Annotated in this window: 104 protein-coding genes and 1 tRNA gene; 60 read left to right on the forward strand and 45 right to left on the reverse strand. The window is 64.7% G+C overall.

Annotated elements, in window-relative coordinates:
- From rpmG to LAN61_11540, 11 genes are all read left to right on the forward strand, one after another.
- Positions 1-81, forward strand: an 81-nt coding sequence (gene rpmG, locus LAN61_11490) for a 50S ribosomal protein L33 (protein ID MBZ5541128.1), incomplete at its 5' end; no start/stop codon positions are given.
- Positions 82-115: 34 nt separating this feature from the next.
- Positions 116-190 (forward strand) — tRNA-Trp (locus LAN61_11495).
- A 66-nt stretch (positions 191-256) separates the two neighbouring features.
- Positions 257-535, forward strand: coding sequence for a preprotein translocase subunit SecE (gene secE, locus LAN61_11500; protein MBZ5541129.1), 279 nt, complete (start codon positions 257-259; stop codon positions 533-535).
- A 16-nt stretch (positions 536-551) separates the two neighbouring features.
- Complete coding sequence (nusG, locus tag LAN61_11505; GenBank protein ID MBZ5541130.1) at positions 552-1,085, forward strand: transcription termination/antitermination protein NusG; 534 nt, start codon at positions 552-554, stop codon at positions 1,083-1,085.
- A 33-nt stretch (positions 1,086-1,118) separates the two neighbouring features.
- A complete protein-coding gene (rplK, locus tag LAN61_11510) occupies positions 1,119-1,547 on the forward strand; it encodes a 50S ribosomal protein L11 (GenBank protein ID MBZ5541131.1) in 429 nt (142 codons plus the stop codon).
- A gap of 28 nt (positions 1,548-1,575) precedes the next feature.
- Positions 1,576-2,289, forward strand: a complete 714-nt coding sequence (gene rplA, locus LAN61_11515) for a 50S ribosomal protein L1 (protein ID MBZ5541132.1) — start codon at positions 1,576-1,578, stop codon at positions 2,287-2,289.
- Between the two features lie 14 nt (positions 2,290-2,303).
- Positions 2,304-2,831 carry a 50S ribosomal protein L10 gene (gene rplJ, locus LAN61_11520; GenBank protein MBZ5541133.1) on the forward strand — a complete coding sequence of 176 codons (528 nt, stop codon included), beginning with the start codon at positions 2,304-2,306 and terminating at the stop codon, positions 2,829-2,831.
- Between the two features lie 81 nt (positions 2,832-2,912).
- Positions 2,913-3,290 (forward strand): 50S ribosomal protein L7/L12, encoded by a 378-nt coding sequence (gene rplL / locus LAN61_11525; protein ID MBZ5541134.1) that lies wholly within the window; start codon positions 2,913-2,915, stop codon positions 3,288-3,290.
- A gap of 257 nt (positions 3,291-3,547) precedes the next feature.
- Positions 3,548-7,981 (forward strand): DNA-directed RNA polymerase subunit beta, encoded by a 4,434-nt coding sequence (gene rpoB, locus LAN61_11530; protein MBZ5541135.1) that lies wholly within the window; start codon positions 3,548-3,550, stop codon positions 7,979-7,981.
- A gap of 141 nt (positions 7,982-8,122) precedes the next feature.
- Positions 8,123-12,322 carry a DNA-directed RNA polymerase subunit beta' gene (rpoC, locus tag LAN61_11535; protein ID MBZ5541136.1) on the forward strand — a complete coding sequence of 1,400 codons (4,200 nt, stop codon included), beginning with the start codon at positions 8,123-8,125 and terminating at the stop codon, positions 12,320-12,322.
- Positions 12,323-12,580: 258 nt separating this feature from the next.
- Positions 12,581-15,217, forward strand: coding sequence for a PAS domain S-box protein (locus LAN61_11540; GenBank protein ID MBZ5541137.1), 2,637 nt, complete (start codon positions 12,581-12,583; stop codon positions 15,215-15,217).
- 35 nt (positions 15,218-15,252) lie between these two features.
- Here the strand turns inward: LAN61_11540 and LAN61_11545 are convergent, their stop codons facing one another.
- The 8 genes from LAN61_11545 to LAN61_11580 all read right to left on the reverse strand — a co-directional run bounded on the left by LAN61_11545 (position 15,253) and on the right by LAN61_11580 (position 23,202).
- Complete coding sequence (locus tag LAN61_11545; protein ID MBZ5541138.1) at positions 15,253-16,302, reverse strand: hypothetical protein; 1,050 nt, start codon at positions 16,300-16,302, stop codon at positions 15,253-15,255.
- A gap of 191 nt (positions 16,303-16,493) precedes the next feature.
- Positions 16,494-16,667 carry a hypothetical protein gene (locus LAN61_11550; GenBank protein MBZ5541139.1) on the reverse strand — a complete coding sequence of 58 codons (174 nt, stop codon included), beginning with the start codon at positions 16,665-16,667 and terminating at the stop codon, positions 16,494-16,496.
- 280 nt (positions 16,668-16,947) lie between these two features.
- Positions 16,948-17,466, reverse strand: coding sequence for a DinB family protein (locus LAN61_11555; GenBank protein MBZ5541140.1), 519 nt, complete (start codon positions 17,464-17,466; stop codon positions 16,948-16,950).
- A gap of 23 nt (positions 17,467-17,489) precedes the next feature.
- The gene (gene gatA, locus LAN61_11560; protein ID MBZ5541141.1) at positions 17,490-18,929 is read right to left on the reverse strand and encodes an Asp-tRNA(Asn)/Glu-tRNA(Gln) amidotransferase subunit GatA; all 1,440 of its coding nucleotides are present in this window, start codon (positions 18,927-18,929) and stop codon (positions 17,490-17,492) included.
- A 16-nt stretch (positions 18,930-18,945) separates the two neighbouring features.
- Positions 18,946-19,248, reverse strand: coding sequence for an Asp-tRNA(Asn)/Glu-tRNA(Gln) amidotransferase subunit GatC (gatC, locus tag LAN61_11565; protein MBZ5541142.1), 303 nt, complete (start codon positions 19,246-19,248; stop codon positions 18,946-18,948).
- A 73-nt stretch (positions 19,249-19,321) separates the two neighbouring features.
- Positions 19,322-20,602, reverse strand: a complete 1,281-nt coding sequence (ispG, locus tag LAN61_11570) for a flavodoxin-dependent (E)-4-hydroxy-3-methylbut-2-enyl-diphosphate synthase (protein MBZ5541143.1) — start codon at positions 20,600-20,602, stop codon at positions 19,322-19,324.
- Between the two features lie 69 nt (positions 20,603-20,671).
- Entirely contained in the window at positions 20,672-22,474 is a 1,803-nt protein-coding gene (locus LAN61_11575; protein ID MBZ5541144.1) for a tetratricopeptide repeat protein, read from the reverse strand.
- Between the two features lie 143 nt (positions 22,475-22,617).
- Positions 22,618-23,202 carry an HDIG domain-containing protein gene (locus tag LAN61_11580; protein MBZ5541145.1) on the reverse strand — a complete coding sequence of 195 codons (585 nt, stop codon included), beginning with the start codon at positions 23,200-23,202 and terminating at the stop codon, positions 22,618-22,620.
- 398 nt (positions 23,203-23,600) lie between these two features.
- Here LAN61_11580 and LAN61_11585 point away from each other — a divergent pair, with 398 nt between their 5' ends.
- Positions 23,601-24,353, forward strand: coding sequence for a helix-turn-helix domain-containing protein (locus tag LAN61_11585; GenBank protein ID MBZ5541146.1), 753 nt, complete (start codon positions 23,601-23,603; stop codon positions 24,351-24,353).
- Between the two features lie 123 nt (positions 24,354-24,476).
- Here LAN61_11585 and LAN61_11590 read toward each other — a convergent pair whose 3' ends face one another.
- From LAN61_11590 to LAN61_11615, 6 genes are all read right to left on the reverse strand, one after another.
- Positions 24,477-25,217, reverse strand: coding sequence for a hypothetical protein (locus LAN61_11590; GenBank protein ID MBZ5541147.1), 741 nt, complete (start codon positions 25,215-25,217; stop codon positions 24,477-24,479).
- Between the two features lie 56 nt (positions 25,218-25,273).
- Positions 25,274-25,870 (reverse strand): shikimate kinase, encoded by a 597-nt coding sequence (locus LAN61_11595; GenBank protein MBZ5541148.1) that lies wholly within the window; start codon positions 25,868-25,870, stop codon positions 25,274-25,276.
- Positions 25,871-25,888: 18 nt separating this feature from the next.
- Positions 25,889-26,824, reverse strand: coding sequence for a DUF4097 domain-containing protein (locus LAN61_11600; protein MBZ5541149.1), 936 nt, complete (start codon positions 26,822-26,824; stop codon positions 25,889-25,891).
- A gap of 1 nt (position 26,825) precedes the next feature.
- The gene (locus tag LAN61_11605) at positions 26,826-27,497 is read right to left on the reverse strand and encodes a hypothetical protein (GenBank protein ID MBZ5541150.1); all 672 of its coding nucleotides are present in this window, start codon (positions 27,495-27,497) and stop codon (positions 26,826-26,828) included.
- Between the two features lie 88 nt (positions 27,498-27,585).
- Complete coding sequence (locus LAN61_11610; GenBank protein MBZ5541151.1) at positions 27,586-28,272, reverse strand: sigma-70 family RNA polymerase sigma factor; 687 nt, start codon at positions 28,270-28,272, stop codon at positions 27,586-27,588.
- Between the two features lie 116 nt (positions 28,273-28,388).
- Positions 28,389-28,886, reverse strand: a complete 498-nt coding sequence (locus tag LAN61_11615; protein ID MBZ5541152.1) for a hypothetical protein — start codon at positions 28,884-28,886, stop codon at positions 28,389-28,391.
- On the opposite strand from LAN61_11615, the gene lysS reads away from it, so the two are divergent.
- From lysS to truB, 13 genes are all read left to right on the forward strand, one after another.
- Complete coding sequence (lysS, locus tag LAN61_11620; protein ID MBZ5541153.1) at positions 28,830-30,809, forward strand: lysine--tRNA ligase; 1,980 nt, start codon at positions 28,830-28,832, stop codon at positions 30,807-30,809. The two genes, LAN61_11615 and lysS, sit on opposite strands and share 57 nt — an antisense overlap.
- Before the next feature lie 13 nt (positions 30,810-30,822).
- On the forward strand, positions 30,823-32,049 hold the full coding sequence (locus LAN61_11625) for an ABC transporter permease (GenBank protein MBZ5541154.1): 1,227 nt from the start codon (positions 30,823-30,825) through the stop codon (positions 32,047-32,049).
- Positions 32,050-32,397: 348 nt separating this feature from the next.
- On the forward strand, positions 32,398-33,186 hold the full coding sequence (locus tag LAN61_11630) for an ABC transporter ATP-binding protein (protein MBZ5541155.1): 789 nt from the start codon (positions 32,398-32,400) through the stop codon (positions 33,184-33,186).
- A gap of 2 nt (positions 33,187-33,188) precedes the next feature.
- The gene (locus tag LAN61_11635; GenBank protein ID MBZ5541156.1) at positions 33,189-35,615 is read left to right on the forward strand and encodes an ATP-dependent Clp protease ATP-binding subunit; all 2,427 of its coding nucleotides are present in this window, start codon (positions 33,189-33,191) and stop codon (positions 35,613-35,615) included.
- A 110-nt stretch (positions 35,616-35,725) separates the two neighbouring features.
- A complete protein-coding gene (gene bamA / locus LAN61_11640) occupies positions 35,726-38,695 on the forward strand; it encodes an outer membrane protein assembly factor BamA (GenBank protein ID MBZ5541157.1) in 2,970 nt (989 codons plus the stop codon).
- 109 nt (positions 38,696-38,804) lie between these two features.
- On the forward strand, positions 38,805-42,680 hold the full coding sequence (locus tag LAN61_11645) for a hypothetical protein (protein MBZ5541158.1): 3,876 nt from the start codon (positions 38,805-38,807) through the stop codon (positions 42,678-42,680).
- Positions 42,681-42,896: 216 nt separating this feature from the next.
- Complete coding sequence (locus LAN61_11650) at positions 42,897-43,514, forward strand: OmpH family outer membrane protein (protein MBZ5541159.1); 618 nt, start codon at positions 42,897-42,899, stop codon at positions 43,512-43,514.
- Positions 43,515-43,758: 244 nt separating this feature from the next.
- Positions 43,759-44,301: a ribosome maturation factor RimP gene (locus LAN61_11655; GenBank protein ID MBZ5541160.1), complete on the forward strand. Its 543-nt coding sequence runs from the start codon at positions 43,759-43,761 to the stop codon at positions 44,299-44,301.
- A gap of 9 nt (positions 44,302-44,310) precedes the next feature.
- On the forward strand, positions 44,311-45,765 hold the full coding sequence (nusA, locus tag LAN61_11660; GenBank protein ID MBZ5541161.1) for a transcription termination factor NusA: 1,455 nt from the start codon (positions 44,311-44,313) through the stop codon (positions 45,763-45,765).
- A 6-nt stretch (positions 45,766-45,771) separates the two neighbouring features.
- Positions 45,772-48,633 (forward strand): translation initiation factor IF-2, encoded by a 2,862-nt coding sequence (gene infB, locus LAN61_11665; protein MBZ5541162.1) that lies wholly within the window; start codon positions 45,772-45,774, stop codon positions 48,631-48,633.
- A 26-nt stretch (positions 48,634-48,659) separates the two neighbouring features.
- A complete protein-coding gene (locus tag LAN61_11670) occupies positions 48,660-48,941 on the forward strand; it encodes a DUF503 domain-containing protein (protein ID MBZ5541163.1) in 282 nt (93 codons plus the stop codon).
- 7 nt (positions 48,942-48,948) lie between these two features.
- Positions 48,949-49,320 carry a 30S ribosome-binding factor RbfA gene (gene rbfA, locus LAN61_11675; GenBank protein MBZ5541164.1) on the forward strand — a complete coding sequence of 124 codons (372 nt, stop codon included), beginning with the start codon at positions 48,949-48,951 and terminating at the stop codon, positions 49,318-49,320.
- Positions 49,321-49,395: 75 nt separating this feature from the next.
- Positions 49,396-50,370, forward strand: coding sequence for a tRNA pseudouridine(55) synthase TruB (truB, locus tag LAN61_11680; protein MBZ5541165.1), 975 nt, complete (start codon positions 49,396-49,398; stop codon positions 50,368-50,370).
- A 101-nt stretch (positions 50,371-50,471) separates the two neighbouring features.
- Here the strand turns inward: truB and LAN61_11685 are convergent, their stop codons facing one another.
- Positions 50,472-53,438 carry an FG-GAP-like repeat-containing protein gene (locus LAN61_11685; protein ID MBZ5541166.1) on the reverse strand — a complete coding sequence of 989 codons (2,967 nt, stop codon included), beginning with the start codon at positions 53,436-53,438 and terminating at the stop codon, positions 50,472-50,474.
- A gap of 111 nt (positions 53,439-53,549) precedes the next feature.
- Here LAN61_11685 and LAN61_11690 point away from each other — a divergent pair, with 111 nt between their 5' ends.
- The 6 genes from LAN61_11690 to LAN61_11715 all read left to right on the forward strand — a co-directional run bounded on the left by LAN61_11690 (position 53,550) and on the right by LAN61_11715 (position 61,149).
- Positions 53,550-54,821, forward strand: coding sequence for a Fe-S-containing protein (locus LAN61_11690; GenBank protein MBZ5541167.1), 1,272 nt, complete (start codon positions 53,550-53,552; stop codon positions 54,819-54,821).
- A 28-nt stretch (positions 54,822-54,849) separates the two neighbouring features.
- The gene (locus LAN61_11695) at positions 54,850-56,151 is read left to right on the forward strand and encodes an ABC transporter permease (protein ID MBZ5541168.1); all 1,302 of its coding nucleotides are present in this window, start codon (positions 54,850-54,852) and stop codon (positions 56,149-56,151) included.
- A complete protein-coding gene (locus LAN61_11700; GenBank protein ID MBZ5541169.1) occupies positions 56,148-57,296 on the forward strand; it encodes an ABC transporter permease in 1,149 nt (382 codons plus the stop codon). The genes LAN61_11695 and LAN61_11700 overlap by 4 nt, the downstream gene beginning before the upstream one ends.
- Positions 57,293-58,375: an ATP-binding cassette domain-containing protein gene (locus tag LAN61_11705; protein MBZ5541170.1), complete on the forward strand. Its 1,083-nt coding sequence runs from the start codon at positions 57,293-57,295 to the stop codon at positions 58,373-58,375. Before LAN61_11700 ends, LAN61_11705 begins: the two co-directional genes overlap by 4 nt.
- 15 nt (positions 58,376-58,390) lie before the next feature.
- The gene (locus LAN61_11710) at positions 58,391-58,774 is read left to right on the forward strand and encodes a DUF971 domain-containing protein (protein MBZ5541171.1); all 384 of its coding nucleotides are present in this window, start codon (positions 58,391-58,393) and stop codon (positions 58,772-58,774) included.
- Between the two features lie 98 nt (positions 58,775-58,872).
- On the forward strand, positions 58,873-61,149 hold the full coding sequence (locus LAN61_11715) for an APC family permease (GenBank protein MBZ5541172.1): 2,277 nt from the start codon (positions 58,873-58,875) through the stop codon (positions 61,147-61,149).
- Between the two features lie 390 nt (positions 61,150-61,539).
- On the opposite strand, the gene mscL is transcribed toward LAN61_11715, so the two are convergent.
- The 5 genes from mscL to LAN61_11740 all read right to left on the reverse strand — a co-directional run bounded on the left by mscL (position 61,540) and on the right by LAN61_11740 (position 64,866).
- The gene (gene mscL / locus LAN61_11720; protein ID MBZ5541173.1) at positions 61,540-61,977 is read right to left on the reverse strand and encodes a large-conductance mechanosensitive channel protein MscL; all 438 of its coding nucleotides are present in this window, start codon (positions 61,975-61,977) and stop codon (positions 61,540-61,542) included.
- Between the two features lie 164 nt (positions 61,978-62,141).
- Positions 62,142-62,501 (reverse strand): hypothetical protein, encoded by a 360-nt coding sequence (locus LAN61_11725; protein ID MBZ5541174.1) that lies wholly within the window; start codon positions 62,499-62,501, stop codon positions 62,142-62,144.
- 27 nt (positions 62,502-62,528) lie between these two features.
- Positions 62,529-63,056 (reverse strand): peptidylprolyl isomerase, encoded by a 528-nt coding sequence (locus LAN61_11730; protein MBZ5541175.1) that lies wholly within the window; start codon positions 63,054-63,056, stop codon positions 62,529-62,531.
- Between the two features lie 152 nt (positions 63,057-63,208).
- Positions 63,209-64,030, reverse strand: coding sequence for a phage Gp37/Gp68 family protein (locus LAN61_11735; GenBank protein ID MBZ5541176.1), 822 nt, complete (start codon positions 64,028-64,030; stop codon positions 63,209-63,211).
- Positions 64,030-64,866 carry a three-Cys-motif partner protein TcmP gene (locus LAN61_11740; protein MBZ5541177.1) on the reverse strand — a complete coding sequence of 279 codons (837 nt, stop codon included), beginning with the start codon at positions 64,864-64,866 and terminating at the stop codon, positions 64,030-64,032. Before LAN61_11740 ends, LAN61_11735 begins: the two co-directional genes overlap by 1 nt.
- Positions 64,867-65,340: 474 nt before the next feature.
- Here LAN61_11740 and LAN61_11745 point away from each other — a divergent pair, with 474 nt between their 5' ends.
- The gene (locus tag LAN61_11745; GenBank protein ID MBZ5541178.1) at positions 65,341-65,796 is read left to right on the forward strand and encodes a hypothetical protein; all 456 of its coding nucleotides are present in this window, start codon (positions 65,341-65,343) and stop codon (positions 65,794-65,796) included.
- A 28-nt stretch (positions 65,797-65,824) separates the two neighbouring features.
- Here LAN61_11745 and bstA read toward each other — a convergent pair whose 3' ends face one another.
- Positions 65,825-66,346: a bacillithiol transferase BstA gene (gene bstA, locus LAN61_11750; protein MBZ5541179.1), complete on the reverse strand. Its 522-nt coding sequence runs from the start codon at positions 66,344-66,346 to the stop codon at positions 65,825-65,827.
- Positions 66,347-66,564: 218 nt separating this feature from the next.
- Between bstA and trxB the strand changes: the two genes are divergently transcribed.
- Together trxB and LAN61_11760 are read left to right on the forward strand one after the other, a co-directional pair.
- The gene (gene trxB / locus LAN61_11755) at positions 66,565-67,488 is read left to right on the forward strand and encodes a thioredoxin-disulfide reductase (GenBank protein MBZ5541180.1); all 924 of its coding nucleotides are present in this window, start codon (positions 66,565-66,567) and stop codon (positions 67,486-67,488) included.
- Positions 67,489-67,524: 36 nt separating this feature from the next.
- On the forward strand, positions 67,525-68,436 hold the full coding sequence (locus LAN61_11760) for a proline dehydrogenase family protein (protein MBZ5541181.1): 912 nt from the start codon (positions 67,525-67,527) through the stop codon (positions 68,434-68,436).
- Here the strand turns inward: LAN61_11760 and LAN61_11765 are convergent.
- The 3 genes from LAN61_11765 to LAN61_11775 are packed head-to-tail and all read right to left on the reverse strand — an operon-like array spanning position 68,433 to position 70,382.
- The gene (locus tag LAN61_11765) at positions 68,433-69,098 is read right to left on the reverse strand and encodes an O-methyltransferase (GenBank protein ID MBZ5541182.1); all 666 of its coding nucleotides are present in this window, start codon (positions 69,096-69,098) and stop codon (positions 68,433-68,435) included. The genes LAN61_11760 and LAN61_11765 overlap by 4 nt on opposite strands.
- A complete protein-coding gene (locus LAN61_11770; GenBank protein ID MBZ5541183.1) occupies positions 69,091-69,807 on the reverse strand; it encodes a metal-dependent hydrolase in 717 nt (238 codons plus the stop codon). Before LAN61_11770 ends, LAN61_11765 begins: the two co-directional genes overlap by 8 nt.
- Positions 69,808-69,824: 17 nt before the next feature.
- Positions 69,825-70,382, reverse strand: coding sequence for a TlpA family protein disulfide reductase (locus LAN61_11775; protein MBZ5541184.1), 558 nt, complete (start codon positions 70,380-70,382; stop codon positions 69,825-69,827).
- 175 nt (positions 70,383-70,557) lie between these two features.
- Between LAN61_11775 and LAN61_11780 the strand changes: the two genes are divergently transcribed.
- Both LAN61_11780 and LAN61_11785 read left to right on the forward strand, forming a co-directional pair.
- Positions 70,558-70,824 carry a ferredoxin family protein gene (locus tag LAN61_11780; GenBank protein ID MBZ5541185.1) on the forward strand — a complete coding sequence of 89 codons (267 nt, stop codon included), beginning with the start codon at positions 70,558-70,560 and terminating at the stop codon, positions 70,822-70,824.
- A 168-nt stretch (positions 70,825-70,992) separates the two neighbouring features.
- Positions 70,993-73,155 (forward strand): DUF1926 domain-containing protein, encoded by a 2,163-nt coding sequence (locus tag LAN61_11785; protein ID MBZ5541186.1) that lies wholly within the window; start codon positions 70,993-70,995, stop codon positions 73,153-73,155.
- A 12-nt stretch (positions 73,156-73,167) separates the two neighbouring features.
- On the opposite strand, the gene LAN61_11790 is transcribed toward LAN61_11785, so the two are convergent.
- Positions 73,168-74,493 carry an SUMF1/EgtB/PvdO family nonheme iron enzyme gene (locus LAN61_11790; protein ID MBZ5541187.1) on the reverse strand — a complete coding sequence of 442 codons (1,326 nt, stop codon included), beginning with the start codon at positions 74,491-74,493 and terminating at the stop codon, positions 73,168-73,170.
- A 423-nt stretch (positions 74,494-74,916) separates the two neighbouring features.
- On the opposite strand from LAN61_11790, the gene LAN61_11795 reads away from it, so the two are divergent.
- Both LAN61_11795 and LAN61_11800 read left to right on the forward strand, forming a co-directional pair.
- Positions 74,917-75,090, forward strand: a complete 174-nt coding sequence (locus LAN61_11795) for a Trm112 family protein (GenBank protein ID MBZ5541188.1) — start codon at positions 74,917-74,919, stop codon at positions 75,088-75,090.
- Positions 75,091-75,094: 4 nt separating this feature from the next.
- Complete coding sequence (locus LAN61_11800; protein MBZ5541189.1) at positions 75,095-76,156, forward strand: D-glycero-beta-D-manno-heptose-7-phosphate kinase; 1,062 nt, start codon at positions 75,095-75,097, stop codon at positions 76,154-76,156.
- 79 nt (positions 76,157-76,235) lie between these two features.
- On the opposite strand, the gene LAN61_11805 is transcribed toward LAN61_11800, so the two are convergent.
- From LAN61_11805 to LAN61_11875, 15 genes are all read right to left on the reverse strand, one after another.
- Positions 76,236-76,706: a hypothetical protein gene (locus LAN61_11805; protein MBZ5541190.1), complete on the reverse strand. Its 471-nt coding sequence runs from the start codon at positions 76,704-76,706 to the stop codon at positions 76,236-76,238.
- Positions 76,707-76,730: 24 nt separating this feature from the next.
- Entirely contained in the window at positions 76,731-77,861 is a 1,131-nt protein-coding gene (locus LAN61_11810; protein ID MBZ5541191.1) for an ABC transporter permease, read from the reverse strand.
- Between the two features lie 6 nt (positions 77,862-77,867).
- Positions 77,868-78,869: an ATP-binding cassette domain-containing protein gene (locus LAN61_11815; GenBank protein ID MBZ5541192.1), complete on the reverse strand. Its 1,002-nt coding sequence runs from the start codon at positions 78,867-78,869 to the stop codon at positions 77,868-77,870.
- Positions 78,870-79,072: 203 nt separating this feature from the next.
- On the reverse strand, positions 79,073-80,149 hold the full coding sequence (locus LAN61_11820; protein ID MBZ5541193.1) for an efflux RND transporter periplasmic adaptor subunit: 1,077 nt from the start codon (positions 80,147-80,149) through the stop codon (positions 79,073-79,075).
- Between the two features lie 295 nt (positions 80,150-80,444).
- Complete coding sequence (locus tag LAN61_11825) at positions 80,445-81,554, reverse strand: D-alanine--D-alanine ligase (protein ID MBZ5541194.1); 1,110 nt, start codon at positions 81,552-81,554, stop codon at positions 80,445-80,447.
- A gap of 85 nt (positions 81,555-81,639) precedes the next feature.
- The gene (gene rocF, locus LAN61_11830) at positions 81,640-82,551 is read right to left on the reverse strand and encodes an arginase (protein MBZ5541195.1); all 912 of its coding nucleotides are present in this window, start codon (positions 82,549-82,551) and stop codon (positions 81,640-81,642) included.
- Between the two features lie 165 nt (positions 82,552-82,716).
- Positions 82,717-84,018 (reverse strand): asparagine--tRNA ligase, encoded by a 1,302-nt coding sequence (asnS, locus tag LAN61_11835; protein ID MBZ5541196.1) that lies wholly within the window; start codon positions 84,016-84,018, stop codon positions 82,717-82,719.
- Between the two features lie 56 nt (positions 84,019-84,074).
- Complete coding sequence (locus tag LAN61_11840; GenBank protein MBZ5541197.1) at positions 84,075-84,944, reverse strand: sugar phosphate isomerase/epimerase; 870 nt, start codon at positions 84,942-84,944, stop codon at positions 84,075-84,077.
- A gap of 5 nt (positions 84,945-84,949) precedes the next feature.
- Complete coding sequence (ggt, locus tag LAN61_11845) at positions 84,950-86,764, reverse strand: gamma-glutamyltransferase (protein MBZ5541198.1); 1,815 nt, start codon at positions 86,762-86,764, stop codon at positions 84,950-84,952.
- A gap of 162 nt (positions 86,765-86,926) precedes the next feature.
- On the reverse strand, positions 86,927-87,808 hold the full coding sequence (locus LAN61_11850; GenBank protein MBZ5541199.1) for an ABC transporter substrate-binding protein: 882 nt from the start codon (positions 87,806-87,808) through the stop codon (positions 86,927-86,929).
- A gap of 218 nt (positions 87,809-88,026) precedes the next feature.
- Positions 88,027-89,124: a hypothetical protein gene (locus LAN61_11855; protein ID MBZ5541200.1), complete on the reverse strand. Its 1,098-nt coding sequence runs from the start codon at positions 89,122-89,124 to the stop codon at positions 88,027-88,029.
- Between the two features lie 93 nt (positions 89,125-89,217).
- Complete coding sequence (locus tag LAN61_11860) at positions 89,218-89,535, reverse strand: PilZ domain-containing protein (protein ID MBZ5541201.1); 318 nt, start codon at positions 89,533-89,535, stop codon at positions 89,218-89,220.
- Between the two features lie 282 nt (positions 89,536-89,817).
- Complete coding sequence (locus tag LAN61_11865) at positions 89,818-90,153, reverse strand: PilZ domain-containing protein (protein MBZ5541202.1); 336 nt, start codon at positions 90,151-90,153, stop codon at positions 89,818-89,820.
- Positions 90,154-90,361: 208 nt separating this feature from the next.
- Positions 90,362-91,345, reverse strand: coding sequence for a hypothetical protein (locus tag LAN61_11870; protein ID MBZ5541203.1), 984 nt, complete (start codon positions 91,343-91,345; stop codon positions 90,362-90,364).
- Position 91,346: 1 nt separating this feature from the next.
- Positions 91,347-91,697 carry a hypothetical protein gene (locus tag LAN61_11875; protein MBZ5541204.1) on the reverse strand — a complete coding sequence of 117 codons (351 nt, stop codon included), beginning with the start codon at positions 91,695-91,697 and terminating at the stop codon, positions 91,347-91,349.
- Positions 91,698-91,872: 175 nt separating this feature from the next.
- Between LAN61_11875 and LAN61_11880 the strand changes: the two genes are divergently transcribed.
- Positions 91,873-92,403 carry a DinB family protein gene (locus tag LAN61_11880; protein MBZ5541205.1) on the forward strand — a complete coding sequence of 177 codons (531 nt, stop codon included), beginning with the start codon at positions 91,873-91,875 and terminating at the stop codon, positions 92,401-92,403.
- Complete coding sequence (locus LAN61_11885; GenBank protein MBZ5541206.1) at positions 92,400-92,696, forward strand: glutaredoxin family protein; 297 nt, start codon at positions 92,400-92,402, stop codon at positions 92,694-92,696. Before LAN61_11880 ends, LAN61_11885 begins: the two co-directional genes overlap by 4 nt.
- A gap of 44 nt (positions 92,697-92,740) precedes the next feature.
- Here the strand turns inward: LAN61_11885 and LAN61_11890 are convergent, their stop codons facing one another.
- Positions 92,741-93,184, reverse strand: a complete 444-nt coding sequence (locus tag LAN61_11890) for a hypothetical protein (protein ID MBZ5541207.1) — start codon at positions 93,182-93,184, stop codon at positions 92,741-92,743.
- Between the two features lie 248 nt (positions 93,185-93,432).
- Between LAN61_11890 and LAN61_11895 the strand changes: the two genes are divergently transcribed.
- From LAN61_11895 to LAN61_11930, 8 genes are all read left to right on the forward strand, one after another.
- Positions 93,433-94,404: a cysteine synthase family protein gene (locus tag LAN61_11895; GenBank protein ID MBZ5541208.1), complete on the forward strand. Its 972-nt coding sequence runs from the start codon at positions 93,433-93,435 to the stop codon at positions 94,402-94,404.
- 7 nt (positions 94,405-94,411) lie between these two features.
- Positions 94,412-94,876: a M67 family metallopeptidase gene (locus LAN61_11900; protein ID MBZ5541209.1), complete on the forward strand. Its 465-nt coding sequence runs from the start codon at positions 94,412-94,414 to the stop codon at positions 94,874-94,876.
- 32 nt (positions 94,877-94,908) lie between these two features.
- Positions 94,909-95,190, forward strand: coding sequence for a MoaD/ThiS family protein (locus tag LAN61_11905; protein ID MBZ5541210.1), 282 nt, complete (start codon positions 94,909-94,911; stop codon positions 95,188-95,190).
- Between the two features lie 114 nt (positions 95,191-95,304).
- A complete protein-coding gene (moeB, locus tag LAN61_11910; GenBank protein ID MBZ5541211.1) occupies positions 95,305-96,489 on the forward strand; it encodes a molybdopterin-synthase adenylyltransferase MoeB in 1,185 nt (394 codons plus the stop codon).
- Positions 96,490-96,720: 231 nt separating this feature from the next.
- On the forward strand, positions 96,721-97,245 hold the full coding sequence (locus tag LAN61_11915) for a carbonic anhydrase (protein MBZ5541212.1): 525 nt from the start codon (positions 96,721-96,723) through the stop codon (positions 97,243-97,245).
- A 78-nt stretch (positions 97,246-97,323) separates the two neighbouring features.
- On the forward strand, positions 97,324-97,557 hold the full coding sequence (locus tag LAN61_11920) for a CDGSH iron-sulfur domain-containing protein (protein ID MBZ5541213.1): 234 nt from the start codon (positions 97,324-97,326) through the stop codon (positions 97,555-97,557).
- Between the two features lie 303 nt (positions 97,558-97,860).
- The gene (locus LAN61_11925) at positions 97,861-99,171 is read left to right on the forward strand and encodes a GGDEF domain-containing protein (protein ID MBZ5541214.1); all 1,311 of its coding nucleotides are present in this window, start codon (positions 97,861-97,863) and stop codon (positions 99,169-99,171) included.
- A gap of 8 nt (positions 99,172-99,179) precedes the next feature.
- Positions 99,180-99,485 (forward strand): hypothetical protein, encoded by a 306-nt coding sequence (locus LAN61_11930; GenBank protein ID MBZ5541215.1) that lies wholly within the window; start codon positions 99,180-99,182, stop codon positions 99,483-99,485.
- Positions 99,486-99,634: 149 nt separating this feature from the next.
- On the opposite strand, the gene LAN61_11935 is transcribed toward LAN61_11930, so the two are convergent.
- The 3 genes from LAN61_11935 to LAN61_11945 all read right to left on the reverse strand — a co-directional run bounded on the left by LAN61_11935 (position 99,635) and on the right by LAN61_11945 (position 102,076).
- Positions 99,635-100,738: a glycosyltransferase family 4 protein gene (locus LAN61_11935; GenBank protein ID MBZ5541216.1), complete on the reverse strand. Its 1,104-nt coding sequence runs from the start codon at positions 100,736-100,738 to the stop codon at positions 99,635-99,637.
- Positions 100,735-101,502 carry a glycosyltransferase family 2 protein gene (locus tag LAN61_11940; protein ID MBZ5541217.1) on the reverse strand — a complete coding sequence of 256 codons (768 nt, stop codon included), beginning with the start codon at positions 101,500-101,502 and terminating at the stop codon, positions 100,735-100,737. The genes LAN61_11935 and LAN61_11940 overlap by 4 nt, the downstream gene beginning before the upstream one ends.
- A 67-nt stretch (positions 101,503-101,569) precedes the next feature.
- On the reverse strand, positions 101,570-102,076 hold the full coding sequence (locus LAN61_11945) for an FHA domain-containing protein (protein MBZ5541218.1): 507 nt from the start codon (positions 102,074-102,076) through the stop codon (positions 101,570-101,572).
- 191 nt (positions 102,077-102,267) lie between these two features.
- On the opposite strand from LAN61_11945, the gene LAN61_11950 reads away from it, so the two are divergent.
- The 5 genes from LAN61_11950 to LAN61_11970 all read left to right on the forward strand — a co-directional run bounded on the left by LAN61_11950 (position 102,268) and on the right by LAN61_11970 (position 105,810).
- Positions 102,268-102,987 carry a tetratricopeptide repeat protein gene (locus LAN61_11950; GenBank protein MBZ5541219.1) on the forward strand — a complete coding sequence of 240 codons (720 nt, stop codon included), beginning with the start codon at positions 102,268-102,270 and terminating at the stop codon, positions 102,985-102,987.
- Between the two features lie 66 nt (positions 102,988-103,053).
- Positions 103,054-104,190, forward strand: a complete 1,137-nt coding sequence (locus LAN61_11955; protein MBZ5541220.1) for a deoxyguanosinetriphosphate triphosphohydrolase — start codon at positions 103,054-103,056, stop codon at positions 104,188-104,190.
- Positions 104,191-104,349: 159 nt separating this feature from the next.
- Entirely contained in the window at positions 104,350-104,853 is a 504-nt protein-coding gene (locus LAN61_11960; protein ID MBZ5541221.1) for a DUF4440 domain-containing protein, read from the forward strand.
- A gap of 41 nt (positions 104,854-104,894) precedes the next feature.
- Complete coding sequence (locus LAN61_11965; GenBank protein ID MBZ5541222.1) at positions 104,895-105,296, forward strand: PaaI family thioesterase; 402 nt, start codon at positions 104,895-104,897, stop codon at positions 105,294-105,296.
- Positions 105,297-105,411: 115 nt separating this feature from the next.
- Positions 105,412-105,810 carry a nuclear transport factor 2 family protein gene (locus LAN61_11970; GenBank protein MBZ5541223.1) on the forward strand — a complete coding sequence of 133 codons (399 nt, stop codon included), beginning with the start codon at positions 105,412-105,414 and terminating at the stop codon, positions 105,808-105,810.
- 20 nt (positions 105,811-105,830) lie between these two features.
- Here the strand turns inward: LAN61_11970 and LAN61_11975 are convergent, their stop codons facing one another.
- Positions 105,831-106,157, reverse strand: a complete 327-nt coding sequence (locus LAN61_11975) for a PilZ domain-containing protein (GenBank protein ID MBZ5541224.1) — start codon at positions 106,155-106,157, stop codon at positions 105,831-105,833.
- Between the two features lie 1,736 nt (positions 106,158-107,893).
- On the opposite strand from LAN61_11975, the gene LAN61_11980 reads away from it, so the two are divergent.
- From LAN61_11980 to fabF, 7 genes are all read left to right on the forward strand, one after another.
- A complete protein-coding gene (locus tag LAN61_11980; protein ID MBZ5541225.1) occupies positions 107,894-108,427 on the forward strand; it encodes a DUF177 domain-containing protein in 534 nt (177 codons plus the stop codon).
- A 60-nt stretch (positions 108,428-108,487) separates the two neighbouring features.
- Entirely contained in the window at positions 108,488-108,670 is a 183-nt protein-coding gene (rpmF, locus tag LAN61_11985) for a 50S ribosomal protein L32 (GenBank protein MBZ5541226.1), read from the forward strand.
- A 33-nt stretch (positions 108,671-108,703) separates the two neighbouring features.
- Complete coding sequence (gene plsX, locus LAN61_11990) at positions 108,704-109,708, forward strand: phosphate acyltransferase PlsX (protein MBZ5541227.1); 1,005 nt, start codon at positions 108,704-108,706, stop codon at positions 109,706-109,708.
- A gap of 28 nt (positions 109,709-109,736) precedes the next feature.
- Positions 109,737-110,675, forward strand: a complete 939-nt coding sequence (gene fabD / locus LAN61_11995; protein ID MBZ5541228.1) for an ACP S-malonyltransferase — start codon at positions 109,737-109,739, stop codon at positions 110,673-110,675.
- Positions 110,676-110,746: 71 nt separating this feature from the next.
- Complete coding sequence (gene fabG, locus LAN61_12000; GenBank protein MBZ5541229.1) at positions 110,747-111,493, forward strand: 3-oxoacyl-[acyl-carrier-protein] reductase; 747 nt, start codon at positions 110,747-110,749, stop codon at positions 111,491-111,493.
- A gap of 202 nt (positions 111,494-111,695) precedes the next feature.
- Positions 111,696-111,938 carry an acyl carrier protein gene (gene acpP, locus LAN61_12005; protein ID MBZ5541230.1) on the forward strand — a complete coding sequence of 81 codons (243 nt, stop codon included), beginning with the start codon at positions 111,696-111,698 and terminating at the stop codon, positions 111,936-111,938.
- Between the two features lie 39 nt (positions 111,939-111,977).
- Complete coding sequence (gene fabF, locus LAN61_12010; protein MBZ5541231.1) at positions 111,978-113,222, forward strand: beta-ketoacyl-ACP synthase II; 1,245 nt, start codon at positions 111,978-111,980, stop codon at positions 113,220-113,222.
- Positions 113,223-113,301: the final 79 nt, after the last annotated feature.

Below are 113,301 nucleotides of genomic sequence, written 5' to 3' on the forward strand. Positions count from 1 at the left end.
AAGAAGCACTCCGAGCGGCTGGAGACCAAGAAGTTTTGCAATACGTGCCGCAAGCAGACCGCGCACAAAGAAGTGAAGTAAGGCTGGCGCAGGGGTTTGGGACAGTCCCGAGTTTAGGGGAGTAGGTTTAACGGTAGACCATCGGTCTCCAAAACCGAGAGTGGGGGTTCGAATCCCTCCTCCCCTGCCAGATGGAAGAGCGCCTGCCGGACCGGGTGACGGCGGCGCCGGGCAAGGAAACGAAGAGGCAGGCAGAATGGCCACGCAGGCGGTCAAAGTGAAGAATGAAGAAGCGCAGGGCGGAATCGGCGGCGAGCTCGGGCAGAAGGTGACGGGCACGGTGCAGAACACGCGGGAATTTCTGCACGAAGTGCGCGTGGAGATGAAGCAGGTGACCTGGCCGACGCGCGAGGACGTGGTTTCGACGACGGGTGTGGTGATCGTGACGGTGTTCTTCTTCGGCGTATTCCTGTGGCTCGTGGATATGGGCGTGCAGAGCGTGGTGCAGTACGTATTCAAACTGTTTGGAGTGTAGAGGGGAACGCACGTTCATGGCGATGCAGTGGTACATCATTCACACCTATTCTGGGTTTGAGAAGAAGGTGAAGGAAAGTCTGGAAGGGCGGGTGGCGGCGTTCGGGCTGCAGGACAAGATCGGGCGCGTGCTGATCCCGATGGAAGACGTCGTGGAAGTGCGCGGCGGGAAGAAAGTGGTTTCGGAGCGGATGTCCTATCCGGGCTACGTGCTGGTGGAGATGGACCTGGACGAGAACACCTGGCACGTGGTGCGGTCGACGCCGCGGGTGACGGGGTTTGTGGGATCGGCGACGAATCCCTCGCCGCTGAGCCACGAGGAAGTGGATGCGATCATCAATCGCGTGCACGTTCCGGCGGACCGCCCCAAGCCCAAGGTGATTTTCGAGCGCAACGAGCAAGTGCGCATCGTGGACGGCCCGTTCGCGAATTTCAACGGTACGGTGGAGGAAGTGGATTCCGACCACAGCCGGCTCAAGGTTTCGGTGACGATTTTCGGGCGTTCGACGCCGGTGGAACTGGATTTCGCGAGCGTGGAAAAGCTGGCGTAGCCGGCGCGGTCCAGAGGGAGATCGAGGCAGGACATGGCGAAGAAAGTACAGACAACGGTGAAGCTGCAGCTGGCGGCCGCGAAGGCCACGCCGGCGCCGCCGGTGGGCACGGCACTCGGCCCGCACGGCGTGAACATCATGGATTTCTGCAAGCAGTTTAATGCCAAGACGGCGAAAGAGCCGGAAGGCATGATCATCCCGGTGCTGGTGACGATCTACACCGACCGGACATTTTCGTTCATCACCAAGACACCGCCGGCCAGCGAACTGCTGAAGCGCGCGGCGGGGGTGGTGAAGGGCTCGGCGGAGCCCAACCGCAACAAGGTCGGCAAAGTCACCAAGAAGCAGGTGGAAGAGATCGCCAAGACCAAGCTCGTGGACCTGAACACCACGAACCTGGAATCGGCTGTCCGCACGGTGATGGGCACGGCGCGGAACATGGGACTGGAAGTCACGGAATAACGAAGTCGCGATCAGGGAGTTGCACGCCATGCGGAAGAAAGCCGGAAAGAAAATGGAAGGCGCGCGCAAGCAGGTGGAAGCGCGGCCGTACAAGCTCGCCGAAGCGGCGGAGCTGCTGAAGAAGACGCATCACACCAAGTTCAACGAAACGGTGGAGCTGGCCGTGAACCTGGGCGTGGACCCCAAGCATTCCGACCAGGTGGTGCGCGGGACGGTGGGGCTGCCGCACGGACTGGGCAAGTCGGTGCGCGTGCTGGTCATCGCCGGCGGCGACAAGGTGCGCGAGGCGCGGGAAGCGGGCGCAGATTTCGTGGGCGGCGATGACATGGTGCAGAAGATCGTGGAAGGGTGGACGGATTACGAAGCGGTGATCGCCACGCCGGACATGATGAAGTCCGCGGGCAAGCTGGGCAAGGTGCTGGGGCCGCGCGGGCTGATGCCCAACCCCAAGACCGGCACGGTCACCTTCGAAGTGGGCAAGGCGATCAAGGAGATCAAGGCCGGCAAGGTGGAGTTCCGGGTGGACAAGGCCGGGATCGTGCACTGCGCGATCGGCAAGATCCAGTTCGACGCCGCGAAGCTGGCGGAAAACGCGCACGCGGTGCTGGCGGCCATCACCAAGGCCAAGCCTGCGGCGGCCAAAGGCAAGTACATCCAGAAAATCACGCTGACCTCCACGATGGGGCCGGGGATCCTGATTGACCTGGTCGACGCGGAAACAGCGATCGCCGCAGCGGCATAGCGGAGCGGGAAACCATGAAAAAGCGCAGCGAAAAGCAACAGGACCTGGACAAGCTGAAGACCGAGCTGGCCAAGGTGTCGACGGTGATCCTGACGACGTTTCAGGGCATCACGGTGGAAGACGACACGCGGCTGCGCCGCGCGGTGCAGGCGGCGGGCGGGCGCTACAAGGTGGTGAAGAATACGCTGGCGGAGCGCGCCGGGGTGGGCACTTCCGCGGAGCCGCTGCTCAAGGACCTCAAGGGCACGCATTCCATCGCCTACACGGATACGGATCCGGTGGCGCTGGCGAAGGCGCTGACCAAGGTGGCCAAGGATGTGCCGGCGTTCAAGTTCAAGGCCGGAGTGGTGGAAGGGCGCGTGTTGTCGATCGCGGAGATTCAGCAACTGGCGAGCCTGCCGTCGAAGGAGGAACTGATCAGTAAGATCATGTTCCTGCTGAACGCGCCGGCGCAGCGCATCGCCGCGGCGCTCAACGCTCTGCCGCGCAACCTGGCGGTAACGGTGAGCGAGGCCGTGAAGGCCAACAAGTTTGGGTCCTAACCCGCAAGGGCCGGGTGGCGCGAGCCTCCCGGGAAGGTCCAATAACAATTCATTTTGTTCTTGAGAGGAGAAGAAACAGTCATGGCGAAAGTGGAGACGATACTGGACGAGATCAAGGGGCTGACGCTTCTGGAAGCCTCGGATCTCGTAAAGAAAATGGAAGAAGCCTTCGGGGTTTCCGCGGCAGCGGCGACGTCGGTGGTAGTGGCGGGCGGCGGGGCAGCGGGAGCGGCACCGGCGGAAGAGAAAACGGAGTTCGCCGTGGTGCTGACCGACGTGGGCGCGAACAAGATCAACGTCATCAAGGCGGTGCGCGAAGTGACGAGCCTGGGGCTGAAGGAAGCCAAGGACCTCGTGGATGGCGCGCCGAAGACCGTCAAAGAGGGCGTGAACAAGGACGAGGCGGCCACAATCAAGAAGAAGTTCGAAGACGCCGGCGCCAAAGTCGAAATCAAGTAAGGGTGGCGGCGGCTTGGGCCGCTGCCAGGCGGGTTTCATAGCGAGGCGCGGCGCCCGGGCGGCAGGGCCGCGCCAGAGGAATCGTCGTACGCAATTCGAGACTGAGTGTTACTTCAACTTCATACGTCCTGCCGGGACCACCGGCGGCCGTGTGCGCGCTGACTTCGGACGGGAGGCGCCGCACCACGGCCGGGTGTCTTCAGTGTCCGCACGCTGCTCGAAAGGGTTGAGTCCGAAAGGGACGAGGTAGATCACGCATGGCGAACAGAAATCAACATGTCCGGGAACGGCAGCGGCTGGATTTCGCGAAAATCCAGAGCTCGATTCAGATTCCCAACCTGATTGAAGTCCAGATGAAGTCGTATCAGCGCTTCCTGCAGATGGATTTGCTGCCGAGCGAGCGCGAAGACGGCGGGCTGCAGTCGGTGTTCACGTCGGTGTTTCCGATCCGGGATTTCCGCGAGATGTCGCAGCTGGACTTCGTGGACTATTCCATCGGCAACTGGGAGTGCAAGTGCAGCAACCTGAAGGGGCTGCACCACCTGCGGGCCACCTGCCGCAGCTGCGGGGCCTCGGTGGTAACCAATCCCTACCAGACCGGGGACGTGATCTGCGCAAAGTGCGGCACGTTCAACAAGAACACGCCGACGTTCTGCAACAAGTGCGGCGACCCCGTAGCCATGCAACTGAAGTACGACGTGACCGAGTGCGAGGAGCGCGGGATGACCTACTCCGCGCCGCTGAAGGTCACCATCCGGCTGACCATTTACGACAAGGACCCGGATACCGGGGCCAAGACCATCCGGGACATCAAGGAACAGGAAGTATTCTACGGCGACATTCCGCTGATGACGGAGAACGGGACGTTCGTCATCAACGGCACGGAGCGGGTCATCGTCAGCCAGCTGCACCGCTCGCCGGGCGTCTTTTATGAAAGCTCGAACAACCGCACCTACTTCCTGGGGAAGATCATTCCCTACCGCGGGTCGTGGGTGGAATTCGAATACGACACCAAGAACATCCTGTACGTGCGCATCGACCGCAAGCGCAAGTTCCTGGGGTCGATCTTCCTGCGCGCGCTGGGGTTGAAGAGCAACGAAGAGATCCTGCGGACGTTTTACCAGGTGGAGCGCATCTCGCTGCGCGACAAGGAGCTGTTCTGGAACGTGTCGCAGGGCCTGGTGGACCGCAAGCTGGCGCATGAAATCAAGCATCCGAAGAGCGAGGAAGTGCTGGTGGGGGCGCACAAGCGCATCAGCGAGGCGCTGTTCAAGGAGCTGGTGAAGGCCAAGGTCAGCCAGGTGCGGGTCACGCTGGGAGACCTGGAGGGCGCCTACAGCGTCGCCGACGTGGTCAACCGGCAGACCGGCGAAGTGCTGCTGGAAGCCAACAAGCCGCTGACCGGGGATCTGTACCAGGCGTTTGCCGAAGCGGGCATCGCCGAAGTGGACGTGTTCTTCCCGGAGCGTGACGAGATCGGGATCGTCCTTTCGCGCACGCTGGACAAGGACTCCATCCGTTCGCCCAAGGAAGCGCTGATCGAAATCTACCGCAAGCTGCGTCCAGGCGATCCGCCGACGCTGGAGACGGCCACGAATCTGTTCCGCGGGATGTTCTTCGACCCGCGCAAGTACGATTTCAGCCGCGTGGGGCGGCTGAAGTTCAACATCAAGCTGGGGATGGACACGCCGCTGGACAACCGCACGCTGGACACGGTGGATTTCGTGGCGGCCATCAAGTATCTGTTCAAGCTGCGCAAGAGCATCGGGGTGGTGGACGACATCGACCATCTGGGTAACCGCCGCGTGCGCGCGGTGGGCGAACTGCTGGAAAACCAGTTCCGCATCGGACTGGTGCGCATGGAACGCGCCATCAAGGAAAAGATGAGCGTGTACCAGGAGATGTCCACGGCCATGCCGCACGACCTGGTGAACGCCAAGCCGGTGATGGCGGCGATCCGGGAATTCTTCGGCAGCTCGCAGCTCAGCCAGTTCATGGACCAGACCAACCCCCTCAGCGAGATCACGCACAAGCGGCGTCTTTCGGCCCTGGGTCCGGGCGGATTGTCCCGCGAGCGCGCGGGGTTCGAAGTGCGCGACGTGCACCCGACGCACTACGGGCGCATCTGCCCGATTGAGACGCCGGAAGGCCCGAACATCGGACTGATCAGCTCGCTTTCCTGCTTTGCGCGGATCAACGATTACGGCTTCATCGAGTCGCCGTACCGCAAGGTGAAGAGCGGGCGGGTGATCGACTACGTGCAAATCGTGAACGCCGGCGACAGCGAGTACAAGGTCGGCGAGACGGTGGAGAAGGACCGCGTCGAAGAGCTCAACGAAGAGCTGAAGCGGCGCAAGGTGACGCACGAACCGTACTGCTTCTACCTGTCGGCGTGGGAAGAGGACAAGTACGTAGTGGCGCAGGCCAACGTGGCGCTGGACGAGCGCGGCAAGATCACCACGGAACTGGTGAACTGCCGGCAGGCGGGCAACTTCGTGCTGAAGAGCCGCGAAGAAGTGGACTATGTGGACGTGTCGCCGAAGCAGCTGGTTTCGGTGGCCGCGAGCCTGATCCCGTTCCTGGAGAACGACGACGCCAACCGCGCGCTGATGGGTTCGAACATGCAGCGCCAAGCCGTACCGCTGATCCGCGGGGAAGCGCCGCTGGTGGGCACGGGCATGGAAAGGGTCACGGCGCGGGACTCGGGCGCAGTGGTGCTGTGCCGCCGCGAAGGCATCGTGGACCAAGTGGACAGCGAGCGCATCATCGTGCGCGTGGAATCCGACCACTCCGGGGTGCTGAGCCGCGAAGTGGGAGCGGACATCTACACGCTGACGAAGTTCAAGCGCTCCAACCAGAACACCTGCATCAACCAGAAGCCGCTGGTGCGCGTGGGCGACCGCGTGAAGAAGGGGCAGGTGCTGGCCGACGGGCCGTGTACGGATCGCGGCGAGCTGGCGCTGGGACGCAACGTCCTGGTGGCCTTCCTGCCGTGGCGCGGATACAACTTCGAAGACGCCATCCTGGTCAGCGAAAAGCTGGTCAAGGACGATTACTACACCTCGATCCACATCGAAGAGTACGAAATCGAGGCGCGGGACACCAAGCTGGGGCCCGAGGAAGTCACGCGGGACATCCCCAACATCAGCGAGACGTTCCTGCGCAACCTGGACGAGAGCGGCGTGATCCGCATCGGCGCGGTGATCAAGCCAGGCGACATCCTGGTAGGCAAGGTGACGCCCAAGGGCGAAACCACGCTGACGCCGGAAGAGAAGCTGCTGCGGGCGATCTTCGGCGAAAAAGCCGGGGACGTGCGCGACGCCTCGCTGTATACCCCGCCGGGCATCGAGGGCACGATCGTGGACGTAAAGGTCTTCTGCCGCAAGGGCGCGGAGAAGGACGAACGCCACAAGGCCATCGAAGCGGCGCAGGTCTTCAAGCTGGAGAAGAACCTGGCCGATGAAATCCGCATCCTGACCGACGAGCGCTTGAAGCGGCTTTCGGACCTGCTGGCCGGCAAGACGCTGGTCGCCGACCTGCACGACGAGAAGACCAACAAGCGCCTGCTCACCAAGGGCACGGATCTGACGCGCGAGATCATCGAAAAGATTTCGACGCGCAATCTGAAGCGCCTGAAGCTGAACGAGCGCGACCCGCTCCTGATCGAAAAGATCGAGGAGATCGAGGAGATGACGTCGCGGCAGATCGACGTGCTGCGCAAGATCACCGAGGAGCGCAAGGAAAAGCTGAAGAAGGGCGACGAACTGCCGCCGGGCGTGATCAAGATGGTGAAGGTCTATATCGCGATGAAGCGCAAGCTCTCCATCGGCGACAAAATGGCCGGGCGCCACGGCAATAAGGGCGTCATCGCGCGCATCGTGCCGGAAGAAGACATGCCGTGCCTGCCGGACGGCACGCCGGTGGAGATCGTGCTGAACCCGCTGGGCGTGCCTTCGCGCATGAACGTCGGGCAGATTCTGGAGACGCACCTGGGCTGGGCGGGCAAGGAGCTGGGCCACAGCCTGGCGCGCCTGCTGAGCAAGGAAGTGCGTGCCGAGGCGCTGCGGCGGTGGTTCCGCGAAGTGTTCTCGGAAACGGCCATCTGGAAATCGCTCTCCAAGCTGGACGACGAGGAGCTGCTGGAAATGGCCGAAGGCTTCCGGGAGGGCATTCCGTTCGCCACGCCGGTGTTCGACGGCGCGCGCGAAATGGAGATCCGCCACCTGCTGGAAGTGGCGGGCCTGCCGCATGCCGGCAAGCTCAACCTTTTCGACGGCATGACCGGAGAACAGTTCGACCAGCCGATTACCGTGGGCTACATCTACATGCTCAAGCTGTCGCATCTGGTGGACGACAAGATCCACGCGCGTTCCATCGGGCCGTATTCGCTGATCACCCAGCAGCCGCTGGGCGGCAAGGCGCAGTTCGGCGGGCAGCGTTTCGGAGAAATGGAAGTGTGGGCGCTGGAAGCTTACGGAGCGGCGCACATTCTGCAGGAGCTGCTCACGGCGAAGTCCGACGACGTCTATGGCCGCGCGAAGATCTACGAGGCCATCGTCAAGGGCGAGCCGGGCATCGAGCCGGGCGTGCCGGAGTCGTTCAACGTGCTGGTGCGCGAACTGCAGTCGCTGTGCCTGGACGTGGAGTTGATGAAGCGGCAGAAGCCTGCGGTGGAGAAGGCGGCCGACTAAGATCGCCGGGGGACGTTCCGGTTTCGGCCAGAACGTCCTCCCGGCAAGAGTTTTGTAATCGGGTTCTCAGCCGGTCGCGTTTCGCAAGAGAGCGACCGCAACCCGGGCCGACGAGGTCGGACCGGGAGGGAGGAAACAACCTTGTATCGCAGCAGCCCATATGATCGCGCCAGCTTGATCGCGGATTTCGATTCGATCCGCATCAGTTTGGCGAGTCCGGAAAAGATCCGTTCCTGGTCGCACGGCGAAGTCACCAAGCCGGAGACGATCAACTACCGCACGTTCAAGCCGGAGCGTGACGGATTGTTCTGCGCCAAGATTTTCGGCCCGGTCACCGACTGGGAGTGCCTGTGCGGCAAGTACAAGCGCATGAAGCACCGCGGAGTAATCTGCGACAAGTGCGGCGTGGAAGTGACGCTGAGCAAGGTGCGCCGCGAACGGCTGGGGCACATCGAGCTGGCGTCGCCGTGCTCGCACGTGTGGTTCTTCAAGGGCCTGCCGAGCCGCATCGGCTACCTGCTGGACATTTCCATGCGCGATCTGGAGCGCATCCTGTACTTCGAAGCCTTCGTGGTGGTGGACGCCGGCGACGTGGCCGTGCTGCGCGAGCGGGAAGTGCTGCTGGAGGACAAGTACCGCGAGCTGCAGAAGGAATTTCCGGGGCAGTTCCGCGCGATCATGGGCGCGGAGGCCATCAAGGAGCTGCTGCGGCGCGTGGAAGTGGACAAGCTGGCGGATGAGCTGCGCGAGAAGATGAAGGCGGATCCGTCGCTGCAGAAGCGGATCAAGTTCGCCAAGCGCCTGAAGGTCCTGGAAGCGTTCCGCAAGAGCGGCAACAAACCGGAGTGGATGATTCTGGACGTGATCCCGGTGCTTCCGCCGGAGCTGCGCCCGCTGGTGCCTCTGGACGGCGGGCGTTTCGCAACCTCCGACCTGAACGATCTGTACCGCCGGGTGATCAACCGCAACAACCGGCTGAAGAAGCTGATGGAGCTGCGCGCGCCGGACGTGATCGTGCGCAACGAAAAGCGCATGCTGCAGGAAGCGGTGGACGCGCTGTTCGACAACGGCCGCCGCGGCCGCGTGCTGCGCGGCACTAACAACCGCCCGCTGAAGTCGCTTTCCGACACGCTGAAGGGCAAGCAGGGGCGCTTCCGGCAGAACCTGCTGGGCAAGCGCGTGGACTATTCCGGCCGCTCGGTGATTGTGGTGGGCCCGGAGCTGAAGCTCAACCAGTGCGGACTGCCGAAGACGATGGCGCTGGAGCTGTTCAAGCCGTTCATCTATCACAAGCTGGAAGCCGGAGGCCACTGCACGACCATCAAGCAGGCCAAGGAGATGGTCGAACAGAAGGAACCCGTGGTGTGGGACATTCTCGAGGACGTCATCCACGAGCATCCGGTGCTGCTGAACCGCGCACCGACGCTGCACCGCCTGGGCATTCAGGCGTTCGAGCCGGTGCTGGTGGAAGGCAAGGCCATCCGCATTCACCCGCTGGTGTGCACGGCGTTCAACGCCGACTTCGACGGCGACCAGATGGCGGTGCACATTCCGCTGTCGCCGGAATCGCAGGTGGAAGCGTCGGTGCTGATGCTGAGCTCGCGCAATATCCTGTCGCCGGCGCACGGACTGCCGCTGGCCGTGCCCTCGCAGGACATGGTGCTGGGCCTCTACTATCTGACCAAGGCCAAGCCCGGAGCCAAGGGCGAAGGGCGGGTGTTCGGCTCGCCCGAAGAAGTGATCCTGGCGCTGGAAGCGGGCGAAGTCGAGCTGCTGAGCTCGATCCGGCTGCGCTACACCGGCGAAGCCATGGATCTGACCACGGCGTACGACAATCAGGACGTGACGCATACCGAGCCGGTGAAGCTGCAGCGGCAGTTCATTCAGACGACGGTCGGGCGGGTGATCTTCAATTCCAGTCTGCCGCCCAACATGCCGTTCATCAACGGGCTGCTGAAGAAAAAGGGCGTGCAGCAACTGGTCTATTACGCCTACCTGCGCTTCGGCCTGGAGAGCACGGTACTGCTGCTGGACCGGCTGAAGGAGCTGGGCTTCTACTACGCCACGCGTTCCGGCATGTCCATCGGGATCGACGACATGGTCATCCCGAGCGTAAAGCCCAAGCTGGTGGAGGCTGCGGAAAAGGAAGTCGTCAAGGTGCAGCAGCAGTACCTGGACGGCGCGATTACCAACGGCGAGCGCTACAACAAGGTCATCGCCATCTGGGGCGACGTTACCGAAAAAGTCGCGGACGAGATGTTCAAGGCGCTCGAAGCGCAGGACAAGGAAGGCGCCATCAACCCCGTCTACGTCATGGCGGACTCCGGGGCGCGCGGATCGAAACAGCAGATTCGCCAGCTTTCCGGCATGCGCGGACTAATGGCCAAACCCTCGGGCGAAGTCATCGAGACGCCGATCACCTCGAACTTCCGCGAAGGGCTGACCGTGCTGCAGTACTTCATCTCCACGCACGGCGCGCGCAAGGGTCTGGCGGATACGGCGCTGAAGACGGCCGATTCCGGCTACCTGACGCGGCGCCTGGTGGACGTGGCCCAGGACGTGATCATCAACGAGCTGGACTGCGGCACCGGGGAAGGCATCTACGTCGAGCCGATCATCGAAGCCGGGGTGGAAGTGGAGCCGCTGCGCGACCGCATCGTGGGCCGCGTGTCGCTGGAGAAGATCCGCGACTTCGAAGGCAACGTGATTGTCGATGTCAACCAGGAGATCAACGAGGAACTGGCGAGCTCCGTGCAGGCGGCGGGGATCGAGCGGGTGCGCATCCGCTCGGTGCTGACGTGCGAATCGCGGCGCGGCGTTTGCGCGCTGTGCTACGGACGCAATCTGGCCAGCGGGCGCATGGTGGAGCTGGGCGAGGCCGTGGGCGTGATCGCCGCGCAGTCCATCGGAGAACCGGGAACGCAGCTGACGATGCGGACGTTCCACATCGGCGGAACGGCGACGCGCGTGAGCGAGCGCTCGACGCTGGAAGCGCGCAACAACGGCGTGGTCAAGTTCATAGACCTGAAGCACGTGGTGGGGCGTGGCGGAGGATTGATCGCCATGAACCGCTCGGGCCTGATCGCCATCCTGGACGAAAAGGGGCGCGAAAAGGAACGCTATCACGTGGTGTACGGCGCGCGGCTGCGGGTGGCCGACGGCGAACACGTCACGCACGGGCAGATCCTGGCCGAATGGGATCCGTTCACCTTCTCGATCCTTACGGAAACGGCGGGCAGCGTGAAGTTCGACGACCTGCGTCCGGGTCTGACGATCGAAGAGCAGGTGGACGAAGTCACCGGGCTGTCGCAGCTGGTGGTCACTCTGCCGCCGGGCGATGAAAAGCATCAGCCGGCCATTCTGATCCGCGATTCCGCGGGCAAGACCCGCAAGAAGTACCTCATGCCGTCGCGCGCGCACTTGATGGTGCAGGACGGGGACGAGGTGCAGGCCGGCGACGTGCTCGCGAAGATCCCGCGCGAGACCACCAAGACCAAGGACATCACGGGCGGTCTGCCGCGCGTCGTGGAACTGTTCGAGACGCGCAAGCCCAAGGATCCCGCGGTCATCAGCGAAGTGGACGGCGTGGTGCGCTACGGGGAGATCAGCAAGGGCATGCGCAAGGTCCACGTGGAGAGCGAGGACGGGAAGACGACCAAGGAATACCCAATCCCGCGCGGCGTGCACATCAACGTGCAGGAAGGCGAGCACGTGAAAGCCGGCGAGGCGTTGATCGACGGCCCGCTCAACCTGCATGACCTGCTGGCGGTGCTGGGCGAGAAGTTCACCCAGGCCTACCTGGTGAACGCGATTCAGGAAGTTTACCGGCTGCAGGGCGTGAACATCAACGACAAGCACATCGAGACGATCGCCCGGCAGATGATGCGCTGGGTGAAGGTCGAAGACGTGGGCGACACGACGTTCCTCCTCGAGGAGCAGGTGGACAAGTTCCGCTTCCGCGAAGAGAACGACCGGGTGATCGCCGACGGCGGGCGCCCGGCAACCGGCCGTCCGCTGCTCCTGGGCATCACCAAGGCGTCGCTGTCCACGGACTCGTTCATCTCCGCGGCCAGCTTCCAGGAGACCACCCGCGTGCTCACGGAAGCGGCGGTCGCGGGAAAGGTGGACTATCTGCGCGGCCTGAAGGAAAACGTCATCATGGGCCGCCTGATCCCGGCCGGGACGGGTTTGGAGCACTACCGCAGCGCTCGCCTGCTGACGGAAATTCCGGCACCGGCGCCTTCGGAAGAGATTCCGGAAGCCGCCGAGCTGACGGCCGAAGAGGCTGCGGCGCTGGACTTCCTGCGCAAAGACGACGCCGAAGCCACGGCAGAAGGTTAAACCGGGGAACCAGCGGGGCTCCGCGAGCCCGCCAGGAGAGGTTCTCGAAGGCGTCCGGGTCCCGGGGTTCAGGGCCCGGGCGCCTTTTTCTTTTTGGGGCTGTCTTGTGGCGCCCGGGGAAGCGCCAGCGGGGCGGGAAGGGTATCATTCAGGAACGTTCCTTCGCCGGAGGGATTGCCGCGGGCGGGGATCGTTTCTACACTGAGCCATCGGCCCGCATGTATCTCTTGGCCCGGGGGACAGTCTTTTTCCGACGTCATGCCCGATACTGACCAGCGCGCCTCCGCTTTTCTTCCGGAAGCCCACGGCCCGGGCAGCACCCCTGCAAGCGATTCCGCTCGGCTGGAGCAGTTCGAGCGGCGGCAGAACGAACTGTGGCAGCAGGCCTTTCTCCTGCTTTTCATCCTGACGATTTTCTTCGCATGGATTTCCTGGGATTCGACGCGCATCCTGGCAAACCAATACAAAGTGCTGCCCATCGGTCTGGTGGTGCTGGTAGCCCTGTTCGGCTTGCATACGTGGAGGAAGTCGCGGGAGATCCACCGATTGCGCGAGCTGTTGCGCGGACTGCAGCGGGACGCCGCGCCGCCCAGCGAGAAGCAGCTCGACCACCTGTACGGACTGATTACCCGCTCGCAGCAGGGATACCGCGAACTCATTGATTCGTTCGGCGAAATACTCCTGGCGCTCACGCCGAAGGGAAACGTGCGCGCGGCCAACCGGAGTTTCGCGGAACTGGTGGGAGCGCCCTTTCCCCAGATCATTGGCCGTCCGATCCTGGATTTTCTGGAGGCAGCGGAGGCTGGCGGACAGAAGGCGGACGAGCACTCTCTGCAGCACTTCCTGGAGCAGCGCCACTGGGCGGGTGTGGTGAAGACGCAGGTGCGGGGCAGCAATACGCCGCGCTATTTCGATTGCGTGGCGCACGCCATGGTCCGCGGCGACAAGGTGCACGGGATCACGCTGCTGGCGCGGGACATCACCGTGCTGCGCGAGAGCGAGGCGCGCTTTACGGAGCTGTTCGAAACCCTGCAGGAAGGCATCTACATCGTCACCCCGGACGAGCGCATCGTGGACGTCAATCCGGCCCTGGTGCGCATGCTGGGCTACGACTCCAAAGAAGAGTTGCTGGGCCGGCGGGTTTCCGAGTTCTTCGAGGATTCGCAGGACGTAACACGTTTTTTGCGGGAGGCAGAAGGCAGGGCGGGGATGCAGGTGCGGGAGGTCCGGCTGCGGCGGAAGGAAGGCGTGCCGGTGGTCTGCCTGAATACGGCCACGACGGTGCGCGATGCCTCCGGAGCGGTGCTGCGCTATCAGGGCGCGCTGATGGACATGACCGAGCAGCGGAAGATGGAGCGGCGGCTGTACAAGGAGCAAGAGTTCGCGCGCCAGCTCGTGGAGAGCTTTCCGGACCTGATCCTGGTGCTGGATACGGCCGGGCACTACACGTTTGTCAGCGGGCAGGTGAAGGAAATTCTGGGCTACGACCTGGACGAAACCGAGAATATGACCTTCGGGGACCGCACCCACCCGGAAGATCGCACCGCGCTGCACACGCTGTTCGACGAGGTGGTGGCGGGGAAAAAGACGTTCGCGTCGCTGGAGACTCGCATTCAGCACAGGCAGGGCGACTGGCGGCGGATGCGGCTGCATTTCAGCCCGCTGACCAGCGAGTCCGGAAAAATCGAGGGAGTGGTGATTTCGGCGCGGGACGTCACGCAGCTCAAGCGCCTGGAAGAGCAGCTCATCCAGTCGGAAAAGCTGGCGGCCATGGGGCAGATGCTTGCCGGCGTGGCGCACGAACTCAATAATCCGCTCACCGCCGTTCTGGGGATCACCGAGCTGCTCCGGGAGCGCGCCGACCTGGACGCCGCGGCTCAGAGGCAGCTGGAGTTGACGCACCGCCAGGCGCGGCGTGCGGCGCGAATCGTGCAGAACCTGCTGGATTTTTCGCGGCCGGCCGCGCCGCAGAAAAAGCTACTGAGCGTCAGCCCGCTCGTCGAGCGCACCCTGCAGCTCCACGAGCACTCCCTGCGGCAGAGCAAGATCGCCGTGGAATTCCACCCCGACCCGGCGCTGCCCTCGGTGATGGGAGACGCCAACCAGCTTGTCCAGGTATTTCTCAACCTGATCACCAACGCGGAACACGCGATTCGCGAAGTGCGCGATTCCGGGAAGATTTTGGTGCGCTTGCATCGTGCGGGAGACCGCGTCGCGGTGACCATCCAGGACGATGGTGTGGGGATCCATCAGGAAGCGCTGCCGAAGCTCTTTGACCCGTTCTACACGACGAAGCGGCCGGGAGGCGGCACGGGGCTGGGATTGAGCATCTGCATGGCGATTGTGCGCGAGCATCACGGGAGCATCGAAGCCGAAACGCTGCCGGGAGGCGGGTCGGCGTTCACCGTGTGGCTGCCCGCGGCAGGGCAGCCGCAGGCGGCTTCCACGGTGATGGACACGGCGGCGCACACTGTCGGCGAGCTGCGGCAGATGGCCGACGTCCTCAAGGGCCGCTCGGTCCTTGTGGTGGATGACGAGGAAAGCATCCGCCAACTGCTCGAAGAAGGGCTGACGGCGCAGGGACTGCATGTGGATTCCGCGGCGGATTGCGCGGGGGCGCTGGCGTGCGTGCAGCGCATCGAATATGACGCGATTCTGTGCGATCTCAATCTGACGGTGGGCGGGGTGAGCGGCAAGGAGACGGCCGAGCGCATTCTGAGCGCGCAAGCGCGCAAACCCGCGATCATCTTCATGACCGGGGACCTGATGACCGCTGCCGGCGCCGATGCCGAGGGCGGGCCGCGCTGGAGGCTGCAGAAACCCTTCCGCGTTTCGGAGGCGCTGGCGATACTTGTCGAGGTCTTCTCCGCCAGTAATGAGTCTCTCGCGAAATAGCCCCACCGCCGGGCTGCTGCCACGGGGTGGAAAGATCAATCCCGCGGATTCCGGGGCGTTGCGGATTTCCCGGAGTCGGGCGGCTGGCCGGGCGCGGCGTCCACCCCAAAATCCCAGACGTATAAATTCATTCCCTCGGGAAGGAACTCCGCGAGGACGTATTCGCCCGGGGGCAGGGGCTGGCTCAGCGTGAAACGGAAGACCGTCGAGGCGACGTCCCAGCGCTGGAGGGAAATGGTGTCGCGGCTGGTACCCACCTCATGGCCAAAAAAGCTGCGGATGGATTCCACCTGGCGCTTGCTGCCTTTGACCGTGGCGCGGATGAGCTCCACTTCGGGCCCGGACTCGCCCGGGCGGCTGCTCTTGCGCACCGGGGAGGCGCGTTCCGGGTCGGGTGGCGCTTCCCGGAGATAGAACTCGAGGGTGGCCGAAGTGAAGCGCAAACGGGCCTTGCTCCCCGGAATTTCCAGATTGCGCTTGTCGGGAACGATGGGGATGGGCACGAGTACCTGCTTCAGGAACTGTTTCTTGTCCCGGTGCAACTCCGTGCCGACCTGTTCGAGCGGGGTTACCACGCGGCCTTCCACGGCGAACATTCCTTCGCCCGAGGGGAGGAAGAGGCCCGGGGCGACCTGCAGGCTGGCGTCCACGTCCAGGGCCAGTTCTGTCTTGCTGGCCTCTTCTTCCGTGTGAACCTTTTTGGCCAGGGCGTCGGCCGCGCGGGTTTGCTCCGTTTCGGCCTTCGCCGTGGCCTCCCAGTCCACGAGCGCGGCGGGCAGTTCCTCCCAGGCAGAGCGCTCGATGCTGTAGTAACGGACGCGGTCGCCGTTGCGCTGGTAGGAGCGGACGATGTGGAAGTTGCCGTCCTTGAGAATGAGTCGTTTGCCGCGGGGGAGCGAAGCGGGCAGGCTGCGGGCCTCGGACTGCGTTGGCGAGGGGGACTCCTGGGCCGCAGGAGATTGCTGGGCGGCGTGCCCGGCAGCGCCGGCCGGTGCTGCCGGGCAGAGCAGCAGGCCGCAGAAGGCGAACCCGGCTTGGGCGCGGAAGGGAAACCAGCTCGCGATGGGAAAATGCCTCCTGCTCATCAGATGCCTCTGGCCAGAGCGGGTTTGCCTCTTCCGGGTTGACCGCTTCGCGGTCACACCTATCGAGGATAGCGCCGGAGGGGGGCGGGGGCAACCGGGGGTTGTTCAGCGGGCGCTGGGGCGGATGCAAAAGGCGACGGGCTCCGGCGGAGAAGCCGGAGCCCGTTCAGAATCGATCGGAACGCCGAAAACTAATGGGTGCACTTGGGAAAAAGGGTGACCAGGACCATCAGGTCGCTGAGAGTGAACAGCCACTGGTCGGCCTGCTTACCGGCAGCTTCGGCGGCCCGGGCAATGAAACCCAGGTGACGGCTGCGCGCGAAATTGTGGAGGTGGTCCATGCAGATGCCCGTAAGACTTGCCACTTCCGTATCCGTGAAGATTTTTTGACTCGACTTGATAGTGACCACGGCCGACCTCTCTGTCTCCCCCGTCACATCGCGCTTGCCGAACCTCTTTCAGGCTTCTAGCAAGATAGGCGATCACCAGTTGTTAGAGCAATAGTAGTTCCGTTCTTATGACCAAAAACCAACTATCTAGTACTTTTGCTCCAACTCTCACGCCATGAATAGGTTATCGGAAAAAAATAAAAACGCTTCGACCCGGAGGAGAACCCGGCGGGCAATTCCAGCCGGGAAAAATTTCCTATTTCCGTAAGGTGTCTACGATTTCCAGGATTTGTTTGGTGTGGCGCACTTCGTGATTGGCCAGAAGGCGAAACCAATCGTAGAAATTCAGATTGCCGAGAAACGGGTGCGGCCAGCTGTACGCACGGAGATCCCGGTCGCGTGTTCCCGTAAGAAACGCGAGTGTGCGCACGCGGGCCGCGCGCAATTCCGCCAGCATATTTTCTTTTGCACCCAGAAGCGCCGGATCCAGGGGAATCGGTGATTTGCGGCGCAAGATACGCCGGGCGACGATCCACAGCGGCCAGTGCAGGCGCCGGAAGAAAGGGAGCGGCTTTGGCGGGTGCAGGAGGACACGGCCCGCGGCGTCCGTCACTGTTCGTTCCACCATGGTCAGATGCGCGATCACTTCGGCGGTTGACCACGCCTTCGCCGCGGGCCTGGCCAGCCACTGTCCCGGAGCCACGGAGTCTGCGGTATGCAGGAGTTCAGTCCGCGAAACGTTGAGAGTTTCCAGGAGAGGATCGAGAGAAGGCATAGCGGATGGCTCCGAAACGGCGGTCAAAGGTTTGCGCCGCCCGCCAGTTCGAAAGCCTGGGCCAACTGCAGGGCGCGTGTTTCGGCGAAGGCCGGGGCGAAGATCTGCAGGCCGACGGGCAGGCCGCCGGGAAGTTTGCCGCAGGGCACGGAGATGCCTGGGAGGCCCGCGAGCGATCCAGTAACCGTATATATATCAGCAAGATACATTTGCAGGGGATCGGCCGTGCGCTCCCCCAGCTTAAAGGGCGGCACCGGCGACGTGGGGGTGAGGATGGCGTCCACCTTGGTGAAGGCGTTCTGGAAATCCTGGGCGATCAGGGTGCGCACCTTCTGGCCCTTGAGATAGTAGGCGTCGTAGTAGCCGGCGGAGAGAACATAGGTACCGAGGACGATGCGGCGCTTGACCTCCGCGCCGAAGCCCGTGCCGCGTGTCTTGCGGTACATGCCGACGAGAGAATCGCCGTTAACGCGCAGGCCAAAGCGCACGCCGTCGTAGCGCGCCAGGTTGGAACTGGCTTCGGCGGTGGCGATGATGTAGTAGGTGGCGATGGCGTAGTCGGTGTGTGGCATGGTTACTTCGACGAGTTCGCAGCCCAGCGATTTGAAAAGGGCGATGCCCGCCTCGATCTTCCGGCGGACGCCGGGGTCCATGCCCGCGCCGAAATATTCTTTGGGAATGCCCAGGCGCAGGCCTTTGACAGGCTTGGCGGCTTCGGTGATGTAGTCGGGAACCGGGTCGGTGGTGGAGGTGGCGTCGCGGGGATCGCGCCCGGCGATGACGCCCAGGATCGCGGCGATGTCGCGCACCGAGGTAGCGAGAGGGCCGATGCGGTCCAGCGAGGAGGCGAAGGCGATCAGGCCGTAGCGCGAGACGCGGCCGTAGCTGCCCATCATGGCTGGAATGCCGCAGAAGGAGCCGGGTTGGCGGATGGAGCCGCCGGTGTCCGTGCCCAGAGCGGCGACGGCCAGGCCCGCCGCCACGGCGGCCGCGGAGCCGCCGCTGGAACCGCCGGGGACGCAGCCGGGGGCCGCGGGATTGCCTACCGGGCCGTAGGCGGAGTTTTCATTGGAGCTGCCCATGGCGAATTCGTCGCAATTGGTCTTGCCGAGGAGAACGGCGCCGGCGGCTTCGAGCCTTTCGACGGCGGTGGCGTCATAGGGCGGGAAATAGTTTTTCAGCATCTTCGAGCCACAGGTGGTGGCCACGCCGCGGGTGCTGATGGTGTCCTTGATGGCGATGGGGACGCCGGCCAGCGGGGGCAAGGGCTTGCCGGCGGCGATGAGGGTGTCCACGCGATCGGCCTGGTCGTAGGCGCGTTCCGGGGAAAGCGCCAGGAAGGCGTTGAGCTCCCAGTTGCGCGCTTCGATGCGCTTGTAGAATTCGGCGGTCAGCTCGCGGGCGGAGATATTCTTCGCCGCGAGGGCCTCTCGTACGCCGTCGATTGTCCAGTTCGTCGCCATCGTGTCTTTCGAACTCCTATCTCTCGATGACCTTGGGGACGCGGAAATAGGGCGGCTCGGGGTCCGGGGCATGCTGGAGGACGTCCCCGGCCACGTCGCAGGGCAGGACGGTGTCCTCGCGCAGGGTGGCGTCGGCGGCCTGGTCGCTGGAGAGCACCTGGGCCATAGGCGCGACGCCGGTGGTGTCCAGCTCGTTGAGCTTGCCGATGTATTCGAGAATGGAATCGAGCTGCGAGCGGTAAGTTTCGATCTCCGCTTCGCGCAACTCCAGGTAGGCCAGGTCGGCCACCCGCAGCACATCTTCCCGGCTGATCTTCATGCAAGGCTCCGGCGCGAACCGCGCGAGAAAGCGAGAGGGAATTCTAGCACAGGGGCGGGGCGGGGCCGCGCGGCTACTTCGCGGGAATGGCGGCGGATTTGCGGGGGTACTTGGCGGCGACGTACTTGTCGACGAGGGCTTGGAAGGCGGCGGCCAGCTCGTCGTAGGTGCCTTCGAGGGTGACGTTCTTCTCGCCGTCGATGTACACGGGGCATCGCGGGGCCTCGCCGGTGCCCGGGAGGCTGATGCCGATGTTGGCGGCCTTGGATTCGCCGGGGCCGTTGACGATGCAGCCCATGACGGCCAAAGTCATGGTTTCGACGCCGTCGTACTGCGCCTTCCAGGTGGGCATCATGTCGCGGATGTAGTCCTGGATACGCTCGGCCAGCTCCTGAAAGGTGCTGCTGGTGGTGCGGCCGCAGCCGGGGCAGGCGGTGACGCTGGGCGCGAAAGAGCGCAGGCCAAGCGCCTGCAGCAGTTCGCACGCGGCATAAACCTCTTCGCGGCGGTCGCCGCCGGGGCGCGGGGTGAGCGAGATGCGGATGGTATCGCCGATGCCTTCGTGGAGCAGCACGCCGAGCGAGGCGGCGGACCAGACCAGGCCCTTGGTGCCCATGCCGGCTTCGGTGAGGCCGAGGTGCAGTGGCTGCTCGGTCTTTGCGGAGAGATCGCGATAGACGGTGATGAGGTCGCGGGGGCGCGAGGTCTTGCAGGAGATGATGATCTGGTCGTGGCGCAGGCCGGATTCCAGAGCCAGCTCGGTGGATTCCAGAGCGGAGAGGACCATGCAATCGTTGATGATCTCCTCGGATTCCTTGCCGAGGTTCTTGTCGGTGTTCTCCTGCATCTTGCGCATGACCAGCTCCTGGTTGAGGGAGCCGCCGTTGACGCCGATACGCACGGGCTTGTTGTTGTCGCGGGCGATCTTGCAGATGGTGGAGAACTGTTCGTCGCGGCGCTGTCCGGCGCCGACGTTGCCGGGATTGATGCGGTACTTGTCGAGAGACTTGGCGCAGTCCGGATATTTGGCGAGCAGGACATGGCCGTTGTAGTGGAAGTCGCCGATGATGGGCGCGATGCAGCCGGCGTCGAGGAGACGCTTCTTCAGCAGCGGAACCGCGGCGGCGGCTTCCGGGACGTTGACGGTCCAGCGCACGATCTCGGAGCCGGCTTCAGCGAGCTCGACGGTCTGCTGGAAGGTGGCTGCGACGTTGACGGTGTCCGTGTTGGTCATGGACTGCACGACGATGGGCGCGCCGCCGCCCACCTGGACGTGGCCGACTTTCACGCCGTAGGTCTTGCGGCGGGGGTGGCGCGCACCGGTGGTGTCAAAGCCTTTGATCTGGTCGAGCATCACTTTTCAATTCTAGCGTGAATTGGGCGCAGGATGAAATCGCGACCGGTGACTGTTTCAAGGCAGACCTTAGCGAGGAGGGCTGGATGGGGCGGAGGCGAGGGCCTGTTCAACGAGGGCGAGTTGCTGGCTGGCGGGCTGGCTGTCGGGGTGGTAGCGCAGTTCTTCGAGGAACGCGGCTTTGGCGGCGTTGCGGTCGCCCAGCTGCAACAGGACCAGGCCGAGGGCCATGTGGTAGCCGGCGCCGGCGGGTTTGCGGGCGATGGCCAGGCGCAACTGCGCGGCGGCTTCCGGGAAGCGCCCTTCGCGGTAATAGGTCATGCCTAGATAGGAATATTGATCGGCATCCGAGGGATTGATGGCGATGGCGCGGCGCAGGAAGGTTTCGGCGGCGTCCAGGCGCTTCAGCCGGTAGTTCACGTAGCCGAAGTTGTAGTTGGCCAGCCAGAAGTCCGGCCGGTCGAGGACGATCCCTCCGAAGATGGCGGCAGCCTCATCCAGGCGGCCGCGCTCTGCGAACTGGGAGGCGAGATTGTTGCGGGCCATGGTGTTGCGGGGAGCGCGGGCGACGGCGTGAGAGTAGAGCGCAAGATTGTCGCGCCAGGGCGAGGCCTGTGCCGCCGTAGCGAAGCTCAGCGCGACGATCAGCAGAGCGGCGATGCCCAGGCTGGGAGAAAACGAGCGCGGCGCAGAATCGGCAGCCGCGAAGCGCTGGAAGCTCTTCAGCAGCGAGCAGCAGACCAGGGCCAGGGCGATGCTGGGGAGATAAAGATAGCGGTCGTGGACGAAATCGTCCTGCTGAAAGAAGGCGATGTTCAGGACGGGGAGAAGGGGCAGGGCGAACCACGCGGCGGCCGCCGGGATGGCGGCATCCCGGGAGCGGCGCCACCAGAGCCAGGCGCAGGCGGCGACGAGGCCGAGGACGATCAACGGAAGCCAGAAGGCGGAACTCCCCGGGCTCCCGACCAGAGGGAAATCATAGAAGAGGCTGAGTCCCGCGGGCCAGACGAGCTGGCGGAGATAGAACAAAACAAGCGCAGGTGCGGAGAAAAAGACGGTGCGGGCGGAAAGCCAGTGTGATTCCTCCCGGAAACCGTGGAGCACGGCGAAGCGCGCCGCCAGGTAAAGAGCCGTGACGCCGAGCAAGGGCAGTATTTCGCGTATGGCCCTCCGGAAGCGGTTGGCGAAGCCGTGAAGGGCTTCGGTGGCGGGGGCGACCCCGGCCAGTACATAGAGGAAAACGATCGCCGGGAGCACGATCGAGGTCTCCTTGCACAAGAGGGCTGCGGCATAACAGGCGAGTGCGGCGAGGCGCAGAGCAGGGCGCGGCGCCTCCGTGTGACGCAGCCAGAGAAGGAGGCTTCCCAGGACTCCGAGAGCGGCCAGCGCATCAGTCGCTCCGGAAACCCAGACCACGGATTCGAGATGCACGGGGTGCACGCCGAAGAGCAGGGCGCCGGCGGCGGCGATCCAGGGATCGCGGAAGTGGCGCTGGAACAGAGAAAAAACCAACAGGGTCGCCGCCAGGTGCAGGGCGAGACTCGCGAGGTGCCAGCCCGGGGCGTGCTGGCCGAACAGGGCATCGTTGAGCCGCAGCCAGAGGAAGAACAACGGGCGATAGTAGTTTTTCGCCGCCGCGGGATCATGGAAGCCCCAGACCGAGGAAACAAAGTAGGCGGGCACGGAACTCCAGTTACGGATCGCGGGGTTGTTCACCACCTGCACATCGTCGTCGTAGACGAAGCCGTAGCGCAGGGCCGGCAGGTAGGGAAGCGCGGTGACGACCGCAAGAAAGACCAGAAAAGCCACGCGAGACGGGTGCACGGCGGAAGGTGCGCCGGGTGTGCCGGAAGCGGTGCGATCCGCGCTCATGGCACGACTATAGCATCGGGAGATTGCGCCGCACGGGGCGTCGTGCGGCAAGGATTGCGGGTCCGCAAACAGGCGCTGTTTGCGGTACGGCTCCGGCGCGTTTCTGCAGAAGGAGTTTCGTTGGGCCCTCGCGGAACCATGGACTAGGCGATGGTTCCGCGGAGTCCCAGGGCGTCGGCGTGTTCGCGCAGGGCGGCGATGCAGAAGGCGATGTGTTCTTCGAGGGGGAGGCCCAGCTCTTCGGCGCCCTTGAGGACATCCTCGCGGCTGACGCCGCGGGCGAAGGCTTTGTCCTTGAGGCGTTTCTTCACGGAGCTGATTTCGAGATCGAGGATGCTCTTGGAGGGACGGATGTAGGCGCAGGCGGTGAGGAAGCCGGCGAGCTCGTCGCAGGCGAAGAGGGTGTGTTCGAGGGGGGATTTGCGGAGGACGCCGGTGTAATCGGCGTGGGAGAGGATGGCGCGGGTGATCTCTTCGGAGTAGCCGAGCTCGCGCAGGATCTTGACGCCTTCGGCGGGATGCTCCTGGTCGGCGGCATGGGTGGCGTTGGGCCAGCGTTCGTAGTCGAAATCGTGGAGCAGGGCGGTGAGGCCCCAGAGTTCCTCGTCAGCGCCGTTCTTGCGGGCGTAGGCGCGGACGCAGGCTTCGACGGCCAGAGCGTGTTTGCGCAGGCTTTCCGAGGCCGTGTATTCGCAGAGCAGCTTCCAGGCATCGTCGCGGGTGGGCATTCGCTGATTCTCCTCCGTTGAAAAAAGATAGCTTACCGTAGGAGCGGGCACAGTCCAAACGGCGGAAGAAGGAAAAAGATTAGACACAGAGAGCACCCCGACTGAGTCGGGGGAGACGCCGGGCACGGGGTTGGGAGAGGAGAAGAGAAAAATGAAAATGGCGCGGAAAGAGCGGAAAAGAGAGAGGAAATGGACGAGCCTGTCCGCGCGGACAGGCGAAGATTTGGCGTAAAAGCGGGAAAAGAATTTACGGCACGGAAAAAATAATTGCAGAATCCTCTTGACAGAAAACGGCCATTCGCGGGATAGTGCCGCTGCGCCAGTTTCTGCCTTCCCCAGAGCACGTTCCTGCGTTTCTTCCTATCCGCACGCCGGACAAAAGTCAGCGAGGAGCACCGGTGTCGGCACAAAACGAAGCGATGAGCACGTTCGAAATGGATCGGGAAGTCATACGCTGCAAAACCTGCGGTCTCGTGCAGTACCGCACGCGCACCGGCAATTGCCGGAGGTGCGTGCGGGCGCTCCCTCAGCGCCTGGAGTTCCTGATACCTCCGCCAGCTCCGCTGGAAGAGGCAGGTGCCGAGCCCGCACAGGAGAAGTTGGTCAACCAGGAGACGGTCGAGAACATTGGCCAGCGCATCCGGCAGTTGCGCGAGTCGCGCGGGATGACGCAAAGCCAGTTGCAGTCACGCTCGAAAGTTTCCCGGTCGTACCTCTCGCGCATCGAGAGCGGGCAGATGACGCCGAGTCTCGGGACGCTGGAGAAAATCTCCGAAGCGCTAGGCGTGGGCCTCAACCGCTTCTTCATCCCGGAATCGGATGGAGAGGCGCTGCTGGAAGATCCCTTCATCCAGGGGTTGCGGCCGTTTCTGCGGCAGCTGGATTGGGAGCAGTGGCAATCGATCCTGAAGCGCCTGCAAGCGATCAGCGACCATGTTTCCGGAGGGCCGATCACACTCCGCCCTATCGGTAACCCGGCGCGGCTGACGCCGGCGGTGCCGGGCCATGGCCAGTTCGGCCACGCAAACAACGGGAACGGCCATATGAGTGGCCACCTGAACGATCAGACGGCGCACCTGCAGAATTCGGCGCAGGGTGGTTATCTGCGCCGGCCGGGCGCTCCGGTTTATCAGCGGCCGCTCGCGCGGTAGCTGCGTTCGCGCAGGAAAGTATTTTGCGGTGCGCGTGCCCCGATGGGGCACGCGCACCGCTTTTTTTATTGGCAGCGCCGGCGCCGCGGGCGGGCGAGCGACAGGCAGGGTGCCGGAGAGCGGCTATTCGCGGACGACCGTGACGTTGGCGGCGGGGACTTCCAGGCGCAGGAGGCGGTGCTGCGAATCGAGGTACAGGAGCACCTCGAGATCGGCGGTGGAGACGCGCAGGCCCTCGTAGGATTTTCCGGCGGAGGTCTGCGTGCCGGTGGCTTCGACGGTGACGGAGCCGGGAGTGAGGTCCTGGGGGATGAGCACGGGAAAGACCTGCGGGCCGCGCTTGGACCAGTCGTAGAGGCGGGCGAGGATGGCGTAGTGGTGGTAGAGGTTGTTGTCGAGGATGGCGATCCTGGGAGAAGCGAAAGTCAGCTCCTGCTGGAAGGGCTTGGCGCCTTCCACCTCCAGGTCGATTTTGGCGACGCCGTTTTCGAAGAGGATGTGCGCGCCGTTTTTCTTGTCGCTCTGCGAGGACCATTCGTAGCTGAGGGGCGCGCCGTCGGGCTGCAGCTGTAGGACGGAGGTAACGCGCGTGGCGTGGCCGTCCGCGGGCGTGAGCTGCACCGAGCCGCGCGCCATCCAGCTGGCGCCGTCGGCGGCAACTTCAAACTCCTCGGTGCCCACCTGCTGCCCGTCAAGCAGGATACGCAGCTTGCCTTTGTCCGGGGCGAGGAGGCCCGCTGCGGCGGCCGCGGGAGCGGCTTTCTTGTGCTTCTGCGCGGCGTGCAGCAGCGCGGGGCGCGGGGCGAGCCCGGCGGCGAGAGACAGGATCGTGGCAGCCAAGAGCCAAGTGCGGCGGTGCTTCATTGTTTCAGCCTCCCTGGTGCGTTCGAAAAATCCACCAAAGCCGTTGCCAGCGGCGGCTACGACGGGCGTTTCTCGCCGAGCAGATGCGCCGTGTCGCCCGGGGTGACGATACCCAGCTGCAGAATGCGGGCGACGACGGCCGCCGGACTCCCGGAGCTGTCCACGCGATAGTCGGCCTGCTGATAGGAGGGCAGGCGTTGCGCGTAGAGAGCGCGGAAACTGGCTTCGTCGCGGAACAACGGGCGGCCGGTCATGGTCATGCAGCGGGCCAGGAGAATTTCGACGGGACATTCGAGCCAGATGACGGGGACGCCGGCGTTACGCAGCAATTCGAAATTGGCGGAATGGGCGTAGGTGCCGCCACCCAGGGCCAGGACGGTGGGTTCGGCGCGCTCGATGGCGCGGCCCAGGACGGCCTGCAGCTGTTCGTGCTCGAGCTGGCGGAAGGCCGGCTCGCCGTGGCGTTCGAAAAATTCGGGGATGCACAGGCCGGCGGCCTGCTCGATGCGTTCATCGAGGTCGGCAAAGCGCCAGGCCAGCTGGCGGGCGAGGAGCGCGCCGACGGTGGATTTGCCGCAGCCCATAAAGCCGGCCAGGCAAAGCACGGAGGGGCGTGCGGCGGGGCCGCGCGGGGGCGAAGGTTGCATGGGCATGCGAGGGCGCGAAAGCGATCAATCGCGCTTTCGGATGCGGATTGTACCACTGAACGAGGAGAGGTTGACCTGGGCGAGGCCGGCGTTGACGCTGCCAGCGAGGCTCTTGGCAAACTTCGAGGAAAGGTGCTTCAGGCCGTGGGAATCGGGCTTGAGGAAGTCTTGGGCCTGATTGTCCACGGTGCCGCTGGTAGTCTGGGCCTTGAGGTCGAAAGAATCGCTGCCGGAGAAGCGCACCTCGACCAGGCCCATGCCGCTCTTCATGGTGTAGATGCCGTCGCGCAGAAAATCGCCGTCGTAGAGAATGTTGCCGGAGGTCGTGGAGACGTTGAGATTGTTGAGCTGCGGCTGCAGGAACTGCGCGCTGCCGCTGATCGAGGCGAAGTTGAGCTTGCCGGCGCATTGCATGCACTGCAGCGATCCGCTGACGGTCTTTACGATGATGTAGCCGGAGACTTCCTTGAGGTGCACATCGCCGGCGACGGATTCCAGGGTCATGTCGCCATAGACCTGCTCGACGTAGATAGTGCCCATGCTGGTGGTGTGAATCTGCAGCTCGCTCTCTTCGGGAACGGTGATGTCGAAGGTGGTTTCGACCTCGGCGGGCTTGGCGCTCTTGTCGAGAATGGTGGTGGAGAGGCCGATGCGGTTAGCCGCCTGCTCCATCTCCACGGCGACTTTGGCGGAAGCCCGGTTGCCGGCGATGACCACTTCGGGATTCTTCCAGGACTTTACTTCGATGCGGCCGTTAGTGGCGTTCTGGATGGTGAGGACGGGGTGGGTGCTCACCGTGAAATGCTTTTCGATGTGCTGGCCGGCGGCCTGCGCGGAGGAGAGGGGCAAAAGAACAGCCGCAGCTCCCAGAAAAAGAGTTGACCGCTTCGCGGTCGCCCAGAAAGCTGACCGCTTCGCGGTCACCCAGAAGATCGCCCAGCAGGTCGCAGGTGTCGGCATGTCAGTAGTCTCCACTCCCGCTGCGATCCATCATCGCAGAGAGCAAATCGGCTTTTTTCTGGTAAGCGCCGGAAAGATATTCGCGGGCCACCTCGTCCGCCGGCTCCTGGCGGACGCGCTGCTCGCAATGGGCGATGAACTCATCCAGGATCTTGAGATTATCGCGCAGGGAAGCGTCCACGGGAGAAGCTGTGGCGCCGGCCAGTACCATGCCGGCGACCCCGCGTTCCTGCTGCTGGAGCATGGCCGCGGTATCCGCGTAGGGCAGAGGCTCGGCGGGGGGCGGCGGAGGCGTGCGGTGCAACTGCACGGCGGCAGCGGCGACGAGCACGAGGCCGACGGCGGCAGTGGCCAGGGCGTGGCTGTGGAAAAGGGCGGCCAGCGAATGCCGCCAGGAAGATTCCCGCGGCAGGGCCGGTTCCTGGAGGATTCCTTCCGCGGCGAGTTGCGCGCGCAGAGAGGCCCACAGACGCTGCGGGGGCTCGGCTTCGGCCGGGAGCGCGCGCGCGGCGGCGGCAATGGCAGTGAAATCGGCGAGCAGGCTCTGGCAGGCGTCGCAGCCTGCCAGATGCGTTTGTGCAGCATCGTTTGCAGGCGTGACCGCAAAGCGGTCACCGTGCAGCGCGAGACCCTCCTGCTCAAGGACCCGTTCGAATTCTGTGCACTTCATCATACCTTGCTCCGCGGGCGGGACGCTGGGTGGCCCTCCCGCACCTGTTTCCGGCGTGACCGCGAAGCGGTCAACGCTGCGTATCCCAAACTCAGACGTCCCGTCCGGTGGGGGACTTGGCCGCCTGTTCTTCCTGGCGGACCTGGCGCGCCTGATCCCGCAGCTCCTCCTGCAGGAGTTCGCGCATGCGCGTCCGCGCCTTGTGCAGCTGTGACTTCGAATTGCCTACCGAACAGCCCATGATGTCCGCGATCTCGTTGTGCTCGTAACCCTGGATATCGTGGAGCACGAACACTGTGCGGTACCCCGGGGGCAGCTTTTCGATGGAGCGCTCGAGATTGACGCGGTCGACCGCCCCGTTCAGTTTTAAGTCCGGCGCGCCGAAGTCTTTGCGCGGCCCGCCGCTCTCTTCATCCGGCTCCGTGGCTTCTTCCAGGGAAGTCGAAGGAAGAGCTTTCTTGCGCAGCCGCATGAGGACGACATTGACGGTCATGCGGTGCAGCCACGTGGAAAACGCCGACTCGCCTCGGAACGTGGCGATCTTGCGAAACAGCTGCAAGAAGGCCTCCTGGGCCAGGTCTTCCGCGTCGGACGGATTGTTGACCATGCGCAGACACAAAGCGTAGACACGGCGAGTGTGCAGCCGGTAGAGAAACTCAAAGGCCGCTGCATCGCCGCGCTGCGCCAGGCGAATGGCTTCCGCCTCGGTAAGCGTGCTGGGCTCAGTTGGTCTAGGTCGGGCCAACGGTCCAATCGCGGCGCATCCAGTCCATGCGATGCACCGTGTACCCTCCGGAGTTGTCCCGCGTGTGCGGAACACTTTCTCAAATAGACACTTTGTATGCGCGGCCAGCAACGGGCGCCGGTCCGCAGCGCCGCCAGGGGGCTGCGGCGTTATTTTCCCGCGATTCGCGCCGGACGTCTATGGCGGATGTTGCGCCAGCGGGCCTTGCGTGGAGAGTGCGGGCTGGCCTTGCCGTAGGCCGCGGACTCGAAGTCCGCCAGCGCCTCCGCGGGCAGGACGTGGAGAAAGGACTTGCACAGGACGATGGTCTCGCGCAGGCAGCTATTGAGGTCGTAGTGAAAGAAATCCAGCGCCAGCCAGGTCCTGTCGCGCTCCCCGGAAAACTCTTCGACCAACTCCTGAACCGTGGCGGGGAATTCCCGGTCCAGGTCCGCGACCATCTCCTGCAGGCAGTGCAGCTTGTGCAGGAACTGCGAGCGCTGGGAAAGAAGGACCATGGAGAACAGGGCATTCATGCGGGCGGCGCGCAGGCAGCGAAGGCTCCGGAAATTGGCGGGATCGAGCGGCGCCACGTTGGGCACCGTGCCGTGATGGCGGCCTTGCGCTTCGATGGCGCGCAGCAGGGCTTCCAGCGGCTGGGTCAGCAAGCGGCTCAGTTCCCCGCTCACGGCCACAGTCTGCAGCGACTTGGCGATTTGACCTTGCAGGCGCAGGGCCATCGCTTCGTTCAGCGACACGCTGAGCATGGTGTAGGAGGTTTCCAACTGCTGGCTGAGAGTTTCGAAGGTGCTGGCTTTGGGCTGCGGCAGCCAGGCACACCAATCCTCCTGTACCGAAGTCAGCCGACCGGGAAGGGATGGGGTCCGCTCTTGCACAACCTTTGCCAGTTAGACGCGCCGAGTATAGCAAAGTACTCTCGCCGGTGCGCAACCCCTTTCTTGAAGGTGCGGGCTAGCCCCGCTATACTGCGCACGACCCATGAGAAAGGAAGTTTACCCTTGCAATTCGAGCCACTTGACCAGTTCCAGCAACGCCAGAAGAAACTCGAAGAGATGCGGGCGCTGGGTTATGCCGCGTACCCGCACGAGTTCCGCTGGACGGAGACGCCGGCGGCGCTGGTGGAGGCCTTTGCGGAGACTCCGGCGGCCGAGTTGGAAGCGCACCGGCGCGAGGTCCGCGTGGCCGGGCGCATCGTCTCCTACCGGCTGATGGGCAAGGCGGGGTTCGCGCACATTCAGGGAGCGGGAAAGCGCATCCAGGTCTACGTGAAGCGGGACGTGCTGGGGGAGCGCGCCTTCAAGCTTTTCCAGTTGCTGGATCTCGGCGACAACATCGGCGTGGCCGGGCATCTCTTCCGGACGAAGACCAACGAACTGTCCATCTGGGTGGAGGAGCTGACGTTTCTGAGCAAGGCCCTGCTGCCGCTGCCGGAAAAATGGCACGGGCTTACGGACATTGAGATCCGCTACCGGCAGCGCTACCTGGACCTCATAGCCAACGAGAAATCACGGCAGGTGTTTCTGACGCGGGCGCGCATCGTGCAGGAGATGCGGAGGTTTTTCGACGGGCGGGGCTACGTCGAGGTGGAAACGCCGATGATGCACCCCATCGCGGGGGGCGCGGCGGCGCGGCCGTTCATCACCCACCACAACACGATGGATATCGACTTGTACCTGCGGATTGCGCCGGAGCTGTTTCTGAAGCGCCTGGTGGTGGGCGGGATTGACCGGGTGTATGAGATCAACCGCAACTTCCGGAACGAGGGCATTTCCACGCAGCACAATCCGGAATTCACCATGCTGGAGTTCTACGAGGCCTACAGCAACTATCAGGACCTCATGGAGCTGAACGAGCAGCTCTTCGCGCTGCTGGCGGAGAAGGTGACCGGCTCGACGACGGTGCGTTACGGCGAGCACCAGCTGGACTTTGCGAAGTTTCAGAAGCTGACGATGCGCGAGGCCGTCGAAAAATACTGGCCCGCGGAGGCCGGAGCCGCGCCCACGCCGGCGGAACTGGCGGCGCCGGGCGGGCCGCGCGCGGCGGTGGCGCGCTACAACCAGTGGGCCGGGCGCACGGGCGGCGCGCGCATCACGGCCAAGGGCCAGCCCAGCGACGGCGAGTGGACGGGAATGCTTTTCGAAGAGATTGCCGAGAAGCATCTGATTCAGCCGGTGTTCATCTACGATTTCCCCACGGAGATCTCGCCGCTGTCCAAGCAGAAACCGGAAGATGCCGCGCTGACCGAGCGCTTTGAAATCTTCGCCGGGGGCATGGAGATTGCCAACGGCTTCTCCGAACTGAACGATCCCGTCGAGCAGGAGCGCCGCTTCCTGGAGCAGATCGCGCAAGGCGGCGAGGAAGCGCCGAAACAGCTGGACGTGGACTATGTGCGCGCGCTGTGCCACGGCTTGCCGCCTACAGCCGGCGAGGGCATCGGCATGGACCGGGTGACCATGCTGCTCACCGATTCGCACTCCATCCGCGACGTCATCCTCTTTCCGCTGCTTCGCCCGGAGACCCCGGAAGCGAAGACGGAAGCGCCCGGCGCTTTCGCCGGCGAGAAAGACTAGCGGCCACCCGCACATGCGATTCGAATGGTTCGTGGCCCGGCGGTACCTCCGGTCGCCCTACCGGCCGGCGGTGCTGCGCCTGGTGACGGGCTTTTCCGTGCTGGGCGTGGCCGCGGGCGTGGCCACGCTGGTGGTGGCGCTGGCCATGGACACGGGCTTCCGGGAGACGCTGCAGGAGCGGCTGCTGGGGGTGACTGCGCACGTGTCGCTGACGCGGCCGGGCACCGGGGGGATTCGCGATTATGAGGCGCTGGCGGCGCGGCTGGGAACGATGCCGGGCGTGCGTTCGATCACGCCCGCGGTGTACCAGACGGTGTTGATGTCGTTTGGGGGGCAGGCGCGCGGGGTGGTGGCCAAGGGCGTGGATCCAGCGCGGGAGCGGCGCTTTGACGAAGCGCTGCAGCGGGTGGTGGCCGGGCATGCGGATTTTACGGCGGACGCCGACGGTGTGGACGCGCTGCTCGTCGGCAAACAGCTCGCCGACGAATGGAAGGTGTCGCCCGGGGACTACGTTACGCTGACCAGCCCGCAAGGACGGCTGACGCCGTTCGGCCTGCTGCCGCGCACCCGGCGCTTCCGCATCACCGGCGTCTTCGAATCGGGCTTCTACGATTACGACGAAAACTGGTGCTTCATGACGCTCTCCGCGGCGCAGAATCTTTCCGGCGCGGGCGACCTGGTGAACGTGCTGGAACTGCGGCTGACGCAACCCGATCGGGCCGGGGAGGTCGCGCGGGAGATGGAGCGCGCGGCCGGAGCGGGGTACGCGGCCACGACGTGGATGGAAGAAAACAAGGCGCTGTTCCGGGCTTTACGGCTGGAAAAGCTAGTCACGGCGATCTTCATCGGGCTGATCACGTTTGTGGCCGGGCTGAACATCCTGGTGGTGCTGACGATGACCGTCACAGACAAGGCCCGGGACATCGCGGTATTGATGGCCATGGGCACGCGCCGCGCGCAGGTGCGGCAGATTTTTCTCTTGCAGGGGCTGGCTATCGGCTCGACAGGAACGCTGCTGGGACTGGTGGCGGGTTATGTGATCGCCTTCACCGCGGGTACCTACCATCTGATACCGCTCGATCCGCAGGTCTATTCCGTGGCCTACGTGCCGTTTCATCCGAGCGTCTGGGACGGAGTGGGAATCGCGCTGGTGGCGATGGGAATTTCCGTAGCCGCAACACTGGTGCCGGCGCGGGCGGCGGCGCGCTTGCTGCCCGTGGAAATCTTGCGTTATGAGTGAAATAGCAGCATGGAGGAGAAGGGCAAAAGGGGAAGATTTGGCGGTTCGGTTGCTCTATATTGAGAGATGCAATCGGACCGGGGTCGTCCTTCTGCAACATGGTTGCACAGAGCTTCCCCTGTGCTTCCGAATGCGCTGAAATCGCATGAGTTAGACTGGTCCGCAAGGAGCGAAAGCCGGGCGTCCGGTGGACGCGGATTGTCACCGGCGAAAAAGGGAAAGAGTTGGGCATTGAGCGGCAGGGCCGGACAGTAAGGATTAGCCACTGCGCTGGGTGCTGCAGCATCTAAATAAAATAGAGATGCAGCGCGGGGTGGCAGAAGCAGGGGCGCAGCGCGGAAGAAAATTATGGACGCAGGGCAGACTAACCCGGAGCGCAAGGCGCGCGAAGCTGGCGGCGCGGCGGGGGAGTGCGGACGAGTGGTGCTGGAGGCGCGCAGCCTGCGGAAAAGTTACGGCTCGGGCGCGGCGGAATTGCAGATTCTGGCGGACGTGAACCTGTCTTTGCGCGAAGGGGAGATGGCCGCGATCGTGGCGCCGTCGGGAGCGGGGAAAAGCACGTTGCTGCACCTGCTGGCCGCGCTAGACACGCCAACAAGCGGTACAGTATACTTCGACGCGAAAGCCATCGAAACAAAAGATGACGCGGCGCTGGCCGCGTTTCGCAATCGCGCCATCGGGTTTGTCTGGCAGCGGCATCAGCTGCTGGCGGATTTTACGGCCGCGGAAAATGTGGCCATGCCGCTGCTGGTGCGCGGCGAAAAATTTGCTCCGGCGCTCGAACGGGCGCGGGAGCTGCTCGCGGAAGTAGGACTCGCGGAGCGCGCGAGCCACCGGGCAGGAGACCTTTCCGGCGGGGAACAGCAGCGCGTGGCGATAGCCCGGGCGCTTGTCACCGGGCCATCGGTGCTGCTGGCAGATGAACCGACCGGAGATCTGGACGAGCGGAATGCTTGGGCCGTGTTCGAACTGCTGGAACGGCTGCACCGGACGCACCGCCTGACGTCGCTGCTGGCGACGCACAATGCGGCGATAGCGGCACGGTGCGGGCGGATCCTGGGGCTGGAACATGGCGTTCTGCAATCTCGCGCGGCTGCGGCCGGGGCGAGTGGGACCCGTGGGGGAGAAGCGAGCTAATCGTGTTCGAACGATACACCGAGAAAGCGCGACGCGTAATTTTCTTTGCCCGCTATGAAGCGAGCCAGTACGGCAGCCCGTACATCGAGACCGAGCACCTGCTGCTCGGGCTGATGCGCGAGGACAAGGCCCTGGCCAACCGCTTCCTGCGCCAGCAGGGCTCGATCGAGTCCATCCGCAAAGAGATCGAAGCGCGCATCACCATCCGCGAGCGGATTTCCACGTCCGTGGAAGTGCCGTTGAGCGCGGAATGCAAGCGCATCCTGAACATGGCGGCGGAAGAGGCCGAGCGCCTGGGGCACAAGCACGTGGGCACGGAGCATCTGCTGCTGGGCATCCTGCGCGAAGAGAAGTGTTTCGGCGCGGAGATTCTGATGGAGCGCGGCCTGCGCCTGTCCGCTTTGCGGGAAGAGCTGGCGCGCACTTCGGGGGAGAAACCACCGGCGGCGCGCCCCAAGGAGACTTCGCTGCTGGCGGAGTTCAGCCGCGACCTGACGCAGGCGGCGGTGGATGGGGCGCTGGATCCCCTGGTGGGCCGCGACAAGGAAGTCGAACGAGTGATCCAGATCCTGTGCCGGCGCACGAAGAACAACCCGGTGCTGATCGGCGAACCGGGGGTCGGCAAGACGGCCATCGTGGAGGGCCTGGCGCAGCGCATTGCGGACGGGGATGTGCCGCCGTTCCTGGCGGAAAAGAAGGTCCTGTCGCTGGACCTGTCGCTGATCGTTGCGGGGACGAAATACCGCGGGCAGTTCGAAGAGCGGCTGAAGACCATCATGAAGGAGCTGATGGAGAACCAGAACTCCATCATCTTCATCGACGAGCTGCACACGCTGGTGGGCGCGGGTTCGGCGGAAGGCTCGCTGGACGCAGCGAACATCCTGAAGCCGGCGCTGTCGCGCGGGGAGATCCAGTGCATCGGGGCGACCACCCCGGGCGAATACCGCAAGTCGGTGGAGAAGGATCGTTCGCTGGAGCGGCGCTTCCAGGCCGTGAAGGTGCCGGCGCCGAACGAGGACGAAGCGATCCAGGTGCTCAGCGGGGTGCGCGAGCGCTATGAGAAATTCCACGCGGTAACCTACACGGATGAGGCCCTGCGCTATGCCGTGTATCTCTCGAACCGCTACATTCCCGATCGCTTCCTGCCGGACAAGGCCATCGACCTGATCGACGAGGCGGGAGCGCGCGTGAAGCTGCGCCAGGCCACGGTCCCTGAAGAGGTGGCCGAGGTGCAGAAGCGCGTGAAGTTCATCACCCACCGGATGGAAACGGCCATTGCCAACCACGAATTCGAAAAGGCGCGTTTCTATTCGGAAGAAGAGCGCAAGGAAAAGGAAAACCTGCGTGTGCTGCGGGAGCGCTTCAAGCTGGACGACGCTTCGACGGGCATCGTGACGCGGGAAGACATCGAGGAAGTGGTGTCGCGCTGGACGGGCATCGCGGTAACCTCCATCAAGGAAGACGAACAGCAGAAACTGCTGCGCATCGAGCCGGAGCTGCACAAGCGGGTGATCAGCCAGGACAAGGCCATCACGGCGCTGGCGCGGGCCATCCGCCGCAGCCGCGCGGGGCTGAAATCGCCGCTGCGCCCGGTGGGCTGCTTCCTCTTCCTGGGGCCGACGGGCGTGGGCAAGACGGAAGTGGCGCGGCGCCTGGCGGAGTTCCTGTTCGGTTCGGAGAAGTCGCTGGTGCGCTTCGACATGTCGGAGTTCATGGAGAAGCACTCGGTGTCCAAGCTGATCGGGGCGCCTCCGGGCTATGTGGGTTACGAAGAGGGCGGGCAATTGACGGAGCGGGTGCGGCGCACGCCGTATTCGGTGATCCTGCTCGATGAAATCGAGAAGGCCCACCCCGACGTTTTCAACATCCTGCTGCAGGTGTTCGAGGACGGCCAGTTGACCGACGGCCTGGGAAATACCGTGGACTTCCGGAATTCCATCATTATCATGACTTCCAACCTCGGCGCGCGGCATTTGCAGAAGCGCACGTCGATCGGATTCGGGGCCGGCGTGGACGAAGCCGGGCAGAAGAGCCTCGAAGAGATGGTGATGGGGGAAGTGAAGCGGGTGTTCAACCCGGAGTTTCTGAACCGGCTGGACGAAGTGATCATCTTCAACCCGCTCGGCGATGAAGATCTGCTGCGGATCATTGACCTGCTGGTCGGGCAGATGAATGATACGCTCATCCACCGGCAGGTCCAGGTGGTGCTGTCGCCGGAAGCGCGGCAGTGGATTCTGGAGAAGACTTGCGCGGACCGCAGTTACGGAGCGCGGCCGTTGCGGAGAGCTCTGCAGAAATATGTAGAGGATCCGCTCTCGGAAGCGCTGATTCAGGGAGGAATTCAGCGGCCCGCAACCCTGCAAATGTACGTCGCGGGAGAAGGCCTGGCTTTCCGGCCGCTGGTCGAGGCAACCCCGGTCATCCACTAGAGAATCAGAACACGCACAGCCGGCCCATACCGGGCGCGGCAGGAGAAGAGCATCTTGCGTTTCGGGGCGCGGCCTTGAAGACCTCAGCGGCCGCTTATAGGAGACTCTGTTTGTCTGTCCGGGCATTAGGCGCAGGGGTGTTGCTGCTCACCACGGGGTTCCTTCTTCCGGAAGCCGGGGCGGTTCCAGGGCCCCAGACGCGGCAGAGTTCCGTCCGGCATGCGGTTTCTTTCCAAGCCCACGGCATCTCCGGGCGCGGCGCGGACAGCGCGGCGCGGACCGCAGCAACGCCGGCCGGGGGCGCGGTGCAGGAGAAGGCGGCGCCGGGGCAGGCGGCTATTGCGCCGGCCGTGGTGGAGCGCATCGATTTCGTCGGTAACCGGCGGGTGCGCAGCGACACTCTGAAGGCGCGCATCTTCACGCGCGAAGGCGACATTTTCAGTGAAGAGACGCTGAAGCGTGATTTTCAGGCGCTGTGGAACACGCAGTTTTTCGAGGACGTGAAGCTGCGCGTGGAGGACAGCCCCAGCCGGGCGGGCGCCAAGATCATCATTTTCGAAGTGAAAGAGCGGCCGGTGATCCGGCGCATCCGCTATGACGGCATCCACTCGGTCTCGGAATCGGACATTCTGGACCGCTTCAAGGACCGCAAGGTCGGGTTGACGGTGGAAAGCCAGTTCGATCCCACGCGCATCAAGAAGGCCGAGGTGGTGCTGAAGGAACTGCTGGGAGAGCACGGGCGGCAGTTCGCCAAAGTGACCCCGCAGTATGAGCGGATCGCGGCAAGCAATGCGGTGGTGCTGATCTTCAAAGTGGAAGAGGGGCCGAAGGTCAAGATCGGCTGGATCCACTTTACCGGGAACCACGCGTTCAGCGACCGCAAGCTGATCCGCGCGATGCGCCATTCGCGGCCCTACGCCATTCCCCTATACTTCCTGGAACTTCCGGTGCTGACGAAGACTTACGACCACGAAAAGCTGAACGAGGACCTGGAAGTGGGCGTGCGCGGGCTGTACCAGGACAACGGCTACTTCAAGGTGCTGGTGAAGGATCCCATCATAGAGAACGTGGACGTGGAGCGTGGCGGAATTCCGCTGCCGCTGCCCGGGGTAGGGCGCAAGCGCGGCAAGGCCGTCAACATCACCATTCCCATCGAAGAGGGGGAGCGCTACCGGATGGGGCGGCTGAACATCGTCAGCGCCGACCCGGACAAAGCGCTGTCGCTGAAGGTGGAGCCGCTGAAGATGAACTTTCCCCTGAAGGAGGGGGACATCTTCGCGGTGGGCAAGGTGCGCAAATCGCTGGAGGACTACCGCAAGATTTACGGGGAGTACGGGTTCATCGATTTCACGGCGGAGCCGGACACGGAGATGGACGACGAAGCCAAGCGCATCAACCTGACACTGAAGTTCAACGAAGAGAAGCAGTATTACGTGCGGCGCATCGAATTCAGCGGCAACACCACCACGCGCGACAAAGTCATCCGCCGGGAGATCCTGGTGGACGAAGGGCAGCTCTTCAACCAGCGCGCCTGGGAAGTGAGCATTCTGCGGCTGAACCAGCTCGACTATTTCGAGCAGATCAAGCCGGAGGCCGCGGAGATCGCCCGCAACACCAAAGAAGGCACGGTGGACATCAACCTGAAGCTGAAGGAAAAGGGGAAGCAGTCCATCGGCTTGCAGGGAGGCGTGAGCGGGCTGGCCGGGAGTTTCGTCGGGCTGACCTATCAGACCAACAACTTCCTGGGTCTGGGCGAGACGCTGACGTTTTCCGCGGAGTTCGGCGATCGCCAGCGCAATTTCATGTTCGGTTTCACCGAGCCGTATCTCTTCGACCGGCCCATTTCCACCGGGTTCACGCTCTTCTCCAGCCGCTACAGCTTCAACCAGGCGCAGCAGTTGGCGCTGACGCTGGGGCAGAAGGTGAGCCTGAACCCGCAGACCATCCAGAACTACAACCAGAACAGCACGGGGTTCACGGTGTTCGCCAGCTACCCGATGCGGCGGTTTTCGTTCATGCGGCTGGGCCTGAGCTACGGGCTGACGAAGACCAACATCACGACGTTCAGCGACGCCTCCAAGCTGCTCTTCCAGAGCGTACAGTTCCGCAGTTTTGCGGGGCCCAGCGCGATGAACGGGATCGTCTCCAGCACCCTGACGCCGACGCTGAGCTATAACACGGTGAATAATCCGGTCAATCCCACCGGAGGCAAGAGCTTCTTCTATTCGCTGGCGGTGCAGGGCGGCCCGCTGGGCGGCAACGTCAACGCCATCACCAACGTTTTCGAATACAAGCACTTCCAACCCATGCACAAGCACCGCAACGTGCTGGGCTACCGGGTGCAGACCTCGTACACGACGAGCTTCGGGGGGCTGCAGTTGCCGCCCTACAGCCGCTTCTACATGGGCGGCGAGGACACGGTGCGCGGGTTCGACATCCGCGCCATTTCTCCGGTGACCTTCATCCCCATTAGCACCGTGCAGCAGTTTTCCTATTTGGACCCGACGTCGCTGGACGCGGGCGGCAACCCGCGGTTCAGGACCGTCCAGTTGCCGGTCATGACCTACCAGATTACGTTTCCAGGCGGAGACATGCAGGGCGTGGGCAACCTCGAATACCGCATCCCGATCGTGGGGCCGGTGACCATGGCGCTGTTTGTGGACGCGGGAACGAACGGGATCGTCAAGCGCAGCGGGCTGCAGCTCGCGGAGACCGGCCTGCAGGATCTGCAGACGTCCTTTCCCAACGCCAACCTGAAAGCCCAGTTACCGCTGGCCTCGGGGACGAATTTCCGGCTGCGCTCCTCGGCGGGCGTGGAATTTGTGGTGCAGTTGCCGATCGTGCAGGCGCCGTTCCGCATTTACTACGCCTATAACGTGGCGCGAATGCGGGAGCAACTGGTGGCGCCGCCCGGCCTGTTCAACCAGGACACGCTGGACATGCTGAAGCTGTCGCTGCCGCCGGGCGTGTACGCCAACGAAGTCCTGCCGCAGCTCAATAATTTCGTGAACAATCCCGGGCGGCTGAATTTTTTCGAACCGTCGCACACGTTCCGCTTCACGGTGAGCCGGACGTTCTAGGGATCTCCGGGAGCGGCCCGGCAACGAGATGGCACGAACGAGTTGACCGCTTCGCGGTCACGCATATAGAGGAAGCGCAGGACGCGGGAGAGCAGGGGAGGCAAGGCGTATGAAGGCGCTGCAAATGTGGAAAAAGATGGCAGGGGTACTGGCTGCGGCCAGCCTGCTGTTGTCCGGCTGCGGTTCCTCGGGCGGCGGCTCGACGAAGGTAACCGTGAGTCTGAGCGCGGGTTCCCTGTTCCTGCTGGTGAACCAGACGTACCAGATAACGGGGCAAGCGGTAGGCTCGACAGACCAGTCGATTACTTATTCCCTCGGTTACGTGCCGACGGCTACGCTCACCGCCACGCCCACCACCCCCCCCACGCCCTGTCCCACCACCGCCAGCCCGAATCCTGACTGCGGCACGCTGAGCGCGGTGACCAGCACCTCGACGACCACCACCTCGGGCACCACGACGACTACCAACACGGTCTACACCGTCACCTATACGGCGCCGGCGATCGTGCCCAATCCCGCCGTGACCGTTTTCATCATCGCCACGGCCAACGCCGACAAGACGGCAACCTCCCACGTCCTCGTGACGCTGGACTCCGGCATCCGCGTAACCATGACGCCCACGACGGCGACGATCGGCACGCTCGAGTCGTTTCAGTTCACGGCCACGCTGACGAACGACCCCACCTTGAACGACGTCAACTGGTCGGTCACGGAGACCAACGCCGGTACGGTAAGTGCGACAGGCCTGTATACGGCGCCAGCCAGCGTGCCCAGCCCGGCCACAGCCACGGTTGTCGCCACGGCCAAGCTGGATCCCACGCAGACCGCCTCGGCCACGGTCACCATCGTCATCGCAGCGGCTCCCACGTTTACCGGGGTCAGTCCGGCGCCGCCGGCTACGGTGCCCCAGGGCGCGCTGTTCCAGGACGTCTATCTCACGGCGAGCAATCTGCGCTCGACTTCCACGGTGCTGTTCAAGGGCGTGCCGGTAGCCGCCAGTCAGCTCAAGATCGTCAACGCCACGCTGGCGCGCGTGCGGCTGAACTCCACAGACTTGCTGACTGCGGGGACATTCCCGTTCGAGATCCTGGGCGCTGCTTCGCCGGCGCCGCCGAACGACTCCATCACCATCGGGCCGGTGCGCCCGGCGCTGATCGGTGTGAATCCGGACAGCACGGTGCCGCCGCAGGCCGTCGCCTCGATTACCCTGGACGGCGGGTACTTCGGTCCGGGCAGCAGTCCGCTGGTGACCGCGCAGTTCAACGGCAATTTGGCCATCGTCACGGGAGCCACGGCGCGGCAACTGGCGGTCACGCTGAATCCGGGCGATCTCAGCCTGCCCGGTCTTTATGCGGTTTCCGTGAATAACAGCAGCGCACCGCAGCCCATGGCTGCCGGCAATTTTGCGGTGCAGCCGGATCCGGCTTCGAATGGACCATCCGTCGCGGGGCTGGTATCTCTGAAGAGCAGCCCCACGGATACCCCGGCGCCCAGCGCCATCGCCGTGGACACCACCATCGGCACCGCCATCGTGGCCAACACCGGCAATAACACCGTGCAGCTTTTGAATCTGAACGGCGCCATGCCGGCGCTATTCGGCGCGCAGATTGCGCTGCTGGGATCTCCGACAGGGGTGGCCGTGGATGAAGAGCGGCACATCGCTGCGGTTGCGGTCTCCAATACCACTGGTACGGTCCGAAACATTACGCTTGTGGATTTGGTGGCTGGTGCCGCGATAGCTGGGGGGACGATTGACTTGACCGCGATGTCGGCGGCGTCGGCGACATCGCCGCTGCTGCCGTTCTCGGTGGGTCTGGATCCCGTCAGCGGGCGCGGGATCGTGGCGTTTTCCAAGACGAACATCGGCGCAATCTTCAATGTGGACCCGGCCGCGACACCCGCGTGTCTCTCCGGCCTGGGCACGACGCCGTATTGCGTGACCGGAGCGGTGACGCTGAACACCGGCGCCAATCCGCAGATCGCCTTCCAGCCGCGGCTGCACTGGGCCTTTGTCACGCCGGGCGGATCCGGCCTGATGTCGGTGGTGGATCTGGGAGCGGCGCCGCACCAGGCGGCGATTACGGCGTCCACGGGAGCCAAGCGCAGCGCAAACGTGGTGACCATCACCACAGCCACGCCGCATGGGCTGGACCCGACGAATCTCGGGGCGGTGCTGATCGCCGGCGTCGCTGATGCCAGCTTCAACGGCTCGTTCACGGTGGCCAGCATAGTGGACGCCAACACGTTCACCTATGCACAGACCGCGGCGGATGCCACGAGCGGCGGCGGGCAGGTGAATTTCTCGAAGCCGCTGCTGACGTTCTCGATTTCGACGAGCATACGCGGCATCGCCATCAACCCGCAGACCTCGCGGGCGGTCCTGGCGGATGCCACTGGGAACTCGACTTCGATTTTGAGCACGCTGGACCAGACGAATGCCGGGATTGCCGTGGGACATCCGGTGAGCGGAGCGGGCTTCCAGCCGTTCAGCAACGTGGCCGTGGTGGTCAAGCCCGGGACGATCGGGGCCACCGGCGTGGATACCATTACGCTGCTGGACCCGACGGCGACCGCGCAGATTTCCGGGCTGCCGCGCGGCGTCCTGGCGGAAATCCCCACGGGGGGCACGGGTTCGGGCGCCGTAGCCGTGGATCCGGCGCGCAACTGGGCGCTGGTGGCGAATGCGGGGAGTCACGACATCAGCGTGGTCTCTCTGGGCACGATCCAGACGCCGCAGGTGGCGAGCCTGCGCATTCCGCCGGGGCAGCGGTTGTTCCCGCAGGGGACAACGACCTCGGCGTCGGCTCTGCCCGTGCAGATTTTCGGCGCAGGCTTCTCCGGTAGCCCACAGGTGCGGCTGGACGGCACGGTGCTTTCCGGAGCATCGCTGGTGAACAGCCGGGAAATCGATGTAACCATTCCGGCGTCGTACCTGGCGGCGCCGCGGCGCTACGCACTGGACGTGGTGGTGGGCAGCAATTTCTCCAACGTGACGGACTTCACGGTGGTCGGCGTGGTGGACATGACCAGCGCGGGATGCCTCACGCCGCAGCCCGCGGGCGTGGCTATTGACGACGTGCGGGACAAGGCCGTCGTCGCCAACAGCGGTTGCAACACCATTTCCGTCATCGACCTGAACACCGCCACGGCCGGGACGCCCATTGCCGTGGGCACGGCGCCAGTGGGCGTGGCCACCATCCCGCGTCTGGGTATGGCAGTGGTGACGAACAGCAACATGAACCTGGCCACGGGCGCCTCCAACGGCGCCGGCACGATTTCCATCGTGGATGTCGTCGCGGGTACGGTCCTAGCGCCCATCACCGTGGGCACCGATCCCACCGGGGTGGCCATCAACCAGGACACGGGCATAGCCTACGCCGTCAACACCGGATCCAATACCCTCAGCGCGATTGACCTGAAGGCGGCGACCCCCACGGCAGTAACGGGCGCGGTGGATCAGACGCCTATTTCCATTGCGGTGGATCCGAACCGCAACGTCGCCGTCGTCGGGGCGATTTTGCAGAACTCGAATCCGCCGCAGGGCGTCATGGACGTCGTGGACACCTCCCTGGCCACGCCGGCGATCAAATCGCGGGTCAACGCCTCGCCGAGCCTTCCGACGGGCGTGGTCTACGATCCAGCGAACGGGCTGTTCTACTCCGTGGCCAGCCTGAGCAACTCGTTCTATATGCTGAATCCGGATACGGGGTCGGCGCAGGGCGTGCGCGTGGGCGTGAATCCGACCTCGCTGGCTTATAACCCCCAGAGCGGGACGCTGGTGACGGTGAATTCGGCGAGCAACACGCTGTCGTTCGTGGATACGCTGACGATGCGCACGCGGGAGACGCTGGGCTTTGGCACGGCGACCCCGGCCACGACTCCCAGCAATCCGCAATTTGCCGCCGCTATTCATCCGCGGACGAATCTGGCGGTGATCACCGACGCGGCCAACAACCGCGTCCTGCTGCTGCCGCTGCCGCGCTAGGCAGGGGCCCCGCGGACAACCGCGGGGGCTGGCAGGGGCATCGCAAGTTCGAGCACGGGTTTTGCCGGGAAGCGATGCATGTCCGGGGTGCGTTTTCCGTTGCGAGGGGAAACGCGGCTCGGCTATACTTCCCGGTTTGTGTGCGGGTCGCCGGGACGCACCGGCGCCCGATCCCAGAGTTTTCGGCCAAGAAGATTGGCGCATAAGGAGAGAAAAGTGAGAGTGGAAACCATGATTCGAACGGCGGCCCTGGCCGCTGCCTGCGTGTTCGGTGCGGCAGCCGCAATGGCCCAGGGGACTCCCGCGCCGGCGACCAAAGTCGGCACCATCAATGTCCGGCAGGCGATCGTCAACACCGCGGAGGGCAAGCAGGCCTCGGCGGAGCTGCAGTCGCAATTTGCTCCCCGGCAGAACGAGCTGGAGAACCTGAACAAACAGATGAGCGAACTGCGGCAGCGCTTGGCCGCGGGGGAGCGCACGCTCAGCGACGAAGAGAAGGCCCGCCTGACACAGCAAGGGCAGAAGATGGCGCAGCAGTTGGAGCGCAAGCAGAACGAGTACCAGGAAGACGTGAACGGTGCGCAGGGTGAAGTGATCGACCGCATCGGACGGAAGATGCTGGACGTGTTGGACCGCTACGCGCGGGAGAACGGTTATGTCGCAGTGTTCGATACCTCGTCGCAGAATTCGCCGATCCTCTATGCTTCGGCCCAGATCGATGTGACCACGGACATCGTCCGCCTCTACGACCAGGCCTACCCGGTCAAGGGTGCGGCCCCGGCCGCCAAGCCTGCGGCCAAGCCCGCTGCGGCCGCCAAACCGCCGCAACAGTAAGCTTTCGCCCCGGAACGGGAAGCCCAGGCAGCCGCACAGCAGGGCGCTGTGCGGCTGCTTTTTTTCTTGCGCCGGGGACGAGCGGAAAAAGGGAGGCCCAGGGCCTGTTTTGCGGGCCTGAGGCCGCTAGCGGAGCCCGCTTCTCTTGCTTTTGCATGTACGAATGTCTATACTGTAAAAGAGCTCAGAAGCGGGTCGCACGGAGGAGTGGGCGCGAGCCCACTTTTTTGTTGCACCAAGCATAATGCAGAGGGCGAGCGGCGGGTGGGGGACTCTTCACGTGAATCTGGAGCGCATCCGCGAGGCCGCCGAGCGGGTGGCCCGTTCGGAAGGCCTGGAAGTCGTTGATGTCGAATGGAAAATCGGCAAGCAGCGCTTCCTGCGAGTGTACATTGACCGCCCTTGGCCTCCGCCTCCGGGGACCGAAGGAGCTTTGCCCGGGACGCATGCCACGGGCATCAGTCATGCCGACTGCGAACGGGTGAGCCAGCAATTGAGCGTCATTTTGGACGTAGAGGAGCTGATTCCGGGACCGGAGTATGTCCTGGAAGTAAGTTCGCCGGGGCTGGACCGGCAGCTCAGGAAACCCGCGGAGTTTGAACGCTTTACGGGCCGCCTGGTGAAGATTACCACGGCGGTACCGGTCGGAAACGCCAGTTTTTTTGAGGGGCGGCTGGCCGGGTTGGCGGAGGGCAAAGTCCTCCTGGAACTGAAGGGCCGGGAGGCGCGGACGCTGGAGTTGCCGCTGGAAGCGATCCGCAAAGCGCAACTGGTAGTGGAATTCTAGGAACGAGTTATGTCGAGCCTGCTCTATCAACAGATCGAAATGCTGAGCCGCGAGAAGCACATCGAACCGGATGTGGTGATTGCGGCCATTGAAGACGCCATGGTGGTGGCGGCGCGCAAGTATTACAAGACCGAAGAACCCCTGCGCGCCAAGTTGAATCAGGAAACCGGCCATGTGGACGTCTTTGCGGTGAAGACGGTGGCCGAGGAAGTGACCGATCCGAATGCGCAAGTCAGCCTCGCGGAGGCGCGCAAGACGAATCCCGCGGCGGAGATCGGCACGGAAATCCTGACGCCCAAGCCGACCGACGTGCTGGGGCGCATCGCGGCGCAGACGGCCAAGCAGGTGATCCTGCAGAAAGTGCGCGAAGCCGAGCGCGACACGATTTACAACGAGTACCACACGCGCGTGGGCGAGCTGGTGACCTGTGTGGTGAAGCGCGCTGAAGGCCCGGACCTGATCGTGGACATGGGGCGGACGGAAGCGCGGCTGCCCAAGCGCGAGCAGTCGCGGCTGGAGACCTACAACATCGGAGATCGCGTGCGCGTGGTGATCCGCATGGTGGACCGTGCGGCGAAGGGGCCGCAGGTGATCGTTTCGCGGGCGGATTCCGTGCTGGTGCAGCGGCTGTTCGAAATGGAAGTGCCGGAAATTTATGACGGCACGGTGCAGATCCGCGCGGCAGCGCGCGAGGCCGGCGAGCGCACCAAGATCGCGGTGGCCAGCCGGGACAAGGATGTGGATCCGGTGGGCGCGTGCGTGGGCATGAAGGGCATGCGCGTGCAATCCATCATCCGCGAGCTGCGCGGCGAGAAGATCGACATCATCCCGTACAACGAAGAAACCGTGGCGTTCGCGCAGAAAGCGCTGAGCCCGGCGAAAGTGACGCGGGTGCAGATCGTGGACCCCGAGAACCGCAAGCTCGAGGTCATCGTCGAGGATTCGCAGCTGTCCCTGGCCATCGGCAAGAAGGGGCAGAACGTGCGCCTGGCCAGCAAGCTCATCGGCTGGGACATCGACATCAAGAGCGAGGAAGAAAAGCGCCGGGAAATCGAAGAGCAGATGACCGCGCTGACCGCGCCGGTCACCCCGCTGACGGTGCTGGCGGGCGTGGGGCCGAAGACCATCGAGAAGATCGAGGCCGCGGGAATCACCAACGTGGAAAAGCTCGCGGGCATGACGCCGGAGCAGCTCATGGAAATTCCCGGCATCGGCGAGAAGATGGTGGACAAAATCTACCAGGCGGTGAACCGCTTCTACGAAGGTGGCGGCGAAGCCGCGCCGGCCGCGGGGGAAACGGCGGAAGCTGCCGCGGAGGAAGAGGCCCCGGCGGCGGAGGCTTCCACAGAGGCCGCAGCGGCAGGCACGGCGGAAGCCGCGGGCGGCGAAGCCGCGCCGGCCGAAAAAGAAACAGCAGCGGCGACCAGCGGGGAAGAGCCCGCGAGGGAAGAGACGGAATCCTAGGAACGCATGACAGACGCAAATCAAGTTCGAATTAACGAGCTGGCCCGCGACCTCGAGGTCAAGGCCAAGGCGATCATCGACGTGTTGCCGGAAGTCGGCCTCACCGAGAAGAAGACGCATTCCAGCTCGATCCCCGTGGATATCGCGGAAAAGGTGCGCAAGCATTTTGAGTCGCTGGCCAAGGCCGAAGCTGCCGCCGAGGCCGCGGTCAAAGCCGAAAAAGAAAGCAAGGATGCGGCGGCAAAAGCGGCGCGGCAGAAGCCGGCCGCGCCAGCCGCCGCACCTGTTGCGCCTGCACCCGTGGTGGCGCCTGCCGCGCCCGTAGCGGCGAAGCCCGCAGCACCGGCGGCCGTACCCGCACCGGTGGCCAAGCCGGCTGCGCCAGCCGCCGCACCCGTTGTACCCTCACCCGTTGCGCCTGCACCCGTTGTAGCGCCTGCCGCACCCGCGCCCGTAGCGGCGAAGCCCGCCGTACCCGCGCCGTCCGCGAAGCCTGCCGCGCCTCCGGCTGGCCCCGTGCGGCCTGCCGCGCCGCGTCCCCCCCAAGTTCCAGCAGCTCCTGGCCAGCGTCCACCCATGCGGCCGGCTGCGGGTGCGCCGCCGATGCGTACCGGGAATCGTCCGCCTATCTCTGCACAGACCGCTGGTCCGCGTCCGGGCACGCCCATTGGGCAGCGTCCGGGTGGACCGCGCCGCGGAGAGCCGATCGGTCAGCGCCCGCCGCAGCAGGGCGGACCGCAAGGCCGACCACCGTTTACCGCGCGCCCGGGAGCACCCGGAGCGCCCCCGAGCAGATCGTTTGGGGGACGCACCGGAGCACCGCCGATGGGCACGCGCCCAGGGCCGCGCCAGCCGGGACGGCCGGGCATGCTGCCGCCGTTTCCGGAAAAGGCGCCGCCCAAGGCCGAGCCCGGCAAGCCGCTGTACACGCGCAAGCCGACCCAGCGGCAGCGCCCCATTTTGGACAAACGCGAGGCTGAGGGCGAGCGCAAGCTGCACCCGGTGCGTTCGCGCCCGGGTGTGGGCGATCGCCGCACGGCGATTGCCGCGCCTGTCGCGCCGCCGGTGCCCCGCGAGCCCCGCGAGGTCACCATTACCGAAGGCATCACCATCCGCGACCTGGCGGAGAAGCTGGACATCCGCGCCAAGGACCTCCTGAAGACGCTGCTGGACCGCGGGATTTTCGCCAGCATCAACCAGGCGCTGGACGTGCCCACGGCGAAGACCCTGGCCGAGGCCTTCAACGGCATCGTCAACGTGGTCTCCTTCGAAGAGGAGATGGTGCTGGAAGTCGCGAAGGAAGAGACCAAGGAAAACCTGAAGGCGCGGCCGCCCGTGGTCACCGTGATGGGCCACGTGGACCACGGCAAAACTAGTTTGCTGGACGCCATCCGCTCCGCGGAAGTGGCGGCGGGCGAGGCCGGAGGGATCACCCAGCACATCGGCGCCTACAAGGTGCAGGTGGGCAACCGCAGCGTGGTGTTCGTGGATACCCCGGGTCACGAGGCGTTCACGCGCATGCGCTCGCGCGGCGCCAAGGTGACGGACATCGTGGTGCTGGTGGTGGCGGCGGATGACGGCGTGATGCCGCAGACGCGCGAAGCGATCGACCATGCGCGAGCCGCGAATGTGCCCATCGTCGTGGCCATCAACAAGATTGACAAGCCGGAAGCGCAGCCGGAGCGCGTGAAGCGCCAGCTCAGCGAAGCCGGGCTGATGGCGGAAGACTGGGGCGGCGACACGGTGTTCGTGGAAGTGTCGGCGAAACAGAAGAAAAACATAGACAAGCTGCTGGAGATGCTGCTGCTGGTGGCGGATATGCGCGAACTGCGCGCCAATCCGGACGCGCCGGCGAGCGGCACGGTGCTGGAATCGCGCGTGGACAAGGGCCGCGGCCCGGTGGCCACGGTGCTGGTGCAGAACGGCACGCTGCGTGCCGGCGACTTCTTCATCTGCGGCGCAGTGTTCGGCAAGGTGCGCGCGCTGTTTGACGACCACGGGCGCACGGTGAAGGAAGCCCCGCCGTCCACTCCGGTGGAAGTGATCGGCGTGCAGGGCGTGCCCGAGGCCGGTGACCATTTCCAGGTGACCGAGGAAGCCAAGGCGCGGCACATCGTGGAATACCGGCAGGCGAAGCAGCGCGACGCGGCGATGGCCCGCAGCTCCGGGGCGCGCATCACGCTGGACCAGCTGCACGAGCAGCTCAAGGTCGGCGAGGTCAAGGAACTCGGAATCGTCATCAAGGCCGACGTGCAGGGCTCGGTGGAAGTGCTGAGCGAAATGCTGCCGAAGCTCTCGACGGACCTGGTGAAACTGAAGATCATCCACGCCAGCGTGGGCGCGGTGACGGAGAACGACGTGCTGCTGGCCTCGGCCTCCGGCGCGATCGTGATCGCCTTCGGGGTGCGCCCGGACCGCAAGGCCGCGGATCTGGCGCAGCAGGAACACGTGGACATCCGCACCCACAACATCATCTACGAAGTCTCCGACGAACTGAAGAAGGCCATGGAAGGGCTGCTCGAGCCGGTGGTCCAGGAAACGCATCTGGGGCGCGCGGAAGTGCGCAACACCTTCCGCGTCAAGGGCGCGGGCGCGATTGCCGGCTGCCACGTGCTGGACGGCGTGCTGAAGCGCGACGCGCAGGTGCGCGTCCTGCGCGAGGGCACGGTGGTCTACACCTCCAAGCTGAGCTCGCTCAAGCGCTTCAAGGAAGATGCCAGCGAAGTGCGCGCGGGCTTCGAGTGCGGCGCGGGCATACAGAACTTCAACGACGTGAAGGTCGGGGACATCCTCGAATGCTTCAACGTGCAGAAGCTTACCGCCGCGGAAGCTGCGGCGCAGGGCGTCGGGTCCGCCGGGCGCAAGTAACTGCACGCTGTACCGCGGAGCCGCTGATGCCGGTCGGCCTGCTTACCCTGAACTTACATATTGCCGAAGCGCAATCGCTGAAGGACAAGCGGCAGGTGCTGCGCAGCCTGAAGGACCGGCTGCGCGGGCAGTTCAACGTGGCCGTGGCCGAACTGGAGCATGAAGAGACCTGGCAGCGGTCGGTGGTGGGGATTGTGACGCTGTCGAACGATGAGCGGCACGTGCAGGAGACGCTGCAGAAGGCGCTGGCGGAGGCGGACCGTGTGCTCGGTCCGGCCCTGATCAGCCACGCCATGGAAGTGCTGTGAGAGAAGGATGACGACACCCGGACGGCGTCACGAACGAATCGGAGAAGAGATCCAGCACGAGCTGGCCGCCATGGCCGCGGGGGAGCTGAAGGATCCGCGGCTGGATGTGGGCTTGACGGTGACCGGAGTGAAGGTCACGCCGGACCTGAAGCAGGTGCGCGCCTATGTGGCGGTGTACGCCGAGGCCAAGGAACAGGTCGAGGCGATTAAGGCCCTGGAGCACGCCGTGGGGTTCATCCGGCGGGAACTGGTAGTGCGGCTGCATCTGCGGCGGCCGCCGGAGATCCATTTCATACTGGACCGCTCGCAGCAGTACACCGAGCGCGTCGAAGAGCTGTTGCGGGAGTTGAAGAAAAAGGACGAGCCGTCCCGGTCCTGAGCCCGCATGCCGATAACCATTGTTTCCGTGACCGCGAAGCGGTCAACGCTTTCCCTTTTCCAAGGATTCTGACCCATGCCACGCCAGCCGCAGCCCGCGCCTTTTGACGGCGCTCTCGTGGTGGACAAGCCGCGCGGGAAGACCTCGCACGACGTCGTGGACGCGGTGCGCCGCCTGGCGGGCTTCCGGCAGATCGGGCATCTGGGCACGCTGGATCCGCTGGCCACCGGCGTGCTCGTGCTGCTGCTGGGGCGCGCCACGCGCCTGGTGCAGTTCTACACCGGGCGGCGCAAGCGCTACGCCACCGCCTTCCGCTTCGGCTTCGCCACGGATACCTACGACGCCGACGGCGAAGCGCAGGGGCCGGACGCTGCGCCGCAGCTGGATGCCGCGCTCCTCGAAAAATTGGCCGCGGAGCGGGTCGGGCGCTTTGAACAGATGCCGCCGCCGTTCTCCGCGAAGAAGATCCACGGGCGGCCGGCGTACGAGCTGGCACGCCTGAAACAGCCGGTGGAGCTGAAAGCCGTGGCCGTCGAAGTGTTCGAATACAAACTCCTGGGCATCGAAGGCAGCGTGGCGCGTTTCGAAGTCGAGTGCTCTTCGGGTGCCTACATCCGCTCGCTGGCGCACGAAATGGGGCAGCAGCTGGGTTGCGGCGCGCATTTAGCGGAGATCACGCGCACGGCCGTGGGCGAATTTTCGCTCGAGCAGGCCATCGGGCTCGAGGAGCTGGCTGCGGCGGCGCAGGCCGGGCGGCTGGCGGAGTTGGTGATTCCCCTGGAGGGCCTGCTGCCCAATTTTCCGCGCGCGAACGTGCTGCCGATGGTCGAACGGCGGGTGCGGCACGGCGCGCGCTTCAATGTCTCCCTCGCGCAAATTCAGCCCGGGCGCGTCGAGCTGCCGCCCGGCGCCACCGCGCAGCTCGATGCCGGCGAACCCAAACCGCCGCGGCTGCGCGTCTTCGGCCAGGAAAACAAGCTCCTGGCCATTGCGGAAGCGGTGGTGCCGCGCACCTACCAGCCCATCGTGGTCTTCGATCCGCTTCCGTAATGTCACGGGAACACAGCAGACTTTCTTCAATCCGTTCCACAGCCGAACTGCAAAAAGTTTTTCACCGCCGGAGGGGCGCAGCTGCGTCCCGGGGCGGTGCGTTACTGGTCGACAGGCGGAGCCGGGGTGGCTCCGGAAGCGCCGCCGCCGCGGCCGGCGTAGAAGGTGCGCGAGCGTTTGTGCGGGAGGCGGAGGTGGTGCGGAGTGACGAGGATAAGCATCTCGGTGTCGCGGGGCTGCTTTTCGCGGGCTCCCGCGAGGTAGCCCGCACCGGGCACGCTGGCGAAGCCCGGCAAGCCGCTGAGCGCGCGGGTCTCTTCTTTGTCGAGCAGGCCGCCGATTAGCGTCGCTTCGTTGTCGCGCACGCGGATGGTCTGGCTGATGGTGCGGTTGGAAATAATCGGGATGCCGTTGACGCTCTGTCCGGAGAGCGAACGGATTTCGAATTCCAGCTGCAGCGTAACTTCGTCGTTGGGATGCAGAGTCGGCGTGGCTTTCACCTTCACGCCCAGATCCACGTATTCCGAAGCGGGGTAGGGCTGCTGCAGAGCGCCGCTGGCGGCGTTGGCCCCCAGGCTGACGGGATCGAAAATGACGGACACCTGGTTGGCCGTGGCTTCGGTGAAGGCCGCGTCCGGACGGGCGTCGCCGTTGAGGTCGACGGCCACCACGGCGCTGGGGCCCGCGGCGGTGGGCAGGGCAAAGCGCGGCGCGAAGAGGCCCGCGCCCAGGCCGAGATGCACGCTGATCGTGCTGATGCCCTGGTTGGTCACCAGGAGATCACCTGTGCCGTCGCTGTTGAAGTCGGCGATGGCCACGCCGGAAGGAGCGGCGCCGGTGGCCAGCGGGGAGCTGGTCGCCGCTTGAAAGGTGGCGTCGCCGTTGTTCAGGAGCACAGTAACAGAATTGTCCGCCTGGTTGACGATGGCCAGATCCGGGCGGGCATCGCCGTTGAGGTCGCCGGCGGCGAGGGCCACGGGTGTCGTGCCCACGGCGATGGGCGAGCCGGGCGCGGCGTGGAAGGTGCCGTCGCCGTTGCCCAGCAGGATGGAGAGGTTGTTGGTCGTGCGGTTGACCACGGCGAGATCCGGTTTGCCGTCGCCGTTGAAATCCGCGGCGGCCAGCGCCACGGGGCCCTGCTCGCCGCCGGGAAGAAGAAACGGCGAGCCGGGCGCGGCGGTGAAAGCGCCCAGGGCGTTGCCAAGAAAAACGGAGATGGTGTTGTCGCTGAGATTGCTCACCGCGAAATCGGGTTTTCCGTCGCCGTTGAAGTCGCCGATGACGATGGCGCTCGGGCCGTTGCCGGCGGCGATGGGTGAGGCCGCGGCGGGAGTGAACGTGCCGTCGCCCTTGCCGAGGAGCAGGGTCACGTTGTTGGACGACTCGTTGGCGACGAGCAGGTCGGGGAGGAAGTCGCCATTGAGGTCGCCGGCGGCGATGGCCGAAGCTCCGGTCTGATCGGCTCCGAGCACGATGGGTGAACCGGTCGCGGCGGTGAAGTTTCCGCTGCCGCGGTTGAGCAGGATGGTCAGGGAGCTGTCGTCATGATTGACTACCGCGAGATCGTGCTGCCCGTCGGCGTTGAAGTCGGCAGCCACTAGGGCGAGCGGGTTGTTGCCGGTGCTGAAATCGCTGCGCGGCAGGATATTGGCGCCGAGCGCGGGAGTGAAGGAGGGCGTGCCCAGGCTGCCGGAGAGCAGCGCCAGCGTGACCGGAAAGCGGTCGCCCACGAAGAAGCTGGCGGGCTTGCCGTCTTGCGCGCGCAGCAGGATGCGCCGGCCGCTGCGCACCAGCGAAAGCGCTTGCGAAAATTGCGCCGCGGCGCCGGGGAGCGTCGCCAGCAACGTGCTCTGGCCCCCGCCGAAGGCGATGAGCGGCGGCAACAGGGCGCTGGCGCCGAGCTGCCCGGTACTGACCAGCGAGGCAATCTGGCTCGCGGAGCCCCCCAGCACGCCCTGCGCGCCGAAGATGCGCTGCAGGATGCCGATCAGCGTGGGCAGGTCGGCGGCCTGCTCGAGTGCGGTGATGTCACTGGGGCTGAGCGCGAAGACCCGCGTCGAGGAGGGTGGCGTGATGCCCAGCTTCAGGGCTTCGCTGCGGTTCACTTCCAGCAATTCGATCTCCAGTAGCAACTCGCCGCGGGCCTGTTCCAGCTCGCGGATCAGCTCGCCGGCAAGGGCCACGACGCGCGGGGTATCCCGGATGGTGATGGTGCGGCCGGCGGTGTCCACCTGGCTGCGCGTGGCTCCGGCGATCTCGCGCAGCATGCGTTGCAGCTCGATCATCTCCTCGGGGGAGGCGGAGGCGGGCAGAAGGAAGGTCTGCTCAATCAGTTGGTCGTACTCGCGGCGCTTGGCCGGCGTGTCGGCGGTGACGAAAAAAGTGTCCGCGGCCATGGGGCGGAGGAACGTCCCGGTCTGCGCGGCGAGGATGCCCGCGACGGTGGGGAAGTCCACGTTGCTGAGGCGCAGACGGATGGTGCGCGAAGGCAGCTCGGGATCGAAGAGCGCCTTGAGGCCGAAGGCCTGCGCGATCTGCTCGTAGGCGTTCTGCGTGTCGCCCCGCAGATCGAAGGTGTGCTTGCCGGAGCGCGGTTGCAGCCGGGCGAGTCCGGCGAAGCGTGGCTCGGCGGGCGCGGGGGTTTGCGCCTGCGGCGGAGGAGCCATGGCTGCGATCTGGGCGAGGCGTTCGGTGACGTTGCTGTTGCCGGGATCGAGGCGCAGCGCCGCGCGCAGCTCCGCCACGGCTCCGTGCACATTTCCACCCCGTGCCAGACGCTCTGCGTTGTCCACGCGCTGGTGGACCAGGCTCGAGCGCAGCAGGGCGCCGCGCTCGAACGCCGGGGCGTCCTGCGGGTCCAGCCGTGCGGCGGCGTCGTAGGCGGCCAGCGCCTCGCCGAAGCGCCCGGCGGCCTCGGCGCGTTTGCCGTCGTCCAGCAGGCGCTGCGCGCGCCGCGGATCGGGCCGCGGGACATCCTGCACCGCGCTCTGCTGCGCCCCTGCCGGGACCGGGCAGCACAGCGCCAGCAGGAGCAGTAGTGCGGCGGCGCGCTGGGAGAGACAAAGCATCGTCAGTGATTGTAGCCTGACAGCGGGTGGGGATGGGGCTGGCTTGACGGGGCCACTCCCGTCGCGTAAACTGAAATTCTTAGTTGCAACTGATGTGCAAGTGGAGACCCGGTGTTCTCGGCCTTTCTCATTGCCTTGCGCGAGGGTGTGGAAGCGGCGCTCGTCGTGGGCATCGTTCTCGTCTATCTGGCGCGCACGGGGCGCGCCCAGCTGTCGCGTTACGTGTGGTCCGGCGTGGGCGCGGCGGCGGCGCTGAGCCTGGGCGTGGCTGCGGCGCTGGAGCGCTGGCAGGTCAGCCAGGACGGCTTCGAAGGGCTGCTGCTCCTGGTGGCCGCGTTTTTCGTGGTGACCATGATCGTGTGGATGAACCGCGTGGCCCGGCACCTGAAAAAGCATATCGAAACGCGCGTAGAGTCCTATGCCGGGCGCGCGGGCCGCGCCGCCGGCTTTGGCCTGTTCCTGTTCGTGTTTCTGATGGTGCTGCGCGAGGGTGCGGAGATGGCGCTGATCCTGCGCGCCGTGGAGCTTTCGACCGAGGGCCTGCAGATCTGGATCGGGACGATTGCGGGGATCGCCGCGGCCGTGGCGGTGGGACTGTTTTTCTTTCAGGGCACGTTGCGTGTGGCGCTGCCGCGTTTTTTTGCGGCCACCAGCCTGATCCTGATGCTCGTGGCCTTTCAACTTGGCCTAACCGGGCTGCACGAGCTGAGCGAGGCGCGCTGGCTGCCCTCGAGCAAGGGCGAGATGGCGCTGATCGGTCCGATTGTGCGCAACGACCTCTTTTTCTTTGTGTTCATTCTCGGGGCAGCGGCGCTGCTGGTCTTCCGCGAGTGGACGTCCCTGGCGCACGCGGCGGCGGCTGCGCAACCCGCGCCGGCCGCCAGTGACGCGGAGCGCCGGCGCAGCGAATGGGAGCGCCGGCGGCAGCGGCGCTGGATGATGGCCGCGGCGGCGGCCTGCCTGGCGGTGATTTTGGCGTTGACGGCCGACTTCGTCTATGCGCAGGTGCATGCGGCGCCGCCGGCGGCGCGCGGCATCGAAGCGCGCAACGGGGAAGTGCGCGTCCCCGTCGCCGAGGTGAACGACGGAAACCTGCATCTTTTCACCGTGAAAATAGGCGGCAGCGCGCTGCGCTTTCTGGTAATCCGCAAGCCCAACGGCTGGGGCACGGCGCTGGATGCCTGCCGCATCTGCGGCGCCGCGGGCTACCGCCAGGACGGGCAGAACGTCATCTGCCGGCACTGCGCTTCGGCGATCTATATCCCGTCCATCGGCGATCAGGGCGGCTGCAATCCCATTGGCGTGCCCGCGCGCGTGGACGGCGCGGAGCTGGTCTTGAACGTCTCCGCGTTGACGGAAGCATTTCGCGAGGTTCCGCAGTAGACTTGGTGCTGTCCGCCAACGCGCTCCTATGTTCCTTCGCCTCGTTGCCGACTCCTTCTCCCGCCGCCTGAGCCGCAAGCTCCTGACGGCGGGCGCGCTGGCGCTGGGCATGGCCGTGGCCACGGCGGCGCTGAGCGTCTCGTTGGACGTGGGCGACCGCCTGGCCAAGGAATTCCGCAGCCTGGGCGCCAACCTGCTCCTGACCCCGCACGCCGATTCGCTGCCCCTGGAGATCGGCGGCGTGGACTACCGCCCGGCGAATGCCGGCGCGTATCTCCCGGAAGCGGACCTCGGCAAGCTCAAGACAGTTTTCTGGCGCCACAATATCGTCGGCTTCGCGCCGGTCTTGGAAGTTCCGGTGGAGGCGTGGTCTGCCGCGTCGAAAACGCCTCCAGCACCGGGTACCGCCGCGCGCGCGACGCTCATCGGGACCTGGTCGCAGCACGCGGTCGCCGTTCCGGACGGCGGCACGTTTGTCACCGGAGTGGAAAAGACGAACCCCTGGTGGAACGTGGAACCGCGCTGGTTCGCCGAGGATAAGAAAGAGTGCGTCGTGGGGCAGGCATTCGCGCGCCGCGCCGGGGTACGCATCGGGGACCTGCTGCAAATCCAAGCCGGCACGGAAACCGTGGGTCTCACGGTCGTGGGTCTGCTTTCCAGCGGTGGCCCGGAGGATGAGGCGGTCGTCACGCCCATCGCGCTGGCGCAGCAACTGGCGGGCAAGCCGGGGATGTACCGCCGGCTGTATGTGAGCGCGCTGACCAAGCCGGAAGACGCCTTCGGGCGGCGCGATCCCAAATCCATGACCCCGGCGGAGTTCGACCGCTGGTTCTGCACGCCGTACATTTCCGCCATCGCTCTGCAAGTCGAGCAGGCGCTCCCCGGCACTGACGCGCGGGTGATTCGGCGCGTGGCCGAGGGCGAAGGGCGCGTCCTGACGCGGGTGCGCAACCTGCTGTGGCTGGTGACTGCCGCCGCGCTACTGGCCGCGGCGCTGGCCGTGGGCGCCACGTCCGCCGCGATGATTATCGAGCGGCGCACGGAGATCGCGCTGATGAAGGCGCTGGGCGCGGGCTCCAGCATGGTCAAGAGCCTCTTTGCGGCGGAGCAGATCCTGCTGGCGGTGGTGGGCGGCGCGGCGGGCTACGCGGTCGGAATCATTCTGGCGCGGCTGCTCGGGCAGGTCGTGTTTGGCGCGGCACCGGAGCCTTCGGGGCTGGTGTTCGCGGTGGTGCTGGTGCTGGCGGTGGGCGTGACGCTGCTCGGCAGCTTTTTCTCGATGCGCCGCGCCGCGGCGTTTGAACCCGCGCCGATTCTGCGAGGCGAATGATGTTCTGGCGGATTCTCAAGCGGCTGTTGCAGGCCAATCGCGGGCGCCTGGTGACGGTATTGCTGGCGCTCGGCGCGGGCGCCGCGGTCACCGCCGCGCTGCTCAACCTGCAGGTGGACGCCGAAGAGCGGCTGACGCGCGAGTTCCGTTCCTTCGGCGCCAACGTGCTGGTCGCGCCGCGCGCCGCCGAAACGGGCGGCGGCGTGACGATGGACGAGGCCGTGCTGCAGCGCGTGCCGCAGCAGTTCCAGGGCGCGCCGGTGGCCGCCGTGCCGTTTCTCTATCTGGTGGCCGACGTATCCGATTCCGACGCCACGCTGCGCAAGGTCGTACCCGCGGTGGTGGCCGGGACGCAGCTCGAGGGCCTGGCGCGCGTCGGCCCGGGGTGGAAGATCGAGCCGGCGTCGCCGCTGGCGCTGGCGGGAGGGCACTGCCTGGTAGGTGCGCGGGTGGCGGCCCAATTCGCCGCGCGGCCGGGCGAAAAGCTGCTGCTGCACCTGGGCGGCCGGGAAGAGACCTGTGTGGTCAGCGGGATCGTCTCCGCGGGGGGTACGGAAGATAACCAGGTCTTTGTGGATTTGGCGGCGGCGCAGCGCCTGGCGGCGCAGCCGGACCGCCTCAGCCTGATCCAGGTGAGCGTGGCCGGCACGCCGCAAGGCATCGAGAGCTTTCTGGGGCAGCTGGCCATCGCGTTGCCGGGGGCCAGCGTGCGCGGGGTGCGGCAGTTCAGCGACGCCGAAGCGCGGCTCTACCAACGCATCCGCGGGCTGCTGGTGGCCACGGTGGCGCTCATCCTGGTCCTGACCGGGCTGTGCGTGATGGCGGCGATGACCAACGCGGCGATGGAGCGCACGCACGACGTCGGCTTGATGAAGGCGCTGGGCGGGCCGGTGGAGCGCGTGCTGCGCCTGTTCCTGACCGAAGCGGCGATCCTCGGCGTGGTCGGAGGGATTCTCGGTGCGGCGGCGGGTATTGCGCTGTCCGTCTGGCTGGGCCAGGCGGTGTTTGGCGTGGCGGCGCGGCCGCGGCTGATTGTGTATCCTGTGAGCGTGGCCCTCACGATCCTTGTCGCCGTGGCAGGAGCGTTTCCGCTGCGGCATCTGGCGAGCGTGAAGCCGGCCGCCATTTTCCGGGGAAATTCATGAGCGCGCAGGTGCTTGTCGAATCGCTGGTCAAACAGTACGGCGTGCTGCGCGCGCTCGACGGCCTGACGCTTTCCGTGGACGCCGGCGAGTGGATCGCGCTAATGGGCCCCTCGGGCTCGGGGAAGACCACGCTGATCAACATTCTCGGCGGGCTGGACACGCCGACCGCGGGGCGCGTGGTGGTGGACGGTGTGGAAGTTTCGCGGCTGGGCGAATCGGAGCTGGTGCGCTACCGCGCGGAGAAGGTCGGCTTCGTCTTCCAGCAGTTTCACTTGGTACCGTACCTGACGGCGGTGGAAAACGTGATGCTGGCGCAGTATTTTCACAGCGTCACCGACGAGCCGCAGGCCGCCGAGGCCCTGCGCCGCGTCGGCCTGGGCGAGCGCCTGACGCATCTCCCTTCGCAGCTCTCCGGCGGCGAGCAGCAGCGCGTGGCCATCGCGCGGGCGCTGATCAACCAGCCCAAGCTCATCCTCGCCGACGAGCCCACCGGCAATCTCGACGAGGCCAACGAAAAGATAGTGATGGAGATTTTCCGCGAGCTGCACAGCGCGGGGCACACCATTCTGATGGTCACCCACGACACGCTCATCGCCCGGGAAGCCGACCGCCGCATCGAGCTGGCGCACGGCCGCCTGGAGCAGATTTCCGCGCTCTCCGCCGAGGACCAGGACCGCTTCGATCACCTCCTCGAGCAGATTTGGGTTTGCGGGGAAGAGGGCACGCCGGCCCGCGTGGAGCGCATCCGCACGCCCGGCTCGGTGAGCCCCATCAAGACGCTGGGACGCCTCGTGGATCTGCATCTGGCCGAGGTGCGGGACTCCGAAGTGCGGCTCACCGAGCGCGGCAGCCGCCGCGCCCGCGACGTCATCCGCCGCCACCGCCTCGCCGAGCGGCTCTTCAAGGATACCTTTGCGATCGACGATTCCGAGGCGCACACGCAGGCCTGCAAATTCGAGCACATCATCAGCCCGGAACTCGATCAGCGCATCTGCGCGTTCCTGGGCCATCCCAAGACCTGCCCGCACGGCAATCCCATTCCGCCGGGCGATTGCTGCCCGGAGAAGCCCGCCAAGTAGGAGCCCGCGGCCCCCATGCCCATCCCCCTCGACAGCCGGAAGAAGCCCGCCAGCGTGAAGATCCACGTCTCCAGCGGCGCGGGCGTGGACATCGTCTGGGCGGACGGGCACCCCAGCCATTACGACTTCGCCTATCTGCGCGAGAACTGCCCCTGCGCTTCCTGCAACGAAGAACGCAACAAGAAGGAAGTTCTGGCGGGGTTCGCGGGGTCGTCCTCGCCGCTGCTGCCGATGTACAAGCCCAAGCCCCGGGCGCAAGCGGCGGTGCCGGTGGGAAACTACGCCATTCAGATCAGCTTCAGCGACGGCCACGGCGCGGGCATCTTCAGCTACGATCATCTCCGCACCATCTGTCCGTGCGCCGAATGCGCGCGGGAATTCCGCTCTCCCGGCGCATAAACATTCCTCTTGCGTCACTTGCCGCTCCTCTGGGGTGCTGGACAATCCGCGCGAAACATGGGAACATTTTTCCCCGCAACCAGTGAACACTTTCTTTCATGCCATCTGAACCTATCTCTCCCGGGGCAGTCGCTCAGCCCAGCAGGAACATCCCTCGCGTCATTGTCGCGACAACGGCCCTCCTGACCTTCATTTCCTTCTGGCGGGCGGCGGCCATCGTCCTCAACGACCTCGCTTCCTCAGCCTATTATGCCGGCGGCGAAGCCGAAGGCTTTGTCGGCAAGTCCGCGCCGTGGTTCATCCTGGCGGTCATGCTGTTTTCCTATGCGGTGCGCGCGGTGTACGTGGAAAGCTGCAGCATGTTCGTGCGCGGCGGGGTGTACCGCGCCGTGAAGCAGGCGCTGGGCGGGAACCTGGCGAAGTTCTCCGTTTCGGCGCTGATGTTCGATTACGTCCTGACCGGCCCGATCAGCGGTGTAACCGCGGGGCAGTACATTGCCGGGCTGGCGAACGAAACATTCACCTATTTTCATATCAACATGCACTTTCCGGCGGGGGCCTCCGCGGTCCTGTTCGCGGTGATCGTGACGGGCTACTTCTGGTGGCAGAACATCAAGGGCATCCCGGAGTCCAGCGATAAAGCGCTGAAGATCATGAAGCTCGTCACCGTCATGGTGGTGATGCTGATCGTCTGGTGCGTCTATACGCTGCTGGTACGCGGCGGGCACCTGCCGCCGATGCCGGCTCCGAAAAACATCGTCCTGGGGGAGAACGCGCTGGGCTGGCTGCACGGCGTGGAACTGGGCAAGTTGTTTGGCATGGTGGCCATCTTTGTGGGGCTGGGCCACTCGGTGCTGGCGATGAGCGGAGAAGAGTCGCTGGCGCAAGTCTACCGCGAAATCGAGCATCCCAAGCTGCCCAACCTGAAGAAGGCCGGGCGGGTGATTTTCATCTATAGCCTGCTGTTCACTTCGCTCGTCTCCTTCTTCGCGGTGATGATCATCCCGGACGATGTGCGCCAGAGCTTCCTGCAAAACCTGATCGGCGGACTGGCGATGAGCCTGCAAGGGCCGTTTCTGGCGCGGCTGCTCTTCCATGGCTTTGTGGTCGTGGTGGGCACGCTGATCCTGGCCGGGGCGGTGAATACGGCGATCGTGGGTTCCAATGGCGTGCTGAACCGCGTCTCCGAGGACGGCGTGCTGGTCGACTGGTTCCGCCAGCCGCATCGTAAGTATGCAACCTCCTACCGGATCATCAACATCGTGGTGGTGCTGCAGATCATCACCATTCTCATCAGCCGCGGCAGCGTGACCTTCCTGGCCAACCTGTATGCCTTCGGCGTGATCTGGAGCTTCGCGATGAACAGCCTCTCCGTGCTGGTGCTGCGCTACAAGCACCCCGGCGAGCGCGACTACCAGGTGCCCTTCAACCTGCGCATCCGCGGCGTCGAGATTCCCGTCGGCCTGGGACTGATCGCGGTGCTGCTGTTCACCATCGCCATCGTGAACCTTTTCACCAAGCCCCACGCCACCGTTTCCGGCGTGACTTTTTCCGCGCTGCTTTTCATTGTGTTCACGATTTCCGAGCGCGCTGCGCACAAGGCCAAGGAAAAAAAGGGCGAAGCGCATGCCGAGAGCATGGACCAGTTCAACCTCGGGCAGGAAAGCGAACTGACGCCTGCTTCGGTGGGTGCGCGCCCCGGCAACATCATCGTGCCGGTGAGCAACTACCACGCGCTCTACCATCTCGGAAACGTCCTGGACCGCTTCAAGCCGGAGCGCCGCGACCTCGTGGTTCTCCACGTGCGCACCCTGGCCCGTGCGGCCTCCGGCGAGCACGAACTCGATCCCGAGCAGCTCTTCGGCAGCGTCGAGCAGCACCTCTTTTCGCAGGCCCTCTCCATGGCGGAAAAGCGCGGCAAGACCATTCGCCTGGCCGTCGTCGGCGCCACCGACCTCTGGGACGGTATCCTGCGCGGCGCGCAGAGCCTGCAGTCCTCGACCATCGTCCTCGGCCACTCCGCGAAATGGACGACCGAGGAGCAGGCACGGCAGATCGGCGAGGCCTGGGAAAAACTCGGCGATCCCAAGCCGCAGTTCAACCTGGAGATTCACACGGCCACGGGCGACAAGGTCTTCAAAGTCCTCGGGCCGCACGCGCCGAACCTCACCATAAACGAGGTCAACGAGCTGCACCAGCTCTGGCTGCGCTTCAGCGAAGTCCTGGCGCCGGAGGAGCTGCACCACCACGACATCGTGCATTTTGCCCTGGACGAAGTGCAGATGGAGCTCGAGGCGGGCAAGGAAGACGAACTCGTCGAGCGCCTGCGCAAACACCTCGAAGAGAACAAGCTCAAGCGCCCCCCTACCAGCTAGCCCGCATTTCTCGCCACAGTCAGAGTCACGGCGCGTCGTGCCCCGACAGGTGGCACAGGCTTCAGCCTGTGCTCTTCTCCTAGCCCCCCGTAGCACAGGCGGAACTTATCCCGTCTTGGTCGGGAGCCACGCCCGCTCTGCAGTTATCCCCAAAAAGTTGAAATCCATCTTTCCCGCACGTCCAGTGAAACTATCTCGCCCTTCTTCTCGGCGTACCCTCCGCGCCCTCTGCGCCTCTGCGTTATCTTTCTCTTCCCCCGCCCGCTGCAGCACGAGCACGATTGCCTGTCCCGGCGCTCCCTATGCAACGTCGGTTTACATCCCGCGCGCGGATCCCCCAAGGCAAAATTCGAGTGTTGTCACCCGCTCGGGAGGCGAGCTGCGGCCGCTTCAGGCGGCCAACGGAGCCGTGCAGTGGCCGCAGCGCCGGGCTTTGGCCGGGATGGCCATCAGGCACTCGGGGCATTCCCGGGTGGTGGGCTCTGCGGGTGGCGCGGGCTTGGCCGTCCAGCGGTTCACCTGGCGCACCAGCAGGAATACGGCAAAGGCCACGATCAGGAAGTTGATGATCGTGTTGAGAAACAGGCCGTAGTTGAGCGTGGCCGCGCCGGCGGCCTTGGCCGCGGCCAGCGACTCGTAGGACTTGCCGGAAAGACTGAGGAAAAGGTTGGAGAAGTCCACATGGCCGATCAGCCGGCCGAGCGGCGGCATCATCACGTCTTCCACAAACGAGGCGACGATCTTTCCGAATGCGGCGCCCAGAATCACGCCGACCGCCATGTCCAGCACGTTTCCCCGCATCGCAAAGGCCTTGAATTCCTTGAGCATGGCGCACCTCCTCCGGTTGCAGTCGTCGATTGCTCGCGAGGCCCGGCACAGGCTTCTGCATGGGCGGATGCCTGTGAGCCGGAAGTATAGTTAAATGACTGGAAAATTACAGCGCAGCAATTTCCGCGGCAACGCGGCCGTGGCATGTCTTTTCTGGGAAGAGCTCATCGCGGGCGGAAGACCAGCGCGGTGCCGAGAATCCCGCGCAGGATAAGCAGCCCGCCCGCGGCGATGAGCAGCGGGCCGACCCAGGCGAAGGGCACGCGGGCGATGGCCGCCAGGAGCGCGCCGGTCAAGACCAGGGAGATTCCCCGCGTCCAGTTCTCCCAGCGCGCCCGGTACGCGCCCGGCTTGGCCAGCGCGCGCAATCCCCACAGGATCAGCGCCACGCTGACCATCACCCAGGGCAGCGAGTGGCGGTTGAAGAAGATGCGCCCGCTCACGCCGACCCAGGCTAGCAGCGCGCCGAGCAGCAGAAAAAGCATCTCGTTGATCAGGCGGAAGAGGCGATCCGGCGTGAGCATTGTCGTGCGTTCGGGCGAGAGAGCCGCTTAAGCGACCCGTTCGATCTTCACCTTCTGCATGACCACCGGAGTCTTTGGTCGGTCGCCGGAGTCGCGCGGCGTGTTCACGATCTTGGTGACCACGTCCATCCCTTCGATCACCTCGCCAAAGATCGCGTGCTTGCCATCCAGCCATTCCGTCGCGGCCACGGTGATGAAGAACTGGCTGCCGTTGGTGTTCGGTCCGGCGTTGGCCATGGAGAGCTTGCCCGGCGTCGCATGCTTCAGCGCGGGGTGGAACTCGTCCTGGAAGGTATAGCCCGGGCCGCCGCGTCCGTCGCCGCGCGGGCAGCCGCCCTGGATCATGAAGTTGGGGATGACGCGGTGAAACGTCAGCCCATCGTAGAAATTGCGCTTGGCTTTCTGCCCGGTCTTCTCGTCGGTAAACTCCTTGGTGCCTTCGGCCAGGCCGGTGAAGTTCGCGACGGTTTTCGGCGCTTCCTTCTCGAAGAGCTTGCATACGATGTTGCCCATGGACGTCTCGAAAATCGCGTAAGTTCCTGCTGCTCGGCTCATGCTCTCTCCTTGGCTGCCTCTAAATCGTACACGAAACCCCGCGATTCCCGCCACACGGAGGCCTCCGCCCCGGAAACAAACTCCCCGGGAATTGCGGGTAAATCAGTGCATGACATGAAAGAATTGGCACTGCAGACTTCGCTGGCAACAGATCAGGCCAGGCACTCCGCCAGTTGGACAAGCCTGAACGGGGACTCAATCTGCTCTGCAATCGCGAGACATTTCTCTGCTGCCAGAACTGGATGGCGGTCTCGCCGGGGGAATTCGTCGTAGGTCTTGCCTTCCAGCTTCCGGCCAGCAGCGGCTTTGCGGATCCCGCCCCACTGCTTAAAGAAAAACGGCACGCCGGCTTGCCGGCATTGATTTCGAAGCGAAAGTACCCATTCTTTTCTCATGGGCCTCGCGCCCGGGCCGCTTTCTCCACCCACGATGACCCAGTTTACGCCGTCGAGATTCAGCCGGCCTAGGTCTTCGAGTAACGGTTCAATGGACAAGAAGCGCACCGCCACGCTGGCCCTCCGCAGATCGCCAATTCTAGGCAGGCCATATTTCTGATCCTCTACGCTTACTCCCCACCAGATGTGGGATTCCTGCGCTGCGAATTTCAATGTTGAATTCAGAAGTTCTTTGAGCCGCTGGGACCGTTTCGTGAGTACCTGGTATGTATGCCACCGGGCGGAGACCATAACCTTCGCGACGGCGGCAATGTAGTCGTCTGGGACTTCCTCATGAAACAGATCGCTCATCGAGTTCACAAAAATCATTTTGGGATTTCGCCAGCGAAGCGGCTCTCCCAGCTTCTCGGAAACCAGCCGCAGGTCAAATCCCTGCTCGTATGGATGCCCTGGCACGCCTCGAAATCGCTCGGCAAATGTCTCCGCATAGCAATGCTTGCAGCCCGGGCTGATCTTGGTGCAGCCCCGGACCGGATTCCAGGTCGCATCCGTCCATTCGATTGCTGAATCCGCGGCCATCAATACTTCCCCTGTTGTTTGTATTTTTCAAAGATATTAAGAACAATCTTCTCGGCTGTATTCACTTGAGCTGCGAAAAACAAATAGTAAACGACGGCTCCCTTGGAATTCCTCATGGGCAAGGGTTCAGGAACACGCTGGAAGCCCGCCACTTTCTTCAATCTTTCTCGAAACGCTTCGGCGACGGTTTCGTTTGATTCTTTTTCCGGAATTCCGAACAGATTTCCCTCGGTCTGGTACGCGATGTCCCGCCAGGATTCGTCACCCCAGAATACGTTCATCCGGGCAATCTGTGATGGACTGACTTTTTCCGGATTGTGCCATAGGACATTCCGGTTCATGTCCGCTACGGGGAAATTCAAGAACATGTCCAAGCTCTTCATCTTCCCAGCCGTAGAGATTACCTTCCAGTCGAGGTGGAGTCCATAAGGATCGAGGATGCAGAGGCCTCGGCGGTAATCCTCATATCTCACCTTCGGGAAGACCTGCTCCAGGAGAATGCGATTGCAATCGCCCTGGTAAATGAAAAGGTCTTTTCGCTTTCCGAAGAGCTTTCTCAGTTGTTCGACCTTTTCCGCCTTGATGTCGATCAAGTGATATTCCCGGAATGGGGGCTGTACGTTCAGCGCATTCCAAGGGCTTCCGGGGACAAATTCTTGCGTTGCCCGCGCAAGGTGCACGCCTGCACCGGCGAAGGCGTCTATGTAAACGTGATAGAAAGAAGGATGCTCTTGCGCTGCCAGGAGGGTGGAATAGGCAGCGGCGTATTTCCTGACGATCTCAAGCTTGATCTCGGACCAAATGCCGATTTCGTCGAATTGTAACCAATCCCGCACGGCGCATACGATATTCGCTTTGTATTCGCCTGCATGTCAAGTACATTTACTTCGCGTGGAACCCGCAAGCCGCTTTCCGTCGCGCCCTCTCGCCGCTGTTCCCGCCTGCGCTCTTCGCATTTCGAATTTCGTATTTCGATTTTCGAACCCGCCCCGCCGGTTTCGAATGCTTTTCCACAGCCTATTCGAATACTCATAAGTAATCTATTGACGAATAGGTTAAGTTCATAGTAATATTCTTCATGAACTCGGCGCTCCGCAACCCCCCGCTCCCCTCCTGGCCGGCTTTCTTATCCCTAACCCCTTTGCCATCAAATCGTTTCCCGTTTTTCGCCCATAACTCCTTTACTCCTCGCTCCTTCCCAATCCTGGCACTTAATCCCCTTTGGAATCATATCGTTTCCCAGAAAGTGCCGGGGGCGCCCCTCCCGGCAGCGCCCCTGCGCTTTCCAATCCACATCTCTCGAGGTCCTAATGCGACGCAAATCCAATCCTGCTCCTGAATCCGCTCCATCCTCCGGCAGCGCTTCCCGCTGCCTCTTCGCCGACTCTCGCGGCCACCGCTGCCGCATGCTCCGCTCGGACGCCCACCCCGCCCTATGCGTCTTTCACGCCCGCCAGGAGCGCCACCTCCTCGAATCCGAGCGCATCGGCGCCGAACTCGCCACCCTCTCCGGTGAGTTCAAGACGGCCACCGACATCAATGGTGTCCTTGGAAAACTCTTCTCACTGCTCGCCAACGGACGTATCCCCCGCCGCGATGCCGCCGTGCTCGCCTACATCGGCCAGTTGCTGGCCAACACGCTCCCCGGCGTCAAGCGCGAAATCCAGCAGGTGCGCGGCATCCCCGGCTGGGAGCAGACCCTTCGCAGCGCCTTCTCAAGACAATTTTCACGTGGAGAAGAAAATGCAACGCCAGCGCCGCGTTGATTGGGGAACTCTCTCCTTGTCTCCCTCTTCACCAGCCCTTCTGCTGGCGCAGGCGGGTGATGTGCGCGGTGTGGTGCGGGCCGTGCCAGGCATAGAGGAAGAGCAGCCACTCGAGCGTGCGCACGCCGTGCTCCGGGTGGCGGAAGGTGCGCGCGTAGTCGGCGTCGCGGAGCGTGCGCTGCAGCCGCATCCAGCGGTCGTGCAGCGCTTCGAGCAGCGTCAGCGACACCTCCACCGGGGCGGACTTGGCGTCGGGGAGTTCGGCCCAGAGGCCCTCGGCGTAGGGCTTGATGGTCGGTTCGTTCTCGGTCATGGCCAGGCGCAGGCGCGTGTAGGCATTGGCGTGGCTGTCCGCGACGTGATGGATCACCTGGCGCACGGTCCAGCCGCCTTCGCGGTAGGGCGTATCGAGCTGGGAGTCGTTCAGGCCTTTCACCGCGGCGCGCAGCTTCGCGGGCGTCTCCGCAATGATCTCCATGGCCTGTTGCCGCAGCGCCGGGGTCACTTCCTTCGGCGCTTCGAACTTTCCGATCGGGTAGCGCGGATCCATAAGTTTCCTCTCCTCGGTGTTTCGGCACGCAGCAGCCGGAAGCACTTCCGGACGATAGCGCCAGGTCGGGCCGCGGGTCAATTTGTGCGGCGCAAACTGCCGCACCAATTTGGTCCTGGGCCGCTTCTTGCCGCGCCGGGGGAGGATGCTACAATCATCGCTTTGCGCTGTATCCAATCCGGCCGCTGGAGAATCGAACCGGGGGAGGAAGACGAGAGATGTACAACGTCATCATCATCGGCAGCGGCTGCGCCGGCCTGACCGCCGCTATCTACGCCGGGCGCGCCAATCTCAAGCCGCTGGTCATTGATGGGCATGAGCCCGGCGGGCAGCTCACCCTCACCACGATGGTGGAAAATTTTCCGGGCTTTCCCGAGGGCATTCTCGGTCCCGACCTCACCGACAACATGCGCAAGCAGGCGCAGAAGTTCGGCGCGGAGTTCAAGTCCGGCGCGGTGACGGCCGTGGACCTGAGCCGCCGCCCGTTCCAGATCACGGCCGGCAAAGAGACCTACGCGGCGCAGACGCTGATCGTGGCCGCGGGGGCTTCGGCGCGGCTGCTGGGGCTGGAGTCTGAGCGCAAGCTGATGGGCCACGGCGTTTCCACTTGCGCGACTTGCGACGGTTACTTCTTCCGCGGCAAGCCGATTGCCGTGGTGGGCGGCGGAGACTCGGCGATGGAAGAGGCTCAGTTCCTGACCCGCTACGCCAGCAGGGTCTATCTGCTGCACCGGCGCAGCGAATTCCGCGCCTCGAAAATCATGGTGGACCGCGCCCGGGCCAACGAGAAAATCGAGTTCGTCACTCCCGTGCACCTCGAGGAGATTCTCTCGCCCGCGAAGGGCGCGGTGGAAGGCGTGCGCGTAAAGAACACGGCGACCGGGGCGCTGCGGGAGATCGCTGTTGACGGCGTCTTTGTGGCCATCGGCCACGAGCCCAACACCGCCGCTTTCCGCGGCCAGCTGGAGATGGACGCCAACGGCTATTTGCTCACGCGCAATGGCAGCTCGACGAACGTGCCGGGCGTCTTCGTCGCCGGCGACGTGAAGGACAGCCGTTACCGCCAGGCCGTCACCGCGGCCGGCTCCGGCTGCATGGCGGCGATTGACGCGGAAAAGTTTCTGGAAGAGCACAGCCACTAGCGGGGGGCCGCCGCCTCCGGGCATAATCAAACGTACATGCTCCGCTTCCTTCTGCTCAAGCTCTCAGAAAGCAAGGCGCTGGCCCGCTGGGTCACCTCCAACAGCGCCACGCGAAGGATGGCGCGGCGCTTTGTCCCCGGCGAGACGCTGGACGAGGCCGTGGCTGCGGCGCGCGCCTGCAACGACGCGAACATGCTCGTCAGTCTCGATTACCTCGGCGAAAACGTCGCCACTGTCGCCGATGCGCAACGCGCCCGCGACGCCTACCTGGAGATCTTCGACCGCATCGCGCGGGAGCGCCTGGACGCCAACGTCTCCTGCAAACTGACGCAGCTGGGCCTGGACCTGAGCGTGGATTTCTGCGAGGGGCTGGTGTTTTCGGTGGTGGAGCACGCCGCGAAAACCGGCAATTTCCTGCGCATCGACATGGAGGGTTCGCTGTACACGCAGCGCACCATCGACCTGGTCAAGCGCGTGCGCTCGCAGATTCCCGCGGTGGGCACGGTGATCCAGGCTTATCTCTTCCGCAGCGAAGCCGACATCGCCGACCTGCTGGCCTACGGCTGCCGCATCCGCCTGTGCAAGGGCGCCTACCGGGAGCCGGCGGAGATCGCCTACCCCGCGAAAAAAGATGCGGACGCCAGCTACGTGCGGCTGATGCAGCTGCTGCTGGCCAGCGGCTTCTATCACGGCATTGCCACGCACGACCCGCGCATGATCGCGGCGACCATCCGCTTCGCCGCGGCCCAGAAAATCTCCAAGCAGGATTTCGAGTTTCAGATGCTCTACGGCGTGCGCACCGACCTGCAGAAGATGCTGGTGCGCGACGGCTACCGCCTGCGCATCTACATCCCCTATGGGCGCGACTGGTTCCCCTATTTCATGCGCCGCCTCGCCGAGCGCCCCGCCAACCTGGCCTTCTTCCTGGAAAACCTCTTCCGCGGTTAGAGCTTCCGGCAGACGGTTACGCCGTCGCGCAGCGGCAGCAGCACGGTAAAGAGCTGCTTCGAGGCATGGACCAGGCGGTTGAACTCCTGGACCCCTCGCGTGTCGGCATCCTTGGCGCGCCGCGTAACCTTCCCGGACCAGAGCGTGTTGTCGGTGATGAGCAGGCCGCCGCGGCGCAGTTTGGGCAGGGCCGCGCGCAGCGCCGCGGGATACTGGTGCTTGTCCACGTCGTTGAAGATCAGGTCGAATTTTCCCGGGGTCTTCTTCAGCAGCGCCAGGGCATCGCCGGTAAGAACGTGGATGCGCCGGGACACCCCGGCGCGGCGGAAATAGGCTTCGGCGCGGCGGGCGTTTTCCGGGTTGCCGTCAGTATAGAAGATTTCCGCCTGGGCCCCCGCGGCGCGCGCCAGCCACACCGTGGAATAGCCGATGGCCGAGCCCATCTCGAAGATGCGCCGGGCTCCGGAGACCTGCGCCAGCAGCGCCAGCAGGCGCGCCACGGCAGGGCCGATGATGAAATACCCGTGCTGGTGCGCAAAGGCTTCCATCTCGCGCACCACGGCGTCGCGCTCCGGCAGCAGATCGTAGAGATATTTGTCCACGTCTCGGCGCGTAAAAACGCTGGCGATGTTTTTGTCCAGGATGATTTTGTGCTTAGCCAAGGTGCTCTCCGGGCTTCAGGGCATGGATTTCGAGGCCTGGGATGTCGCGCGTCTCCCGGTGCAAAGCTTCCACCGTCCCGGTCAGGACGGGAAAGGTGGCGTAGTGCATGGGCACGACGTGCTTCACGCCGAGCAGGCGGATGGCGTAGGCCGCTTCGCGCGGGCCCATGGTGTACAGGTCGCCGATGGGCAGACAGGCAAGATCCGGTTTGTACAGCTCGCCGATAATTTTCATGTCGCCGAAAATGGCCGTGTCCCCCGCGTGATAGACGGTGAAACCGCCGGGCAAGCGCACGACGTAACCCGCGGGTTCGCCGGCATAGATGCGTTTTCCGGCGTCTTCGATGGAATTGGAATGAAATGCGTGTGTCATCGTGACTTCGAAGTCGCCGATCTTCTGCGCGCCGCCCTTGCTCATAGGACGCGTCTGTTCACCGAATCCTTTGGATTCGAGCCACAGGCACGTCTCGAAGATGGCCACTAATTGAGATTTGTGTTGTTTTGCCAACGCCAGGACGTCGCCCAAATGATCGCTGTGGCCATGGCTGATGAAAATGGCGTCGAGCCGGGAGATCTTCTTGAGCGGCTCAGGACAGACCGGATTGGTCATGACCCACGGGTCAATCAGGGCTACTTGGCCCGAAGGCGTGGTGATCGAGAATGCGCTGTGACCGAAATAGGTGAGGCGATTGCCGTGTGTATTGAGCATGGTGTGGCTCCCTCTCCCTAGGGATTTGAGTTTGCGGCGGGTCCGCCGCCGGCGCTTTTCGCCGCCAGCAGCGCGCGAATGGCCGCTTCATACGTGGCGCGATCCGCTCCGCCGGCAATGTGCCCGATCTGCCTCCCGTCCGCAGCGTAGAAAAACGAGATAGGCAGCGCGCCATTCCAGCGCGGATTCACCGTCTGCTGGAAGGCCTCCTGCTGGCCCGGCCGCTTGCGGTAGTTGGGGAAGATCGGCTTGTGCCTCGCCAGGAAGCGCCGCACCAGGAGCATCTCGCCGTCATCATCGAAGCTCACACCGACCACGTGCAAACCCTGCGGAGCGTACTGCCGGGCCAGGTCGTTGAGCATGGGGTATTCTTCGCGGCAGGGCTCGCACCAGGTGGCCCAGAAGTTCACGAGCAGGGCCTTGCCGCGGTATTTCTCGAGGAGTTGCCGGTAGCCCGCCTCGTCGAGCAGCGCGGGGTCGCGCGGCGCCTTGGCTTGCGGCACGGCAAAGGGGGCCGCGGCAACCAGAAGGAGAATTGCGACAAAAAAGGTCCTGATTTCCTTGCGCCTACGCATGTTTTTCATTCTACCCGCTTGCACAAAAGTTGAGAAACCGTTTCGCGCCGCGTACAATTGCAAGAGGTCGGCTTGTCGCGCGAAACACAGACGTGGTATAAATACCGTTTCGCTGGCAGCACTCTACGCGCGAGAGGCGCGGGGTTTGCCGGCCCACGCTAAAGGAGAAGCGCTGATGGCTTATGTGATCGCCGAACCGTGCATCGGCACGAAAGACACCGCCTGTGTAGACGTTTGCCCGGTGGACTGCATCCACCCTCGCAAGGACGAGGCGAATTTTGAGAGCGAGACGCAGCTCTACATTCATCCCACCGAATGCATCGATTGCGGCGCGTGCGTGCCGGTTTGCCCGGTGACGGCCATTTTTGCGCTCGAGGATCTCCCGGAGAAGTGGGCCCACTTCACCGCCATCAACGCGGATTGGTACGCCAAGAAGGGATAATGCCGGCTTTCTCGCGGCGCGGATTTGCGCCGGACGGAGGCGGCGAGCCGTAGCTCGCCGCCTTTTCTTTTTCCCGGCGGCTTTTTCCCGGGTAGTTGTTACGCGGACGTAATCACGCCGGCACAGTGTTCAGGGTATGATAGGGGTCTGCGTACGAGCGAAGAGCGCGTGTCCGCCAAATTCCATCTCGTTCTGCTGATTCACGCTCATCAACCCTTCGGCAATTTCAGCCATGTGCTGGAGCAGGCTTACCAGGATTCCTACCTGCCGTTTGTGGAATGCCTGGAGAAACACCCGGGCGTACACATGGGCCTGCACTATTCCGGCCCGTTGCTGGAATGGATCGAGGAACAGCACCCGGACTATGTGGAGCGCCTGCGCACCCTGGCCGAACGCGGCCAGGTGGAGATCGTAGGCGGCGGCTTCTACGAGCCGATTCTCGTCTCCATCCCTCTCGCAGACCAGCACGAGCAGATCACGCGCATGGCTGTGCACCTCGAAGAACGCTTCGGGCGGCGCCCCGCGGGAGCCTGGCTCGCCGAGCGCGTGTGGGAGCCGCAATTGCCTGCGGCGCTGGCCGAGGCCGGTGTGGGCTACACCCTGGTGGACGACGTCCACTTCCTTTGCGCGGGCTTCGAGCCCGAGGAACTCTTCGGCGATTACGTGGCCGAGGACCAGGGGCAAATCGTACGCTTGTTCCCGGGCCTGAAAACACTGCGTTACCTCATCCCCTTCCACCCGGTAGAAGAAGTCATGGCCTTCCTGCGGGACGCCGCTGCCGCGCATCCCGGGCGCATGGCGGCGATGGGCGATGACTGTGAAAAGTTCGGGGTCTGGCCAGGCACGCACAATCATTGCTTCCGCGACGGCTGGATCGAGAATTTTTTCACCGCGCTGGAGGCCGCAGCGGACTGGCTGGCGATTTCCACTCCCGGCGAATATTTTGCCGGCCACGCGCCACTCGGCCGCGCGGACCTGCCCACGGCTTCCTACAGCGAAATGATGGAATGGGTGCTGCCGACGGGCGTGCGCCAGCGCCTCCACGCCGTGCAGAAGGAATTTCAGGCGCGGCCCGACGTTCTGACCTATCTGCGCGGGGGACCCTGGCGGGGCTTTTTCCGGAAATACGCGGAAGCCAATCTGCTGAACAAGAAGATGCTGCGCGTCTCGGCGAAGCTCGCTGCGGCTCCCAAGCGCCGCCCCGGAACGCGTGCTGCCGCGGAGCTGGCCCAGGCGCGCACGCACCTGCTGCGCGCGCAGTGCAATGACGCCTACTGGCACGGCATCTTCGGCGGGCTCTACGCCCCCCATCTGCGCACCGCCTTGTGGCGCGAAATCATCCAGGCGGAGACCATCGCCGACCGCCAGACACCGGGCGGCCTGCTGCCGCGCGCCGAGGCCCTGGATTTCGACGCCGATGGCGCGCAGGAGCTGGTCCTCTCCGCGCCGCAATACCAGGCGCTGCTGAAACCTTCCGACGGCGCCACGCTGGCCGCGCTCGATTTCCGCCCGGCCGGAGCCACCCTCGTCAATTCCGTGATGCGCCGCCGCGAGGAGTATCACGCGCGGCTCGCCAATGCGCCGGACTACATCTCCAGCGGCGCAGTTTCGATCCACGAACAGACGCGCGTGAAAGAGCCGGGCCTGGAGCGTTATCTGCTCTACGACCGCTGGCCGCGCCACGCCTTCCGCGTTCTGCTCTTCGATGCCGCGCGCACCCCTGGCGACTACGCCGCTCTGCAGCTTGGCGAAGACGCCGGATTCGCCGCCGGGGAGTACACGGTGCTCCGCGCGGAGGCGCACAACGCCGCGCTGCTCCGGGAAGGCGCACTCGTTGGTATGTGGGACCGCGAAGCGGACAACCCCGCGGCGCAGGACTCCGCCGCAGCTTCCGTACTGGCCCTGACAAAGACGTTTACGTTTGATCCTTCGCCGCGCGGCTGCGAGGTGGCCTGCGAGATCACACTGAAATTCCGGCAGCCCCGGGCCCGGCCGCCGGCCGTCGGACTCGAGTCCATCGTGAATCTTCTGGCCCCGGAGGAGACGGACCGCTTCTTTGATCTGCCTCAGGGCCGGCAGCCGCTGCGCTGGAGCGGCGCCGCGCCGGGGCCCATTCTGCGCATGGAGGACGGCTGGCAGCAGGTGCGCGTAGCCCTGCACGCGCCGGAGGTCCGGGAATTCTGGGTGGCTCCGGTAGAGACCGTCTCGGAATCCGAGGAAGGATTCGAACGCGTTTACCAGGGTTCGCAGATTCTCGCGGTGTGGTATCCCGCACTCACCGGAGAGACCGCTTGGTCGGCGCGCCTGGTCTGGCGCATCGAATCGTTCTAGCCGCTCCGCGCTTCACTCTTCGACGCAGCGGAACGTCGCGTACACATGCGGAGCGTGCTGCGAGCACCAGGTCCGGAAAGAGCGCCGCAGCAGGCACGCCGCCGTGCGCGGCGAGCCGCCCTTCAGCACGTAGTGCTTGCCGTCGAAAAACTTCGCGGAGTACCCCGGATAGAAGGGCAAGGGCGCGAAGCCGGGAAACGGCCCGAAGACCGTGCGCGTCCACTCCCAGCCATTGCCGACCAGATCCTGCACCGCGAACGCGCTCGCGCCCGCCGGATGCGAGCCTACCGGCGCCGGCTCCCACTGCCGAAAATGGAAGTTGCCGTGTGCCGCGCCGGGGGCTTCCTCGCCCCAGGGATAGTTGCGCTCCCAGCCTTCCGGCGTGCCATAGGCCGCGCGATGGAACTGCTCTTCGCTCGGGAGCCGCCGCCCGAGCCACTTGGCGTAAGCCGAAGCTTCGGCATGGCTCACATATACCGGCCAATCGAGGGGCAGGCGGATTTCGCCGAACATGGCGCGGTACATCCACAAGTTGCCGTCGCGCCTCCAGAAGGCCGGATGGCGCACGCCGGCCCGTTCCTTCCAGGCCCAGGCCGCTTCGCTCCAGAGCGCGCGGTTTTCGTAGCCGTCGGCAGCCAGGAAACGCAGGAAGTCGCCGTTGGTGACGTTGCAGGCGTCGATCACGAAGGAGGGCACGTTTACCTCGTGAACGCCGAATTCGTTGTCCCAGCCGAACTCTTCGCCGGTAGTCTGGCGCAAGCCGAGCGTGGCCTGGCCTGCGGGAATCACCACCATGCGCCCCTTGGACCTTCGCGCGGAGGCGGGCGCCGCGACGGAGCCGGAAATTTTCCGCTCGAAGGGTAACCGGTGCGCCATGTAGGCGAGGGCTTCGGCGTGCATCAGGCGGTGCTCGATGGCCGTCTCCAGCATGTCAGTCAGGTGCGGATGGCCTTCTCGCGGACGGCCCAGGGCGCAGTCGATCGCCGCATCCAGTGCTTCGCGTACCCGCTGCGTGTAGCGCGCGATCTCTTCGATGCCCGGCCAGTCTTTGGGTTGGCCGGGGAGATGGCCGTTCGCGGCGGCGGTGATGGGCCCGAAGAGTTGGTCGAAGACCGAGTGAACCGAGCGCAGGCCGAAGGCGCGATGCCCCAGAAGATTCCAGTCGAAGGCCTCGAGGTGCCCGCAATAAAAGATCAGAGGGTGCCGTTCGGCGACCGGGCAATCGTAGATCGCCTCGGGGCGCACGATCTGAAAGAGCTTGTCGGTGTGCGCGCGCGCCTCCCGCAGACGCACCGGTAGATCCTGCCGGATACGAATGGCACTGGCGAGAACTCCCATGGAGTGTTCCCTCTTGCTTGGACGCCATGCCTGAACAAAGGGTAGCGCCGATTTTCTTCTGGGAGGGGGGAAGAAGAAACTTGAGAATTGCACCCTGTAATCCTGAAGTCAATCGAAATGGGCGCGAAAATCGTATCAGTTACCGGTTTATGACTTGGACGCGCCAATTCACGCGCGACGCCGTTTGGAAAAACAAGTGCTTGTCTTCCAGGTCAGGGGGAGAGTCCATTCCGGGGAGCGCAATTGTGGCCGCGATGCTCTGCCGCGCACCGGCGCCTCCGAAACTCCCGGGAGATTAGGGCGTTCTAATATTCCTGGGCAAGTGTTCGTCTGCAGCGGTGTTGCTCTCGGCAAACCTCGTCTGCTAGAGTCACCAGGAGAGCAGGGAACATTCCGGAGCAGCTCTGCCACAGGTGCACCACGATGCCTATCAGCCAGGAATTGCTGGACATACTGGTTTGTCCGCTGTGCAAGACGCCGGTCAAGCTCACCCCGGACGGCGCCGGGCTGAAGTGCGCCACCTGCCGCCGCGTCTATCCCATCAAGGACGAGATTCCCGTCATGCTTCCCGAGGAAGCGACGGTTGCTTCCGAATAGCCCCATGTCTTTCGCCATTGCCGATTCCGTGCCCCGGCTGAAACGCCTGCTGCCCCGCTTGCGGGGCCTGCGTGCCGGCGTTTTCGGCGACTTGATGCTGGACCGCTACCTGTGGGGTACCGCGACGCGGCTCTCCCCCGAGGCGGCCGTGCCGGTGGTGGATTTCGTGGAGCAGAGCGAGTGTCTGGGCGGCGCCGGCAACGTGGCCGCGAATCTCGCGGCGCTTGGCGCGCGCGTGGAGATGTTTGGCGTGGCGGGGCGCGACGAGCCCGGAGCGGCCCTGCGCAAATGTCTGCGCGCCGCCGGGATCGCCGAGCGCGGCGTGATTGCCGACCCCCGGCGCGTCACTACGGTCAAGACCCGCATCATCGCCCGCCACCAGCAGGTGGTGCGCGTGGATCACGAGCGCCGCGAACCCCTGCGCGCGGAGACCGAAGAGGCCCTCGTCCGCCACCTCCTCAGCGCCTTACGCCGCCTGGACGTGCTGGTGCTTTCCGACTACGACAAGGGCCTGATCACCGATGCTCTCGCCGACCGCGTGCTCGGCGCCTGCCACCGCCTGAAGGTGCCGGTGCTGGTCAAGCCGAAAACCTCGCGGCTCTACGCCTATCGCGGCGCGCGGGCCATCGTCTGCAATGCCGGGGAAGCCAGTTTCTTCGTAACCCGCACGCTGGGGGACGATAAATCGGTCGAGGAAGCGGGCCGCGCGCTGCTGGCCCATTTCGGCTGCGCCGCGGTGGTCATCACCCGGGGCGAAAAGGGCATGAGCGTATTCGAGGAGGCTTCGCCGCGGCACGTGCACGTGCCGGCTACGAGCTTCGAAGTGACCTACGCGCGCGTCGGCCAGCCGGGCATCGAGCACAGCGCCACCGGCCGCCAGGTCTTCGACGTCACCGGCGCGGGCGATACGGTGCTCGCCGTGCTCTCCCTGGCGGCGGCCGCCGGCGCGATCCTTCCCGATGCCGCGGTGCTTGCCAATGCTGCCGCGGGCGTCGTGGTCGGCAAGCTGGGCACCGCCACCGTCAGCCCCAAAGAACTGGCCGCCGCGCTCGACGACCTCCCGTAGCACAGGCTTCCGCCTGGGCCTGCCCATTGCCACGCGGCCATCGGCTACGCTGCACAGACGGCAGGCGGTGCTCCCTCTGCTATGGCGGCGGAAAGCTGAACGACTTGTCCCTGGTCTCCACCCAGAGGTTCACGATGCGCGTGCGGCGGTTCTTCTCGCCGTCCTCGACGGTAGGAAAGGGCGCGAACGGGCTGATCTGCACGGTGATGATCACGCCGCTGGCCTCGCAGAACGGGATCGCGATTCCTTTGCCGGGGCACTTCTCCTCGGCGATGTAGTAGCTCTTCACTGGGCCGTAATAGCCGTTGGGGGCCCAGTCGGCCAGAAAATCCTGCATGGTGTAGCCCTCTCCCGGCTTCCAGATCTGATAGGCGCGGGGCATGTCTCCCGCCACCACGGCGTCCAGAAAACGCGCCACAGCTTTCTTTTCCGGGGAGTAGCGAAACGTGAACCACAGCAGTATGACCAGCAGCACGGCGCCCACCAGCGCCAGCCAGAGGCGCAGGCGCGGATGGGCCGGCTTCTCGGCCGGGACTTCGAACAGGGACATGCGCAAACCTCGCGATACCGCGTTTCAGATCTGCCGCTGGAAGAGCGCAATGCACGCGCTCATCAGCAGCACGGAGAAGCCTAGCAAGACGAAGACGTCGAAGTAAATGCCTTCGAAGCCGGTATTTTTCAGCAGCAGATTCTTCAGCGCGTGCACCGCATAGGTGAAAGGATCGACGATCGAGATCCACTTCAGCCAGACCGGAAAGCCCTCCTGGGGATAGATGGCCCCGGAGGGGAAGAAAAGCAGGGTATTGAGCACGCCGAAGATGGCCCGCGGCACCAGCGGGTCGGTCACCCGCACCATCACCAGAAACATGAAGCTGATCATGGCCAGCGAGGCCGCGGAAAGCACCAGCACCAGGTAGATGAGCCGCAGCGGCTCCCACAGCCGGTCGATGCCCGCGATCAGCCCGCCGATGAGCGTGATGGTCAGCCCGGCCATCACCCCTTTCAGCGCGCCGGCCAGGTTCAGCCCCAGCACCAGCTCGGCCTTGCGGATCGGCGTTACCAGGTAGCCTTCGTGCAGCCCGCGCGCCTTGTCGTCGATGAACACGATGCCTCCGCCGATCATGGCCACGATGAAGATGGACATGGCGATCGAGCCGGAAAGCAAATACTTGATGTACTCGATGTACGGGTACACTTCCACGACTTGCATGTCGATGGCCGCGGGCAATCGCCCGGTAATCTGCGGGGCGTTGAGCGAGGCCGCCAGCTGCTGCATCCGCTCGTAGAGCTGCGAGGTGACGAAGTTGTCGGTGTTGTCCTCGATGAAGGCCACGCGCGGGCGGTCGTGCTGCAGCACGCGCCGCGAATAGTCGTGCGGGATGTGGATCACCGCGCGCACGAACCCCGCGCGCAGATCCAGGATCGCGTCCGGCACCGAGGAGTAGTCCGTGACGTAAAACGTCTTCGGCCCCGCCTCGATGGACTTTAGGCTCTCGCGCAGCGTTCGCGACTCCGCCCCGCGGTCTTCGTCCACCAGGGCCACGTGAATGTTCTTGATCTTTCCGCCGAAGGCGTAGCCCAGCACGATCAGCTGCATCAGCGGAAAGACCATCGAGCTCACCATCAGCGCGGGACTGCGGAAAAATTTCCGCATGTCCCGCTCCAGGATGGCGCCGATGCGCTCGAAATTAATTCCGATGTCCATGCCCGCTCACTTGTACAGGTGCGTGACGTCCAGCCGCGGCACCGTCTGCAGCGCGTCGCGCAGTTGCCGCCCCGTGTAGTGCAGGAAGACGTCGTCGAGCGTCGTACCCTGCACCGTCACGCGCTTTACCTGGATGCCCCGGGTCCGCGCGCGGTCCATCAGCGCCGCCACCGTTTCCGGGCCGCTGTGCGAGGTGATGTGCACGGCGCCGTCCTGCTCGGAGACGTGCGCGGCCTGCGGCAGCTGCCGCAGCTGCTCCAGCCACTCGTTCCAGGCCGGCGTGCCGGGCGGCACGTTCCCGAATTCCGCCTCCACCACGTCCGCGCCCGGGATGCTGTCTTTCAGCCGCGTGGGCGTGTCCAGCGCCACCAGTTTTCCGTGGTCCACGATGGCGATGCGCTCGCACAGCTTGTCCGCTTCGTCCATGTAGTGCGTGGTCAGCAGAATGGTCAGCCCGGAGCGCTTCTGCAGCCGCTCGATCATCTCCCAGACGTTGGTGCGCGAGACCGGGTCGAGGCCCGTGGTGGGCTCGTCGAGAAACAGGATGTGCGGCGAATGCACCAGGCCGCGCGCGATCTCCAGCCGCCGGCGCATCCCGCCGGAGAAAGTGCGCACCAGCTGGTTGGAGAAGCTTTCCAGGTCCACGGCCGCCAGCAGCTCGGTGGCCAGGGGCGCGCGCCGGGCTTTTTCCACGCCGTAGAGCTTGGCGTGGATCAGCACATTTTCCCGCGCCGTCAGTTCCGGGTCGGAGGTCAGCGCCTGCGGGATCACCCCGATGGCATGGCGCACCCCGTCGGCGTCGTCCACGATGTCATGCCCGCCCACGCGCGCCCTGCCGCTGCTCGGCGGGGTGAGCGTCGTGAGCATGCGGATCAACGTGGTCTTGCCTGCGCCGTTCGGCCCCAGCAGGCCGAAGATCTCCCCCTCCGCCACGGTGAAGCTGACTTCGTTCACCGCGGTGAAGTCTCCGAATCGCTTGGTGAGCTTTTCGACTTCGATGGCGTTCATCGTGAGCTTCCGAAACTCGAAACTCGAAACTCGAAACTCGAAACTCGAAACTCGAAACTCGAAACTCGAAACTCGAAACTCGAAACTCGAAACTCGAAACTCGAAACTCGAAACTCGAAACTCGAAATCGAAACTCCTCTTCTCTCACCCGGCTCTGTCGAATTTCGCTTTTCGGATTTCGAATTTCATCTTTTCTCTCCCCCTCAGGGGCGTCTCGGTAGAATCTGGCCCTTGCCCGGCGGCGGCAGGAGCACGGTGGCGGTCATGCCGGCGAACAGGCGCCGGCCGGGATTGGGCACGGCGACTTTGATGGCGAAAGTCTTGATGTCGCGCTTGGTGCGGCTGACGTCGCGCTGCGTGGCAAATTCGCTCTCCACGCCCTTGAAGATCAGGGTGCCTTCGATCACTTCGCCGGAAGGCAGACGCACGCGCAGCTTCTGCCCGAACTGCACCACATCGATGTAACTTTCCTCCACGCTGGCGCGCACCCACAAGTGGTCGATATCCACGATGGTGACGATGGGCGCGCCGGGCTGCACCACCTCTCCCTGGCGCGCCACGCGCACGCTGACGATGCCGCCCAGCGGCGCGTAGATCTTCGTGTAGCCCAGACGCGTTTCGGCTTCGGACTTCGCCGCCACGGCCTGCGCCAGCTGCGCCTGCATGGCGGCCAGCACGCTCCGCTGCACGGAGACCTGCTTGCGGTTGGCCCGCGCCAGCTCCAGCGCGGCCTCCTGCGCCTTCACCTGGTCTTCGAGGGCGCGCACGTTGGCCTGCGCGGAGCGCAGGGCGGCATCGGCGTGGTCTTTGTCCTGCGCGGTGGCGATGCCGCCGGCGAAAAGGCCTTGCACACGCTTCTGGTCGAGTTCGTTGCGCAACAGATCGGAGCGGGAAGCCTCCAGCTGGGCCTTCACCGCGGTGAGCGTGGCCGCGGCCTGGCTGACCTGCGCGGCGGTCTGCTCGTCGGTGAGGCCCTGGGTGGCCTGCGCCTGGCGCACCTGCGCTTGGAAGCTGCGGATGGCGGCGGCGGCGGAATCGCGCTGCGCGATAAGCTCGGCGGTATCCAGCTCGGCGAGCAGCTGCCCGGCCTGCACCTCGCTGCCCTCGTCCACCAGCAGGCGTTCGATGCGCCCGGTGATCTTGGCGCTGACGATGACGTCGTTGCTGTCCAGCACGCCCGTCAGCGGGATCTCGGTGCCGTGCGGCACGCTAACGAGATAGCCCACCAGAGCCACCACGAACACCACGCCGAGAAAAATGAAGAATCGGGAGATCTTCATCGCCGCCTCAGTGATATGTGTGACCGCGAAGCGGTCAACTCCATGCGTGACCGCAAAGTGGTCAACAGCCGTCCTCTGCGCCCCCCCGGCAGGGTGCAAAAATAGCAGGGTTTGTCATTCGGAGCGAAGCGAAGAATCTCCACGTCAAGCATGGCCAGCGCTGACGGTCGAGGTCCTTCCACTCCGGCTTCGTCGAGCCCTCGGGATGACAAGCACAAAAGTCTTGTGCCGCAGGCTGCTAGTGTAGTCCGGCCCGCGGCAGTTTGCGCGGCGGGGCCTCCGGACCGGCGCGGCCTCAGGCCCCCAGGGCTCCGCCGGCGCCTTCCGGCAGCTCAATGGCGTACTTGGTGCGCGTCTTTTCGCGGTGCTGCTCGAGCGCCAGGGCGATCAGCCGGTCGATCAGCTCGCGGAAGGGGATGCCGCTCGCTTCCCACAGTTTGGGATACATGCTGATGGAAGTGAAGCCGGGAATGGTGTTTACTTCGTTGAGAAAGAGTTTTCCGCCGCGCTTCTCCAGGAAGAAGTCCACGCGCGCCATGCCCGATAGCTCCAGCGTGTGGAAGGCGCGCACCGCCAGCTCCTGGATCTTGCGTACCTGCGCCGGCTGGAGTTTCGCCGGGATGAGCAACTGCGTGCCCTCCTCCAGGTACTTGGCGGCGTAGTCGTAGAACTCGCGGTGCGGCACGATCTCCCCGGGCACGGCGGCCTGCGCAGCGGCGTTGCCCAGCACGGAAACTTCGATCTCCCGTGCGGTCACCGCGCGCTCCACCAGAATCTTCATGGCGAACTCCGCCGCCAGGTCCAGCGCCGGGGCCAGCTCCTCGCGCGAATGAACTTTGCTCATGCCCACCGAGGAGCCGAGCACCGCCGGCTTCACGAAAACCGGGTAGCGGAATTTCTTTTCGATGGCCCGCGCGATTCCCTTGGGGTCGCGCTCCCAATCCGCGCGCTGTACGGTCAGCCACGGCACGACGGGAATCTTGGCCTGCTGGCACAGCCGCTTGGCCACGTCCTTGTCCATGGCGATGGCCGAGCCCAGCACCCCGGCGCCGACGTAGGGAAGCCCCGCCAGGTCGAGCAGGCCTTGCACCGTGCCGTCTTCGCCAAACGTTCCGTGCAGCACGGGGAAGACCACGTCCACCCGCTGGCCCCCGCCGCTGCGATCCAACGGCACCAGCACCGCTTCGGTCGGGTCCGCAGCCAGCATCACGCGCTGCCCGCCGCGCAGCACCTCGGCCGGGGTCTTCTGGGCGCCCGTGCCGATCAGCCAGTGTCCTTCCTTGGTGATGCCGATGAGCACCGCCTCGTACTTGTCCGGGTCCAGCCCGCGGATTACGGAGGCCGCGGAGGCCAGCGAAACCTCATGCTCGCCGGAGCGCCCTCCGAACAGCACTCCCACCCGCAGCCGTTTTTTCTCCGTGCTCACGATGGCCTCTTCTTCGTGTTTCGTGCTTCGCATTGCGCGACCAAAAGCCAGCGCGCAAATTCTCCTACAAAATCTTCTTCCCCAGCCCCGAGCACACCAGCTCCACACCCAACAGCGCCGTGGTGTTGTGCTCGTCGATCACCGGATTGATCTCCACGATTTCCAGTGAGGCCATCGCTTCCGTGTCCGCGATCATCTCCATGGCCAGGTGCGCTTCGCGGTAGGTGACCCCGCCGCGTACCGGCGTGCCCACGCCCGGGGCGTCGGTGGGGTCCACGAAGTCCATGTCCAGGCTGATGCCGATGGCGGCGGTATCGTCCATGGCGAATTTCAAGGCGTCGCTCATCACTTCGCGCATGCCGCGCTCGTCGATATCACGCATGGTGAACACGTGCACCCCGGATTTCTTCACCAGCCGCTTTTCCTGGGCGTCCAGGTCGCGGATGCCCACCAGCGCCACGTTCTGCGGCTGCACCTTGGGCTTGAACCCCAGCAGCTCCACCAGTTCCGGCGCGCCGTAGCCCATCACCGCGGCCAGCGGCATCCCGTGAATGTTGCCGGAAGGCGAGGACTCGGGGGTGTTCATGTCCCCGTGCGCGTCGAGCCAGATGTAGCCGATGTTCTTCTCTTGCTTGCGGTAGTGCGCGGAAACGCCGGACAGCGTGCCCACGGCGATGGAATGGTCGCCTCCCAGCACCACCGGCAGGAGGCCCTCTTCCAGCGTCTTCTGCACGGTTGCGGCGAGCTCTTTGCACGTCTCCGAGATTTCCGTCAGGTACTTGGCGCGCTTTTCCCCGTAGTGCTGCTCTTCGGCCTGCTTCACGGCGATATTGCCCATGTCCTCGACCTGGTCTCCGAGCTGCTTGATGCGCGCCTGGAGCCCGGCGACGCGCAGCGCCGAGGGGCCCATGTCCACGCCGCGGCGGCTGGCGCCGAGGTCCATGGGTACGCCGATAATGCGGATCTTATGAGACATAGTCGCTTCCCGTCACTCGTGGCTTGTGCCGCGTGCTTCGCGCCAAATTCCGCCGCTGGTCCGGACCACGAGTCCGCTGTCCCGAGCCGCGAGTCACCTTGAAAAGTTCAGTCCGGCCGGCAGCATTGGCGCTCTGGCTTCCCCCTGCGCCGATCCCCGCAGGCTTTAAGGATAAACCCGGTAAATCATCCGCGGGAAGGGAATCACTTCGCGGATGTGCTCGGTCCCGCAAATCCAGGCCACCGTGCGCTCCAGGCCCAGCCCGAAGCCCGCGTGCGGCACGCTCCCGTAGCGCCGCAGGTCCAGATACCACTGAAAAGGCTCTTCCGGCAGGTTGTGCTCCTTCAGGCGCTGCACCAGCAGGTCGTAGTCATGGATGCGCTGCCCGCCCCCAATGATCTCCCCGTAGCCTTCCGGGGCCAGCATGTCGAAGCCCAGCGCCAGGTCCGGCCGCTGCGGGTCCGGCTGCATGTAGAAGGCCTTGATGGCCGCCGGGTAGCGGTGCACGATCACCGGCCGGTCGTACTGGCTGGAGAGAATGGTCTCCTCGTCGCCGCCGAAGTCGTCGCCGTGCTTGGCCGGGTTGCCGCTTTTCTGCAGGATTTCGATGGCTTCGTCGTAGCTGATGCGCGGGAAGGGCGCGTGCACGCTGGCCAGCTTGCTGGTGTCGCGCTTCAGCGTTTCCAGCTCGCGCACGCGGTTCTTCAGCACCGATTGCACCACATGGCTCACCAGGCCCTCGCCCAGCGCCATCATGTCCCCGAGGTCCGCGTAGGCCGCTTCCGGCTCCAGCATCCAGAATTCCGTCAGGTGCCGCCGCGTCTTCGATTTTTCCGCGCGGAACGTCGGTCCGAAGGTGTACACCTTGCCCAGGGCCATGGCCGTGGCTTCCACGTAGAGCTGCCCGGACTGCGTGAGATACGCTTTCTCCTCGTCGAAGTACTGCACTTCGAAGAGGTTGGTGGTGCCCTCGCAAGCCGCCGGCGTGAAGATGGGCGCGTCGGTCAGCGTGTAGCCCTGCCCGTCCATGAACTCCCGCGCCGCGCGGATCGCTTCCGCGCGGATGCGCAGGATGGCCGCCTGGCGCGGCGTGCGGATCCACAGGTGCCGCCGGTCCAGCAGGAAATCCACGCCGTGCTCTTTGAGCTGGATGGGGTAGGGATCGCTCTCCGGCACCCGCTGCACCACTTCCAGCTTGGTGACCCCGATCTCGTAGCCGCCCGGCGCGCGCTTCTCCGCGCGGATCTTTCCGGTGACGATCACGCTCGATTCCTGCGTCAGTCCGCGCAACGCTGCGAACGCCTCCGGCTGCTCCTTCAGCGCGCACACGCCCTGCATGATTCCCGTGCCGTCGCGAAAGATGGGAAATAGCAGCTTCCCGGATTCGCGCAGGTTGTAGAGCCATCCCCGCAGAGTGACTTCCTGCCCGTCGTAGTTTCCCGCCTGTTCGATCGTGATTACGCTCATGCCCCTGTCCTGAAGATGCCCGGGCGGCGCTGACCGCCCCTTCTTCTTGGAAGCCCTTACCGCGCTTCCTGCAGTGTTTGTTCCAGCCGATCCAGTGCCCGCCGCGCTGTTTCGAGCTGGGCTACGAGCGGCGCCGCTTCCGCCCCGCTCTGCTCCTTGAGTTCCAGCACCAGTGGCAGCGGCTGCGCCAGCGCGGAGGCCAGCAGCTTCGCCGCGGCGGCCCAGTCGAGCGAGCCCGCGAAGGGCGGCAGGTGCTCGTCCTTCTCCCCGTGGTTGTCGTGAATGTGCGTGGTGGCCAGGTGCTCGCGCATCGGCGTGAAGCATTTCTCCAGGCGCTCTTCCACCGGGCCCTCGGCGAGATGCGCGTGTCCGATGTCGAAGCACAAGCGGATGCCGGTGAGCCGCGTCTCCTCCAGAAACGCGTGCAGGTACGCCGGATCGCCCATCTCGCTCAGCGTATTCTCGATCGCCAGCGTGACTCCCGCGTGCCGCGCGTGCAGCATCAGGTGTTCCAGCGAGCTGAACGCCGCATCGCGCTTGCGCGGCTCGGCGGTCTCCCGCGACCCGCCCATGTGCAGCACCAGCAGCGGGAACGGCAGAAGTTCGGCCACGTCGATGGCCCGCTTGTATTCGTCCATGGCCTCGATGCGCCGCACCCGCTCCACCTCGCAGAGCGACAGCGGCGAGCCGCCTTCCCGCGACGCGCTCCGATCCCGGTTGGTCGGCGCGTGCAGCGAGGCCAGCTTCAGATTGCGGTCCGCCAGCGCCCCCGCGATCTCCCGGATCGCTTCCTCCGCGTGAAAATCGAAATGGCTGCGCGTGCAGAAGATCTCCACGCCGTGAAAGCCCGCCTCGGCCACCTGCCCGAGCATCTCCGGGGAGAGCCGCCGCGCCACGAATTGATAGGTGGAGAGCAGGCGTTGCATGGTCGTCAGTATCCCTGCGCCGAGCCGTGGTCCCGCGGGTCGGCCGCGCCCAGCCGCTCGCCTGTCTGCGCATCAATCCCAATGGCGTTCACCAGACCGATGTGCGCGCGGCGCAGCGTCCGGTGCCCGCGGGCCTGCAACGCCTGCTCGACGCTCGCCGGAAAGGTGCTCTCCAGCAGGATGCGGTCCGGCAGCCACTGGTGGTGGAAGCGCGGCGCGTTGATCGCCGCCTGCGCCTCCATCCCCAGCCGCATCCAGTTCAGCACGCTCAGCAGCGTCACGGAGATGATCGTCGGCCCGCCGGGCGACCCGGTGACGAAGCTGAGCTGGCTGTCGCGCAGCACAATCGTCGGCGTCATCGAGCTGAGCGGGCGCTTGCCGGGCGCGATGGCGTTCTCTTCGGACTGGATCAGCCCGAATAGCACGTTGGGCACGCCGGGCTGCGTGGTGAAATCGTCCATTTCGTCGTTCAGCAGGAAGCCCGCGGGCGAGGTCACGTGCGAGCCGAAGCTGTCGTTGAGCGTGGTGGTCGAGGCCACGGCGTTGCCCGCGGCGTCCACCACGGAAAAGTGCGTCGTGTGCGGGCCCTCGCCCAGGCTCACGATGGTCTGCGGCCTCTCCGGCCCTTGTCCGCGGCTGGCGGCGGCCTCCCCGCAGACATGCGGATGCCCGGCCTGCACGCTCTGGCTCGCGGAGGCGTGTTGCGGGTCAATCGTGGCCGCCCGCTCCTGTGCGTAGCAGGGCGATAGCAGGCCCGCGACCGGCACCTTCGAAAAGTCCGGGTCCGCGAGATACGCTGCGCGGTCGGCGAAGACCCGCCGCATCACTTCCGCGACGCGATGCACGCTCTCCGCGTCCTCCCAGCCCTTCAGCGGCATGCCCTGGAGCATGTTCAGCGCCTCGATGATGGCCACGCCGCCCGAACTCGGCGGAGGCGAGGTCAGTACCTCCCAGGTGTGCCCCTCTTGTTGGTACGAGGCGCGCAGGACCTCGCGCACCTTCGGCTGGTACCGTGCCAGGTCCTCCCGCGTGATCAGCCCGCCCGAGCGCGCCATGTCTGCGGCGAGCAGCCGTGCTGTCTCCCCGCGATAAAAATCCGCGCTTCCCTTGCGCGCCATGCGCTGCAGCGTGGCCGCCAGTTCCGGCTGGCGCAAAATTTCGCCCGGCTGGTACGGCTTTCCGTCACGCAGGAAGATGCGCCGGCTCACCGCGAAGCGTTCGAGGCCCGGCCGCTCTTCTTCGAGCTCCCGCGCGAGCTTTTCGCTGACGGGGAATCCCTCTTTGGCCAGGCGAATCGCCGGCGCCAGCACTTTGGCGAGCTTCATCGTGCCGTAGGTCTTGAGCGCCAGTTCCAGTCCCGCCACCGTGCCGGGCACGGCTACCGAGCGGTAGCCGATTGTCGCAGCTTCTTCGTCCAGCTTGCCGTCGGGACGGATATACATGTCGCGGGTGGCCTTGCCCGGCGCCACTTCCCGGTAGTCGAAGAAGCTGCTGCGGCCATCCGCCAGGCGCACCAGCATGAACCCGCCGCCGCCGAGATTCCCCGCGGCGGGCTCGACCACGGCCAGCGCAAAGGCCGTGGCCACGGCGGCGTCCACGGCGTTTCCCCCGCGCTTCAGGATTTCCACGCCCGCCCGCGACGCCAGCTCCTCGTCCGTCGCCACCATCCCGTGCGCCCCGCGCACCGCCTTCTGCGGCCAGCTCGCCGGGGTTTCCGCGGGCGCGCGCAGCTCCACCACGACCTGCCCGCGCGCCAGCGGCGCCACCGCCGTCGCGGCCAGACACAGCACACAAATCCAGGTTTTTGTCCGGGGGTTCATGGCAAGTAATTGACAGTAAGTGATTCAAAGCACAGCGTCAAGGCAGGGTCAGGCCGGGTAGTCGGCTAGCTTCCAGGAAGCTGACCCACTACCCGAAGCCGGAAAAAGAGGGCTTCCCACGCGGCAATCGGCAGCCCCGTTCGTCCGTGCCAGATAAATTCTCTATTTGTTATTTTCGCTGAGGAATTCGATGGACGGAGGACCCGGCAGGAGCCCGGCCTTGGTGCCGCGCTCGATCAGCTCTTTCACGGCCTGGCGGCCGCGCTCGCCGTAGCCGAGCGTCCACTTGTTCACGTACATGCCCACGAACTTGTCGGCCAGCTCGGTTTCCATGTCCCGGGCGAACTGCAGGGCGTAGTTCAGCGCTTCCTCGCGGTGCTCCAGGGCGTATTCCACGCTCTGGCGGATGGTGCGGGAGATCTGCCGGCCCAGGGCCGGGCCCAGCGCGCGCCGGATGGCGTTGCCGCCCAGCGGCAGCGGCAGCCCGGTTTGTTCCTGCCACCACACGCCCAGGTCAATCACCCGGTGCAGGCCCATCGCCGGGAACATTAGCTGCCCTTCGTGGATCAGCAGGCCGGCCTCGACCACTTCGTTCTTCACCGCGTCCAGAATCTTGTCGAAGGGCATGACCACCGCTTCGAAATTCGGCTCGAAGAGCTTGAGCGTCAGGTAGGCGGTGGTCTTCAGCCCCGGCACGCCGATGCGCCGCCCGGCCAGCTCTTCGCGCTTCAGCGGTTTTGCGGAGACTACGATGGGGCCGTAGCCCTCTCCGAAGCTCGCTCCGCAGTCCATCAGGATGTACTTGTCGCGCAGGGTGGGATAGGCCGCGAAGCTTACCGCGGTGACGTCGTAGGTCTCCGTCAGCGCCGCTTCGTTCAGGGTCTGGATGTCCGCGAGGACATGGGTGAACTTCAGCCCCGGCGTGGCCACCTTGTGCGTCGCCAGCGCGTAAAACATAAATGCGTCGTCGGAGTCCGGCGAATGCGCCAGCTTGATCTCCACTTCTTCTTTGGCTGTCATGCTGCTTGCTTGTTTGCCTGCCATGGGTCGAGCCGAACCTGCCTCGCTGCCGTTGCCGGTCCCGGTCTCTCCGCAAAGATGCCTCGCCCCTGAAGGCGCATGCGGAAAACAAGAGGAGAGGACGTTCGCGAACGCAGGGAAGTGCGTACCGCGCGGCCGGGCCTTTCTTGGGCTCGAAAAGCCTAGCATATCGCCGCCCGGGTGACAATTCGGGGCCCCAGCAGCACAGACTTCCGCCTGCGCTACAGCGCCGAGACCATGCGCGCGATGGCGTCGTCGAAGCTGGCGCGGCCTTCCAGATAGGGCTGCCAGTAGGTTTCGAGCAGACGCTGGTAACCGGACCAGCCGCGGGCGTAGAGGCCTGCGCGCACCGCGGAGGGGGAATAGGCGGGCTTCGCGGCGGTTTCGCGAGTGGCTGTTCCGGGGACCGGCCGGTCGGGCGCGGGTTCGGGCTCGGCAGCGTCCCCCGCCGCGGTCATCGCCGACTTCACCGCTTCGTCGGTGGTGTAGAAGAGCAGGGCGTGCCACAGGTCGCGCGGGATGGCTTTGCCGCGCTGCCGGCATTCGCGCACGATGGCCTCCTGCACCGGGCCGGCGAGGCCATGCGAGGCTTCGTGGAAGAGCATCTCCAGCGCCGCCTCGCCCTGATTGCGCGGGTCCGTGCTGGAAACCGTCAGGCGCAGCGGGTCGAGCGTGGTGTAGGCGCCCGGCGGACTGGCATACTGCGTGACCTCCACGCGGATCTTCTCCCGCGGCCAGCGCGCCTGGTAGATCTCCGCGAGGCGCTGCGCCAGGTCCAGTCCCTTTTCCCGGATGATGGGCGCTACCGCGGCCACCCAGCGGCGATTGGCGCGATCTTGCTCCGGCCACCAGTGCGCGCGGTAGACGGGCGCGGCGCGGTTGAGCACCGGAGTAATCTTGCCCGGCAGGCCGGCGTTGCACTCCTTGCGCGAGGTGCCGCTCAGTTCCGGACAGTCTTCGAAGTCGCCGAGCTGGTTTTTCAGCGCGGTCAGGTCAGAATTGAAGAGCAGGTCCTTGTCCGCGTAGTTGGCGGCATAAAACGCGACCGCGGCTTCCCAGGCGCGCTGCTCCTCTTCCGTAAATCCGGGCAGGGGGGCTGGCGCAGTTTTCGACGCGCCAGGGTCGCGCCGTTCGCGTGCCTGCTGGTAGAGGAAATGGTGCAGGTTGACCCAGAAGCCGCTGTGGAATTCGAAGACCGGCAGCGGGCCGATGCGCGGATCGCCCTGCCCGGCAAGCGCCACAGAGTAAGTCTGAGCGGCAAGCGCCGGCGCAGCCAGGGTGACCGCGAACAGCGCGAAGAGGAGAGCGGGGCGGCGCATGATGCGAAACCCGAGTCTAGCGCCAATGCCGCGCCGGAACAAATGTGGCCGTCAGGTGAAGCGGAAAAATAGCGCAGTCTGCGCCGGGATGGTTCAACTGACGACCGTGGCGGCCAGCCAGCGCTCGAGAACAGCTTGCTGCGGCGCCGCGACATCCACGAACGACACGCCCATGCCCATCCCGGGGATTTCGTAGACGACCCGCGCATGCGTGGCGAACTGCTCCCCGCCCTGCGTCAAGCGCAGAAGGACGAGCGTGCCTGCGGGGAGGGGATTTAGCGTGTCCAGGTAGCAGCCGGTGCGGCTGACATCGGAGGTGCGGGCGGCGGCATTCGTGCCGGAAGCCTCGACGTGGATCTCGGCTGCGAGGACCAGCGGGTAGCGCGGTGCTGCACGGCGTTCTGTCGTCACAGGCATCATCTCCAGGCCTTCTTGCCCTGAGAGATCCGTCCGGAGCGAGGTGACTACCGGGAGAGACCTCGCCGCTGGTGAATGCCCCGCTTCTAGTCTGCGTGCGCCCTGTTGGGGAGGCAAGCGGCAACACAAAAATGCCGCGAATGGGTTACTCCGGAAGCGCCAGCGCCCCGCACGCCCGGGAAGAGATGTCTGTTGACCGCTTCGCGGTCACCCAGAAGGATGACTTTGGGGATGGAATGCCGGCGATTCAGGAGCGGGCCTGGCGCGGCCTCCTGCTCAGTCGAACTGGTCGGCTTCCGCGAACCAGCGGTCCAGGATGGCGTACTGGTCTGCCGGCGTGCTGGCATCGAACTCGATGCCCATGCCCAGACTCGGGCTGACAAACACCACGCGGCCGGTGGTCTCGAAGTTGTCGTTCTTGTGCATCAACTTCACGCGCACGGATTTGCCGAGGCGGATGGGATTGAGGGTATCGAAATAGCAGCCGGTCCTGCTCACGTCGGAGCAGCGCGCGCTCAATTTTGCTCCCCGGGGAAGTTCCGCCACCTCGGCACTCACAATCAGCGTGAAGCGCGTTGTCCGGCGCCGTTCTTTCTTGTCGCTAAATTTCATCGGGTCTCTCTGGGTATTGGATATCCAGCAGAACGCACCAGGGTCCAGCGTCCGGCGGCAGGCTGCATATCTGTTGGCTCATTTTGTGCGCACACCGCAGCGCAGACAAGCGGCGTTCCCGGCCAGTTTCCTATGCGTAACTTCCGTATGTGTGGCCGCGAAGCGGTCAGTGTCATGTGTGACCGCGAAGCGGTCAACCGTGGGCATACTATTCGATCTTGGGGTCCGCCTCGCTGCCCACCGCGCCTTGCCGATCGGCCGCGTGCAGGATGCCGCTCGCGTCGCGGAAAAAAGAGCGCCGCCCGGTGGTGCCGTACACCTGCGGCGTCGCCGCCAGTTCGTACTTCGCCGGCGCTCCCACGTCGCTTGCGCCCACGATCACGTAGCGGAAGGTGTAGCCGCTCTGCGCGCCCGCCGCCAGTTCCGCCCCGGCGAGCCCCGCCTCTCTCGCCGATGCCGGACCCTTCGCCGGCGGACCCAGTTGCGCGAGGCTTTCCGGCAGCCGGGTGTAGGTGCGCCGGTAGGTTTCCACGGCCTGCGCCAGGTTCTTCAGCGTTTCCAGGGCCTCGCGCTCGTTGCTATCCAGCGAGGCGCGGTTCCATTCCACTTCCAGCGACGGCAGGTCCAGCAGGAGCAGGCCCACGGACAACAGCTTCCATGCGCCGTCCTCGCGCACCAGCCCCATCTGGATGTGCCGCACGCCGCCCGCCGAGGCTCCGCTTACCGCGCGGATCTCCAGCGGCAGAAAGGCCAGGTTCTCCTGGGTGTCCGCGCCGCCGATCTGCATTTCGTTGGTCAGCGCCGGCGTCTCGCAGGCGATCATCGGGCGCCCGGAAGGATTCTCCGTGACGCCGGGTTTGCCCGGTTCGTCCAGCAGGACGAAGCGCTTCATGAGCGCGACGCGCGAAGGAGCGCTCAGCCGCGCGAAGGAGCGCGCGTTGCGCGCCGTGAGGAAGCGCGCAAACTCCTTCTGGTCCTGGGCGCAGGCCGCGGCGAGAACGTCGCGCAGCGCGGCGGCGGGCCCATGGCCCGGCCCGTTGCCCGGCCCATTGCCCGGGTTGGCGCCGGGGTTGACGCCTGTGGAGCGCGTGGACGGAGCGGCTTCCTGCGCCGCAGACGCGCTGGCAAACTGGGCGAGCAGCAAGAAAGCCGCGGCCAGGCGGTACCCGCGAAAACGCAGCAGGGCGCGCACGCTATTCCTTCACCGCGGCGAGAATGGCCGCAAGGTTCTGCGTGAAGCGGGAACGCGGCAGGACTTCATCGCAGCCCGCGGCCCGGGCGCGCTGCGCCAGCTCCGTCTGCACGTGCGAGAAAAAGGCGATCACCCGCGTGGCGTTGCCCGCGGCGCGCATCCGCTCTACCGCCTCCACCGGCTGGCTGCGCGCGTTGAGATCCACGAGCACCAGGCGCGGCGCCGCAGCCAGTTCCGCCTGCAGCGCTTCACCGGTGGTGGCGATCTTCACCGCCACGCCCAGCTGCTTGGCCGTTTCCGCCAGCTTCATCTGAAAAAACAGGTCGTCCACCAGGGCCACAACTTGGCTCATGCCTTCCGTCCTCTTCTGTGTGACCGCGAAGCGGTCAACTCCTCGTACCGTCTTCCATTATGCTCCCCCTTCTCGCCGCGGCGCTTGCCCGCGTACAATACCTGCCGGTGTTGACCGCTTCGCGGTCACACAAGAAGTCGACTGCTTCGCGGCCGAAGGAGAAGAGGAGGAGCCCATGCAGCCTGCCGGCATCATCCAGTTCCAGAACGTCATCGCCTTCCTGGAAAAGACGCCGAAAGTCCTGGAAACGCTGCTTGCCGGCACCGACGAGGAAACCCTTATCTGGAAGCCCGCGCCCGACCGCTGGTCCATCAGCGAAGTCCTTGCGCACCTCGCCGCCATCGAAACCCTCTACGGCCAGCGTGTCCAGCGCATGGCCACCGAAGATTCTCCGCTTCTCGAGAAGTACGACCCGGGGCGCGCCTCCGCGGAAGGCCATTATGCGCAGGGAGACGCTGAAGCGCACCTGGCCGCTTTTAGCGAGGCCCGCCAGGGAATCCTCGCCTTTCTCTCCATGCTGCCCCCCACCGCCGGAGCGCGCACCGGGCGGCATGCCGAGCTGGGCACAGTTACGCTTTCCGAGGTGCTGCACGAGATGGCCTCGCACGATCTCGGCCACTTGCGGCAGATCGCCGAGCTTTACCGCGCACTCGAGTTCTACCCTTACGCCGGCCCCTTCCAGAAGTATTCGAATCCAAGACCGTGACGCACCCTCTTCCGCATCCCGAAGAGGAACGCCTCGCCCGCGCCACCCCGCGCGAGATCACGCTCTACACCCGCCCGGGTTGCCATCTCTGCGAGGAGGCCAAGGCCGCCATCGCGCCGCTGCTGGCCGAATTCGGCGCCACCCTGCTCGAAGTCAATATCGATGAAGATGCGGTCCTGCGGGAACGCTATGGGTGGGATATTCCGGTGCTTTTTATTGGCGCGCACAAAGCCGCCAAGCACCGCGTGGATCTCGAGCAGTTCCGCCGCCAGCTGCGCGATGCGCAGTCTTAGCTGGAACTTTGCAGGCTGCGCTCTTCAGGCGCTCGTTGCGGGCTTCAGTGCCCGCCGCCGGCGTTATGCACACCGACCGTCTTGTCCGGCACGTCGCCCACACGCCCTTTGACGCGGTCATACACCGAGACCTGGCTCACCGACCCCAGCCCTTCGTTGTAGTAGGTGGGCACGCCCAGCGCCGTGCGCAATTCCTCGTTGAACTTGCGCAGGTTGCTCAGTTGCGGCGCCTGCGCCGGCAGCTTCTGCCCTTCGTCCGTCAGCAGGAATTTCTGATAGCCCGCGTCCCACAGCCGCGTGAACTGCCCGTGGAACATGATCGCCGGCAGGATGGTCATCTGGAAGCGCCCGTCGGTGTTCACCCGGAATTCCGCGCCGCAGCCGTATTTTTCCGCGCGCACCACTCCGCGCGTGCTTCCGACGGAAAAGCCCAGTGCCGCCAGGCTTTCTATCGCTCTTGGGGAGAACCGCTCTTCGACATTCCACATAGGGCCTTCAGAGTACGATTGTCGCCCCCGCCTGTAAAGCCCCCACCCGGTTTCTGCACTTCGCAAAGCGCGTGGAGTAGCGCGATAGGAGATGTGCGAGGGGATTAGTGTTTGTTGCAAACTTGTGGAGAAGGCCGAATCGATTCTGTAAGACATTGAATAATAAGGCTATATTTTCCTATTGTGGAGCGCCTTCAAATCGGATTAAAATGGTCGCCTTTCGCACCTTGTATTTGGACTGCTGGCAAATGCCTACGGCAGAACACAAACTGCTGAGTGAGACCCCCGCACCCGGCCGCACCGGGCGAACGGGAAGGTCTGTCCTGGACAGCATCGGCAACACGCCGCTGCTGCGGCTGGAGCGCGCCGGGCAGGCCTTCCCGCACGTCGAATTCTGCGCCAAAGCGGAATGGTTCAATCCTGGCGGCTCGGTGAAGGACCGCCCCGCGCTGGGCATGCTCCAGGCCGGGCTAGCCAGCGGCGCGCTGCGCCCCGGGAAAACCATCCTCGACGCCACCAGCGGGAACACCGGCATCGCCTACGCCATGATCGGCGCCGCGCTGGGTTATCCCGTGAAGCTCTTCCTCCCGGAGAGCGCTTCGCACGAGCGCAAACTGGTGCTCTTCGCCTACGGCGCGGAGACCGTGCTCACGCCGGGCGACGAAGGCACGGACGGAGCCATCCGCCGCGTGCGCGAACTCTACGCCGCGGAACCCGAAAAATATTTTTATCCCGACCAGTACAGCCACGCCGCCAACTGGCAGGCGCACTACCGCACCACGGCCAGCGAGATCTGGGAGCAGACCGCGGGGCGCATCACTCATTTTGTTGCCGGTCTCGGCACCAGCGGCACGTTCGTCGGCGTCACGCGCCGCCTGAAAGAGCTCAATCCCGCGATTCGCTGCATCAGCCTGCAGCCCGATGCGCCTTTCCACGGGCTCGAAGGCTGGAAGCATATGGCGACCGCGCTGCGTCCGGCGATTTATGACGACACTTTGGCCGATGAAGATCTCGGCGTTTCCACCGAAGAAGCCTACGGCCTGGTGAAACGGCTGGCCCGCGAGGAAGGCCTGCTCGTCAGTCCCAGCGCGGCGGCGGCGCTGGCGGGTTGCTTCCAGGTGGCGGCGCGGATTCCGCGCGCGGAGCACGCCGTGGTAGTCACCGTCTTCGCCGACAGCGCATCCAAATACTTGAGCGAACGCTTCTGGCACGAAACGTGATCCGCGCATGAACACTCTTTCGCATCTCGGGATCGGCAGGGAACTCGCGGAGCAGATCGGCCGCCACGGCGCGGAAACCTATCCCCACGAGTGCTGCGGCGCGCTGCTGGGGCGCGATGCCGCCGCCGATGCCGCCGATGCCGCGCGCGAGGTTCTGGCGCTGTTTCCCCTGGTGAACCGCCGCGAAGATTCGCCGCGCAACCGCTTTTCGATCACCGCGGACGACGTGCGCGCCGCGGAGGACGCCGCGCGCGGGCAGCAGCTCGAAATCGTCGGCTGGTACCATTCGCATCCGGACCATCCGGCGCGGCCCAGCGAGTACGACCGCGAGCACGCCTGGCCGTGGTACAGCTACGTGATCGTCAGCGTGCAGTCCGGCGCGCCGCAGGAGATGACCTCCTGGCGCCTGGCCGACGACCGTACGGAATTTTCTGCCGAGGCCCTTGCTATCCGGCGGCACGCTTCGGCGTGAGGCGGCAGAAGAGGATTTGAGGAGAACGAACGATGCCCGTGAAAGTAATCATCCCGACGCCGCTGCGCCCCTTTGCGGGCAAGCGCGCTTCCGCGGAATTTAACACCGCCACTGTCGGGGAAGCGCTGGGCTGTCTGACGGCGGAATTCGCCGAGCTGCGCAGGCATCTCTTTACGGAGGAAGGCAAGCTGCGCAGTTTCGTCAACGTTTACGTGAACGACGAGGACATTCGCTATCTGGCGAAAGAGGACACCCGCACGAAGGACGGCGACACCATCCACATCGTTCCCTCCATTGCTGGCGGAATTTCTTAGTACTGTCCGTCCGGCGGGATCGCGGATTCCGGCCTGGCCTCGCCGGGAAGAAATCTTTCTTTGGACGCATTGGAGACAACGGTTAGAATTTATAAGGGAGCAACGAACGCAATCATGGCCACAGGACTTCAGCCCCTGGCGGGCAACGCGGATGCCGCCAAGCTTTCCAAAGAAGAGATCCTCCGCTACAGCCGCCACCTGATCATGCCCGAAGTGGGCATGGAGGGGCAGCTCAAGCTCAAGCAGGCCAAGGTCCTGCTCATCGGCACCGGCGGGCTGGGCGCGCCGCTCGGCCTGTATCTCGCCGCGGCGGGCGTCGGCAGGCTCGGCCTCGTGGACTTCGATGTCGTGGACTTCACCAACCTGCAGCGCCAGGTCACCTTCGGCACCAGCGACGTGGGCCGCCCGAAGATCGTGGCCGCGCGCGAGCGCCTCGCCAACATGAATCCCAATATCGAGATTCAGGCCTTCGAAACCAAGCTTTCCAGCGAGAACGCCCTCGATCTCTTCCGGGATTTCGACATCATCGTTGACGGCACCGACAATTTCCCCACGCGCTACCTGGTCAATGACGCCTGCATCCTGCTCGGCAAGCCCAATGTTTACGGCTCGATCTTCCGCTTCGAAGGTCAGGCCACCGTCTTCGGTGCGCCCGGAGGGCCTTGCTACCGCTGCCTCTATCCCGAACCGCCTCCCCCGGGTCTCGTGCCCTCGTGCGCCGAAGGCGGCGTGCTCGGCGTTCTCCCGGGGATTGTCGGCACCATCCAGGCGATGGAGACCATCAAGCTGATTCTCGGCAGCGGCGACAGCCTGGCCGGGCGCCTATTGCTCTTCGACGCGCTGGGCATGAAATTCCGCGAATTGAAGCTGCGCAAAAATCCGGCGTGCCCGGTCTGCGGCGAGAACCGCAGCATCCACAAATTGATCGATTACTACGAATTCTGCGGCATCCGCGGAGAAGAGGCTCCCGCACCGGCCGCGCAGGTCCCGGAAATCACTCCGCGCGAGCTGAAGGCGCGCCTCGACCGCGGCGATGACCTCTTCGTTCTCGACGTGCGCGAGCCGCATGAATTCCAGATCTGCAACCTGCAGGGCCACCTGATCCCGCTCGGCGAAGTTGCGCGCCGCGTGCAGGAGCTCGATTCCTCGCGGGAGATCGTGGTGCATTGCAAGGGCGGCAAGCGCTCCGCGGAAGCCGCGGAGTTCCTGCGCAAGGCCGGCTTCCGGAAAATCTGGAACCTGAAGGGCGGAATTCTCGCCTGGTCGGACGAAGTCGATTCCTCCGTCCCGAAATACTGAGGCGCGCGAGATTGATGCGAAACAAGTTTCCTTCCCAAGGACGCAAACAGACGCAGCGCAACTGTTGTTGTGCGCGCACGGCGGTGTGTCTGACGGGATGATTGCTGTCTGATTGCCTGTTTTTGACGCCGCCGGACTCCTCGAGTTCGGCGGCTTTTGTTTTTAGGGCCAGGTTTTTCAATCACTCGCGTTCTGCACGCCAAGAGAGCGCGATTTAAAAAGGAGAAAGTCATGGGAGTCTATCAAGAGACGCTGCAGGCCAATGAAAACTACGCGAAGGAATTCAGGCTCGGGCATCTGCCCATGCCGCCGGGCCGCAAACTGGCCATCGTGGCCTGCATGGACGCGCGCCTCACGGTCGAACAGGTCCTCGGCCTGGAAACCGGCGAGGCGCACATCATCCGCAACGCCGGAGGGCTCATCACCGAGGATGCCATCCGTTCGCTGATCATCTCCACGCAGCTCCTCGGCACGCGCACCATCTACGTCATCCAGCACACCGATTGCGGCATGCTCACCTTTCGCGATCAGGAGCTTAGCGACCGCCTCGCCAAGGAGACCGGACACGACGCTTCGCACATCCACTTCCGCGCCTTTTCGGACGTTGCTAGGAGCGTCGCCATCCAGATCCAGCGCGTCCGCGAGATCCCCTTCCTCCCCGCGGAGGTAGATGTGCACGGCTTTGTCTACGACGTGCGCACCGGCAAACTCCTTGAAATTGCCTCGGTGGGGGAAGAAAAGGCGGCTACCGCTTGAGTTCCCGCTGCTCTCCCGTTATCGTTGGACCTTCCGCCCTTCTCGCAAGCAACGGCGGAAACATTGGGAGGCAGAAGAATGGCGGCAACCAAGATCACCGTGAAGGATAACGGCCCGCTGCGCATCGAGGGCGAGTTCGAGATCCTCGATCCCAGCGGCGCAACGTTCGGACTTGCAGGGCGCACAGCGCTTTCCCTGTGCCGCTGCGGCCACTCCGCGAACAAGCCGTTCTGCGATGGCGCCCATAAGGCCAAAGGCTTTATGGATCAGGTACAGGCCCGCGAGTTACCCCCACCAAAACCACAAGTGTGAGTCGGATCGAGACAGTCTCAGAGATGAGACTGTCTCGATTTGATACATTTGTACCAACTCCGATAATCCACCCTGGAATCTCATGTAACGCCATAAGAACAAGTATGTTATGCCTTGATCAGCGGAATTTGACTCATCCTTTCAGTTATCTCACGATGTTGTTTCATGCTCTTGCGGAACTGCTGAAAGAACTCTAACTCTTGTTTTATCAATTCGTTAAAGTCTGAATGATTTCTTGGCCAAACGGTCTCTGACTTGCTGTCTTAGGGAATCGTTGGGTCTCTTTGGCTATTGGGGGATATCTTGGGCGGTTGGGGCAAATTCGCCGGGTTTTCCCGGGAGAAGTCGCCGCGCTTTCTGGCCATTGCAGTCGCGGCCCTGTTGGCAGTGTTCTTTGGCGGGGTCCTGTGGCTGCGCTCGGCGGGGGTCTCCGGAGCGCCGCAGACCTATCTCTATCTGGAGATCTGCGGGACGCTGCTGAGCTTCTGCTATGCCGCCAACGCTCTGGTACGCTTCCGCGGAACGCATGACCGCACCGCGCTGATCCTGGCCTTTGGCTTCGTCATCTCCGGCATCCTGGAAACGCTCGGGTATTTCGGTCTGGCCGATCTGCTGCAAGCCGGTCCGCTCTCCCTCAGCCGCGTGCCCATGAGCTGGATGGTCAGCCGCACACTGCTGGCGATTCTGTTGCTCTCCGCGCTTGGGGTGGAGCGGCGTATGCCCACCTCGCGTCAGCCCAGCCGGGAAATTGCCGGGGCTTTGCTGGTGGTTGTCGTGGCCGGGTATCTGACCAGCGCCGCCTTTCTGGCCGCGCCGGCCGCGCCTCTGGCGCGCGCCGCGCATCTGCTCTCCCGTCCCTGGGATCTGCTTCCCGGGCTGCTCTTCCTGGCGGCTGCTTGCTTTTACTACCGGCGCTTGCGGGAAACGCAAACGCTTTACGACTACGCGCTCTTCGGCGTGACCCTGCTCAATGCCGCCAGTCATGCCGCGGCGTGTTTTTCGCGGCAGCTTTTTGACGGGCCGTTTTTCCTGGCCGAGGTGTGCAAGACGGCCAGCTACGCCGTGATGCTCGGCGGAGCGTTGCTGGATCAGGCCCGGCTTTTCGAACAGGTCAGCGCCATGGCGGTGAGCGATCCCCTCACCGGCCTGGCCAACTATCGCCGGCTGGTCACCGTTCTGAACGGCGAGCTGGATCGCTCGCGGCGCAGCGGCCGGCCCTTCAGCGTAGTGCTGCTGGACATGGACGACCTGAAGGCCATCAACGACCGTTTCGGTCACCTGACGGGCAGCCGCGCCATCTGCCGCCTGGGTAATGTGCTGCGCCTCCATTCCCGCACCATCGACACGGCGGCCCGCTACGGCGGCGATGAGTTTGTCCTGGTGCTTCCCGAAGCGAAAGGCGATGTGGCGGCGCGCGTCGTGGAGCGCGTCCGCGAGCGCCTCGCACAAGACGGCGAGCTGCCGCGCCTCTCCGTGAGCGCCGGCGCCGCGGTTTTCCCCGACGACGGGGAGACTGCGGAAACGCTGCTGACGGCCGCGGATCACGCCCTCTATCGCATGAAGCACCGGCGCACGAATTTGCAGTCGATTTCCCGCATTGCGGCGTGTTTGTGAGGAGAGCGATGCCCGTGCTCAAGAACAGCTCCCCGCCGCGCCTCGAACGGCGCATCCCCATGGAGGTGGCTGTCGTGCTCGATGGCCATCGCGAGATGCCCGGCAGGGAAGTCACCTTTACGGAAAATGTCAGCGCCCGTGGCGCGCGGGTCGTCACCATCCGCCGCTGGGCGCCCAATGACCGCCTGACGGTAAAGTCGCCGGCGGGAAACTTTCGCACCTCGGCCCGGGTGGCCTACTGCCAGTCCTTGCGTGGTGAAGGCTTCGCGATTGGCGTGGAGTTCCTGGACCCGCGGGGGCGATGGGTTGTCTGAATCCAGAAGCAGCTCGACTCCGAGTCGTAGCGGATAGGAGGGAACGCCTGGAACAGGAATCAGAAACTAGCGCAGGATAACGCCGTGCGGAGTGCAGCAAGAGCCGCCCGGCGTTTTCCTTTTTTGCAGGGCCAGCCAAGGAACCTCTTCTAGACCAACCCTGGATCGCCGGCTGTGCTGCGGATCTCCTGGTAAAGCTGCAGTGTCTTTTCCACCATGGTGTCCGCCGAAAAATTCTGCTGCACGCGCACGCGCCCGGCGCGGCCCACGGTTCCCGCAAAGGCCGGGTCGCGCAGAAAGCGCGCCACCGCTTCGCGGATCTCCGCGACGTCCGGGCCGGAAACCAGCAGCCCGCTCTTTTCGTGCTCGATGATCTCCGGGAGCGCGCCTTTGGCGAACGCAATGGACGGCGTTTCGCAGGCCATCGCCGCCAGCAGAGAATTGTTCAGCGCCTCGAAGAACGATGGCAGCAGGTATACGTCCACCGCGGCATAGACGTTCTCCACATCCTTCACAAATCCCGGGAAGAGCACGGCGTCCGCAATCCCCAGCTCGCGGGCCAGCGCTTGCAGCTGCCCGCGCAGCGGGCCGTCGCCGGCCAGCAGCAGGCGAATTTGCGGGAACTCCGGGCGCAGCGCGGCCACCGCGCGGAGGAGCCATTCCTGGCCCTTGTCCGCGAGAAAAACTCCCGCGCAGCCGAGCAGCGGGATTCCTTCCGCGAGACCCCAGCGCGCGCGGGCCTGCCGGCGCTGTTCCGCGCTGGGTGGCGGCGGAATCTCCACCCCTTCGTAGATTACGGCGATCTGCTCCGGCGGGATGCCGCAGGCCGCGACCTTTCCCGCGACCCACTGCGAATTCGCGATGATGCGCTGCGAAGCGCGGTAGCGCGCTTTGGCCAGCCAGAAGCGCGAAAGCGGATAACCCACGCGCCGGGAAATCACCAGGGACGTCCGCTTCTGCGCCTTCGCCAGCCAGGCGGCGGTCAGCGCATGTGGCTCGTTGGCATGCACGATTTCCGGGACACCCTTTGCAAAGAGTCTCTGCAGCTGCAAGAAGGCCTGCAGCGTGGAATGCCGCGCGGCGACGGTGTGCACGGCCACGCCGCAATCGCGCGCGCGTTCGGCGAGCGCCGAGCTTTCCAGGGCCAGCAACTCGGCGGCATGCCCGCGCGCGTGCAAGCCTTTCAGCAGCAGCAGCGCCTGGTTCTGGCCGCCGCGCCATTCGCGCTCCAGGTCCACGTACAGCACTCTCATGCCCCGCCCTGCTTCCCGGTCTCGCGTACCAACTGCCCGAGTTTCCGGTACTTGAGGCGGACCGCCCGGGCCGCCATCTGCGCAATCAGCGCCCCGCGGTAGCCATCCAGGAATCCGCCGCGCAGCACGAAATTCTGGAACCAGCTCCACGGCGTGGCCAGCCACAGGGCCCCGCGCCAGCTCCGCTTGCCCGCCGCATACAGCTGCTGCGCTGCCAGCGCCGTATAGCGCTCGACGTTGGCCTCGTGCTCGGCGAAGGAACGCACCGTGTAATGCAATAAATCCCCGTTCAGCCGGCCCGGCTTTCCTTCGCCGCGCAGCGATTCGTGCACGAGGCCCTCGAAGCGCGCCGCATCCCGCCGGTACAGCCGCCGCTGATAATCCGGATACCAGCCGGAGTGCCGGATCCACGCTCCGAGATACCAGGTGCGCCGCGCCATCTCATACACTGTCGCGCCGGGCGGGCCCGCCTTCCACTTTCGCAGCGCGCCCTGCAGCGCCGTGCTCAGCTCCTCGTCGGCGTCCAGCGAGAAAATCCACTCGTGCGCGGCCTGGGCCGCCGCGAAATTCTTCTGCTCGGCATAATTGGTCCAGGTGCGCCTGAATACCTTGGCTCCGTGTTCTCGCGCAATCTCCGTCGTGCGATCCGTGCTCCCGGAATCCACGACGACGATCTCCTCCACGACGCCGGCCAGCGACGCCAGCGCGCGCGGAAGATTGTGCTCTTCGTTGAGCGTGATCAGACAGGCGGAGACGTGGTTCATAGGGGGATGCGGAAAAGTATCTCACAAAAGATGGCGGCGGCCAGAGGAAGCCGGGGGGCTTGCCGTGTTATTTCAGTTCGAACGTGATGCGAATGGTGCTGGAGCCGATGCGAAACTCCGCGCCATCCACCAGGTAGGCGGCGCGCGTGCGCTCTTCGTCGTAAAACGTGCCGTTCGTGGATTCCAGGTCCTTCAGGTTGATGGCCGTGTCCTTGACCTCGAGCAGGCAGTGGTAGCGCGATACCTCGGGGTCGTCGAGTGCCAGGTCGGCGCCCTTCCTCCCCAGCGTCACGCGCGGCTTGGTGAGTTCGAAAACCAGGCCTTTCGAAGGTCCGCTGGTGACCGTGAGCAGCACGCGCCGCCCCTGCGGCAGGCTGAGCCCCTCGTAGTCGTCTGTGACCTGCAGGTTCGGGCTGGTGCCGTCGGCCCGCGCAAACGAAGGCAGGGGCGAGATCACCATGGTACTGTCCATGCGCCGGCGGATCTCGATCACCGTGGTCTGCCCGCATTTCGAGCAGCGGAACTGCACCTTGGGGTGCGTGCCCACGTCCGCGTCTTTCAGAATGTGCTGCATGCCGCAATGAACACACGCCGTTTGCATGCGAAAAGCTTAGCACTCCGTGGCGCTTCGCGGGAGGAAGGGAGCGCGGCCGGGTGCGGCAAGAGTAAAGCGGATTTTCCCGCGCACAGGCGCCGGCCGCTCTCCGGTCTTGCGCGCAAGTGTGCTAGCATTAGGCGTTCCAGACCCTGGAAGGAGCCACCGTCTTGTCGCAGCATATTACGCGCAAGGAATTGAAGCAGGACAAATTCCGCCAATCGATCGAGCACGGCGCCGAAGCCGTCATATCCCACAAGACGTTTGCCACCGTCGTGATCGGCCTGGTGGCCGCCATTGCCCTGGTCACCGGCGGCTGGCGGATTTATACCGAGCGGCGCACCGTCAACGCCGCCGCGGCGCTGGACGATGCCAGCCGGGTGTACAACGCGCGCATTCGCGCCGCGGGCGAACCCGCCGAGCCCGGCGAGATCACCTATCCTAACGTCGCCCTCAAGATGCAGGACGCCGCGGCGAAGTTCGCCGCCGTCGGCGACAAGTACCCGGGCACCAATCCCGGCCAACTGGCCCGCTATTACGCCGCGCTCTGTTACGAAAGCCTCGAGCGTCCCCACCAGGCCCTGGAAAGCCTGAAGAAGATCGAAGGCAGCAGCGACAAGGAACTGGCCGCGCTCGCGCAATACCAGTCCGCCACCATCTATGCGCGCACTGGAAAGACCGACGACGCGGTGAAGGTTTACCGCGCCCTGGCGGAAAAGCCCAGCGCCTTTGTGCCCCGCAGCCTCGCCCTGCTGGAGCTGGCCGCGCTGCTCCGCACCAGGAACCCTAAGGAAGCGGCGGACATCTACGCGCAGCTCAAGAAGGAGTTTCCGGACACGGCCATCGCCGAAGAGGCGGAACGCAACCTCGAAGTGCTGCCGCAGTCCTGAGAGACACCTCCGACGATAGATAGCGCCGCCCGCAATTTATCCCGGCCCGGAGTCTCCGAGCGCTCCATGAACCTCGCGCCCTACGCCATGCATGCGCAAGACTCCCGCGGACGGCGCTATGCCGAGCCGGCTCATCCCTACCGCAGCGACTACGCGCGCGACCGCGACCGCATCATCCATTCCCGCGCCTTCCGCCGCCTCGAGGCCAAGACCCAGGTCTTCACCACCCGCTTTTCCGATCATTTCCGCAACCGCCTCACGCACACCCTGGAAGTCGCCCAGATTGCGCGCACCGTGGCCGGCGCCCTGCGCCTCAATGCCGAACTGGCCGAAGCCCTGGCCCTGGCCCACGATGCTGGGCATCCCCCGTTCGGCCACGCCGGCGAGCGCCAGCTCGACGAGCTCATGCACGCGCACGGCGGCTCTTTCGATCACAACTTGCACGCTCTGCGCATCGTCGAGCAGTTCGAGCAGCGCTACTTGGCCTTCCCCGGCCTGAATCTGACCTTCGAGGTGCGCGAAGGCATCGTCAAGCACTCCCGGGACTATCCCCCGGCGGACTACCCGCAGCTCGCCGAGTACGCCCTGGACCAGCGCCCCCCTCTCGAGGCTCAGCTCATCGACTGGGTCGACGAGATCGCCTACAACACCGCCGACCTGGACGACGCCCGCGAGGCCCGCCTGCTTTCCCTGGACGATCTCCTCCAGGAGGTGCCCATGTTCCGCGAGGCCTACGCCGCCGTCGAGGCCGCCTATCCCCAGGGCCTCGCCAAGCTGAAGTTCAACGAAGCCCTCAAGCGCGTCCTGGACCTGCTGGTCACCGACCTCATCGAAGCCACGCAGCGGCGCGTGGCCGCATCCGGGGCAGCTTCCGTGGACGATATCCGCCACGCCCCGCAGCGCCTGGCCGGCTTCAGTGTGGAGCTCGCCGCGCGCAACGCCGAGCTAAAAAGCTTCCTCTCCACGCACATCTACCAGCATCCCGCCATCACCGACGACCGCAACCGCTCCGTGCCCTGCCTCGGCGAGCTCTTCGCCTATTACCTGCGGATTCCCAGCGCCATGCCCCCTTTCTACGCCGAATTGGCGGAGAGGGAGCCGCGCCACGTCGTCGTTTGCGACTACATCGCCGGGATGACCGACCAGTATCTGTTGCGCCAGCACCGCGAGCTGTTCGGCGCCAGCCGCCGCGCCGTGAATTAGCGGCTTGCAAAGGTATAGTTTTGGGAGTGTCATCCTGTCTCTGACGATGGTTTTCATCGGAGGCCTCAGGATCTCCACCAGCAGGTTTGCAAGATTTGCTATTGCGGTCCGCAGCCTGCTCCGGATACAAAGAAATCTGAGCTGCGAGGGAGGGGAATCGTGGGAAGAAAGACATTCGTTGCGGTGGCGCTGCTTCTGTGCGGCGTGCTGGTGTGGAGTTCTTCGGGGACGGCCGCGCCGGCGGCCGCGGACCCCGCGGTGTTGCTGCAAGCCGATGAGGCGTTTGACGCCGCCAGAGCGGAACGCGGCTTGGAGGGCTTTGCCTCGTTCATTGCCGAGGACGTGACCACCATCCGTCCCAATCAGCCGATCGTCCGCGGCAAGGACTCTTTTCTCGCGGGCTGGAAGGAGGCCTATGCCGTGCCCGGGCTTTCCGTGCGCTGGAAGCCGGAAGTGGCGCGGATTTCGGACGACGGCACGCTGGGCTTCACCCTCGGCGCGTACCACGCGACGCAGACCGATAACGGCGTCACGAAATCCGTGGGCACCGGGAAATACGCGACCATCTGGCGCCGGCAATCCGACGGCTCCTGGAAAGTGGTCTTCGACACTGGCGTCCGGGATACGCCGCCCGCGGCTCCTGCGGCGCCGCGCAAGCCCTGAGCCCCGCCATGTCCCAGGCTCACTTCGCGAAGCTCGTGGTCATGTACCACGGCGCGCCCATCAACCAGTGGTTTCAGCCGCGCCTGCGCATTCCGGAAAAAGGCAGCGCGGAGATCGAGCTCGCGGTGCGCAAGGAGTTTTACCACTCCGCCGGCGCGGCCCACGGTTCCATCTATTTCAAGGCCCTGGACGACGCCACGTTTTTCGCCGTGCAGTCGCTACATCCGGAGACTTTCGTGCTCACGGCCTCCTTCAATCTCTACTTCCTGCGCCCGGTCACCGAAGGAAAGCTGCTCGCGCGCGGCCGCGTGGTGAGCCGCGCCAGGCGCTTGTACATCGCCGAAGGCGTGCTCTTCGACAGCCACGGCAAGGAAGCCGCGCGCGGCAGCGGCAGCTTCGTGCCCAGCGCCATCCCGCTGACCCCCGAAATGGGCTATCGCTGAGGGCGTGCCAGACGGCTCTGCCGGCAATCCGCCAGCAAGGCTTCGGCGCTTCCTTGACAGTCTCCCAAACATTTGTTTGGATAGCGGCATCTTCTTTTCCGGGAGACTCGAGATCATGGCCGCAGCGCTACCCGCACCCGTGCAAGGTTATTTTGACGCCGTTCACGCCAGCCAGCCCGATGCCCTGGCCAAATGCTTCGCCGAAGACGCAGAAGTGCACTTTCCCATGCAGGACCCGGTCATCGGCCGCGCCAAAATCCGCGAGTTTTATGCCGGGGTCTTTGTCTTCTACGCCCGGCGCCACGACGAAATCACCGCCGTGTACAAGAGCGAGAGCGGCAACGTGGCCACGGAGATCCACTTCGACGGCGCCACCGGCGACGGCAAGCACGTCACCTTCGACGCCGTGGACGTCTTCACCGTGCGCAGCAACAAGATCCAGAAGCTGCGCATCTTCTACGACAGCGCCAAGGTCCTGCAGATGCTCGGCGCGCTCCCCAGCGCCTCCCGGTAGTCCGCCACCGTCTGCGCGGGTCAGCTCAGCAGGCGCTTCAGGAGCAGGTCCAGCCGCGCGCGGTGGTCGTAGTCCATGCCCGTAAATTGGATGCCCATGCCCTCTCCGGGTTTGGCGGAGCGGACCGTGGCGCGTGCGCGCACTTCCCCGTTGGGCACCTGGAAGACCAACTTCAGAATGGTGCCGACGGGCGGCGGATTCGGCGTGGTGATGAACAGCCCGCCCAGACCGAGCGATTGCACCCGGGAGACTTCCTTGTGCGCCCCGGCCTGCCAGGCCACCTGCATGCCCTTCGGCAGGGTGATGCGGGGAAAGCGTCGTACCTCTTTCGCAGGCTTTTTGTCCATGGCGAACCTGACCGCATACGCTCGCCGCTGAACAGCGCAGGGAGCGAAGTGTGTTGCGTCCGAAAATCGGGGGCGGAAGGGTGTGCGCCCGATATGGTCTTCCGAGGATTGTGCGATGGCCGGCATCGAACAGGCAAGCAACAACGGCGGCGGTGTCTCCGCTCGGTAAACCACCCGGCCTGGGCCTCCCCGCGGGGCGGGTGGCGGGGTCCGTCCGTGGACAGAGAGAAGGGGAGAGTACTAAAACCCAGGGGGACCCCCGGCAAATTGTGTAAGTGTGGATTCCGCAGGACTTTAAGTTCAACAATTTTGGAAGTGTGGATTGTAAAGGGGTTGCGGGCGGATTTTGTGGAAGTGTGGATTGTAAAGGGGTTAGCGGGCGCGGGGTGCGGCGCGCGGAGTGCTGCTGCGTACTCACGGCACATGTTACCACAGTAGTACATGCGCTTCAAGAAGCGATTGGGAGAAATTGCGAGGGCGGGGAGGGGCTTGCGGCTCTTCGCAAGGCAGGCGGTGAATTCGAACGAGGCGATGCGTAGCGCTATCAGGTGAGAGGCAAAACCACACTCTTTTGGCGGACGAAAACGATGCGTCACTCAGATCTTGTCAACTCATCAAGGGGCTGCCACCCGGCGGCACCCACCCGGGATGATCCGCCGAAACGTGATTCACCGTGAGAGTTTCAGAGCTTCGGCCCTCCACCACTCTGAGAATCAAGCGGTGCTTCCAGGCATTGCGGAGCGGAAGTGTCTCTTGACAACGCCTTCGCTCTTATCGACGGCACCCGGCCATACATTGCGAGAAGGTCTGCTTCGGTCCGATGTTTGTGGGTACAAAGCTATTGGGCAGGAGTTTTGCTCATATCACTTGGAAGCTCTCGCACGGAGATGTCGATGCCGGAGATTTTGACGACTTGGAAGTCGAGGCTTACGTGGTCCCCAGGCCGTGCGCTCGCCCCATACGCCACGTCCAGACGCGTTGGAGTTACCCATTCCATCCTCAGATTCATCGTCGCATATTCGTGAGAGAAGACTAACACCTGCGTCGGAGCCTGTGACCCCTTAATCCGCTTCAGATACACCGTGGTTGCATCATAGGCCGTTCCGGGACCACCCCACTGTTGACCGCGAGCGGTCGCAAGCCAGCGCCCATCGGGAGATCGGGCTTCTGCTGACCAAGTCGTCGCAACATCTTGACAGCCTGTTCCTAAAAGGCAGACTCCGACGATTATAAGCAAAATCACCTTGCGGATCGCCGGACGGCCGAGCGTATCACGCTCAATGCGTCGTCCGAGATTGGCCGCTTCGGAATCCATCAATACGGGTTGCATAGAGTTCCGGTTCGCTCCGCATTGTATCCGTTAGTGATATTTGCAACGTTGACTGCTGGAATATGCGTGTAATTTGAGTCCATCACCGTGCCAGAGGGATAGTTGCTAAACATGGCCCCGTAAGCATTCGCGGGTGGCGCATTCTTCCGAGCGCATGTCGGCCCTCGCATCCCACGGCGAGGATACCACTGTCATACGTTACCCCGGAGTGATAAAACGGCACAATCCCGGGTGGCCTACCCTTTGCGGTTTTTGCAAAGGGTGGGTCCTGGGCATTGCGCTGCCGAAGAGGCGGGTGGCGGGAGGTGGCGCGGCGGGTTGCGGGGCTGGGGGTTTTCTTGACTTGCGGCGGCAGGGGCCTCGATAATGAATAGACATGAACGGGAGCGCTGGAGGCGGCGATAGCATGTTTCTGGACGTCAAGGACCTTGCGGTCCGCAAGCTGCGTATTCAGCGCAGCTACGCTCCGGGCAGCCTGGACTATGGCGCGGCGGACCTGAAGCAGGTGGAGCCGCTGGAAGTGCGGGCGTCTGTCGAGCTGGTGGAAGGGCAGATCCACATCGAAGGCGAGCTGCAGACCAAGGTCGAGCTGGTGTGCGCGCGCTGTCTGGAGCCGGTGGTCGAGGAAGTGCACCGCCCGTTTGACCTTTATTATAGGCCGCTGCCCAAGGGCGCCAAGCCCGAGGAAGAGCGGCTGAAGTACGACGAGACGGAGATCGGCTTCTACCAGGGCGAGGGGCTGTTCCTCGCCGAGGTGCTGACCGAACAGGTGCTGCTGGCGCTGCCCATGAAGGTGATCTGCCGGAGTGACTGCCGGGGCTTGTGCCCCAGTTGCGGCGCCAATCTGAATCACGAAGAGTGCCGCTGTGAGACCCACGCGACGGATCCACGGCTGGCTCCCCTCGCGCGCCTCAAGCAGGAGTGGCTGAAAAAACAATAGTGTTCGGGGCCAAAAGCCCATAGAATTCGCCCCGGCGAGTCCGGGAACAGGAGTAGTGTTATGCCTAACCCAAAACGACGGCATTCCAAGGCGCGCAAGAACAAGCGCCGGGCCCATGACTTTCTGACGGCTCCGGCGAGCGGCGGCAAGTGCCCGAACTGCCATGAAGAGAAACAGCCACACCGCTCCTGCCCGCATTGCGGCCATTACAAGGGCCGCGCGGTCCAGGACGCCAAGGCCTAACACCGCCCGGCCTGCCGGGTTCAAGCTCCCATGATTACCATCGCAGTGGACGCCATGGGCGGAGATCAGGCACCCCGCCCCGAGGTCGAGGGCAGTATTCTGGCCGCTCGTGAATTCGGCGTACGCATCCTGCTGGTTGGGCAGCCCGCGGCGGTGCGCGCGGAGCTCGCCAAGCACGCCACGCCCAATCTGTCCATCGAGGTGGTTCCCGCCAGCGAAGTGATCACCATGGAAGACCACCCGGCGCAGGCCTTTCGCCGCAAAAAGGACAGTTCCGTGCACGTGGCCGCGCGCCTGGTGCGCGAGGGCCGGGCCGACGGCATGATCAGCGCCGGCAACACCGGCGCGGTGATGACCGTGGCGCGCTTCGTGCTCGGCGCGCTCTCCTCGGTGGACCGCGTGGCCCTGGCCGCTCCCTTTCCCAACGCCAAGGGCGGCGTCTCCGTGCTCCTGGACGTGGGCGCCAACGTCGATTCGAAGCCCGAGCATCTGGTGCAGTTCGCCGTCATGGGCGAGATCTACTACCGCACGGTGTTCGGCAGCCGCCGACCGCGCGTGGGCCTGCTCTCCATCGGCGAGGAAGAAAGCAAGGGCAACGAGCTCACCCGCGAGGTCAACAACCGCCTGAAAAAAGTCCCCGTGCATTTCGTGGGCAACGTGGAAGGCGGGGACCTTTTCTCCGGCAACGTGGACGTGATCGTGTGCGACGGATTTGTGGGGAATATCGCGCTGAAGATCTGCGAGGGCCTGGCGCTGCAGATTTTCGGCCTGCTCAAGAAGGCCCTGAAGAGCACGCTCTCCGCGCAGCTCGGCTACCTCTTCTCGCGCGGAGCCTTCAAGGGCCTGCGCAAGCACATTGACTACACGGAATACGGCGGCGCGCCGCTGCTCGGCGTGCGCGGCGTCTGCGTCATCGGCCACGGCCGCTCCAACGCCAACGCCATCAAAAACGCCATCCGCGTGGCCGCCGGGCTGGCGCGCGCGCACATCAACGAAAAAATCGAACAGGAACTTACGGGGACGGCAGTGCACGCCTGAAACGGCGCCGCCGGAAAGAGAAATCAGTATGGGAAAAATTGCATTCGTGTTTCCGGGACAGGCTTCGCAATACTCCGGAATGGGCAAGGAACTCGCGGAGAAGCACTCCGCGGCCAGAGAGGTCTTCGAGGAAGCCGACCGCGCCCTGGGCTTTTCCATTTCCCGGATCTGCTTCGCCGGCAGCGAAGACGAACTGAAGCAGACCGCCAACACCCAGCCGGCCATCCTCACCTGTTCCGTGGCTTTTTACCGCCTCCTCGCGGAGCAGGGCAGCAAGCCCGATTTCGTCGCCGGGCACAGCCTGGGCGAATACTCCGCTCTGGTCGCCGCCGGAGCGCTGCAGTTTTCCGAGGCCGTGAAGCTGGTGCGCCAGCGCGGCATCTACATGCAGGAAGCCGTGCCCCCGGGCACCGGCGCGATGGCCGCCATCCTGGGCCTCTCGCCCGCCGTGGTGGCCGATGCCTGCAAGCGCGCCGCGGAAGGCGAAGTCTGCTCCCCCGCCAACCTCAACTCCCCGGACCAGACCGTCATCTCCGGAAACGCGGCCGCCGTGAAGCGCGCCGTGGAGATTGCATCGCAGCAGGGCGCCAAGCGCACCGTCATCCTGCCGGTCTCCGCGCCGTTCCATTGCGCGCTGATGATGCCCGCGCAGGAGCGCCTGGAGAAGGACCTGCGCCAGACCACGTTTTCGAATCCGCAGGTGCCGTTGGTCTGCAACGTGGACGCCGATACCATCGAAACCGGCGACCAGGCCCGCGAAGCCCTCATCCGCCAGGTCTCCCTGCCCGTGCGCTGGGAAGAGTCCGTGCGCCTGCTCATCGAAGAGGGCGTGACCACCTTCGTCGAGGTCGGCCCCGGCAGAGCCCTCACCGGCATCCTGCGCCAGATCGAGCGCTCCGTGCAGGCCCTCAACGTCGAGGACGAGAAGAGCCTGAACGCCGCGCTGGAAAAGCTCGCGCAGAACTAGGCCGTGAGCAGGGAAGCGTAGCCGCCCTCCTTAGCGGGCGGGGTTTCTTGGGGTGAATGCGAGGTGGCGGCATGTTCAGCCTGAAAGATAAAGTGGCCCTGGTGACCGGCGCGTCGCAGGGCATCGGTCGCGACGCGGCCCTGGCCCTGGCGCAGGCCGGCGCGAAGGTCGCCGTCGCCGCGCGCAACGAACTGAAGCTCGCCGCGCTCGTCGAAGAGATCGCCGCCGCGGGCGGTCAAGCCCTGGCCGTGACGATGGACGTCGCCGACGCCGCGCAGGTCAAGGCCGGCTTCAAGCAGGTCCTCGAGAAATTCGGGCGCCTGGACATCCTGGTGAACAACGCCGCCATCACCCGCGACGGCCTGGCCCTGCGCATGAAGCTCGAGGACTGGGACGCCGTTTTGCGCACCAACCTCACCGGCGCGCATCTGTGCATCCAGCAGGCGCTGGGCCCGATGATGAAGGCCCGCGCGGGGCGGATCATCAATATCTCGTCGGTGGTGGCGGAGTCCGGCAACGCCGGCCAGGCCAACTACGTGGCCTCGAAGGCCGGCCTCATCGGCCTGACCAAAGCCATCGCCATCGAAATTGCTTCGCGCAATATCACCGTGAACGCCATCGCTCCGGGCTTCATCGCCACGGCCATGACCGACGTCCTGTCCGACCAGGTGAAGGAAGAACTCCAGGCGCGCATTCCGCTCGGACGCCTGGGCGCGCCGCGCGACGTCACCGCGGCCATCCTCTTTCTCGCCAGCGACGAAGCCGGTTACATCACCGGCCACGTCCTGGACGTTAACGGCGGCATGTACCTGGCCTGAGGAATTCTTTTTCGGGCCGCGCCGCAGCGCCCGGATGCAGGAGCCCGTGCCGAGCACAGAAGCCAAGTTGACCTAACCGCAGGGCCTCACTAGAATAGTCGGGTTATTCTGATGGGCCTGATAACGGCGGCGGGAATGCCGCCCGGCAGCACCGCAACATAGCACGAGTTTCGTACAAGTTCGCAGAAGGCGGAGGATACGCATGCCAAGCGTGGAAGAGCGCGTCAAACAGATTATCGTCGAGCAACTCGGCGTGGATGAAGCCGAAGTGACACCCACGGCCTCGTTCGTGGACGATCTGGGGGCCGATTCCCTCGATCAGGTGGAATTGGTCATGGCTTTCGAAGAGGCGTTCGGCATCGAAGTGCCGGACGAGGACGCGGAAAAGATGGCCACCGTGAAGGACGCCGTCGAATACATCGAGAAGCACGCCAAGGGCAAGTAACCCTCGGCCCATCACAGCCCTTACAGGAGCCAGCCTACCTTGACACGCCGGGTTGTCGTTACGGGCGTTGGTTTGGTCTGCGCGCTGGGCATCGGCACGGAGGAGACCTGGAAGAACCTCCGCGCCGGGCAGAGCGGCGTAGGCCCGATCACGCTTTTTGATGCCACGGGATTCGACTGCCGCATCGCCGGCGAGATCAAGAATTTTGATCCCTTCAACTGGGTCGAGAAAAAAGAACTGAAGAAAATGGGCCGCTACATCCAGGTGGCCCTGGCCGGCGCGGATTTCGCGGCCAAGATGGCCAACTGGACGCCCAATGACGGGGATGCCGACGAGATCGGCGTGTACATCGGTTCCGGCATCGGGGGTTTCGACGTCATCGAGCGCGAGCACAGCAAGCTCATCCACGGCGGCCCGGGCCGCATCTCTCCTTTTTTCATTCCCGCGTCCATCGTCAACCTGGCCTCCGGGCACGTCTCCATCCGCTACCGCGCGCGCGGGCCCAATTCCGCGACGGCCACGGCCTGCTCGGCCTCCGCGCATGCCATCGGCGATTCCTTCAAGATCATCGAGCGCGGCGCCGCGGAGATGATGATCTGCGGCGGCACCGAGGCCACCATCACGCCCATGGGGGTCGGGGGTTTCGCGGCCATGAAGGCGCTCTCCACGCGCAACGACAATCCCGCCCATGCCAGCCGCCCCTTTGAAGCCAACCGCGACGGCTTCGTGGTCGGCGAAGGCGCCGGCATTCTCATCCTCGAGTCCCTCGAGCACGCCCAGAAGCGCAGCGCCCCCATCCTCGCCGAAATCGTCGGCTACGGAATGTCCGGCGACGCCTACCACATCACCTCTCCGGCGGAGAACGGCGACGGCGCCTACCGCGTCATGCGCGCGGCCATGAAGGACGCCAAGCTCACTCCCGAGGACATCGGCTACGTCAACGCCCACGGCACTTCCACCCCGCTCGGCGACGCCATCGAAACGACCGCGCTCAAGCGCGTCTTCGGCGAGCGCGCCAAACGCGTGCCCATCAGCTCCACGAAATCCATGACCGGCCACCTGCTCGGCGGCGCGGGCGGCTTGGAGGCGGGCATCAGCGTTCTGGCCCTGCGCGACCAGATTCTGCCGCCCACCATCAATTACGAAACGCCGGATCCGGCCTGCGACCTCGACTATATTCCCAATCACGCGCGCCCCGCGGCGGTCGAATACGCGCTCTCGAATTCCTTCGGTTTTGGCGGAACCAACGCCGCGCTCATCTTCAAGCGCTGGAGCGGCAAGTAGCGCTGGCGTCTGGCCGCCAGATTTTTTCTGTCATTCTGAGGGCCCCCTGCTTCTCAGGGCTCGAAGAATCTCAACCGCT

This window comes from Terriglobia bacterium (assembly GCA_020072785.1).
Classification (GTDB): Bacteria; Acidobacteriota; Terriglobia; order Acidiferrales; family UBA7541; genus Acidiferrum.

What these genes read in the sequence shown, in the direction of transcription:
- LAN61_11940 (MBZ5541217.1), bottom strand. Translation starts at nt 101,502, where the DNA reads ATGAACCACGTCTCCGCCTGTCTGATCACGCTCAACGAAGAGCACAAT.
- LAN61_11850 (MBZ5541199.1), bottom strand. Translation starts at nt 87,808, where the DNA reads ATGGCAGGCAAACAAGCAAGCAGCATGACAGCCAAAGAAGAAGTGGAG.
- LAN61_11770 (MBZ5541183.1), bottom strand. Translation starts at nt 69,807, where the DNA reads ATGCTCAATACACACGGCAATCGCCTCACCTATTTCGGTCACAGCGCA.
- truB (MBZ5541165.1), top strand. Translation starts at nt 49,396, where the DNA reads ATGCCACGCCAGCCGCAGCCCGCGCCTTTTGACGGCGCTCTCGTGGTG.
- LAN61_11645 (MBZ5541158.1), top strand. Translation starts at nt 38,805, where the DNA reads ATGAAGGCGCTGCAAATGTGGAAAAAGATGGCAGGGGTACTGGCTGCG.
- LAN61_11655 (MBZ5541160.1), top strand. Translation starts at nt 43,759, where the DNA reads ATGCAGAGGGCGAGCGGCGGGTGGGGGACTCTTCACGTGAATCTGGAG.
- LAN61_11890 (MBZ5541207.1), bottom strand. Translation starts at nt 93,184, where the DNA reads ATGTGGAATGTCGAAGAGCGGTTCTCCCCAAGAGCGATAGAAAGCCTG.
- LAN61_11715 (MBZ5541172.1), top strand. Translation starts at nt 58,873, where the DNA reads ATGCCATCTGAACCTATCTCTCCCGGGGCAGTCGCTCAGCCCAGCAGG.
- LAN61_11730 (MBZ5541175.1), bottom strand. Translation starts at nt 63,056, where the DNA reads ATGAGCCGAGCAGCAGGAACTTACGCGATTTTCGAGACGTCCATGGGC.
- LAN61_11685 (MBZ5541166.1), bottom strand. Translation starts at nt 53,438, where the DNA reads ATGCTTTGTCTCTCCCAGCGCGCCGCCGCACTACTGCTCCTGCTGGCG.
- LAN61_11945 (MBZ5541218.1), bottom strand. Translation starts at nt 102,076, where the DNA reads ATGCAGCACATTCTGAAAGACGCGGACGTGGGCACGCACCCCAAGGTG.
- LAN61_11975 (MBZ5541224.1), bottom strand. Translation starts at nt 106,157, where the DNA reads ATGGACAAAAAGCCTGCGAAAGAGGTACGACGCTTTCCCCGCATCACC.
- nusG (MBZ5541130.1), top strand. Translation starts at nt 552, where the DNA reads ATGGCGATGCAGTGGTACATCATTCACACCTATTCTGGGTTTGAGAAG.
- rplA (MBZ5541132.1), top strand. Translation starts at nt 1,576, where the DNA reads ATGCGGAAGAAAGCCGGAAAGAAAATGGAAGGCGCGCGCAAGCAGGTG.
- LAN61_11815 (MBZ5541192.1), bottom strand. Translation starts at nt 78,869, where the DNA reads ATGAACGCCATCGAAGTCGAAAAGCTCACCAAGCGATTCGGAGACTTC.
- LAN61_11935 (MBZ5541216.1), bottom strand. Translation starts at nt 100,738, where the DNA reads ATGAGAGTGCTGTACGTGGACCTGGAGCGCGAATGGCGCGGCGGCCAG.
- LAN61_11595 (MBZ5541148.1), bottom strand. Translation starts at nt 25,870, where the DNA reads ATGCCCATGCAACCTTCGCCCCCGCGCGGCCCCGCCGCACGCCCCTCC.
- LAN61_11705 (MBZ5541170.1), top strand. Translation starts at nt 57,293, where the DNA reads ATGAGCGCGCAGGTGCTTGTCGAATCGCTGGTCAAACAGTACGGCGTG.
- LAN61_11630 (MBZ5541155.1), top strand. Translation starts at nt 32,398, where the DNA reads ATGGACGCAGGGCAGACTAACCCGGAGCGCAAGGCGCGCGAAGCTGGC.
- fabG (MBZ5541229.1), top strand. Translation starts at nt 110,747, where the DNA reads ATGTTCAGCCTGAAAGATAAAGTGGCCCTGGTGACCGGCGCGTCGCAG.
- LAN61_11735 (MBZ5541176.1), bottom strand. Translation starts at nt 64,030, where the DNA reads ATGGCCGCGGATTCAGCAATCGAATGGACGGATGCGACCTGGAATCCG.
- LAN61_11970 (MBZ5541223.1), top strand. Translation starts at nt 105,412, where the DNA reads ATGGCCGCAGCGCTACCCGCACCCGTGCAAGGTTATTTTGACGCCGTT.
- LAN61_11905 (MBZ5541210.1), top strand. Translation starts at nt 94,909, where the DNA reads ATGCCCGTGAAAGTAATCATCCCGACGCCGCTGCGCCCCTTTGCGGGC.
- LAN61_11555 (MBZ5541140.1), bottom strand. Translation starts at nt 17,466, where the DNA reads ATGCCTTCTCTCGATCCTCTCCTGGAAACTCTCAACGTTTCGCGGACT.
- rplK (MBZ5541131.1), top strand. Translation starts at nt 1,119, where the DNA reads ATGGCGAAGAAAGTACAGACAACGGTGAAGCTGCAGCTGGCGGCCGCG.
- LAN61_11980 (MBZ5541225.1), top strand. Translation starts at nt 107,894, where the DNA reads ATGTTTCTGGACGTCAAGGACCTTGCGGTCCGCAAGCTGCGTATTCAG.
- LAN61_11930 (MBZ5541215.1), top strand. Translation starts at nt 99,180, where the DNA reads ATGCCCGTGCTCAAGAACAGCTCCCCGCCGCGCCTCGAACGGCGCATC.
- moeB (MBZ5541211.1), top strand. Translation starts at nt 95,305, where the DNA reads ATGGCCACAGGACTTCAGCCCCTGGCGGGCAACGCGGATGCCGCCAAG.
- LAN61_11880 (MBZ5541205.1), top strand. Translation starts at nt 91,873, where the DNA reads ATGCAGCCTGCCGGCATCATCCAGTTCCAGAACGTCATCGCCTTCCTG.
- bstA (MBZ5541179.1), bottom strand. Translation starts at nt 66,346, where the DNA reads ATGGATCCGCGCTACCCGATCGGAAAGTTCGAAGCGCCGAAGGAAGTG.
- LAN61_11855 (MBZ5541200.1), bottom strand. Translation starts at nt 89,124, where the DNA reads ATGCGCCGCCCCGCTCTCCTCTTCGCGCTGTTCGCGGTCACCCTGGCT.
- LAN61_11780 (MBZ5541185.1), top strand. Translation starts at nt 70,558, where the DNA reads ATGGCTTATGTGATCGCCGAACCGTGCATCGGCACGAAAGACACCGCC.
- LAN61_11760 (MBZ5541181.1), top strand. Translation starts at nt 67,525, where the DNA reads ATGCTCCGCTTCCTTCTGCTCAAGCTCTCAGAAAGCAAGGCGCTGGCC.
- LAN61_11965 (MBZ5541222.1), top strand. Translation starts at nt 104,895, where the DNA reads ATGTACCACGGCGCGCCCATCAACCAGTGGTTTCAGCCGCGCCTGCGC.
- lysS (MBZ5541153.1), top strand. Translation starts at nt 28,830, where the DNA reads ATGGCGGCCTTGCGCTTCGATGGCGCGCAGCAGGGCTTCCAGCGGCTG.
- rplJ (MBZ5541133.1), top strand. Translation starts at nt 2,304, where the DNA reads ATGAAAAAGCGCAGCGAAAAGCAACAGGACCTGGACAAGCTGAAGACC.
- LAN61_11775 (MBZ5541184.1), bottom strand. Translation starts at nt 70,382, where the DNA reads ATGCGTAGGCGCAAGGAAATCAGGACCTTTTTTGTCGCAATTCTCCTT.
- LAN61_11920 (MBZ5541213.1), top strand. Translation starts at nt 97,324, where the DNA reads ATGGCGGCAACCAAGATCACCGTGAAGGATAACGGCCCGCTGCGCATC.
- secE (MBZ5541129.1), top strand. Translation starts at nt 257, where the DNA reads ATGGCCACGCAGGCGGTCAAAGTGAAGAATGAAGAAGCGCAGGGCGGA.
- LAN61_11695 (MBZ5541168.1), top strand. Translation starts at nt 54,850, where the DNA reads ATGTTCCTTCGCCTCGTTGCCGACTCCTTCTCCCGCCGCCTGAGCCGC.
- LAN61_11725 (MBZ5541174.1), bottom strand. Translation starts at nt 62,501, where the DNA reads ATGCTCACGCCGGATCGCCTCTTCCGCCTGATCAACGAGATGCTTTTT.
- LAN61_11875 (MBZ5541204.1), bottom strand. Translation starts at nt 91,697, where the DNA reads ATGAGCCAAGTTGTGGCCCTGGTGGACGACCTGTTTTTTCAGATGAAG.
- LAN61_11820 (MBZ5541193.1), bottom strand. Translation starts at nt 80,149, where the DNA reads ATGAAGATCTCCCGATTCTTCATTTTTCTCGGCGTGGTGTTCGTGGTG.
- infB (MBZ5541162.1), top strand. Translation starts at nt 45,772, where the DNA reads ATGACAGACGCAAATCAAGTTCGAATTAACGAGCTGGCCCGCGACCTC.
- LAN61_11605 (MBZ5541150.1), bottom strand. Translation starts at nt 27,497, where the DNA reads ATGATGAAGTGCACAGAATTCGAACGGGTCCTTGAGCAGGAGGGTCTC.
- trxB (MBZ5541180.1), top strand. Translation starts at nt 66,565, where the DNA reads ATGTACAACGTCATCATCATCGGCAGCGGCTGCGCCGGCCTGACCGCC.
- LAN61_11915 (MBZ5541212.1), top strand. Translation starts at nt 96,721, where the DNA reads ATGGGAGTCTATCAAGAGACGCTGCAGGCCAATGAAAACTACGCGAAG.
- LAN61_11575 (MBZ5541144.1), bottom strand. Translation starts at nt 22,474, where the DNA reads ATGAGCGCGGATCGCACCGCTTCCGGCACACCCGGCGCACCTTCCGCC.
- rocF (MBZ5541195.1), bottom strand. Translation starts at nt 82,551, where the DNA reads ATGTCTCATAAGATCCGCATTATCGGCGTACCCATGGACCTCGGCGCC.
- LAN61_11895 (MBZ5541208.1), top strand. Translation starts at nt 93,433, where the DNA reads ATGCCTACGGCAGAACACAAACTGCTGAGTGAGACCCCCGCACCCGGC.
- LAN61_11580 (MBZ5541145.1), bottom strand. Translation starts at nt 23,202, where the DNA reads ATGCCCACCCGCGACGATGCCTGGAAGCTGCTCTGCGAATACACGGCC.
- LAN61_11810 (MBZ5541191.1), bottom strand. Translation starts at nt 77,861, where the DNA reads ATGGACATCGGAATTAATTTCGAGCGCATCGGCGCCATCCTGGAGCGG.
- rplL (MBZ5541134.1), top strand. Translation starts at nt 2,913, where the DNA reads ATGGCGAAAGTGGAGACGATACTGGACGAGATCAAGGGGCTGACGCTT.
- LAN61_11700 (MBZ5541169.1), top strand. Translation starts at nt 56,148, where the DNA reads ATGATGTTCTGGCGGATTCTCAAGCGGCTGTTGCAGGCCAATCGCGGG.
- fabD (MBZ5541228.1), top strand. Translation starts at nt 109,737, where the DNA reads ATGGGAAAAATTGCATTCGTGTTTCCGGGACAGGCTTCGCAATACTCC.
- LAN61_11795 (MBZ5541188.1), top strand. Translation starts at nt 74,917, where the DNA reads ATGCCTATCAGCCAGGAATTGCTGGACATACTGGTTTGTCCGCTGTGC.
- ispG (MBZ5541143.1), bottom strand. Translation starts at nt 20,602, where the DNA reads ATGCTCGACCAGATCAAAGGCTTTGACACCACCGGTGCGCGCCACCCC.
- rpoB (MBZ5541135.1), top strand. Translation starts at nt 3,548, where the DNA reads ATGGCGAACAGAAATCAACATGTCCGGGAACGGCAGCGGCTGGATTTC.
- LAN61_11745 (MBZ5541178.1), top strand. Translation starts at nt 65,341, where the DNA reads ATGCGACGCAAATCCAATCCTGCTCCTGAATCCGCTCCATCCTCCGGC.
- LAN61_11670 (MBZ5541163.1), top strand. Translation starts at nt 48,660, where the DNA reads ATGCCGGTCGGCCTGCTTACCCTGAACTTACATATTGCCGAAGCGCAA.
- LAN61_11805 (MBZ5541190.1), bottom strand. Translation starts at nt 76,706, where the DNA reads ATGTCCCTGTTCGAAGTCCCGGCCGAGAAGCCGGCCCATCCGCGCCTG.
- LAN61_11600 (MBZ5541149.1), bottom strand. Translation starts at nt 26,824, where the DNA reads ATGCCGACACCTGCGACCTGCTGGGCGATCTTCTGGGTGACCGCGAAG.
- gatA (MBZ5541141.1), bottom strand. Translation starts at nt 18,929, where the DNA reads ATGGCGACGAACTGGACAATCGACGGCGTACGAGAGGCCCTCGCGGCG.
- LAN61_11545 (MBZ5541138.1), bottom strand. Translation starts at nt 16,302, where the DNA reads ATGAGCAGGAGGCATTTTCCCATCGCGAGCTGGTTTCCCTTCCGCGCC.
- LAN61_11790 (MBZ5541187.1), bottom strand. Translation starts at nt 74,493, where the DNA reads ATGGGAGTTCTCGCCAGTGCCATTCGTATCCGGCAGGATCTACCGGTG.
- LAN61_11865 (MBZ5541202.1), bottom strand. Translation starts at nt 90,153, where the DNA reads ATGAAATTTAGCGACAAGAAAGAACGGCGCCGGACAACGCGCTTCACG.
- LAN61_11590 (MBZ5541147.1), bottom strand. Translation starts at nt 25,217, where the DNA reads ATGAAGCACCGCCGCACTTGGCTCTTGGCTGCCACGATCCTGTCTCTC.
- LAN61_11540 (MBZ5541137.1), top strand. Translation starts at nt 12,581, where the DNA reads ATGCCCGATACTGACCAGCGCGCCTCCGCTTTTCTTCCGGAAGCCCAC.
- LAN61_11710 (MBZ5541171.1), top strand. Translation starts at nt 58,391, where the DNA reads ATGCCCATCCCCCTCGACAGCCGGAAGAAGCCCGCCAGCGTGAAGATC.
- LAN61_11955 (MBZ5541220.1), top strand. Translation starts at nt 103,054, where the DNA reads ATGAACCTCGCGCCCTACGCCATGCATGCGCAAGACTCCCGCGGACGG.
- acpP (MBZ5541230.1), top strand. Translation starts at nt 111,696, where the DNA reads ATGCCAAGCGTGGAAGAGCGCGTCAAACAGATTATCGTCGAGCAACTC.
- nusA (MBZ5541161.1), top strand. Translation starts at nt 44,311, where the DNA reads ATGTCGAGCCTGCTCTATCAACAGATCGAAATGCTGAGCCGCGAGAAG.
- LAN61_11840 (MBZ5541197.1), bottom strand. Translation starts at nt 84,944, where the DNA reads ATGCAACGCCTGCTCTCCACCTATCAATTCGTGGCGCGGCGGCTCTCC.
- ggt (MBZ5541198.1), bottom strand. Translation starts at nt 86,764, where the DNA reads ATGAACCCCCGGACAAAAACCTGGATTTGTGTGCTGTGTCTGGCCGCG.
- LAN61_11625 (MBZ5541154.1), top strand. Translation starts at nt 30,823, where the DNA reads ATGCGATTCGAATGGTTCGTGGCCCGGCGGTACCTCCGGTCGCCCTAC.
- rbfA (MBZ5541164.1), top strand. Translation starts at nt 48,949, where the DNA reads ATGACGACACCCGGACGGCGTCACGAACGAATCGGAGAAGAGATCCAG.
- LAN61_11900 (MBZ5541209.1), top strand. Translation starts at nt 94,412, where the DNA reads ATGAACACTCTTTCGCATCTCGGGATCGGCAGGGAACTCGCGGAGCAG.
- asnS (MBZ5541196.1), bottom strand. Translation starts at nt 84,018, where the DNA reads ATGAGCGTAATCACGATCGAACAGGCGGGAAACTACGACGGGCAGGAA.
- LAN61_11800 (MBZ5541189.1), top strand. Translation starts at nt 75,095, where the DNA reads ATGTCTTTCGCCATTGCCGATTCCGTGCCCCGGCTGAAACGCCTGCTG.
- mscL (MBZ5541173.1), bottom strand. Translation starts at nt 61,977, where the DNA reads ATGCTCAAGGAATTCAAGGCCTTTGCGATGCGGGGAAACGTGCTGGAC.
- rpmF (MBZ5541226.1), top strand. Translation starts at nt 108,488, where the DNA reads ATGCCTAACCCAAAACGACGGCATTCCAAGGCGCGCAAGAACAAGCGC.
- gatC (MBZ5541142.1), bottom strand. Translation starts at nt 19,248, where the DNA reads ATGAAGATCAGCCGGGAAGATGTGCTGCGGGTGGCCGACCTGGCCTAC.